Here is a 114,369-nt window from a genome sequence, read left to right on the forward strand (position 1 = left end):
AGGTACGCGGCGGCGCGGAAGCCGCCCGCGCCTCGGCCTCGCTGGAGGAGTGGGGTCCGGAAGGGTGGGGCGCCAACGACGGTGCGACCGAACGAACGGGCACCGACCGCCGCCGCACCTGGTTGGTGTTGCGGATGAACCCGCAACGCAACGTCGCCGCCGTGGTCTGCCGCGACTCGCTGGCCGCGACACTGGTGGCGGCAACCGAGCGGCTGGTGCAGGACCTGGACGGGCAGAGCTGTGCGGCGCGGCCCTTGACCGCCGACGAGCTGGCCGAGGTCGACAGCGCGGTGCTGGCCGATCTGGAACCGACCTGGAGCCGCCCGGGCTGGCGACACCTGAAGCACTTCAACGGGTACGTGACCAGCTTCTGGGTGACCCCATCGGATATCAGCACCGAAACACTGCGTGACCTTTGGCTCTCGGACGCGCCGGAAGTTGGCGCTACCGTGGTCACCGTGCGACTGAATTCACGGGCGGGCCGCCCTCAGCTGTCGGCGTGGGTGCGTTATCACAGCGAGGGCCGGCTGAGCCGGGACCTGACCGCCGGACTCAACCGGCTCACCGGGCGCCAGCTCGCGGCGGTGCGGGCCAGTCTGCCGGCGCCGTCCGCCAAGCCACATCTGGTCGTGCCGAGCCGCGACCTGCGAGACCACGACGAGCTGGAGCTGCCAGTAGGCCACGAGGCGGAGCGCGTATCTAGCTCAGCAGCACAATGACCCGCGCGCAGTCAGCTGCCGAAGATGCCAGAAACGCCATGGTCGCCGGCCTGCTGGCGTCGGGTATCTCGGTCAACGGGCTGCAACCCAGCCATAACCCGCAGGTCGCGGCGCAGATGTTCAGCACCGCGACCACGCTGGATCCCGGGATGTGCGACGCCTGGCTGGCGCGGATCCTGTCCGGCGACCAAAGCATCGAGGTACTCGCCGGCGCCTGGGCGGCGGTAAGGACGTTCGGCTGGGAGACCCGGCGCCTCGGGGTCACCGACCTGCAGTTTCGCCCCGAGGTCTCCGACGGACTGTTCCTGCGACTGGCTGTGACCAGCGTGGACTCCCTGGCCTGCGCTTACGCGGCGGTGCTGGCGGAGAACAAGCGGTACGAGGAGGCGGCCGACCTGCTCGACGCCACCGAACCGCGGCACCCCTTCGACGCCGAGTTGGTCAGCTACGTGCGCGGAGTGCTCTATTTCCGCACCAAACGCTGGCCGGACGTGCTGGCGCAATTCCCGGAGTCCACCCAGTGGCGGCACCCCGAGTTGAAGGCCGCCGGGGCCGCGATGGCCACCACAGCGCTGGCGTCGCTCGGTGTCTTCGAGGAGGCTTTCCGCCGCGGTCAGGACGCCATCGAGGGGGATCGGGTGCCAGGCGCGGCCAACATCGCCCTCTACACCCAGGGCATGTGCCTGCGGCACGTCGGCAGGGAGGACGAGGCGGTCGAGCTGCTGCGGCGCGTCTACTCCCGCGACGCGAAGTTCACCCCGGCGCGGGAGGCCCTGGACAACCCCAACTTCCGCCTGGTGCTGACCGACCCGGAGACGATCGAGGCCCGCACGGACCCGTGGGATCCGGACAGTGCCCCGTCGCGGGCTCAGGCCGAGGCGGCCCGCCACGCCGAGGAGGCCGCGAAGTACCTGGCCGAAGGCGACGCCGAGCTCAACGCGATGCTCGGAATGGAGCAGGCCAAAAAGGAAATCAAGCTCATCAAGTCGACGACCAAGGTGAACCTGGCGCGGGCCAAAATGGGCCTCCCGGTTCCGGTCACCTCGCGTCACACATTGTTGCTGGGACCCCCCGGCACCGGAAAGACCTCGGTGGCGCGCGCGTTCAGCAAACAGTTGTGCGGCTTGACCGTGCTGCGCAAGCCGGTAGTGGTGGAGACCAGCCGCACCAAGCTGTTGGGCCGCTACATGGCCGACGCCGAGAAGAACACCGAGGAGATGCTCGAAGGCGCACTGGGCGGGGCGGTCTTCTTCGACGAGATGCACACCCTGCACGAGAAGGGTTACTCGCAGGGCGACCCCTATGGCAACGCGATCATCAACACGCTGCTGCTGTACATGGAGAACCATCGCGACGAACTGGTGGTGTTCGGGGCCGGCTACGCCAAGGCCATGGAAAAGATGCTCGAGGTGAATCAGGGTCTGCGGCGGCGCTTTTCGACCGTCATCGAGTTCTTCAGTTACACACCGGACGAGTTGATCGCGCTTACCCAGCTGATGGGCAAAGAGAACGAGGACGTCATCACCGACGAGGAAGCCGCGATCCTGCTGCCGTCGTACACCAAGTTCTATCTCGACGAAACCTACTCCGAAGACGGCGACCTGATCCGCGGGATCGACATGCTCGGCAACGCCGGCTTCGTGCGCAACGTGGTGGAAAAAGCCCGCGACCACCGAAGTTTCCGGCTCGACGACGAAGACCTGGACGCCGTGCTGAACAGTGATCTCACCGAATTCAGCGAATCGCAGCTGCGCCGGTTCCGGGAATTGACGCGCGACGACCTCGCCGAGGGCCTCAGTGCCGCCGTCGCGGAGAAAAAGTCGAACTGACCGCAGCTGGGCCGCTTTCGAGCGGACACCCCTTACGACCTGCCGTTATCGCCTCAGCCAGTTACGCTGTGTGAACTCGTTTTAGGACAAGAGGGGTGGCCGCGTCCGGCAGATTCCGCCGGGTGACCTCACCCCGATTGCGCGATCACGGCGGCGCTCCCGTGTGCCCCGAACGGCGACGGGAGGTGATGCCGCATTGGCCGGATGATGACTGCGGAAATCGTTGCCAATTCACCCGATCCGGTCGCGGCGCCTGCATGAAACCAGTCACACGCATAGACCTGCACAGCGGCATTCCGTAGCCGGATCGGACTATCCCGAAAAGGAGAAGCCCGATGTTTGTTGTGCGACAACAGGAATCGCTAGCAGTAGCCCATCGTCAATTTGGAGTCCGCTGTGCGGCAACGCAATTCGTCATGGCGGTCGATGCGCGCCCAGTCCGGCTGGCACCGCGCTCGGTGGAGGGGGTGTAGGCAGTGGATTTCGGGGCATTACCGCCAGAGCTGAACTCGCTGCGCATGTACACCGGTGCGGGCTCGGCGCCACTGCTGGCAGCTGCGGCGGCCTGGGATCGCGTGGGCGCCGAGTTGCGTTCGGCGGCAGCCGCGTACGAAACCGTGATTTCGGTGCTGACCAGCGACGGCTGGCGAGGGCCGGCGTCGGCTTCGATGGAGGACGCGGTCACACCGTATATGACGTGGATGACCCTGACCGGTCTGCAAGCCGAGCAGGCCGCGTCTCAGGCCGTCGCGGCCGCCGGCGCCTACGAAGCGGCCTACGCCATGACCGTGCCCCCGGCCGCAATCGCCGCCAACCGTGAGCAGCTGGCGGTCCTGGTGGCGACCAACCTGATCGGTCAGAACACGCCGGCGATCGCGGCCACCGAAGCCGCGTACGGCGAGATGTGGGCCCAGGATGCGGCGGCGATGTACGGCTACGCTGTCAGCTCCGCGGCGGCAGCCACGCTGCAACAGTTCACCCAACCGGCGCAGACCACCAATCCCAGTGGGCAGGCCAACCAGGCCGCGGCGGTCACCCAGGCGGCCGGCGATGCGGCCGGCACGCTGGTGCAGACCGAGCTGCCGCAGCTGATGTCGTCGGTACCCGACGCGCTGCAGGGTCTTGCCTCACCCGCCGCGGCGCTGTCGCCCTCGAGTCTCGCCGCCGGCCTGGACCCGGGCGGGCTGTTGGCGGGCATCCTGAATTTCCTGGACGGCAACGACGGCAACCCGTACGGCATTTTCCTGAACTCCTCGCTGTCCAACGGCTTCGTCTCGGCCGGATACGTCAGCCCGGCCGTGGTCGGCCCGGCCGTCTGGGCCGCGATGGCCGACATCAACGCGGTCGCGCTGGGCGCGCAGGAAGGCGCTGCGGTGCCGCCGATGGGGTCCGGTGAGGGCAATGCCTCGTGGATTCCGGCCGGTACGCCGGCCAGTTCGGCGACTCTGCCCAGCCTGGGGGCGACGACGGCGGCCGCATCGCCGGCCGCGGTGGTGGCCGCGGGGACGAATCAGGCCGCGATGGTCGGGCGGTTGTCGGTGCCGCAGACCTGGACGGCGGCGACCTCGGTGGCCAACCATGCCGGCGCTGCCGCCCCCGGCGGCGGCTGGACCAGCACCGTAGCTCCCGAGGCGGGCATGCCTGGGCTGCCCGGCATGCCGCTTGGTGGCATGTCCGGGCAGAGCTTCGGCAATCCGCCGCGGTACGGATTCCGCCCGACGATCATGGGGCGCCCGCCGGCCGCCGGGTGAGGAGGGGGGAGGCAACCGCGACGGTTGGTTGAAGGAGGTGCCGGTATTGGATTTCGGAGCACTCCCACCTGAAGTGAATTCCCTGCGCATGTACACCGGACCCGGGTCGGCGCCGATGCTGGCCGCCATGCAGGCCTGGGCTGCCGTCGCCGACGAGATGCAGTCGGCGGCAGCAGCGTACGAGTCGGTGACGTCGACGCTGGTCAGCGACGGTTGGCGCGGCCCGGCCGCCACGGCCATGACGGCAGCGGTCGCGCCGTATCTGGCCTGGTTGGATCTGACCGCCGCGCTGGCCGCCCAGACCGCTGGTCAGGCCGCCGCGGCGGCGGCGGCCTACGACGCCGCGTTCGCTGCCACCGTGCCCCCGGCGGTGGTGACGGCGAACCGCGTCCGGCTGGTCGCGTTGGTGGCCACCAACTTCCTCGGCATCAACGCGCCCGCCATCGCGGCGACCGAAGCCGAGTACGCCCAGATGTGGGCGCAGGATGCCACCGCGATGTACGCCTACGCGGCGAGCGCCGCCGACGCGGTCGCGCTGACCCCGTTCGCCGAACCCACCCCGACCACCGACTCGGCCGGGCTGGCCGAACAGTCTTCTGCTGTCTCCCAGGCTCTGGGGACGGGCGCGAGCAGTCCCATCCAGAGCGAATGGTCGCAGCTGACGTCGGCGGTGTCCGCGACCGTGCACAGCCTGGCGGCGCCGGCTTCGCCGCTGGATGCGGTTCCCCAGTCGGGCCTGCTCGCCGACATCCTGAACTTCCTGGACGGCAACGACGGAAACCCCTACGGCATCTTCCTCAACTCCACCTTGGTGAACGGCTTCGTCTCGGCGGGTTACACCGCTCCCGGACAGATCATGCCCGCGATCACCGGGGCGATGTCCGACTTCGACTCGCTGGCTGCGGGCGGCCCGGAGGCGGGCGCGGCCATACCGCTGAGCGCCGCCGGCCCCGGCGATGCCTCGTGGACCGGCGCGACCTTCCCGCCAGCGGGTACGGGCACCGCGGTGGCGGCAGGCGACCAGGCCACCCTGGTCGGCCGGCTGTCGGTGCCACCGAGCTGGGCTTCGGCCGTCGAGGTGGTCGAAAGCAACGCCACCCCGCTGGTGGGCGGCGGAGAGCTCGGGGCGGCACCTGCCGCGGCGGCACCCGGCGCCCCGGGCACTCCGGGCGTGCCGGGCGTCATGACCGCCGGTGCGCCGCGGCACTATGGCAACGGGCCCCGCTACGGGTTCAAGCTGACGATCATGCCGCGCCCGCCCGCGGCGGGCTGATCGAGCGGCCGGTACGCGACCTGTGGATCCGCGCGGCCTGTGCAACGGCGACTTGCGCGCCCCTGACACCCGTTGAGCGGCCACAGTCAGGGCTCACAGCCGACTTTCAGAGACGAGACAGCCATCTGGCAGCTCCTGAGACGACCTCGTCCGCGCAGATTGCGTACGTTATCCCTAACGTAAGGAGGGACGTCATGGCACGCAGCTGCGAACACGGCGGTGTCGATTTCGATGCGGCGATCCCGAGGCCGGCAACCCCAGTGCCGGCTTGCATCCAACCGGGCCGCGAGCCCCGCCTGCGGGCGGCAGCACGCGTGACCCTGGGCAAGCGACGAAGGTCCGACGATGCCGGCTCCACCTGAGACGGCGCACGCGCAGCGTTTTTCCTGAACTCCACCGTCCACACATTCGGCCAATTATTTCTTTGACGCCGAATGAGAATTCAGGCTGTAATTAATTCAGTGATTCACACCATTATGTCGTTTGTGTGCGACAAATCAGATTTGACCGGTTGCGCCAGGAGCAATATGCCGTTTACCAGCGCTGACGATATTCAGCTGCGTGCCTCCCGGCGTGATAACTGAAACCAACTGCACAAAAACTCTTGTTTACATTCCCATTACTCAGCGGGAACCAGCCGAAAATATCTTCTTCCGAAGATAGCTCGCAGCAGCCGGGAAATCCCATGTTTTTCATGCACGCGGGACCGACGCTGCAGCAGAACCGAAAAACCGAAGTCGTCGAATTCGCATAAGCAACGGAACGCAAGAACGAAGCGTTCCGGTGCGCAGAGCGCATGAATGGACCGAGGCGAGCTCGATGACCACCGTCAGGGGTGAGGGGATGATAGGCGTGGATTACGGGGCGCTACCACCGGAGATCAATTCCGGGCGCATGTACACCGGTCCGGGCGCGGGGCCGATGTTGGCCGCCGCGGCGGCGTGGGACGATCTGGCCAGCGAATTGCATTCCACCGCAGCCGCTTTCATGTCCACGGTCGAAGGCCTGGTGGCCGTAACGTGGCAGGGACCCAGCGCGATGTCGATGGCCGCGGCGGCCGGCCCTTACGTGTCGTGGCTTTCGGCCACCGCCGCCCGCGCCGACGAGGCCGGTGCGCAGGCCAAGGCGGCTGCAGCCGCATACGAAACCGCGTTCGTGGCAACGGTTCCGCCGCCGGTGATCTCGGCCAACCGGACGTTGCTGCTGATGCTCGTCGCCACCAATATCCTGGGCCAGAACACACCGGCGATCGCCACGACCGAAGCCCACTACGCCGAGATGTGGGCTCAGGATGCCGCGGCGATGTACGCCTACGCCGGGTCATCGTCAGTGGCAACGCGTTTGACGTCGTTCACCGATCCACCGCAGACCACCGCCGAAACGGGCACGGCCGCGCAAGCGGCGGCGGTCTCGCAGGTCAGCGGCAGCCAGTCCGCTGCGACCGTCGGCAACGAGCTGTCCCAATTGATCGCTTCGATCCCGCATGCGTTGCAGGGCATGGCGACAACGCTTCAGGCGGCGCCCACGACCGGGTCGACTTCGTTGCTGTCCGGGCTCGCCCTACCCCAGCTGACCTCGGTGTCGTTGCCGCCGGCCCTGGCGACAGACGTGGCGAACTGGAACTCGATGCTCAGCGTCCTCACCGGCTCCTACTCGCTGCAGGGCTTGAGTTCTGTTCCCGGAGGGCCGTTCCTGTCGTTCGGACAGGTCTACGCGTACGCCCAGAACGGACAGGGACTGCAGTCCTTCCTGACCCCCGTCCAGCCCATCAGCGGCGCTTTGGCGCCGATCGCTCAGGCCCTGACGCCGCATGTGAGCGCCGCCGGTTCGGTGGGCAGCGTCGCCTCCGCGTCGATGGGCCGCGCCGCCATGGTGAGTGGGCTATCGGTGCCGCAGAGCTGGACCACGGCCGCCCCGGCCTTCCGCACCCTCGCCGCGACCCTGTCGACGAACCTGGCCGCGGCTCCTGCGGCCGCGTCGAGCGCCGAGGCCGGCATGTTCGGGCAGATGGCGCTGTCGGGACTGGCCGGGCGCGCACTCGGGGCCACCGTGGGCGGCAGTAGCGGCAGCGCCGCCGTCGCAACGTCACTCGGGGGCGTGGTCGCCGAAGCCGACCCGGCCGCCGCCATGATCTTCGTGCTCCCACCGCTGGAGGACTGACCCATGACGCACGCGAACCCAGCTAGGGGGTAACAGTGTTCTACGCAGCATTTCCGCCAGAGATCAACTCCGGCCGGATCTACAGCGGACCGGGATCCGGACCGATGCTGGCCGCCGCGGCGGCCTGGAACGGCCTGGCCGCCGAATTACAGGCCACCGCCACGTCCTATTCGTCGGTGATCGCCGGCCTGACCAGTGGACCCTGGGTGGGGCCGTCGTCGCTCGCCATGGCCGCCGCCGCCGCGCCTTACGTCGCCTGGATGAGCAGCACGGCAGCACAGGCGGCGCAGGCGGCCGAGCAGGCCGCTGCCGCGGCATCGGCTTACGAGGCCGCCTTCGCCGGGCACGTGCCACCGTCGCAGATCGCCGCCAACCGCAGTTACTTGGCGACGCTGGTGGCCACGAACCTGTTCGGCCAGAACACCGCCGCGATCGCCGCGACCGAGGCCCAGTACGGCGAGATGTGGGCCCAGGACGCGGTGGCGATGGACGGCTACGCCGCCTCTTCGGCGGCCGCGACCGACATCACGCCGTTCACCGAACCGCCCCAGATCGTCAACGTCGGGGGGCTGGTCGACCAGGCACTTTCGGCTGGGCAGACGCTGAGCAACTCGGTTGGCGCCGCGACCCAGTCGATCCTGTCCGCGAGCACCCCGTTGACGCAACTACTCCAGGTGGGGGCGAACCTGAGCACCGACTACACCGCAACCATCAACGGATTGCTCAACGGCCTGTTCGGTTCCAGTGGCGCAACGACGTTCACCACGCTGTATTCGGCGGTGAAGGTTCCGCTGGGCTTCACCACGCAGTTCAACGACATCGGATTGCTGGTCAACTTTCCGGCATCGCAGTTCCTCAAGTTCGGCCCCAAGTCGATATCCAGCTTCGGTGAGCTACCCAAGGACGCATTGGGCGGTGGCCTTACCCCGCACTGGGGACGCGGCTGGCTGACCAGTGCGGTAACACCAAGTCCCACTGCCAATTTCGGCCGGGGCACCCTGGTGGGATCGTTGACCGTGCCGCCGAGCTGGACAGCCAACACGCCGGCCATCCGCACTGTCGCCGCCGCCTTGTCGGCCGCCGGGCCCGAGGCGGTGCCGGCAGCCGAACTGGGCCGGGGCGGTCTGCTGAGTTCAATGTCGTTGGCCGGCATGGCCGGAAGTGCTTTCGGGGCCGGGGCTCCCTCGGCCGTGTCCGGCGCCCGGGGCCGGATCACACCGGTCAAAGACCTCAAAGACCTCAAGTCACCAGAGATGTTGAAGCGCATGGTCGCCCAGATCTCCGAGCGGCCCGAGAGCGTCCAGCACCACACGGTTGACCAGGAAGGGCTGGACGCTCTACTCGAGCAGCTGGCCAAGAGGCCGGGCGTGCACGCGGTGCATCTCACCAAGAGCACGCCGAAAGTCGTGCCGGCAGATGCGCAATCCGGTTAGTTTGCAACCTATTTCGTGAAACCGCCGAATCGTCGGCGACTTTTTCAGGGAGGTACTCATGCGAAAGCTGCTGGCGGTGATCGCCACCTGCGTCATGATCGGCTCTGCCGCACCGGCGGAAGGCGAGCCGGGCGACGAATCGATCACCAACGACACCCCGGCTACCGATGACGCCGGTTTCCTTGCCGCCCTGCGCACCGCCGATATCGGTTACTCCAGCCCCGCGCAAGTAATCACGTCCGCCAAAGCGGTGTGCACCTGTTTGGACAACGGCGAATCGGGATTCGAACTCATCCACGATGTGAAGACGCGCAACCCCGGCTTCACCCTGGACGCCGCGGCCGAATTTGCGGTCATTTCTGCGAAATACTATTGCCCACATCAACTGTCCAAGGCGTAACCCTTTACCTCCGCTGGTAGAGATGTCGCTGCGTGCAGATATTTCCGCCAAACATTGTTGCCCAGATCAACTATCGAAGGCGTGACGCTTTGCTCGCGGCGCTGCCGTCATTTCTGGCCCGCATTAATTGCGACTTCCGGCGCACCGCCGTGCAGCGGCACGAGTACGTCGGCGGCGCGCGGTAGGTGAACCGGCTCCGGCGGCAGCTCATCGGGTAACGACGACGGACGCCCGGGATCACAGCGCCCGAGCGGGGGCGCACCCGGGGAATGCAATCCTGACCAGCAGACGTCCGCCAGCTTCGGCGCGAGCCATTGCACCGGCCGACGCCACGCGTGGAATCCCGCGGCGCGATATAGGGGTACTTGGTGAGTCTTATATGAGACTCACAAGTTCGGCCCGCGACCGGGAAAGCCGTGATTACGATGGCTGGCACCGAAGGAGCGGAGGGGATTCTAGATGGACTTCGGGGCGCTGCCGCCAGAAGTCAATTCTGGACGAATGTATACGGGGGCGGGATCCGGACCGATGCTGGCCGCGGGCGCGGCCTGGGACGCGCTGGCCGCGGAGTTGCATGCCACGGCGGCGTCCTACGGCGCGGCGATCGACGGTATGACGGTGGGAACCTGGCACGGTCCGGCCGCGGCATCGATGGCCGCCGCCGCCATTCCCTATGTGGCCTGGATGACCGCGACCGCAACCGGAGCAGAGCAAACCGCTGCCCAGGCCAAGCTCGCGGCCGGGGCCTACGAGGCCGCCTTCGCCGCAACGGTGCCGCCGCCGGTGATCGAAGCCAACCGGGCGCTGTTGATGACGTTGATTGCGACCAATCTGCTGGGACAGAACACGGCCGCGATCGCCGCCACGGAAGCCCAGTATGCGGAAATGTGGGCGCAGGACGCCGCGGCCATGTACGCCTACGCGGCATCCTCGGCGGCTGCAACCGTATTGACGCCCTTCACCGCGCCGCCGGAAACCACCGCCCCGGGCGGGGCGGCCGATCAAGCGGCGGCCGTCGGCCAGGCTGCCGGCAGCGCGGCCGCCACCGACGTCCAGTCGCAGCTGACGCAGCTGGTCAACCTGTTCCCGTCCATGCTGCAGAGCCTGGCGACGACATCCGCCGCTCCGGCGGCGACGACGCCGGTGGGCAACGTCGTCGAAGGCATCTACCCGTTCGCCGCAGCTATCCGACCCTTCTTTGCCGCCATAACCGGTGCCTACAGTCCGATCATTCCGTTCGTGCTGGGTGGCGGTTGGTGGCTGTTCAGCCTGCAGATCCTCGGCCTGTCGCAGAACGCGCCGGGGGTGGCCACCCTGCTGAACAGCGGCGGGAAGCCGATCGCCGGCCTGTCGCCGCTGCGCGGAGGCTACGTCGCGTCCGTCGCGCCGGGCGGGGCCACCGCGTCCCTGGGGCAATCCACCCTGGTCGGGTCGCTGTCGGTGCCGCGAGGCTGGGTGACGGCCGCGCCGGTGCTGCGGACGATGGCCTCGGTGCTGCCGGGTGCGACTCCGGAGGCTCTCGCCGCCGTCCCCGCGGCGGCCGAAGGGGGGCTGTTCGGGGAGATGGCCATGGCCAGCCTGGCCGGGCGCGCGCTGGCCGGCGCCACCGTGCGCACCGTCAGCAACGGCGCTGCCGGCGCCACCGGCGCCGCGGCAGCCGGTGAAGAAGTCGCCAGCACGGCGACCATCATCGTGATACCGGCGGACTGAACGGAAGGCGGGGCCGATGAGTTTTGCGGCGCGACCACCGGAGATCACCTCCGGTCTGATGTACACGGGTCCGGGTGCGGGGCCGATGATCGCGGCGGCCACCGCGTGGGACGCGTTGGCGGCCGAACTGCAGGACACGGCCGCGTCCTACGGCGCGATCATCGAAGGCCTGGTCAACGACGGATGGACCGGTCCGTCGTCGGGCGCGATGGCGGCCGCGGTGGCGCCCTACGTGAGCTGGATGTCCGCCACCGCGACACAGGCCAAGGCGGCGGGCGAGCAGGCGAAGGCGGCGGTGTCCGCCTACGAGACGGCTTACGCCGCGGTGGTGCCGCCGGCGGAGATCGCGCTCAACCGCAGTGAGCTGGCCCAGCTGGTGGCCACGAACATCTTCGGGCAGAACACCGGTGCGATTGCCGCCCTCGAGGCGCAGTACGGGGAGATGTGGGCCCAGGACACCACCGCGATGTTCGGTTACGCCAACGCCTCGGCCGCCGCGGCCAAGCTGACGCCGTACGCCGAACCACCCCAGGTCACCGACGCCTCCGGACTCGCCGGTCAGCAAGCGGCGGTGGGGCAGGCCAGCGGGCTGGCCGCCGGAACGGCCGCGGCCACCGCGGCTGCGACCGCCGCTCCCACGGCGGCGCCCGCCTTCCCATTCGACGTCGTCCTGCAGGCGTTGCAGGCGCTCGGTCAGGCCGGTACCGCCTACATGCAAGGCATGTCCGAACTGCTCAACACCCTGACCGGCACCACGGTGGGCGGTCCGACCTGGGAGCTGATGTTCGGTATCGTCGCCGACATCGGCCGATTCAGCACGGTGGCCAACGACGTCATGAGTGCGCCCAACCTGGGCATGACCGAGTTCAAGCTGTTCTGGAAGCCGCCACTCGAGAACATCCCCAAATCTGCCCTGGGAGCCGGGCTGGGCATGGCGCCGACCGGCGGACTCACCAGTGCCGTGTCGGCAGGTGCCGGGGAGGCCAACGTGGTGGGAAAGCTGTCGGTGCCGCCCAGCTGGGCATCGGCCACGCCCGCGATCCGGATGGTCTCCAACGTGTTGCCGGCCACCAGCATGGCCGCCGCCCCCGCGGCGGGGATTCCGGCCGACCTGGTCAACCAGATGGCCCTGGGGAGCCTGACCGGCGGCGCGGTGGGCAGCGTAGGGGCGCAGGTCTACAGCGGAAGCGGTGCTCGGGCCCGTGCCGGCGGTGAGAAGGGCCCGGTGGAGCCGGTCAAGCTGGACAGCGTGATCGCCAAGCTGCAGCAGGAACCGGAGGCGGTACAGCACTGGAACGTCGACAAAGCGGGGCTGGACGGGCTGCTCGACAAACTGTCCAAAAAGCCCGGAATCCACGCGGTGCACGTGTCCAGCGGTGACAAACCCAGGGTCACGCTGCCCGACGCGCAGTAGAGGTGGCGTTTCTGGTGATCCACGCGAGACTTCTGCCGGCGGTTGTGGGCGCCGTCGCGTTGCTGAGTCTGGCGCCGGCCGTGCACGGTGACCCCGGCGACCCCGGCGGCAGTGACGCGGCGTTTCTCGCTGCCCTGAAAAATGCCGGTATCGCCGTTCCCGATCCGGCCAGGGCGATCACGTCCGCGCAAGCCGTGTGCGGCCTGATGCGCAACGGCGAAACCGGACTGCAGGTTCTGACCGACGTGAAGAACCAGAACCCGGCACTGACCCTGGACGGCGCCGCCCTGTTCACGGCCATCGCATCGAACACGTATTGCCCCGAGCACCTGGGGCAACCCGAAGGTGGCTACTTCTGACGGGCAGCCCTCAGCTCCTGGTTTGCCTGCCCTCCACCTGGTGTTAACCCAAATCTGATTACCTGCTGATGCCGTTTCGCAATCGGGAGAGGGGGGCGGGCACGGTGCACACACTGACCAACGCCGAGTTCGCGCTCCGCCTGGCGGTAGGGCTGGGATGCGGCGCGCTGATCGGCTTCGAACGCCAATGGCGAGCCCGGATGGCGGGGCTGCGGACCAACGCGCTGGTGGCCACCGGCGCGACACTGTTCGTGCTGTACGCCGTGGCCACCGAGGACACCAGCGCCACCCGGGTGGCCTCCTATGTGGTGTCGGGAATCGGGTTCCTCGGCGGCGGGGTGATTCTGCGCGAGGGTGCCAACGTGCGCGGTCTCAACACTGCTGCCACGCTGTGGTGCTCGGCGGCGGTGGGGGTGCTGGCCGCATCCGGGCATCTGGTGTTCGCGCTGATCGCCACCGGCACCGTCGTCCTGATCCATCTGCTGGGCCGCCCGCTGGGCCGTCTCATCGACCATGACAACTCCGGCGACGACGACGAGGGTCTCGAGCCGTATCAGGTCCAGGTGATCTGCCGGCCCAAGTCGGCGAAGTATGCCCGTGCCCAGATCGTGCAGCACACCCGCAGCAACGACATCATCCTGCGCGGCATCCACACCGGGGCGAGCGGAGAAGACAACATCACGCTGACCGCCCATGTGCTGCTGGACGGTCACTCGCCGGCCAGGCTGGAGAATCTGGTGGCCGAATTGTCCTTGCAGCCGGGCGTCCACGCCGTGCACTGGTATGCCGGTGAGACCAGCGCCGCCGGACTGCCCGCCCCGCAATCCGACTGATCAGGGCCGCGGCTGCGGACCCGGATGTCGGGAAACGGCCGCGGGCTCACCACCGCGGCAGCGACCGCCCCGGGGTTGGACCGCTAGTTCGTCGAGTCTGCGCGCCGCCCCCGTGCCGCCCACAGCCCGGCGAAGCCGGCGGCGAGCACCAGCACTCGGCTCACCCGGACAGCACCTGCCGAATCTGTCCGAGCGTCACCCTTGCCTTCTGCCCGGGCAGCAGCATCCAGGTGTGCATACCGCCCTCGAGTTCGTGCCACCCGATGTCGTGTCCTTCGGCGATCGCACGGTTGCGGAAGGCGCGAGCATCGGGGTTGAGCACGTCGTGGGTTCCGGTGAAGACCGTCAGCCGGGGCAGGCCGTCCAGGGGACCCATGCTCGGACTGAGCAGCGGGTGGTCCAAGGGGTCACCGCCCGCGTAGCGGAGGCCCGCGGCCCGCAGGTCATCGAGGTTGAGGAACGGATCGATCTTTGCCACCGTCAGCACCTCGGGGGCGGGCAGGCCGAGGTGCATCCAGGGCGAGAGCAGCAGTGCGTCAGTGGGCTGTGGCAGCCCGGCGTCGCGCACCGCGTGACACAGCGCGAACGCCATCCCACCGCCGGCCGAATCACCCATGAAGGCAATCGAATCCGGCTCCCAGGTGTCCAGCATCCGGCGGTAGACCTGCAACAGGAACGGGAAGACCTGGCGGTAGGTGTGTTCGGGGGCGATCGGGTAGATCGGCACGGTGAGGGATCGGCGCAGGGTCAGGGCCAGCCGGGCAATGGCGGGCCAATGGAAGTGGGGTAGCAGGTCCAGCACGTACGCGCCGCCGTGCAGGTACAGCACGTGCCCGCCCAGCTCGTCGGGACCGATGTGCCGAGGCGTGACCTGGTAGACCGGGCGGCCGTTGAGGTCGGTGCGCGTCACGTCGACCTTCTTGAGCACCAGCTTGGAGGGCAGCCCGCAGTAGGGTGGGCGCGGGTTGGCCGCCCAATGTTCCAGCTTCGCCGCCGGGAACAACCGGTTGCGAACACCGGAGGCGCGCAGCAGCCGCTGCGTGACGTGCGGCTTGCGGATCGGGCGGGCCACCCTGATCTTGAATTCGTTGATCGCCATCAACGTCTACCGTGACACAACCCGGCACACAGCGATCCCGCAATCAGTAATCTGTTTTGCTGTGCATGCTCTGACCGGATTTCTCTCGGCGCTGCCGGCCGAGCTGCGGGACCCGGTGCTGTTCGCGATTCCGTTCTTCCTGCTGCTTTTGACGCTGGAGTGGACGGCCGCCCGCAAGTTGGCGAAGTTCGACGCCGCGGCCGGCACCGGGGACCCCGCCGATTCCAGGCCCGCCTCGGGCGCCTACCTCGCCCGGGATTCGATGACGAGCATCTCGATGGGTTTGGTGTCGATAGCCACCACCGCCGCCTGGAAGACGTTGGCCCTATTCGGGTACGCCGCCCTCTATGCCTACGTTGCGCCATGGCATCTGTCGGCGAGCAAGTGGTACACCTGGGTCGTCGCGTTGCTCGGAGTCGACCTGCTCTACTACGCCTATCACCGCGCCGCACACCGGGTCCGGCTGATCTGGGCCACTCACCAGGCTCATCATTCGAGCCAGTACTACAACCTGGCCACCGCGTTGCGACAGAAGTGGAACAACAGCGGCGAGATCCTGATGTGGGTGCCGTTGCCGCTGTTGGGATTGCCCCCGTGGATGGTGTTCTTCAGTTGGTCGCTGAACCTGATCTACCAGTTCTGGGTGCACACCGAGCGGATCGGCAAGCTGCCCCGGTGGTTCGAGTACGTCTTCAATACGCCGTCCCACCACCGGGTACACCACGGCATGGACAAGGTGTACCTGGACCGGAATTACGGCGGCATCTTCATCCTGTGGGACCGGATTTTCGGCAGCTTCCAAGAGGAGTTGTTCCGGCCGCACTACGGGCTGACCAAGCAGGTCGACACGTTCAACATCTGGAAACTGCAGACCTACGAATACGTCGCGATCGCGCGGGATTGGCGCTCGGCGAGCCGGCTGCGCGACCGGCTGGGCTACGTTTTCGGGCCGCCCGGTTGGGCTCCCGGCGGCGCCGATCGCAACGGCAAAGTCGCCCCGGTGGCGAGCACTCGGTAACGCCGCCAGCGTTCTGCGCGAAGACTTAGTGTCGGGGTGGTTACGACGTAACCTGAAAGTGCAGGTCGGCGCTTCGTCGGCCATAACGGATCGGAGTCGGTTTTGTATCGCCTGACCTTGCGCGCATGCACGGCCGCGGCGGCTGTCTCGATGGTGGCCGCCGGGCTGTCGCCGGCCACTGCCGCAGCCGAGTCGACGTTGGTTTTCCCGGGCATGGAGATTCATCAGGACAACCACGTCTGCACTCTCGGTTTTGTCGACATTCCGCGGCGCACGGCGTACAGCGCCGGGCACTGCCGCGGAGGAATGGTCTACGACCGGGACAACAACCCGATCGGCCGCGTGGTGGCCTCCCGCGACAACACCCCCACCGGTTCCACCGTGGCCACCGACCAGCCCATCGACGACTACGAGGCCATCGCCTTGGCCAGCAACGTCACGATGAGCAACATCCTGCCCGGGGGCCGGGGACTGGTGGCGAGCCCAGGCGTGGTCGCCGCGCCCGGACAGGCGGTCTGCCACTTCGGAGTGACCACCGGGGAAACCTGCGGCACGGTGGAAAGCGTCAACAACGGGTGGTTCACCATGTCCCACGGCGTGCAGACCCAGCAGGGTGACTCGGGTGGACCGGTGTATCTGTCGTCGGGAGGCGTCGGCCAGCTCATCGGGATCTTCAACAGCATGTGGGGCGACTTCCCGGCAGCGGTGTCCTGGCAGAGCGCTTCCGAGCAGGCCCGCCAGGATATGGGCGCGGGGGCGAGTTAGCTCATTTGGCTAGCGCGAATACCGGGATCCGCGGTGCGGCGGCACGGTAATCCGCGTCGTCCGATTCGGGTGTCAGCCCGCCCACGTACGCCTTGACCTGCCAATACCAGCGAGCCAGATAGCGCCGCAGAATGGCGGGCTTGACGTCGTCGGCGACTTCGCTGATGGCGCGGGATTCCCTGTGCCAGCGCGAGCCCAGTTCGACGACGCCCGCGGCCCGAACATTGCGTGCCCACTGGGTGTCGCCGCGCGGTGAGATCACGTAATCCGTGCCGTCCACGGTCAGCAGGTTGACGACCACACCACGCGGTGTACCGGTCTTGCGTCCGCGGACCCGCAGGGCGCGCGTTCCGGCAATGCCGATCCCCAGTTCGGCAAGCCAGCGCATCAGCGTGTTCGCGCTGCGCTCGATCCGGCTTGGTTGCTGGTAATGCATCGACATGCCGACCTCCGTGCGCACTGAGAGAGCAGTGCTCTCTGTTGATGCTACCGTGCCACGCCCGCCGGCAAAAAGCAAGAGCGGTGATCTCGGTTGTGTCAGACTTGGCCGTGGGCAAACGCCAGGAGTCGCGGGATCAGATCGAGGCCAAGATCGTCGAGCTGGGCCGCCGACATCTGGTGGACCACGGCGCGGCTGGTTTGTCATTGCGCGCGATTGCCCGGGACCTCGGCATGGTGTCCTCCGCGGTGTACCGCTACGTCGCCAGTCGCGACGAACTGCTGACGCTGTTGCTCGTCGACGCGTACACCGATCTCGCCGACAAAGTCGACCGGGCGCGCGACGACACCACCGGCGATTCGTGGAGCGACGACGTGAACGCGATGGCACACGCCATGCGGGCATGGGCCGTCGCGCACCCCGCCCGCTGGGCGTTGCTGTACGGCAGCCCGGTTCCCGGGTACCACGCACCGGCACAGCGCACCGTCCCGGCCGGGACTCGGGTCATCGCGGCGTTGCTGGACGCCGTCGCGGCCGGGATCACCACCGGCGACATCGTGTTGACCAACGACCACGTGGCACAACCGACCTCGTCGGACTTCGAGCGGCTGCGCAGCGAGTACTCGTTCCCGGGCGACGACCGGGTGATGGGCAAGTGCTTCCTGCTGTTCGCCGGGCTGGTGGGCGCCATCAGTCTCGAAGTGTTCGGCCAATACGGCGCGGATACCCTCACCGACGCCCGCGCGGTCTTCGACACTCAGGTGCACCTGCTGCTGGACATGTTCGGCGGACGGAACTAGAACATGTTCAGTCCAGCTCATCACGGCCGCCGGTGGCGGCGACGGCAAATTGCTTCCCGGCAGTTCTGACGGGCGACCGGCTGGGATATCCTCCGAAGCGATGAACCTCCTCGTTCAATCACCCGTCCAGATCGCGTGGGTCACGTCGGACCTCGCTGCCACAGAAAAGGCCCTCACCGGCCTTTTAGGCGCCCGCAAATGGGTGCGTATCCCCGATGTCCACTTTGCTCCGGACGCCTGCAGCTATCGCGGCGAGCCCGCCGACTTCGTCGCGCACATCTCGCTGAGCTACCTCGGCGACATGCAGCTCGAGCTGATCGAACCGGTCCGCGGCGAGAATATCTATAGTGAATTCCTGCGCGACCACGGCGCGGGCTTGCACCACATCTGCATGGAGGCCCAAAGCCGCGAGCAATTCGACGCCGCTCTGGTCGATGCCGCCGAGCAGGGCGCCGAGGTAGTGCAGCAGGGGGTAATGGCCGGCGGTATCCGGTTCGCCTACGTAGCGGCCCCGAATGCCGGGGTGCCGTATGTCGAGATCGCGTACCTGTCGCCCGAGATTAAAGCGTTCTACGACTACATAAAGCAGGAGCAACAAGTGAGCCGCGGCAACGACGATGCACACCGTAGTGACGAGCAGGAGGCGCGCCGATGAGCACCGAGATCCCCGCCACGGTCAAGGCCGACACGGTGGCGTCCTGGTCCGACGACGTCGACGTGTTGGTGCTCGGCTTCGGCATCGCCGGCGGGTGCGCGGCGGTCAGCGCTGCGGCCGCGGGAGCGCGGGTGCTGGTGCTCGAGCGCGCCGCCGCGGCCGGCGGCACCACCTCGATGGCCGGCGGCCACTTCTACCTGGGTGGCGGTACCGCAGTCCAGGAGGCGACCGGTCACCCCGATACGCCCGACGAGATGTACAAATACCTGGTCGCCGCGTCGCGGGAACCCGAACTCGACAAGATCCGCGCCTACTGCGACGGCAGCGTCGAACATTTCAATTGGCTTGAGGCCCTTGGCTTCCAGTTCGAGCGCAGCTTCTACCCGGGCAAGGTCGTGGTGCCGCCGGGCACCGAAGGACTCAGCTACACCGGCAACGAGAAGGTGTGGCCGTTCTGCGAGCAAGCCGTGCCGGCGCCGCGGGGGCACTCGGTGCCGGTGCCCGGCGAGTTGGGCGGGGCTGCCATGGTGATCGACCTGCTGGTCAAGCGCGCCGACGAACTGGGGGTGCTGATCCGCTACGAGACCGGCGCGACCAACCTGGTCGTCGACGACGGCGGCGCGGTGGTCGGGGTGACCTGGAAGCACTTCGGCGAGACCGGCGCGGCCCGGGCCAATGCGGTGATCATCGCCGCCGGCGGTTTCGCCATGAATCCCGAGATGGTCGCCGAGCACACTCCCGCGCTGGGTCAGCCGCGGCGCACCAAACACCACGGCCTGGTGGCGCCCTACATCCTGGGCAACCCGAACGACGACGGGCTGGGCATCCGGCTGGGCGTCTCGGCCGGTGCGGCCACCAAGAACATGGACGAGTTGTTCATCACCGCGGCGGCGTATCCGCCGGAAATCCTGCTCACCGGGGTGATCGTCAATAAGGACGGCAAGCGGTTCGTCGCCGAGGATTCCTACCATTCGCGGACCTCGGCGTTCGTGCTCGAGCAGCCCGAGCAGACCGCTTACCTGATTGTCGACGAAGCGCACATGCAGATGCCCGAGATGCCGTTGATCAAGTTCCTCGACGGCTACGAGACGATCGCCGAGATGGAGGAAGCGCTGGGCATCCCGGCGGGCAATCTCGCCGCGACGCTGCAGCGCTACAACGAACACGCCGCCCGGGGCGAGGACCCCGACTTTCACAAGCAGCCGGAATACGTTGCGGCACAAGACAAGAGCCCGTGGGCGGTGTTCGACCTGTCGCTGGGGCGGGCGATGTACTCCGGGTTCACCATCGGCGGGCTCGCGGTCACCCTGGACGGTGAGGTGCAGCGCGACGACGGCAGCGTCATCCCCGGGCTGTTCGCCGCGGGTGCGTGTGCGTCCAACATCGCCCAGGACGGCAAGGGGTACGCCAGCGGGACGCAACTGGGGGAGGGGTCGTTCTTCGGTCGCCGCGCCGGAGCCCGCGCGGCAGCGCGGGTGCAGGCGCGGTAAAACGTCCCAGCGCCGGAGCCCGCGCGGCAGCGCGGGTGCAGGCGCGGTAAAACGTCCCAGCGCCGGAGCCCGCGCGGGGGCGCGGGGTGCAGGCGCGCTAGGCCTTCGCCAATTCCTTCTCGACCGGCCCCAGCCGCCAGTGCCCGTCGCCGAGCAGTTCGAGCTGGCTTTCGTGATATTGCTCCACCGCGGGGTGGTGGCTGACGCTGACCACGATGCAGTCCGGCAGTTCGGTGCGGACCAGCTGGTAGAGCGCGTATTCCAGTCCAGGGTCCAGCGCCGAGGTCGCCTCGTCCATGAACACGGCCTTGGGTTTGGTGAGCAGGATGCGCGCGAACGCGACCCGCTGCTGTTCACCCGGCGAGAGCACCTTTGCCCAGTCCTGCTCCTCGTCGAGGCGGGCGATCAGCGGCACCAACGCGACCTTGGTCAGCACCTCGTGCAACTCGGCGTCCGACACCGCGTCGACCGCGTTGGGGTAGCACACCACGCTGCGCAGATCACCTAGCGGCACATACGGCAACTGCGATAGGAACATCGTCTCGTTCGCGCCGCCGGGGCAGTGCAGGGAACCCGATGCGTACGGCCACAATTCGGCCAATGCGCGCAGCAGCGTCGTTTTGCCGGAACCCGACTGGCCGGTGATCACCAGCGAGTGGCCGGGTTCCAGCCGAACGTCGAGCGGATCGACCAGGCTGTCACCGTCGGGCCTGCGCACTTCCACGTTGTGCAGCTCCACCGACCCGTCTTGGGACGGTGTGCTCAGCACCGACGGCAGCGCACGGCCCTGCTCGTTGGCCATCACCAGCCCATGAAGACGGATGATGGCCGCCCGCAGGTAGGCGAACGCGTCGTACTGGTTGCGGAAGAACGACAGGGAGTCGGAAATGCGTCCGAACGCGGCCGCAGTCTGCGTCACATCGCCGAATTTGATCTGGCCGGCGAACAGTCGGGGCGCCTGGATCAGCCACGGCAGCGGGACGATGATCTGCGACATGGACCAGTTCCAGCCGTGGAAGATGATCGAGCGCCGGACGAAGTGGCGGTAGTTGTCGATGATCGGGGTGAAGCGCCGCCAGAGTTGCGCCCGCTCGACACGTTCACCGCGATAGAACCCGACGGCTTCCGCGGCGTCGCGCAGCCGCACCAGTGCATAGCGGAATCGTGCGTTGAGCTTCTCGTTGTTAAAACTCAGTCCGATCAGTGGGCGGCCCAGCCAGAACGCGACCGCCGAGGCGATCAACACGAACACCACTACCGCCAAGAACATCGCGCGCGGGAACACCACTCCGAAGACATTCAGCGGCCCGGACAGGTTCCACAGGATCGCGGCGAAGGACACCACGGAGGCGACGGCGTTGACGGCCCCGAACAGCAACGTCTGCGTGGTGCCATTGGACGGCATGTTGGGGGTGCCGGCGGTGTTCGCGGCGGTAAAGATGTCGATGTCCTGCTGAATGCGCTGGTCCGGGTTGTCGATGGTGTTGTCGATGAAGAGGTCTCGGTAATAGGCCCGGCCGGCCAGCCAGTCATCGGTGAGATGGCCGGTCAGCCAGACCCGCCACGAGATGAGGAACCGCTGCAGCAGATAGATGTCGGCCAGATACCGGGCGATGAAGATGGCCGCCAGAATGCTGAAAACGGCCATCGAGACGTAAAACCCGTGCTTACCGGATTGCTTGACGATGTCCCGATGGGCGGCGTCGCCCTGAACGAAGGTCTGAACCGAGGAATACAGGTCGTTGGTGAAGTAGCTGAACAGCACATCCAGGCGCACCGACATCAATACCGACAGCAGCAGCACGCCCAGCATCAACCACACCCGGACACTTTCGCGCCCGACGAAGTAGCCGCGGGTGATCCGCCAGAACTGGCGGCCCCACGGGGTCAGAAACCGCATCAGGACCAGCGCGAGGAACAGACATACGGCGCTGACCACCCACGCGATGGCCAACCAGCGCACCGAATCCTGCAGCGCGTGAGACCAGTCGATTTTCGGAGTGAACGGTTCCGGACCCAAGGTCTTCGTCTCCTGACAGTCGAGGGTGTTCCGGCGACTGCGCGACGGAAATCCTTGGGCGAACGTACCTGAACGAGTCGATAAGCTCCGGTCATGACCACCGAAGCCGTCCCCGCCCAAACCGTGCACGCCGGCCGCCTCATCGCCCGCCGGCTCAAGGCCAGCGGTATCGACACCGTCTTCACCCTGTCCGGTGGTCATCTGTTCTCCATTTACGACGGCTGTCGCGAGGAGGGTCTTCGGCTGATCGACACCCGCCACGAGCAGACCGCGACCTTTGCCGCCGAGGGCTGGTCCAAGGTGACCCGGGTGCCGGGGGTGGCCGCGTTGACGGCAGGTCCGGGCATCACCAATGGGATGAGTGCGATGGCCGCGGCGCAGCAGAACCAGTCGCCGTTGGTGGTGCTCGGCGGCCGGGCGCCCGCGCTGCGCTGGGGGATGGGCTCGCTGCAGGAGATCGACCACGTGCCGTTCGTGGCGCCGCTGACCCGCTTCGCCGCCACCGCGCAGTCGGCCGACGATGCCGGCCGCCTGGTCGACCGGGCGCTGCAGGCGGCTGTGGCCGCCCCGTCCGGCGTGGGATTCGTCGACTTCCCGATGGATCACGTGTTCTCCATGGCCGACGACCGCGGTGAACCCGGGGCGTTGACCGTGCCGGCGAAGGGTCCGGACGTGGACGCCGACGTCTTGGATCGGGCCGTCGATCTGTTGTCCACGGCGCAGCGGCCCGTCATCATGGCCGGCACCAATGTGTGGTGGGGGCACGCCGAGACCGCGTTGCTGCGACTCGCCGAGCGACTGCGGATACCGGTGTTGATGAACGGGATGGCTCGCGGAGTGGTACCCGCCGACCATCCGCTGGCCTTCAGCCGGGCACGGTCGAAAGCCCTGAAGGAAGCCGATGTGGCGCTGGTGATCGGGGTGCCGATGGATTTCCGGCTTGGTTTCGGGGGCGTCTTCGGCGTCGAGACTCAGTTGGTCGTCGTCGACCGCGTCCGACCCGAGCGGGCGCATCCCCGCCCCGTCGCCGCTGAGCTGTACGGCGATCTCACCGCGGTCCTGTCCGGGCTGGGCACAGCCCGCACGACCGATCACCAGACCTGGATCGACGAGCTGCGCACCGTCGAGCGGGCCGCGCGCGACCAGGAACAGGTTGAATTGGCCGAGGACCGGATCCCGCTGCACCCGATGCGGGTGTACGCGGAGCTGGCGCCGTTGCTGGACCGTGACGCCATCGTCGTGATCGACGCCGGAGACTTCGGCTCCTACGCGGGCCGGGTGATCGACAGCTACCAACCCGGATGCTGGCTGGACAGCGGGCCGTTCGGCTGCCTGGGCTCGGGACCGGGGTACGCGCTGGCCGCCAAACTGGCGCACCCGCAGCGACAGGTGGTGTTGCTGCAGGGCGACGGCGCGTTCGGGTTCAGCGGCATGGAATGGGACACCCTGGTGCGGCACAACGTTCCGGTGGTGTCGGTGGTGGGCAACAACGGCATCTGGGCCTTAGAGAAGCATCCGATGGAGGCGCTGTACGGCTACTCGGTAGTGGCCGAGTTGCGTCCCGGCACCCGCTACGACGAGGTGGCGCGGGCGCTGGGCGCCCACGGCGAGCTGGTGTCGGCGCCCGCCGAGCTGCGCCCGGCACTGGAACGTGCGTTCGCCAGCGGACAGCCCGCCGTCGTCAACGTTCTCACCGACCCGAGCGTCGCCTACCCACGCCGCTCGAACCTGGCCTGATCGCGGCCGCGTACCGTTGGGCTGTGCCTAAGACCACCCGCTCGCAACCTGGCCGGTTGACCAGCCGCTTTTGGCGGCTGCTCGGCGCCAGCACCGAAAAGGACCGCAGCCGCTCGATGTCGGTGGTGACCGCCTCCGAGGAGTTCGACAAAGAAGCCGCCGACCTCAGCGACGAGAAGCTGCGCAAGGCATCCGGGCTGCTCAACCTCGACGACCTCGCCGACTCCGCCGACATTCCGCAGTTCCTGGCGATCGCCCGGGAGGCGGCCGAGCGGACCACCGAGCTGCGTCCGTTCGATGTGCAGTTGCTGGGCGCCCTGCGCATGCTGGCCGGCGACGTGATCGAGATGGCCACCGGCGAGGGCAAGACGCTGGCCGGGGCGATCGCCGCGGCGGGTTACGCGCTGGCCGGCCGGCACGTCCACGTCGTCACCATCAACGACTACCTGGCCCGTCGCGACGCGGAGTGGATGGGTCCGCTGATCGAGGCGATGGGCCTGACGGTCGGCTGGATCACGGCGGAGTCGACGAGCGAGGAACGCAAGGCCGCCTACGGCTGCGACGTCACCTACGCCTCGGTCAACGAGATCGGGTTCGACGTGCTGCGCGACCAGTTGGTCACCGACGTCGAGGACCTGGTTTCCCCGAATCCGGACGTCGCCCTGATCGACGAGGCCGACTCGGTTCTGGTCGACGAGGCGCTGGTGCCGTTGGTCCTGGCCGGCACCAGCCACCGGGAGACCCCGCGAGTGGAGATCATCAAGCTGGTCGGCAGGCTGAACCCGGAGACCGACTTCGACACCGACTCCGACAGCCGCAACGTCCATCTCACCGAGGCGGGCGCCCGCAAGGTGGAAAAGGCGCTCGGCGGCATCGACCTCTACTCGGAGGAACATGTCGGCACCACCCTGACCGAGGTCAACGTCGCACTGCACGCGCACGTGCTGTTGCAGCGCGACGTGCACTACATCGTCCGCGACGACGCCGTGCACCTGATCAACTCCTCCCGCGGCCGGATCGCGCAGCTGCAGCGCTGGCCGGACGGGCTGCAGGCCGCCGTCGAGGCCAAGGAAGGCATCGAGACCACCGAAACCGGTGAGGTGCTCGACACCATCACGGTGCAGGCGCTGATCAACCGCTACGCCACGGTGTGCGGGATGACCGGCACCGCCCTGGCCGCCGGTGAGCAGTTGCGCCAGTTCTACAAACTGGGTGTGTCGCCGATCCCGCCGAACACCCCCAACATCCGCGAGGACGAGTCCGACCGGGTCTACATCACCGCAGCGGCCAAGAACGACGCGATCGTCGAACACATCGCCGAGGTGCACGAAACCGGGCAGCCGGTGCTGGTGGGCACCCGCGACGTCGCCGAATCCGAGGATCTGCACGAGCGGCTGGTGCGCCGCGGCATTCCCGCGGTGCTGCTCAACGCCAAGAACGACGCCGAGGAGGCGGCGGTGATCGCCGAGGCGGGCAAGTACGGCGCGGTCACCGTCTCGACCCAGATGGCCGGCCGGGGCACCGACATCCGGCTGGGCGGATCCGACGAGTCCGACCACGACCGGGTGGCCGAACTGGGCGGGCTGCATGTCGTCGGGACCGGCCGGCACCACACCGAGCGGCTGGACAACCAGCTGCGCGGCCGGGCGGGGCGCCAGGGTGACCCGGGGTCGTCGGTGTTCTTCTCCAGCTGGGAGGACGACGTCGTCGCGGCCAACCTGGATCACAACAAACTGCCGATGCAAACCGACGAGGATGGGCGCATCGTCAGCCCCAAAGCGGCGGGGCTGCTCGACCACGCGCAGCGGGTTGCCGAAGGCCGCATGCTCGACGTGCACGCCAACACCTGGCGCTACAACCAGTTGATCGCCCAACAGCGGGCCATCATCGTCGACCGGCGAAATACCTTGTTGCGCACCGCAACCGCGCGCGAGGAGCTGGAGGAGCTGGCGCCCAAGCGGTATAAGGAACTGGCCGAGGACCTCTCCGAGGAGCGGCTGGAGAAGATCTGTCGACTGATCATGCTGTATCACCTGGACCGCGGCTGGGCCGACCATCTGGCCTATCTGGCCGACATCCGGGAAAGCATCCACCTGCGCGCGCTGGGCCGGCAGAACCCGCTCGACGAGTTTCACCGGATGGCGGTGGACGCGTTCGCGTCACTGGCCGCCGACGCGATCGAGGCGGCGCAGCAGACCTTCGAAACGGCGAACGTCCTCGAGGACGAACCCGGACTGGATCTGTCCAAGCTGGCGCGCCCCACCTCGACGTGGACGTACATGGTCAACGACAATCCGTTGTCCGACGACACGTTGTCCACGCTGAGCCTGCCCGGCGTGTTCCGCTGAGTTCTGCGCGCCCGGACGGTGAACTCCGGTGCCGAATTTCGCAGTGGGGTTACGTTCGTGGAAAGAAACCGGGTTAAGGTCACCGCTCATGGAGCCAGGGCTCGCGCGGGATCGAGTGCTGACGGTGCCCAACGTGCTGAGCATCGTCCGGCTGGCGCTGATCCCCGTCTTCGTCTATCTGATGCTCATCGCCCACCGCAACGGGTGGGCGGTGGCGATCTTGATGTTCAGCGGATTCTCCGACTGGGCCGACGGCAAGATCGCGCGACTGCTGGACCAGTCGTCGCGGCTCGGCATGCTGCTGGACCCCGCCGTCGACCGCCTCTACATGGTCACCGTGCCGATTGTGCTGGCGCTGAGCGGAATCGTGCCGTGGTGGTTCGTCGTCACCCTAGTGGCCCGCGACGCGGCGCTGGCCGCCACGCTGCCGCTGCTGCGCAGTCGCGGGCTGTCGGCGCTGCCGGTCTCCTACGTCGGTAAGGCAGCGACGTTCGCCCTGATGTCAGGCTTCCCGCTGGTGCTGCTGGGTCAGTGGGATGCCCTGTGGAGTCGTATCGTGGGGGCTTGCGGGTGGGCGTTTCTGATTTGGGGCTTGTACATGTATTTGTGGGCTTTCGTGCTGTACATGGCGCAGATGGTCCTGGTGATGCGCCGGATGCCCAATGTCAGGCACCATCGCCCGGCTACCCCGCGGGCAGGTGAGCATGGCTGAACGTGACCGGCTGCTCGGCGGTTACGACCCCAATGCCGGTTACAGCCCCCACGCCGCCGCCGCCCGAGCCCAGAAAATCCCGGTGCCCTCGCTGCTGCGCGCGCTGCTGTCCGAGCATCTGGACCCGGGATACGCCGCAGCGGCCGCGGCGCGGAAGGCCCGTGCCGAGCCCGAAAGTGGGCGGGAACGCGCGTTCGGCTGGATGTGGCAGGCCTTGGCGGCGACGCTGGTTGCGGCCGTGTTCGCCGCCGCGGTGGCCCAGGCCCGCTCGGTGGCCCCCGGGGTGCGGTCCGCACAGCAGCTATTGGCCGCGAACGTGCGATCCACCCAGTCCGCCGCCACCAAGCTGGCGCGGCAGCGCAGCGCGCTGGCGGCCAGGGTCGACCAGGTGCAGCGACTCGCGCTGGCCGACGATGCCGAGGGCCAACGACTGCTCAACAGCCTGGACGCGCGGAGCCTGGCGGCCGCCAGCACCGCGGTGATCGGGCCGGGTCTGACGGTCACGGTGACCGACCCCGGTGCCGGGCCCAACCTGTCCGACGCGTCCAAGCAGCGGGTGACCGGCAGCCAGCAGATCATCCTCGACCGCGACCTACAGCTCGTCGTGAACTCACTGTGGGCCAGCGGAGCCGAAGCCATCTCCGTCGACGGTGCCCGGATCGGGCCCAACGTGACGATCCGGCAGGCCGGCGGCGCGATCCTGGTCGACAACAACCCCACCAGCAGCCCGTACACCATCCTGGCGATCGGCCCGCCGAAGTCCATGCGGGACACCTTCGACCACAGCCCCGGATTGCGTCGGCTTAGGCTGCTGGAGGCCTCCTACGGTGTCGGCGTCAACGTGAATACCGGCGACGGCCTGGCACTGCCGGCCGGAGCCGTCCGCGACGTCAAGTTCGCCACACCGATCGGGCCTTAAGGGGGCTCGGGGAAGTGCGCAGTGCAATGGGAAAGACACTCGGGACGGGAATCACGCACGCATGATCGGTATCGCCGCCCTTGCCATCGGCATTGTGCTGGGCCTGATCTTCCATCCCAGCGTTCCCGAAGTCATCCAGCCGTATCTGCCGATCGCGGTGGTCGCCGCGCTCGACGCGGTGTTCGGCGGTCTGCGCGCCTACCTCGAGCGCATCTTCGACCCGAAGGTCTTCGTCGTCTCCTTCGTCTTCAACGTGCTGGTGGCGGCGCTGATCGTGTACGTCGGCGACCAACTGGGCGTCGGCACCCAGCTGTCCACCGCGATCATCGTGGTGTTGGGCATCCGGATCTTCGGCAACGCGGCGGCGCTGCGACGTCGCCTGTTCGGAGCGTGAGCTGGTGACGCCCGAATCCGGCGACCCGGGCGACGTCGAAAACCGCGGCGCGCCAACACCAGCGGTGCGCCGCGGGCGTCACGAGCTGCCCGCGGCGTCGCGGCCGCCGCGCGCGCGGGGACTCGCAGCACCGCTGCGCGGCGGGCGGTCCCGGCTGGTGTTCGGGACGCTGGCCGTGTTGCTGTGCCTGGTGCTGGGGGTCGCGATCGTCACCCAGGTCCGCCAGAACGAGTCCGGCGACTCCCTGGAAACCGCCCGTCCGGCCGACCTGCTGGTGCTGTTGGACTCGTTGCGGCAGCGGGAGGCGACGCTGAGCACCGAAGTGGCCGATCTGCAGAACACCCTGAACGCCCTGCAGGCGTCGGGCAACAACGACCAGGCGGCGATCGAGAACGCGCAGGCGCGCCTGGCCGCGTTGTCCATCCTGGTCGGCGCGGTGGGCGCCACCGGACCCGGCGTGGTGGTGAAGATCGAGGATCCCGGCCCCGGGGTGGCCCCGGAAGTGATGCTCGACGTGATCAACGAACTGCGCGCCGCCGGCGCCGAGGCGATCCAGATCAACGACGCACACGAGTCCATCCGGGTCGGAGTCGACACCTGGGTGGTCGGCGCCGCCGGCTCGCTGACGATCGACAGCAAGGCGTTCGCGCCGCCGTATTCGCTTCTGGCGATTGGCGATCCGCCGACGCTGGCGGCCGCGATGAACATTCCCGGCGGCGCGGAGGACAGCGTCAAACGGGTCGGCGGACGGATGTCGGTGCAGCAGGCCGACCGCGTCGAGGTGACCACCTTGCGACAACCGAAAACACGCCAATACGCTCAGCCCGTCAAATGAACCAGCCCGCGACCAGAACAGGATCACCGTGACCGATATCCCGTCCGATCTGCATTACACCGCCGAACACGAGTGGGTTCGCCGCAGCGGGGATGACACCGTCCGGGTCGGGATCACCGATTTCGCCCAATCGGCGCTCGGCGACGTGGTCTTCGTCCAACTGCCCGACGTCGGGACCGAGTTCAGCGCCGGCGACGCGTTCGGCGAGGTGGAATCCACGAAGTCGGTCTCGGACCTGTATGCGCCCGTCGCCGGCAAAGTGTCCGCGGTCAACGGCGAGCTGGAAGGCTCGCCACAACTGGTCAACTCCGATCCCTACGGCGAAGGCTGGTTGATCGAACTCCAGGTCGGTGCGGACGATACCGCCGCACTCGACTCGGCTATCGGCGGCCTGCTCGATGCGCAGGCCTACCGCGGCACATTGGCCGAATGACGATTGCTAAGGTCCCGAAAGCGTTGCGGGACGGATCGAGGATCCCGGCGAATCGTTCCGGGGGATCTCCGTGGGATCTAGGTGAAGCCGGGGTGTCGGGCTTACGATCCTGCAGTGGTCGGCACATCGCGAACCCGTGCGCGGTACGGTCGGTACTTGAAGCGCTAGAGCAGTAAAAGGCAGTACAGACGGTAGATCCGAGTAGGAAGCGGGCCGCACGGCCCGGTCAGGCAACGCCACAGCGGCCAGTGAGGAGCAGCGGGTGACGGACATGGACTCAGCAAGCGGGCAGGACCAGGGCGACGAAGTCACTGTGGAGACGACCTCGGTCTTCCGCGCCGACTTCCTCAACGAGTTGGACGCGCCCGCCCAGGCGGGCGCCGAGAGTTCGGTATCGGGGGTCGAGGGACTTCCGGCCGGCTCGGCGTTGCTGGTCGTCAAACGCGGACCCAACGCCGGTTCGCGCTTCCTGCTGGATCAGGCCATCACGTCTGCCGGGCGCCACCCCGACAGCGACATCTTCCTCGACGACGTCACGGTGAGCCGTCGGCACGCCGAATTCCGTTTGGAGGGCGGCGAGTTCAACGTCGTCGACGTCGGCAGCCTCAACGGCACGTACGTGAACCGCGAACCGGTGGATTCCGCGGTGCTGGCCAACGGCGACGAAGTTCAGATCGGCAAGTTCCGGCTGGTCTTTCTGACCGGACCCAAGGGTGACGACGACGGGGGATCGGGAGGCTAGTGAGCGCGCCCGATAGCCCGGCACTCACCGGGATGTCGATCGGGGCGGTCCTGGACCTGCTGCGACCCGACTTCCCCGATGTCACCATCTCCAAGATTCGCTTCCTGGAGGCCGAAGGGTTGGTGACGCCGCAGCGGGCGGCTTCGGGCTATCGCCGGTTCACCGCGTACGACTGTGCGCGGCTGCGGTTCATCCTGACCGCCCAGCGGGATCATTACCTGCCGCTGAAAGTGATCCGGGCCCAGCTCGACGCCCTGCCCGACGGCGAACTGCCCGCCATCGGATCTCCTTACGGGATACCGCGTTTGGTGTCGGTCAACGACTCCGATGCCGGTCCGGCCGCGGGCGTCGAGTCCGGCGCCGTGTCGCCGGCTGGGGCGCGGCTGCGCCGGGAAGCCCTGCTGGAACGCGCCGGAGTCGACGACGCGCTGCTGAGCGCCCTGCTGAAGGCGGGGGTGATCACCACCGGGCCGGGCGGCTTCTTCGACGAGCACGCGGTCGTGATCCTCCAATGTGCCCGCGCGCTGGCCGATTACGGTGTCGAGCCCCGGCATCTGCGTGCTTTCCGGTCCGCGGCCGACCGGCAGTCGGACCTGATCGCCCAGATCGCCGGACCGCTGGTCAAAGCGGACAAGGCCGGTGCGCGTGACCGTGCCGACGACTTGGCCCGTGAGGTGGCCGCGCTGGCGATCACGTTGCACACCTCGCTGATCAAGTCCGCCGTTCGCGACGTTCTGCACCGGTGAGGACTAGACTTCGGACGACAGCTTGGTGTTCGACGGGATGGTCGGTTGACCGCAGGGTCAGGCCATGCGCACCTCGTCGTTTTCCGGCCGTTTTTCCCGGCCGGATCACCGAGCGCTGAAGCGGACATTGCGGCGTGCGGAGGGCAGACACAGATGGGTGAAGTACGTGTTGTCGGCATTCGCGTGGAGCAACCGCAGAACCAGCCGGTTCTGCTGCTGCGCGAAACCGACGGTGACCGCTATCTGCCGATCTGGATCGGCCAGTCGGAGGCTGCGGCGATCGCACTGGAGCAGCAGGGCGTGGAACCGCCGCGCCCGCTGACCCATGACCTGATCAGGGATCTCATTGCCGCGCTTGGGCATTCGCTCAAGGAGGTGCGCATCGTGGACCTGCAGGAGGGCACCTTCTACGCGGACCTGATCTTCGACCGGGACATCAAGGTGTCCGCTCGGCCCTCGGACTCGGTGGCGATCGCGCTGCGGGTCAACGTGCCGATCTATGTCGAGGAGTCGGTGCTGGCCGCCGCCGGTCTGCTGATTCCCGACGAGGGCGACGAGGAAGCCGGCACCGCCGTCCGTGAGGACGAGGTGGAGAAGTTCAAAGAGTTCCTCGACAGCGTCTCGCCCGACGATTTCAAGGCCACCTGACCACCCGCAGCGCGGCAGTCTGGCCCGGTACCCAATCCGGGTCACGGATGCGTCTCATATCACACATCGGATTGTCGACACGCCCGCGGGATACCACCCACTCATCCGGGTGCCCGCCATACTTTGACGAGTTGATGATTCAACCCAGAGCACGGCAGCCACCGAACAGCGTATGCTCTTCTAACACTCGGACCTGAGATAGCGTGGCTGTTGGGGCAGCCAGTGCCGCAGCTTTAGACCACAGCGCGATCGGCGAGAGGACGCACCGTGAGCGAGCAGCCACGTCAAGAACAGCTGGATCTTGCCGACCGCACGGCCACTTCAACCACCCAGAGCGGCCCGAGCGGCCCGGTGGCCGAACCCGTGCAGCCCGGCTTGTTCCCGGACGATTCGGTGCCCGACGAACTGGTGGGTTACCGCGGGCCGAGCGCCTGCCAGATTGCCGGTATCACCTACCGCCAGCTGGACTACTGGGCCCGCACCTCGCTGGTGGTGCCGTCGATCCGCGGCGCGGCCGGTTCGGGCAGCCAGCGGCTCTACTCGTTCAAAGACATCCTGGTGCTCAAGATCGTCAAGCGTCTGCTCGACACCGGGATCTCGCTGCACAACATCCGCGTCGCGGTCGACCATCTGCGCCAGCGCGGCGTCCAGGACCTGGCCAACATCACCCTGTTCTCCGACGGCACCAGTGTGTACGAGTGCACTTCGGCCGAAGAGGTGGTCGACCTGTTGCAGGGCGGCCAGGGGGTGTTCGGCATCGCGGTGTCCGGCGCGATGCGCGAGCTGACCGGCGTGATCGCCGATTTCCCCGGCGAGCGCGCCGACGGTGGCGAATCGATCGCCGCCCCCGAGGACGAGCTGGCTTCCCGGCGCAAGCACCGCGACCGCAAGATCGGCTGACCACGCGGCAGCGTAAACTGGACCGCGCATCGCTCTCGCGCGGGAGAGTTCTGTGGCCGCCAGCCACAGACGCCGAAGGAGCAACACCTCTCCGTCAACCTCTCAGGCACCCGGACCGCGCCGGACAACGATGCCTCTGGAAAGCGGTGTCGGACCCGGCGGGTCCCTCACCCGCCGATGGGGAAAGGCGCCTAGTGGCGGCCGAATCTCTCAGGCGCTCGGTGCACGAGTGAAGACAGAGGGGGAGGGCCGCTAGTCCTCTGCCGCTAGGAGCCCATTCGTGTCCGACCATTCGAAGTTCGCCGACCGGCACATCGGCCTGGACCGCGACGCCATCGCCACCATGCTCGAGGTCATCGGCGTCGACTCGCTCGACGACCTGGCCGCCCGGGCGGTCCCCACCGGCATCCAGGACAAGCTGGACGCCTCGGGCGCCGCTCCGGGTTTGGACCGGTTGCCGCCCGCGGCCACCGAGGCCGAGGCACTGGCCGAGCTGCGGGAGCTCGCCGAGCGCAACACCGTCGCGGTATCGATGATCGGGCAGGGCTACTACGACACGCTGACCCCGCCGGTGCTGCTGCGCAACATCATGGAAAATCCCGCCTGGTACACCGCCTACACGCCCTATCAGCCGGAGATCAGTCAAGGCCGGCTGGAGGCACTGCTCAATTTCCAGACCATGGTCAGTGATCTCACCGGTCTCGAGATCGCCAACGCCTCGATGCTCGACGAGGGCACCGCCGCCGCCGAGGCCATGACGCTGATGCATCGCGCATTCCGCGGCAAGTCCCTTCGGTTGGCAGTCGACTCAGACGTCTTCGCCCAGACCGCGGCGATCGTTGCCACCCGCGCCAAGCCGCTGGGTATCGAGATCGTTACCGCCGACCTGCGGGACGGGCTGCCGGAGGGCGAGTTCTTCGGCGTCATCGCCCAGCTGCCCGGCGCCAGCGGCCGGATCACCGACTGGAGCGAGCTGATCCGGCAAGCCCACGACCGCGGAGCGCTGGTGGCCGTCGGCGCTGACCTGTTGGCGCTGACGCTGATCACCCCGCCGGGTGAAATCGGTGCCGACGTCGCCTTCGGCACCACCCAAAGATTCGGTGTGCCAATGGGATTCGGCGGCCCGCACGCCGGTTACCTGGCCGTGCACGCCAAGCACGCGCGCCAGTTGCCGGGCCGGCTGGTGGGGGTTTCGGTCGACAGCGACGGCACGCCGGCCTACCGGCTTGCGTTGCAGACCCGCGAGCAGCACATCCGCCGCGACAAGGCGACCAGCAACATCTGCACCGCGCAGGTACTGCTGGCGGTGATGGCAGCCATGTACGCCAGCTACCACGGTGCCGACGGGCTCCGGGCGATAGCCAGGCGGGTACACGGCCATGCCGAAACCATTGCCGCGGGGATCGGCGAGGCGTTGGTGCACGACAAATACTTCGACACCGTGTTGGCTCGGGTTCCCGGTCGCGCCGACGAAGTGCTGGCCGCCGCCAAGGCCGGCGGCATCAACCTGTGGCGCGTCGACGCCGACCACGTGTCGGTGGCCTGTGACGAGGTCACCACCGACGCGCACGTCGCGGCGGTGGTGCAGGCCTTCGGGGTCGGGGCAGGCGAAGCTGCCCACAGTGATATCCACACGCGGACAACGGATTTCCTGACCCATCCGGCGTTTCATCTGTACCGCACCGAGACCTCGATGATGCGCTACCTGCGCACCCTGGCGGACAAGGACATCGCCTTGGACCGCAGCATGATTCCGCTGGGATCCTGCACGATGAAGCTCAACGCCGCCGCCGAGATGGAGTCCATCACGTGGCCGGAGTTCGGGCGCCAGCACCCCTTCGCCCCCGCCTCCGACACTGCCGGGCTACGTCGGCTCATCGCCGACCTGGAGAACTGGCTGATAGCCATCACCGGCTACGACAACGTCTCCCTGCAGCCCAACGCGGGGTCGCAGGGCGAATACGCGGGCCTGCTGGCCATTCACGACTACCATGCCAGCCGCGGCGAACCGCACCGCGACATCTGCCTGATCCCGTCCAGCGCGCACGGCACCAACGCCGCTTCGGCCGCGCTGGCCGGGATGCGGGTGGTCGTGGTGGGCTGTCATGACAACGGCGACGTCGACCTCGACGACCTGCGTGCCAAGGTCGGCGAGCACGCCGACCGCCTGTCGGCGCTGATGATCACCTACCCGTCCACGCACGGCGTCTACGAACACGACATCGCCGACATCTGCGCGGCCGTGCACGACGCCGGCGGGCAGGTCTACGTCGACGGCGCCAACCTCAACGCGCTGGTGGGTCTGGCCCGGCCGGGCAAGTTCGGCGGCGACGTCAGCCACCTGAACCTGCACAAGACGTTCTGCATCCCGCACGGCGGCGGCGGCCCAGGGGTGGGGCCGGTGGCGGTGCGTTCGCACCTGGCCCCGTTCCTGCCGGGGCACCCGTACGCCCCGGAACTGCCGTCGGGGCATCCGGTGTCGGCGGCGCCCTACGGGTCGGCCTCGATCCTGCCGATCAGCTGGGCCTACATCAGGATGATGGGCGGGGACGGCCTGCGGGCGGCCTCGCTGACCGCGATCGCCTCGGCCAACTACATCGCACGCCGGCTCGACGAGTACTTCCCGGTGTTGTACACCGGCGAGAACGGCATGGTCGCCCACGAATGCATCCTGGATCTGCGCGGCATCACCAAGGCCACCGGCGTGACCGTCGACGACGTCGCAAAGCGGTTGGCGGACTACGGTTTTCACGCACCAACCATGAGCTTCCCGGTGGCCGGCACGCTGATGGTGGAGCCCACCGAGAGCGAGAGCCTGGCCGAGGTGGACGCGTTCTGCGAAGCGATGATCGGCATCCGCCGCGAGATCGACCGGGTCGGCAACGGGGAGTGGCCGGTGGACGACAACCCACTGCGCGGCGCCCCGCACACCGCCGAATGCCTGGTCGCCACCGACTGGAACCACCCGTACACCCGCGAGGAAGCCGCCTACCCGCTGGGCAAGGCGTTCCGGCCCAAGGTGTGGCCGCCGGTGCGGCGCATCGACGGCGCCTACGGTGACCGCAACCTGGTCTGCTCCTGCCCGCCGGTGGAGGCGTTCGCCTGACGGGTCGCGCCGGTTCGCCGCCGAGCAGCCGATGAGTCCCGTGCGCCGTATTGTCGGTGCGTGCTGATCGGCTTTGTGCTCGCCCTGGGATGTTCGTTGTGTTACGGCTCTGCGACGGTGCTGCAAGCCGCGGCAGCCCGAACGGTGCAGACCGGCAGCAACTCGGGTGTGGATGCCAGACTGCTGTTGCACGCCGGCCGTCAATGGCGCTATCTGGTCGGCGTCGGTCTTGACGGCCTGGGCTTCTTGTTGCAGGTCGCCGCGCTGCGCTTGGTCCCGATCTATGTGGTGGCGGCCGCGCTGGCCGCCTCGATCGCGGTCGCCGGCGTGGTGGCCGCATGGGTGTTGTCGGCGCACCTGTCCCCGGCCGAGTGGACGGCCATCGGCGTGGTTTGCGTCAGTCTCGCGGTGCTTGCACTGGCCGCCGGCCCCGGTCACTTTCACCGCGCCCCGGCCGGGCTGGGCTGGGCGCTGATCGGCGTCGTTGCCGTGGTATTCGTCGCCGGAGCGCTCGCGGGACGGTTGGCAGACCATGCCCGGGCGCTCGCGCTGGGCTTCGCCGCGGGGACCGGTTTCGGCGTCGTGGAGGTGGGGGTGCGGCTCTTGGACCGCATCGACCCGACCAAGGCCGACTTCTACACCAACCCGGCCCTGTACGCCGCGGCGGGTGGCGGGGCCGCCGGGTTCCTGCTGCTCACCTCCGGGCTGCAGCGCGGATCCGTCACCACGACCGTGGCGGCGATGGTCGTGGGGGAGACGATCGCGCCCGCTCTGGTAGGGGCGGTGTGGCTCGGTGACCGGGCCCGCGACGGCTTGGGCTGGGTAGTCGTTCTGGGCTTCGCCGTAGCCGTGTCAGCGACGATGGTCCTGGCCCGGTTCGGCGAAGCGCCCGCACCCTAGCCGAGGAACGTCTCGACCGCGGATGCCAGCTCGGGGGTGGCCGAGGTCGGCAGGTTCTGATAGCTGCCGCCACTGAGCTTGGCGACCGCTTCCCAGGTGGCCCGGTCGGGGTCCCCGCCGAAGTCGATGATGTTGACCGCGATGGGTCTGGCCGGGTCGGCGGCAGTCCTGATGAACTCCTGCAGCCCGGCCCCGTCCAGGGATTGGTCGGTGTGCGGGCCGGCGGTGATCACCAAGATCGAATTTGCTTGTCCGGCACGGTAATTGGCTTTCATGTCCTGGTAGATCATCCGCAGGGTGGTGAACGACACCGCACCGCCGCCGGACGAGTACTGCCGGTCCAGTGCCGCGGTCAGCGCCGCCGTGCGGGGCTGACCGTTGAGCTGGTCGGCGAGCGGCCCGGCCGCCACCTCGGAGCGTCCTTCGTGGCCGTCGAAGGTCCACAGGCCGATCACCGCGGTGGGCGGCAGCACCCGGATCCTGTTGCTGAGCGCCGCGATCACGTTGGCCAGCCGGGTCTTGCCGCCGCCGTCGTCGGTCGGCAACGACTGGTCGAGCATGATGGTCGCGGCCACCCCGCTGGACGGTGTGGCCATGGTGTCGGCCAGCGTGGCGCGGGTGGCGTCGTCACCGACCGACAGCGTGGCGGGCAGCGCTGCGAAGCCGGTCACCGGGCTGCTCGGCGGCTTGACGTCTTTGACCCGGAATCCGGCCTCGGCCAGCTTGGCCTGCTGCGCGGGGGTGCGCATGAACCGGGAGAACGCGCTCGCCGCCGTCGTCTGCTCCTGCGACAGCCAGGCGCCGCTGAGCAGCACGGTCGGGTAGTCGGCCACCGGAACCGGGCCGGAGGGCAGCCAGGAGGTCAGCTTGCTCTTCGCGTCGGGGATCGACTGACCGCGCTGGAACAACTGCTGTTCGGTGGTGGCCACCGCGTGTACCGGCGCCGCGGCCACCTCGTCGGCTTTGGCGCCCGGCTTGAGCAGCGCGTTGAACGCCTCGTTCAGCGAGTCGTCGGACAGCTTGGGTTGCGCGCTCATCAGCGAGCGCACCGCGCCGGCACCACCGGTCGGCGGGGCCCCGGCGGGCACCGACGCCGCCGCGATCGCCTCGCCGGCCAGGTAGGCCGCGTCGCCGTTGCCGGTGATCGGCATCGCCAGCCGCAAAGAACCCCACGACGGCTGGTTCAACCCGGCCATCGACGTGGGGTTGGTCTGCAGGCCGGGCAGCGCCGCCCAGTCCTGTTTGGCCAGCACCGACTGGAACTCGGGCCGGATCGCCAGCAGCACCGGCGAACTCACCAGCGACCGGCTGTCGCTGATGGTCTTCTGGCCGGCAGCTCCGGCCAGGCGCGCCGCCGAAATCGAACTCCCGGGAATCCACAAGCCCGGTTGGTTGCCGAGTTCGGCCGGCCACTTGCCGATGAAGCCGCTGATGACCGCGTCGGACGCGGCCGGTTTGACCGTCACCGGCACGCACCGGTCACCGATCGGCCCGGCCTGCGCGTTGTAGGCCTCGGCCAGCTGTTTGACCTGGTCGACGATGGTGGGATCGGCCAGTACGGCGACCGAATCCTTACCGGCCAGGCAGTGCGCGGCGGCGGACTGCGAGTCGTGGGAGCCACCGAAGAAGCGCCACAGGATCACCCCGGCGACCACCACCACGACGGTGACCAGTGCCACGATCACCCCAATGCTGACGCCGCGGCGACCGCTCGTGCTGCGGTGCCCGCCCTGCCAACCGGGCAGCCCCCGATGACCCGCGCTGAACCGGGAAGCGGGAGCCGCAGCCGCCGGCGGCTCTGGACTGTCCGGGCGGGCGCCGAAGTCGGGGTAGTCGTCGGCTTCGGGTGCGGTGTGCTCCCCACCGAACGGGTATTGCCCGAAATCCTCCCGATGGTCGGAAAAGCTGTCCTCGGCCGCATAGACGTCGTCCGCGGGGTACGCGCTGGGAACCGGATACTCTTTCTCGGCCGGTTCCGGGTACCCGGAACCGAACGGTTCGTCAGACGCGGCAGACTCGACGGACTCCCCGGCGCCGGCCTGCTCGCCGCGCTCCTGATACTCCGAGCCCCGGTCGAACGGCTCGTCGTCGGGTAGGGAATCGTCGGGGTCGGGCTTGCTGTGCCTACCCATGCCGGTCTGTGCGTCCTCTCCGTGAAATCGTGTGCAGGTTGCCGCCGGTCGGCGGGCTGGCTACACGCCGGCGCGAGCTTTGAATTCCCGACGACGGCGGTGCAGGATCGGCTCGGTGTAGCCGTTGGGCTGCTGGCCGCCGGACAGGATCAGCTCCTGCGCCGCCAGGAAGGCGATGCTGTCGTCGAAGTTCGGCGCCATCGGAAGGTACGCCGCGTCGCCCTCGTTCTGCTTGTCGACCAGCGGCGCCATCCGTTCCAGGCTGGCGCGCACATCCTCGGCGGTGATCACGCCGTGCCGCAGCCAGTTGGCCAGCAGCTGGCTGGAGATGCGCAGCGTCGCGCGGTCCTCCATCAGGGCCACATTGTGGATGTCGGGCACTTTCGAACAACCCACGCCCTGGTCGATCCAGCGCACCACATAACCGAGGATGGACTGGCAGTTGTTGTCGACCTCCTCGCGGATCTCCTCCGGCGCCCAGGCCAGCTCTTTGGCCAGCGGGACGGTCAGCAGTTCCTCGATGGTGGTGCGCCGCTTGCCTTCGAGTTCCTTCTGCACCGCGAACACGTCGACCTGGTGGTAGTGCATGGCGTGCAGCGTCGCCGCCGTCGGAGACGGCACCCACGCGGTGGTGGCGCCGGCTTTGGGCTGGCCGATCTTCTGCTCCACCATGTCGGCCATCAGCTCGGTCATCGCCCACATGCCCTTGCCGATCTGGGCCTTGCCGGCGAAACCGGCGGCCAGGCCGGTGTCGACGTTGGCGTCCTCGTAGGCCTTGATCCAGGTGGTGTTCTTCATCGCACCCTTGCGGATCATCGGACCCGCCTCCATCGAGGTGTGGATCTCGTCACCGGTGCGGTCCAGGAAGCCGGTGTTGATGAATACGACGCGGTCGGCCGCCGCCTTGATGCACGCCTTGAGGTTGACCGTGGTGCGGCGCTCCTCGTCCATGATGCCGACCTTGAGGGTGGACTGCGGCAGCCCCAGGACGTCCTCCACCCGGCTGAACAGCTCGCAGGTGAACGCGACCTCTTCGGGGCCGTGCATCTTCGGCTTGACGATGTACACCGAGCCGGTACGGCTGTTGATCAGCGGACCGTTGTCATCGGTGCTCTTCAAGCCATGGATGGCGGTCAATCCGGTGAACAGGGCGTCCTGGATGCCCTCGGGGACCTCGTTGCCGTCGGCGTCCACGATCGCGTCGTTGGTCATCAGATGTCCGACGTTGCGCACGAACATCAGGCTGCGCCCGGGCAGGGTCAGTTCCCCGTCGCCGCCGGGGCGGGTGTAGGTGCGGTCGGCGTTGAGCTTGCGGGTGAACGACTTGCCGTCCTTGCTGACCTCTTCGGCCAGGTCACCCTTGTTGAGCCCGAGCCAATTGCGGTAGCCGAGCACCTTGTCGTCGGCGTCGACCGCGGCCACCGAGTCCTCGAAGTCCATGATGGTGGTGATCGCCGATTCGAGCACCACGTCCTTGATGCCGGCGGCGTCGGTCTTGCCGATCGGCGACTCGGGGTCGACCAGGATCTCGATGTGCAGGCCGTTGTTGACCAACAGCACCGACCAGTTGGGTGCGCCGAGTTCGCCGCTGTATCCGACGAACTTCTCCGGACTGGCCAACCCGGTGGTTTGACCGCCGACCTCGATCTGTAGCGCGCCGTCGACGATGCTCAGTCCACCCGCGTTCGCCCAGGATCCCGACGCCAGCGGAACGGCGCCGTCCAGGAAATCACGCGCGTAGGCGATCACCTTGTCGCCGCGCACCTTGTTGTACCCCGAGCCCTTCTCGGCGCCGTCGTCCTCGGGAATGACGTCGGTGCCGTACAGGGCGTCGTACAGCGAACCCCAGCGGGCGTTGGCCGCGTTGAGCGCGAACCGCGCGTTGAGCACCGGCACCACCAGCTGCGGGCCGGCGGTCGTGGTGATCTCGTCGTCGACACCGGAGGTGGTGATGGTGAAGTCGTCCGGCTCCGGCAGCAGGTAGCCGATCTCGGTGAGGAACTGCCGGTAGGCCTCCGGGTCGAGCGGCTCGAGCACCCGCAGCCGGTGCCACTTGTCGATCTGGGCCTGCAGCTCGTCGCGGATCGCCAGCAGCTCCTGGTTACGCGGGGTGAGATCGGTCACCACCTTGTCCACGCCGGCCCAGAAGCTGTCCGGGTCGATACCGGTGCCGGGCAGGGCTTCGTTGTTCACGAAGTCGTACAGCACCCGGGCAATCCGCAAGTTGCCCTGGGTAACACGCTCAGTCATCGTTCTCCTCCGTAACGGCCCGTTATGGCCCTTCACCAGCCCGCACGCACCCTCGTCGGACCAGGATCAGCTACCGTCAGCCTACCCACCGGTAGCCTGACGAGCCCCGACGATCCTAGCCCGGCCCGCTTGTGACGCCGGGTCGTGGCGCGCTGACGCGGCATCCGCAGCAACGCCGTCGCCGCGGGCGAATCGCTTTGTGGCAACGGCGGGCACCGGGAAATTCGTTCCCCTCGGCACTGGTACCCGCGGCCGCTGAAGATCATACGGGCCGCTGATCGGACCCGGGCGCCCCCTCGCGCATGCGGCCGAGCAAATCTTCCACCAGGTCCTCCAGCGCCACCATCGCCACCACCTGGCTACGGGTGGTGCTCTTGGCGGTGTCGTCGCCGTCATCGGTGGTGACCAGGGCCAGGTGGCTGTTACTGCGACGCATCCGGGACAGCGCCTCGGGCAGGCCGAGCGACTGCGGCAGCCGCGGCAGCGGGCGCACCAGCGCCAGGTCGATCACCGTCGCCGGGTCGGTTCCCAGCGCCAGCACATCCTTGATGTGCAGGTATCCGATGTAATCCCCGGCGCCGTTCACCACCGGGAACCGTGAGTAGCCGGTCTGCGCCAGCGCCTGCTCGATCGCACCGATGGTGGGTCCCGTCCCTTCGGCGGCCACCGGCACCGCGTGCACCTTGGCCAGCGGGACCGCGACGTCGCCGACCACCCGGGTGCGTACCCGCAGCGCCAGCGTCAGCCGGACGTGTTCCTCCTCGTCGAGCAGGCCTTCGGACAGCGACTCGGCGATCATGTCGGACAGTTCCACGGTGGACACCGTGATGTCGAGTTCGTCCTTGGGCTCCACCCCCAGCAGCCGCAGGATGGCGTTCGCGCACTTGTTGTACAGCACGATGATCGGCCGCGCGGCGCGCACGTACGGCAGGTACGCCGGGACCAGCAGCATCGCGGTGCGCTCCGGACCGGCCAACGCGATGTTCTTGGGCACCATCTCGCCGAGCAGCACGTGCAGCGTCACCACGAGAGCCAGCGCGACCACGAACGCCAGGGTGTGCACCAGCGCGGGGTACAGCCCGGCCATGCCGAACCAGTTGCGCAGCACTTCGGCCACCGCCGGTTCGGCGATCCGGCCCAGCAACAGCGAGGCCACCGTGACGCCCAGCTGGGCGCCGGCCAGCATCGCGGGTAGTTGTTCACCGGCCCGGATCACGGTCACCGCGCTGGCGCGGCCCTGTTCGGCCAGCGCCTCCAGGCGGTCCCGCCGCGCCGAGATCAGCGCGAACTCGGCCCCCACGAAGAACGCGTTGAGCGCGATCAACAGCAGCGCCAACGCCACCGCCAGCACCGGGTTCATCGCTCGCCCCCGTCCGTGCGGGGCAGTTCGCTCAGTTCGAGCTGGTCGATTCGCCGCCCGTCCAGTTGCACCACCTTGGCCCGCCAGCGCACCGACTGCTCGGGCAGCCCGTCGCGGTCCAGCGCGGGCAGGTCGACGGATTCGCCGGCCACCGGGATGTGTCCGAGTTCGCGCAGCACCAGCCCGCCGATCGTCTCGTAGGGTCCCTCCGGGGCCCGGTAGCCGATGGCGGTCTCCACCTCGTCGATGCGCAGCAGACCCGACACCCGCCAGCCGTTGCCGGAGGTCACCACGTCCGGCGTCGCGTCGTCGTGTTCGTCGCGCACGTCGCCGACGATCTCTTCGATCAGGTCTTCGACGGTCACCATCCCCGCCGTGCCGCCGTACTCGTCGACGACCATGGCCGTCTGCAGGGCGTTGGCCCGGATCTGGGCCATCACCGCGTCACCGTCGAGGGTCGACGGCACCACCGCGACCGGTTTGGCGACCGTCGTCAGCAAGGTGGTGGCTCGGTCGGCGGGCGCCACCTCGAAGACCTGTTTGACGTGCACGATGCCGATCGTTTCGTCGAGGTCGCCCTGCACGACCGGGAATCGGGAGAAACCGGTGTCGGCGACGGCGGCGACCAGGTCGGCGACCGTGTCGTCGGTCTGCAGGGCGACGATTTTCGACCGCGGCGTCATCAGCTCCTCGGCCGTCAGCGTGCCGAACTGCAGCGACCGGTGCATCAGGGAGGCGGTGACGTCGTCCAGCGAACCCCGCCGCGCCGAGGTCCGCACCAGCGACACGAGTTCCTGAGGCGTGCGCGCCGAGCGCAGTTCCTCGGCCGGCTCGATGCCGAATCGGCGCACGATCCAGTTGGCGGCTCCGTTGGTCAGCCGGATCGCCGGCGTGAACAGCACCGAGAACAGCCACTGCGGCAGCACCACGGCGCGGGCGGTGCGCAGCGGCCGCGCCACCCCCAGGTACTTCGGGACCAACTCACCGAACACCATCGACACCGAGGTCACCACCAGCAGCGCCAGGATCGCCATGATGGTGTCTGCCAGCTTGTCCGACATCCCGATCGCGTCGAACCATGGATGCGGCAGGTTGGCCACCAGCGGGTCGGTCAGGTAACCGGTGGCCAGGGTGGTGATGGAGATGCCCAGCTGTGCGCCGGACAGCTGAAACGACAGCCGCCGGTGGGCTCGGCGGATGAACCGGTCCCGGCGCGAACCGGTGCGTGCGTTGGCCTCCACGATGGTGCGGTCCAGCGCGGTCAGGGAGAATTCGGCGGCGACGAACACCGCGGTACCGAACGTGAGCGCCAGAATGGCCAGCACGCTGAGCACGGTGCTGGAGTGGTTCATCTCTAGTTTCGGGAGCCTTTCACCAACCGGTGGGCAAGGGGTGGCCCTCGGCGAATCCCGCCGCCGACTGGATGCCGACCACCGCTCGCTCGTGCAACTCTTCCAGGTTCGCCGCGCCCACGTAGGTGCAGGTGCTGCGGACGCCGGAGGTGATGTGGTCGATCAGGTCTTCGACGCCGCCGCGGTCGGGGTCCAGCCCCATCCGCGACGTCGAGATGCCCTCCTCGAACAGCGCTTTGCGGGCGCGGTCGAAGGGGCTGTCGGCGCCGGTGCGGGCGGCCACCGCCCGTTTGGACGCCATGCCGTAGCTCTCTTTGTACGGTTGGTCGTCGCGATCGTGCATCAGGTCGCCGGGGGACTCGTAGGTGCCGGCGAACCACGAGCCGATCATCACGTTGGATGCGCCGGCGGCCAGCGCCAGCGCCACGTCCCGCGGGTGCCGGATGCCGCCGTCCGCCCACACGTGGCCACCCAATTGCCTTGCCGCGGAGGCACATTCGACTACCGCGGAGAACTGTGGCCGGCCGACTCCGGTCATCATCCGGGTGGTGCACATGGCGCCGGGGCCCACCCCGACCTTGACGATGCCCGCGCCTGCCTCGATCAGGTCCCGGGTTCCCTGCGCCGAGACCACGTTGCCGGCCACCAACGGCACCCCCAGGTCCAGCGCGGCGATCGCACTGATCGCCTCGAGTGTCTTGACCTGATGACCGTGGGCGGTGTCGATGACCAGCACGTCCACCCCGGCCTCGGCCAGCGCCTGGGCCTTGCTCGCCGCGTCGCCGTTGATGCCCACCGCCGCACCGATCCGCAGCCGGCCGGCGCCGTCGACCGCCGGGCTGTAGATGCCGGTGCGGATGGCCCCGGTGCGGGTCAGTACGCCGGCCAGCGCGCCGTCTCCGGCGGTCACCACCGCGACGTCGATGGGCGCGTGCTCGAGCAGGTCATAGATCTTGCGCGGCTCGGTGCCCACCGGCGCGGTGACGAAATCGGTGGCCGCGACGTCGCGGACCCGGGTGAACCGATCCACGCCGACGCACGACGCCTCGCGCACCACGCCGATCGGTCGGCCTTCGAAGACCACCACCGCGACACCGTGGGCGCGCTTGTGGATCAGCGCCATCGCGTCGGACACCGAGTCGTCGGGCGCCAGCGTCACCGGGGTGTCCAGGACCAGGTCGCGGCTCTTGACGAACTGCACCATCTGCTGCACCGCCGGGATCGGCAGATCCTGCGGCAGGATGACGATGCCGCCGCGGCGGGCCACCGTCTCGGCCATCCGCCGTCCCGCCACCGCGGTCATGTTGGCGACCACCACCGGGATGGTGGTTCCGGAGCCGTCCGCGGTGGACAGGTCCACGTCGAACCGCGAGGCCACCTCCGAGCGGTTCGGAACGATGAACACGTCGTTGTAGGTGAGGTCGAACGCCGGGCGGTGCCCGTCCAGAAATCTCATTCAGATAGCTCGCTAAGCAGGTACTTCGCTTCGGTCTCCGCTCCACAGGGTGTGGAACTTCTTGCCCGGCTCCGCATCGGTGCGCCCGTAAGTGTGCGCCCCGAAGAAGTCGCGCAGCCCTTGGGTCAGGGCGGCGGGCAGTCGCTCGGTGCGCAGGCCGTCGTAGTAGGACAGCGCCGAGGAGAACCCCGGAATGGGGATACCCAGCTGGGTGGCGGTTACCACGACCCGGCGCCAGCTGTCGATGGCGGCTTCGATGGCGCTGCGGAAGTAGGGCGCTACGAGCAGCGTCGGCAGGTCGGGGTCGTCGTCGAACGCGTCTTTGATCCGGTTGAGGAACTTGGCCCGGATGATGCAGCCGCCGCGCCAGATGGTGGCCAGATCGCCCGGGGTGATGCCCCAGTCGTATTCGGCGCTGCCGGCCTGAATCTGGTTGAAGCCCTGGGCGTAGGCGATGATCTTCGAGGCGTAGAGGGCCTGTCGAATGTCCTCGGTGAACTGCGCGGGGTCGCCCGGCTTGGCGCCGAGGTCACCCGAGGCCAGGCCGGTGGTGGCCTTGCGCTGGGGCACCGAACCCGACAGCGCGCGGGCGAACACCGCCTCGGCGATGCCGGTGACCGGCACGCCCAGATCCAGCGCCGACTTCACCGTCCAGCGGCCGGTGCCCTTCTGCTCGGCTTCGTCGACGATCACGTCGACCAGCGGCTTGCCGGTCTTGGCGTCGATCTGACGCAACACCTGCGCGGTGATCTCGACCAGGAAACTGTCCAGGTCGCCGGAGTTCCATTCGTCGAACACGTCGGCGATCTCGCCGGCGGACTTGCCCAGCGCATCGCGCAGCAACTGATAGGCCTCGCCGATCAGCTGCATGTCGGAGTACTCGATACCGTTGTGCACCATCTTGACGAAGTGCCCGGCGCCGTCCGGGCCGATGTGGGTACAGCAGGGCACCCCGTCGACGTGCGCGGAGATCTCCTCGAGCAGCGGGCCCAGCGACTCATACGACTCGGCCGGGCCGCCCGGCATGATCGACGGGCCGTTGAGCGCGCCTTCCTCGCCACCGGAGATGCCGGCGCCGACGAAGTGCAGGCCGCGCTCGCGGATCGCCTTCTCCCGACGGATGGTGTCGGTGTAGAGCGCGTTGCCGCCGTCGATGATGATGTCGCCTTCCTCCATGGCGTCGGCGAGTTCGTTGATGACGGCGTCGGTGGGGTCACCGGCCTTGACCATGATGATGACCCGGCGCGGTTTTTCCAGTGCGGCAAGGAATTCGGGGATAGTTTCACTGCGCACGAAGTTGCCGTCGGAGCCGTGTTCTTCCAGAAGCGCGTCGGTCTTGGCGACCGACCGGTTGTGCAGGGCCACGGTGTATCCGTGCCGGGCGAAGTTGCGGGCCAGGTTCGAGCCCATCACCGCCAAACCGGTGACTCCGATCTGGGCGGTCGCGGTGGGCGAGTCCGACGAACTCATGTCCTGCCTCTCAGGTTTGGTGAACTACCGGGCCTGGTGGGTTTGCCCGAAAGCTGTCGAACCCACTCTGACACAACGGACTCGCGGCTCGGGTGTCCGGTTGGGGATCAGAAGTTGATCAACCGGTGCAATTCGGTCAGCCAGGGCACCGCCAGCGCGACGGTGGGCACCACGAGGACGGCCGCGGCGGCCAGGTAGGCCGTCACCGACAGCATCAGGCTGTTGCCCCGCCCGGAGAGCCGGCGCACCCGCACCACGGTGCTGGGGCCACCTGCGGCCAGCGCGCCGGACGGCGCCCGACCGGACGCGCAGGCCACCAACGCCCGGGCCAGGGGAGTGCGTCCGGTGGCGCGCACCGCGGCGTCGTCGGCCAGTAGCTCCACCAGCAATTGGACCGCACCCAGCGCGTTGCCGCTGCGCACCAGCCGCGGGAACGCGGCGTGCACCGCGGTGAACGCCTCGAGCACCAGATCGTGCCGGGCCCGTAGGTGGGCGCGCTCGTGGGTCAGAATCGCCGTCACCTCGGTGTCGGCCAAGGTGTTCAGCGCGCCTTCGCTGACCACCACGCGGCTTCGCACGCCGGGCAGGCAGTAGGCCAGGGGTTGTTCGACGTCTAGGACGCGCAGGTCACGCGTCCTGGTGCAGGGTTGCGCCAGCGCGGTGTCGCGTCCGACTCCGACCAGGTCGACGACCATGCGGTGCCGGGCGCGGCGGCGTCGCGTGGCGATCGCGACTCGCACCACGGCCACCACCAGTCGCACGCCGACCAGGACGGTCAGGGCGAAGACGGCGAGGTAGGCCGCCCACAGCGGCCAGCCGAGGCGACCCTCGGCGTCGAGGATGCCGGCGGTGGGCCGCCCGTCCGGGCCGGGCATGAGCAGCCGGCTGGCAATCGCGATGCCGGCGCTGAACGTCGAGAGGACGGCGGCCAGGGCGATGGCCTGCCACAGCACCATCGCGGCCCGCGGGGCACGCAGCGGCCAGGAGGCGCGAGCCAGTACAGCCGGTGTCGGGCCAGCCAGCAGCACCGCAAGAATGGTGAAGGCCAGCGCAGACACGCCGATAGTCTCCCTCAGTCGTCGGCTGGAGGTCCAGCCGATGGCGAATTGCGGTGATTGGCTTCCAATTCGGCCAGTGCACGCCGCAGCGCGGCGGCTTCGTCGGCTCCGACTTTTTCGACGAAATGCACCAGCGCGGCCTGCCGGCCACCGGAGTCCTCGGCCTGGGCGAGCGCGTCGACCATCAGTCCGGCGACGAGCTCGTCACGGCCGTGGACTGGGGCATACCGGTGTGCCCGGTCGTCGCGAATCTGGGACACCAGGTTCTTCTTCGCCAACCGTTGCAGCACGGTCATGATCGTTGTGTAGGCGAGATCGCGGCGCGCCGACAACGCTTCGTGCACCTGGCGAACGGTTTGGGGTTCCGGCGCGGACCACAAGTGGTCCATCACTGCACGTTCCAGGTCCCCCAGCCGCGTCAGCTTGGCCATAGTTCATCTCCTGAGCGTTGGTATCAGCGTACTCCGGATTACTACCGAGTGTCGTAACAAAAAACCGGTGTCGTCCCATTCGGGTAGTCGTGTCCAGGAAGCCGATCGGCATTGTGACGGTCGTCACAGCAGCGGTCGAAACGACGGCCGACGTGGCTGAACACACCGGCAACACTACCCAATCGATGCTTGCAAAATTAGGGCAGCCTTGCCTATGCTAAATCCGGTCGAGCGAATAGATGACCGCGAAGGAGTCCTGAGGGCTGCAGTGACCCCCGGTCTTACTCGATCGGCGAGCCCCGTGCCACGTGCACGGGGCTCGCCTGCATTTTCGGGACCCTTCGAGGCCAGAAACCCGATGGTGTAAACACAAGGGCGTGCCATCAGCGCCTGACCCGGATTCTGCAGCCCTACCAGCTGATTTCGTAGCCCCGTTCGACAGCGAACTCGGCCTGCGATACACCGAAGTGAGCGCCGACGGCGCCCGCGCCGAACTCGAGGTGCAGCCCAAGCTGTTGCAGCCGATGGGCCTGGTCCACGGCGGCGTCTACTGCTCGATGGTCGAGAGCATGGCCAGCGTGGCCGCCTACGCCTGGCTGGCTGAACACGGCGGCGGCAATGTCGTCGGGGTCAACAACAACACCGACTTCCTGCGTTCCATCGGCTCGGGCACCGTCCGCGGCAAAGCCGAACCGGTACACCGCGGACGCCGCCAGCAGCTGTGGCAGGTCACCCTCACCGACGACGGCGGCCGGGTGGTGGCCCGGGGCCAAGTGCGCTTGCAGAATCTGGAAGCCTGACCCCGACGGGTCAGCTGGCCACCTTTTCGACCGCCACTGATCCGTGCGCCTCGGCGGCGAGCTCGGCCAGTTGTTCGATGCGCGTCCGCGCGAACGCCTGCTGTTCGGTGATGGCGAGCTGGCCGCGGTGAGTGCTCAGGAAGGTCACCGTCCACGACAGCAGCGTGCTCACCTTCGTCTTGAACCCGACCAGGTAGACCAGGTGCAGCACCAGCCAGGCCAGCCAGGCGATGAACCCGCTGAACTCCAGCGGACCAATCTTGGCCAGCGCCGAGAACCGGGACACCGTGGCCATCGAGCCCTTGTCGAAGTACTGGAACGGCTCGCGCTCACTCGGGTCGGCCCCGGCCAGCTCCGACTTGATGTTGCTGGCCACATACTTGGCACCCTGGATCGCACCCTGCGCCACGCCGGGCACCCCGTCGACGGCGGCCATGTCGCCGATGACAAAGACGTTCGGGTGGCCGGGCAGCGACAAGTCGGGCAACACCTGCACCCGACCGGCCCGGTCCAGTTCGACGTCGGACTGCTCGGCCAGGTCGCGGCCCAACCCGCTGGCCTGGACGCCGGCGGACCACACCTTGCAGGCCGACTCGATGCGCCGCTCGGTACCGTCAGAATCCTTGACCGTGATGCCGTTGCGGTCCACGGAGGTGACCATCGCGCCCAGTTGGATCTCGACGCCCATCTTCTCCAGCCGGGCCGCGGCGCGCTTGCCCAGCTTCTCACCCATCGACGGCAGCACCGCCGGCGCGGCGTCGAGCAGGATCACCCGGGCCTTCGTCGAGTCGATGTGGCGGAACGAGCCCTTCAACGTGTGCCCGGCCAATTCGGCGATCTGCCCCGCCATCTCCACGCCGGTAGGACCGGCGCCGACGACGGTGAAGGTCAGCAGCTTGGCGCGGCGTTCCGGGTCACTGGACCGTTCGGCCTGCTCGAAAGCGCTCAGAATCCGGCCGCGCAGTTCCAGCGCGTCGTCGATCGACTTCATGCCGGGCGCGAACTCGGCGAAATGATCGTTGCCGAAATACGACTGCCCTGCCCCCGCAGCGACGATCAAGCTGTCGAAGGGCGTCTCGTAGGTATGGCCGAGCAGTTCCGAAATCACCTTCTTGCCGGCCAGGTCGATGTGGGTGACGTTGCCGAGCAGCACCTCGACGTTGCGCTGCCGGCGCAGCACCACCCGGGTGGCGGGGGCGATTTCGCCCTCGGAGAGGATCCCGGTGGCAACCTGGTACAGCAACGGCTGGAACAGGTGCTGTGTGGTCCGCGCAATCAGTTTGATGTCGACGTCGGCGCGCTTGAGCTTCTTTGCCGCGTTGAGGCCGCCGAACCCCGACCCGATGATCACCACTTGGTGGCGACGGGGCGCTTCGGCAGTCTCAACTGTGGTTTTGTGCTCAGAACTCATTGTGCGCTGCTCCTGACGGGATCTCCTGGGGCGGGCGACTGCAGTTAGCCATCAACCATTCCAAGCGTAGTCAACCGACTCCGACAAACCCAACTGCGAGCCTGTGCCCTTTGACACAGTCAGCGAAATCCGCCTGGTGCGGATATGGGTTACCCGCCGAACAGCGGTCGCAACACCTCGGCCACGGTGGTGATCATCCCGGGGACGTGGCCGTTGGGCAGGTTGATGATCGCGCCGCCCACCCCGGCGTCGAGCACCTTGGTCTTGACCTGCTCCGCAATCTCCTGGGGACCTCCGGCGGCCACCCGGGCGCGCCTGCTCTCCGGCAGCTGATCGGCCTTGAGGTTCTCGTCGAGCAGTACCGTCAGCATCAGGCTGGTTTCCAGCGTCGCCGGGTCGCGGCCCACCTCCGCGCAGCGCGCCCTGACCGCGTCGATCTTGCGCGGCAGTTCGTCGAACGCGGCGATGATGTTGAGGTGGTCGGCGTATTGGGCGGCGAGTCGGAAGGTTTTCTTTTCGCCGCTGCCGCCGATCAGGACGGGGACCCGGTCGCGGTAGCGCGGTTCGGCCATCGCCGACTCGGTGCGGTACCAGTCGCCGGAGAAGGTGGGCCGCTCGCCTTTGATCATCGGCTGCAGGATCTGCAGCGCTTCCTCGAGGCGGTTGAACCGGTCGGTGAACGTGCCGAATTCGAATCCGAGTTGGCGATGTTCGAGCTCGTACCAACCCGCACCGATGCCGAGAACCGCCCGGCCGGCGCTCACCACGTCCAGCGTGGTGATCACCTTGGCCAGCAAGGCGGGGTTGCGGTAGGTGTTTCCGGTGACCAGGGTGCCCAGTTGCAGCCGTTCGGTGGCGGTGGCCAGCGCGCCCAGTGCGGTGTAAGCCTCGAGCATGGGCTGGTCGGGTGTGCCGATCATCGGCAATTGGTAGAAGTGGTCCATCACGAACAGCGAGTCGTAGCCCGCCGCTTCAGCCTCGCGCGCTTGCGCGATGACCGTCGGGAACAGGTTTTCCACGCCCGTCCCGTAGGAGAAGTCGGGAATCTGAAAGCCAAGCCGAATAGCCACGGAACCCACCGTAGGCGACCGGGGTCAGGGGTCGAGCGGCCTCAGGCGAATTGAGCCAGCGCGCCGTGGCTGACGTGCAGCGTCTGCCCGGTGATGTGGCGAGCCGCCGGCGTGGTCAGAAACAGCGACAACCTGGCGATCTCCGCGGCCACCGGCTCCGGGGTGCGGGACAGACCCTCGTAGCCGGCCTGCACGCTGCGACCGCACGCGACGGCGTTGACGGTGATGCCGCGGACGCCGTACACCTCGGCCTGGCCGCTGACCCAGTTGGACAGGGCGGCCTTGATCGCGGCGTCGACGCTGCCGGTCGCCGGGTTTTCGGGCACCACGGTGATGATGTGACCGCCCGAGCGCAGCAGCTCACTGACGCACTGCACGGTCAGCACCACCGAGAGCACGGTGGCGTCAAGCGTGCGGCGCCATGCGGCGGCGGTGTCGGACAGCGAGTAGGTGCGGGGATCGCCGGCGTCCCAGGTGGGCGCCGGAACGTTGACGATGGTGTCCAGGTGGTGCGGAAACAAACTCCGCGCCTCGTGCAGGCTGGCGGGGTCGGTGGTGTCGCAGACGATGGCGTCGACGTCGAGTTCCTTGGCCACGACCTCGAGGTCGCCGCCGCGGGCTCCTACCAGGGTGACCTTGTGTCCGTCCTCGCGGAAACGCTCCGCTACCGTGCGCCCAAGATCGGTGTCTGCGCCAGTGACCACAACCTCCACTGCCATGACCTCCTCGTATTGGCAATCGCGGTTCATGTTACTGGACAGTAGCTATTCCGCGAAACCGGACGGCACTGCGACGCGCTGGTGAATTCGATAACTATTCAGCCGCACTCGGTCGGCACTAAGTTGGACCGGTGCGCCGCATCGGGTTCGTCGTCGGGTTGGTGACGTCACTGCTCGTCGGCGGGGTGACGGCGTGTCATTCCAGCTCACCGTCGGGTCGGTCGATCGTGGTGTTCGCGGCCGCCTCGCTGAACAAGGCGTTCACCCAGATCGGCACGCGTTTCAAGGCCGACAACCCCGGGACGGACGTCAAGTTCAACTTCGCGGGATCCTCCGACCTGGCCACCCAGTTGACCCAGGGCGCGACGGCCGACGTCTTCGCCTCGGCCGACACCGCGCAGATGGACAAGGTCGCCAAGGCCGGGCTGCTGGCCGCGGACCCGGTCGCGTTCGCCACCAACACGTTGGTCATCGTCACCGCCCCGGGCAACCCGAAACACGTCGCCTCGTTCGGCGACCTGGCCGCGCCGGGACTCGACGTGGTCGTCTGCCAGCGTCCGGTGCCGTGCGGAGCCGCCACCGCCCGGGTCGAAGACGCCACCGGAACGCACCTGCATCCGGTCAGCGAGGAACTCAGCGTGACCGACGCGCTCAACAAGGTCACCAGCGGACAGGCCGATGCCGCCCTGGTGTACCTCACCGACGCTCAGAACGCGGGGGCGAAGGTGACGACCGTCAAGTTCCCGGAGGCCGCCGGCGCGGTGAACGTGTATCCCATCGCGACGCTGAAGAAGGCGCCGCAGGCCGCGCTGGCACAAAAATTCCTGGCCCTCGTCACCGGCGACGCCGGACAGCAGATCCTGCGCGAAGCCGGCTTCGTCAAACCCTGACCAACTCTTGTGCACACGCCGACGGAACTGCCGCGCTGGGTATATTTGCCCGCCGCGGTGGGAGCGGCTTTCGTGGGGTTGCCCCTGCTCGCGATCGCCGTCAAGGTTGACTGGCCGCATTTCTGGTCGCTGATCAGCAGCGACTCGTCTGCGACGGCACTGCTGCTGAGCTTGAAGACGGCGGCCGCCAGCACCGCTCTGTGCGTGCTGTTGGGGGTGCCGATGGCGCTGGTGCTGGCGCGCAGCGGGCTGCGACCGGTGCGCCTGCTGCGGCCGCTGATCCTGCTGCCGCTGGTGCTGCCACCGGTGGTGGGGGGCATCGCGCTGCTGTACGCGTTCGGTCGGCTCGGCCTGCTCGGGCGTTACCTGGAAGGCGCCGGGATCAGCATCGCGTTCAGCACCACGGCTGTGGTGATAGCGCAGACGTTCGTTTCGCTGCCGTTCCTGGTGATCTCGCTGGAGGGCGCCGCGCGCACGGCCGGCGCCGATTACGAGGTGGTGGCGGCGACGCTGGGGGCGCGGCCTACCCGGATCTGGTGGCGGGTCACGTTGCCGCTGCTGATGCCGGGGCTGGCGTCGGGGGCGGTGCTGGCGTTCGCCCGCTCGCTGGGCGAGTTCGGCGCCACGTTGACGTTTGCCGGCTCGTTGCAGGGAGTCACCCGCACTTTGCCGCTCGAGATCTACCTGCAGCGGGTCAATGACCCGCAAGCCGCTGTGGCCCTGTCGCTTGTGCTGGTGGGGGTGGCGGCGGTGGTGGTGCTGGGGCTGGGTGCCCGCGGTCTGGCCGGGACGGACTCGAGGTAGCCGGCGATGAGCGATCTGCAGCTGCGTGCTGTGGTGGCCGACCGGTGCGTCGACGTGGACTTCGCGGTGGCCGCGGGTGAGGTGCTGGCGGTGCTGGGCCCGAACGGGGCCGGCAAGTCCACCGCCCTGCACGTCGTCGCGGGATTGGTCCGACCCCATGCGGGGCTGGTGCGGTTGGGAGACCGGGTGCTCACCGACACGCGGGCCGGGGTGGCGGTGCCCACCCACGACCGCCGGGTCGGGCTGCTGCTGCAGGATCCGCTGCTCTTCCCGCACCTGAGCGTGTCCGGCAACGTCGCGTTCGGCCCGCGGAGTTGCCGCGACCGGGCACGCTCCGGGGGCGCCCGGGAATCCGCACTGCGCTGGCTGACCCGGGTGGGAGCCGAGTCGCTGGCCGATCGCAAGCCCCGGCAGCTGTCCGGTGGCCAGGCCCAGCGCGTCGCGATCGCGCGGGCGTTGGCGGCCGAACCACAGGCTCTGCTGCTCGACGAGCCGTTGACCGGCCTCGATGTGACGGCGGCCGCCGCAATCCGCGAGGTGTTGCGCGATGTGGTGGTCCGCAGCGGCATCGCGGTCATCTTGATCACCCACGACTTGCTCGACGTGGTCACCCTCGCCGATCGGGTGCTGGTGCTGGAGGCCGGCAAGGTCAGCGAGATCGGTCCGGCCGCCGAGGTGCTGGCGGCACCCAGGAGCAACTTCGGGGCCCGGATCGCGGGCGTGAACCTGGTCAGCGGAACGCTCGGAACCGACGGCGCCCTGCGCACCCCGGGAGGGCAGGTGTGGCACGGTATCGACAACGGCGTCAGCCCAGGTCAGGGCGGGGTAGCGGTGTTCGCGCCGTCGACGGTGTCGGTGTTCCCGGAACCGCCGCACGGCAGCCCGCGTAACACCGTCGAGGTGACGGTCGCCGGGCTGGAGACCCGCGGCGCCGCCGTCCTGGTCCGCGGGGCCGACCAACCCGACGGCGCTCCCGGCCTGGCCGCCAGCATCACCGCGGAGGCGGCGGCAGAATTGCAGCTCACGACCGGTAGGAGGGTGTGGTTCAGCGTCAAGGCGCTCGAGGTGGCGCTGCACCCTTGTCGCCGACGGTGAACGAACGGCGAATGAACTGGCGAGACATACCTGTTCGAATGGGCAGGCCTTCCTTGCTTCGGGGCGCTGACACGGTAGGTTCGTCGCCATGCATCAGGTAGACCCATACCCGACCCGCCGCAAGGGATTGTGGGCGTCGCTGGCTATCGCCGCGGCGACCAGCGCCAGCGTCGTGACCATTGCATTGCCGGCAGCGTCCAGCGCCGACCCGGAGACCCCGACGCCGGTACCCGCGCCCGGCGCACCCGCTGCACCAGCTCCGGCCGCTCCGGCGCCCGCGTCACCCGCGGCTCCCGCGCCGGCGAACCCGGCCAACCCTGCGAACCCGGCGTCGCCGGCGAACCCTGCCAACCCCGCGAACCCGGCGTCGCCGGCGAACCCGGCCAACCCCGCGAACCCGGCGGCACCGGCGAACCCTGCCAACCCAGCTCCCAACGCTCCGCCGGGCGACCCCGCTGCGGCGCCGGCGCCGGCGGACCCGAACGCACCGCCACCCGACCCGAACGCGCCGGAACCCGGGCGGGTGACCAACGCCGTCGGCGGGTTCAGCTTCGTCGTTCCGCCGGGCTGGGTGGAGTCCGATGCGTCCCATCTGGATTACGGCTCGGCCCTGCTGAGCAAGACCGCCGGTGACGCGCCGATGCCGGGTCAGCCACCCGCGATCGCCAACGACACCCGGATTGTGCTCGGACGGCTGGACCAGAAGCTGTACGCCAGCGCCGAAACCACCAACCCCAAGGCGGCGGTTCGGCTCGGCTCCGACATGGGCGAATTCTTCATGCCCTACCCGGGGACGCGGATCAACCAGGAGACCGTGCCGCTCAACGCCAATGGCATCTCGGGCAGCGCGTCGTACTACGAGGTGAAGTTCAGCGACGCCAACAAGCCGGTCGGACAGATCTGGACCGGGGTGGTCGGGACGGCTGCGGGCGCCACGCCGCCGACGGGTCCGCCGCAGCGCTGGTTCGTGGTCTGGCTGGGCACCTCGAACAATCCGATCGACAAGAATGCCGCCAAGGCGCTGGCCGAGTCGATCCGGCCGTGGTCGGGTCCGGCGGCCCCAGCGCCGGAGGGGGCACCGGGTGCTCCGGCGCCCGCTCCGGGGGCACCCGCGGTGGCGCCGGAACCCGGCGCGCCGGCCGCCCCGGCACCTGCTGCTCCGGCTGCGCCCGCACCTGCTGCTCCGGCTGTGCCCGCTCCGGCTGCGCCAGCCGCTCCGGCGCCAGCGGCCCCGGCACCCGCCGCTCCCGCTGCCCCGGCTCAGGCCCCGGCGGCCGGGACTTCGCCAGAGACGCCGCAGCGCAGCCAACCGGCCTAGACCGTAGCGAGTTCGGGTGTCGGCCGAAACGACACTCGATTCGTTACGTAGAAGGGGTATACCGGGGATCACGGTCCGGCGCTGGGCTGGGCTGGCCAGTGATTACAAGGAGACCCCTCATGGACGTTCTGGCAGCTACCGAGTATCTAGCTCGCTCAACGACCCTGACCAGCGTCGGAGTCGTCGGGTACATCATCATCGGCGCCCTCGCGGGCTGGATCGCCGGCAAGATCGTCAAGGGTGGCGGATCGGGCATTCTGATGAACATCGTGATCGGTGTCGTCGGCGCGCTGATCGGCGGCTTCTTGCTGAGTTTCGCGTTCGACACCGCTTCGGGCGGCTGGTGGTTCACCTTCTTCACCGCGATCCTGGGATCGGTGATCCTGCTGTGGATTGTCGGGTTGGTGCAGCGCCGCTGACCGGATAACCCAAAGGCGGCATGATTGGGTGATGCCCGCACAGACGCCATCCATGATGACCGCGTGGCAGGTGCGCCGGCCCGGGCCGATGGACACCAAGCCGCTGGAGCGAGTCAGCGTCGAGGTTCCGCGGCCCGGGCCGGCTGATCTGTTGGTGCGTGTCCTGGCCTGCGGCGTGTGCCGCACCGACCTGCACGTCACCGAGGGCGATCTGCCCGTTCATCGCCCGCGGGTCACGCCCGGCCACGAGGTGGTGGGCGAGGTCGTCGAAGTCGGTCCCGAGGCGGGCGCCGACTTCAAGGCGGGGGACCGGGTCGGGATCGCCTGGCTGCGCCACACCTGCGGGGAATGCAAGTACTGCCGGCGCGGCGACGAGAATTTGTGTCCGCACTCCCGCTACACCGGCTGGGACGCCGACGGAGGTTATGCCGAATTCACCACCGTGCCAGCGGATTTCGCGCATCATCTACCGGCCGGCTACAGCGACACCGAGCTGGCGCCGCTGTTGTGCGCCGGGATCATCGGTTATCGGTCGCTGCTACGCGCCGAGTTGCCGCCCGGTGGCCGGTTGGGGTTGTACGGGTTCGGCGGTAGCGCCCACATCACCGCGCAGGTCGCGCTGGCGCAGGGTGCCGAGGTGCATGTGATGACCCGCGGTGACGAAGCGCGGGAGCTGGCATTGGCGTTGGGCGCCGCCTCCGCGCAAGGTGCCGCCGATCCGCCGCCGGTGCCGCTGGACGCCGCGATCCTGTTCGCCCCGGTGGGGGAACTGGTGCTGCCCGCGCTGGCGGCTCTAGACCGCGGTGGCACCTTGTCGGTGGCCGGCATCCATCTGAGCGACATCCCCACGCTGAATTATCAGCGCCACCTGTTCCAGGAGCGGCAGCTGCGGTCCGTCACCTCGAACACCCGGGCCGACGCCCGCGCGTTTCTGGACTTCGCGGCGCATCACCACATCGAAGTCACGACGCCGGAATATCCGCTCGGGCAGGCAGATCAGGCGCTTGGCGATCTCAGTTCCGGCCGAATCGCCGGTGCCGCGGTGCTGCTGGTGTGACCGTCAGGTCGACAGGTGCCAGACCAGCGCGGCGGCCAGCGCACCCATCCCGTTGAGCGACCAGTGCAGCGCGATCGGCGCGATCAAGCTGCCGCTGCGCCGTCGTAGCCAGCTGAACACGAAGCCAGCCGCCCCAGTTGCCAGCACCGCCATCGTCACGCCCGCCATCATGCCGAAGACGCCACCCCCGAACAGGTGGGTGAATCCCACGTTGTTGCTGGTCAATCCGAGCGACGTCGCGATGTGCCACAGCCCGAACAGCAGCGAGCCGGCCAGCGCGACACCGCGGAATCCCCAGGCCCGGTCCAACGCGCCATGCAGCACGCCGCGGAAGGCGAGCTCCTCGGGGATCACGGTCTGCAGCGGGATGATCACCATCGAGGCGATCAGGGCGCCGGAGACCGTCGCGTAGTGATTGTTCAGGAACATCGGCCGGGTCACCGGAAGAAGCACGCCGACCGCGATCACCGACAGCACCAGCCCCACGGCGGCCAAGGCGTAGCCCATGCCGGATTTCCAGTGTTCGCGGCCCAGACCGAGTTCAGCCCAGCCCAGACCGCGCCAGCGGACCAGGACCACCAGGCCGACGGCGGCGGCGGGGACGGTCGCGATGCCGGCCCATGGGGTGGTGAAGTGCGCGACCAGGTTGGTGGTCACCAACACCGCGACGACGACGGCGATGTCGAAATAGAGGCGAAAGCGCTCTGGTTGCGAAACAACTGACGCATCGCTCTGACCGCCCTGTCCGCAAGCCTGATTCTGCACCGGGCTGATTCTACCCGTGCGTGGCTGTGCACCCGCTCAGTTCGCTTGTGGCGAACGGCGGCGCGCGAGCATCTTCAGCTCGGCCGACAGCGCATCGGCGGCCAGTAGCCGGGGAAGCAAGTCGGGCTCGGTCATCTTGGCGCGAAAGGCCAGGGCCACGGTGACGTCGTGATCGGGCCGGTAGGCGATCCGGATCGAGTCGCCGGCGCAGACCGTACCTGGATGGATCACCCTGAGATAGGCGCCCGGCTTGCCGGCCTGCGTGAATGTCTTGATCCACCGGTCGAGCTCCAGAAAGGCCGCGAAGGTGCGGCAGGGTGTCCGGGGTGCGCTGACCTCCAGCAGTAAGCCGTCGGAGCCCACCTGCCAGCGTTCGCCGATAAGCGCATCGGTCACCTCGATGCCGTGGGTGGTCAGGTTTTCGCCGAACATCCCGGCGGTGATTTCGCGCTGCAGCTGCGCTTGCCAGAAGTCGAGGTCTTCGCGGGCGTAGGCGTAGACGGCCTGGTCGTCACCGCCGTGCAGTTTGCGGTTGCCGATCGTGTCGCCGGCCAGGCCGCTGCCCGAGCCGCCCCGCATCGGGCCGGGGGCGCGGACCTCGACGGGACCGGCGGCCGGCAGCTTGTCGATGCCGGTCACCCGGGATGCCGCGCGGGGGTCGGGATTGCGGCGGGCCCGGGCCACGTTGACGGACAGGACCTTCGGCATCCGCACAGGTTAGCGTCGGTCGCGGGTGCGGCGTTGACCTGATCGTGCAGCCATTGTCAGCGGGTCGGTGTACATTCGCAAGTATGTTCGAACAGCTGGTGTTGGGTGACCCGGGCTCGCAGCTACAGGAGTCCTTTGAGGTTTTCTACGAGCGCTCTGCCCAACGACCGGTGACGCCGGAATCGGCAGCTTTTTTGCAGCGCATCCGGGACGTGACCCGGCTGGAGAATCAGGCCGCAGCGGCGCAGTTGACGGCGATCGGCGAATTGTTCGCGTACCGGCTGGGGCAGTGCACCGGCAACGAGTTGTGGGCCATCGACACCATGGAAGCCGTCGCGGCGGAGGTGGCCGCGGCATTGCGGATCGGCCAGACCCGTGCGGTGGGCAAGGTCCGCTATGCCCGCGCGATGCGTGAACGGCTGCCCCAGACCGCGCAGGTGTTCAGCGCCGGGGACATTGATGCCGCCGCGTTCGGGATCATCGTGTTTCGCACCGATGCGATCGAAGATCCGGAGGTTTTGGCCCGGGTCGATGCGTTGATCGCAGCCAATGTGACCCGGTGGCCCTCACTGAGCAAGTATCGCCTTGCCGCCCAGGTCGACAAGATCGTGGTGGGCGCCGACGTCGATGCGCTGCGGCGCCGCCAACAGCGCCACCGCGGCCGCGAGATCCTGATCAGCGAGGACGGGGACGGGATCGCGCTGATCGAGGGCAGCCTGGCCACCCCCGACGCCCTCGCCCTGGATCAGCGCCTGACGGCGATGGCGGCCACCGTCTGCCCCAACGACCCGCGTACCCGCGACGAACGCCGCGCCGACGCCTTGGGCGCGTTAGCCGCCGGCGCGGACCGGCTCGGCTGCCGTTGCGGGCGGCCGGACTGTGCCGCTGGGCAGCGAAAGCCGGCTGCGCCGGTGGTGATCCACGTGATCGCCGAGCAGGCCACCTTGGACGGCACCGGCGCGACCCCGGCGTCGGTGATCGGCGCCGAGGGACTGATCACGCCCGAACTGCTCGCCGAGCTTGCCGTCACGGCCAGGCAGCTGCCGCTGGTCCATCCGGGCTTCCGCGCTCCGGAGCCCGGATACCGGCCATCCAAAGAACTGGCCGATTTCGTGCGTGCACGCGACCTCACCTGCCGGTGGCCCGGCTGCGATGTGCCGGCCACCCGCTGTGACATCGATCATTCGATCCCGCACGCCGACGGCGGCCCCACCCATGCGGCCAACCTGCATTGCAAATGCCGCACGCACCACCTCGTGAAGACCTTCTGGGGCTGGCGGGAACAGCAATTAGCCGATGGCACAATCATTTTCACTTCCCCGGGCGGCGACACCCACGTCACCACCCCCGGCAGCGCCCTGCTGTTCCCCGGCCTGTGCACCGCCACCGGCGGCATGCCCAGCCCCGAGGCAACCACCCCACCGGTCGACTACTGCGGTGAACGCACCGCGATGATGCCCACCCGCCGCCGCACCCGCGCCCAGGACCGCGCGCAGCGCATCGCCACCGAACGCGCGCACAATCGCCAGATCCGCGAGAGTCGCTACACCGACTGCTGCAGCGCCGACGTGCCACGCGGCGCCGAACCCGAGGAGCCCCCGCCCTTCTAGGGTGGTTATTCGGTCGGACCCCAGGTCCAGCCGCTGATTTGCGGGTCGTCCTCGCCGTGCTCGCGGGTGTAGCGGCGGGCCGACAACCGCGCGTCCACCATCCGCTGGCGCAACTCGGCCGCCTGACTCGCCAACCCATCGACCCGGTCGATTACATCGATCACCAGGTGGAACCGGTCCAGGTCGTTGAGCATCACCATGTCGAACGGTGTCGTCGTGGTGCCGCGCTCCTTGAAGCCGCGTACATGCAGCTCCCCGTGGTTGGTCCGACGGTAGGTGAGCCGGTGGATCAGCCAGGGGTAGCCGTGATAGGCGAAGATGATGGGCTTGTCGCGGGTGAACAGGGCGTCGAATTCCTTGTCCGACAAGCCATGTGGATGTTCTGCCTCCGGCTGCAGGCGCATCAGGTCCACGACGTTGACCACCCGCACCTGCAGCTGCGGCAGCTCGCGGCGCAGGATGTCGGCGGCCGCCAGCGTCTCCAAGGTCGGAATGTCGCCGGCGCAGGCCAACACCACGTCGGGCTCACCGACCGCCGTGCTGGCCCACTGCCAGATCCCCAGCCCCCGTGTGCAGTGCAGGATCGCCTCGTCCATCGACAGATAGGACAGCGCGGGCTGCTTGCCGGCCACGATCACGTTGATGTAGTCGCGGCTGCGCAGGCAGTGATCGGCCACCGAGAGCAGCGTGTTGCCGTCCGGCGGCAGGTACACCCGCACCACCTCGGAGCGCTTGTTGGCCACCAGATCGATGAATCCCGGGTCCTGGTGCGACGCGCCGTTGTGGTCCTGGCGCCACACGTGCGAACTCAGCAGGTAGTTCAGCGACGCGATCGGCCGCCGCCAGGGCAGCTCCCGGCTGGTCGACAACCACTTCGCGTGCTGGTTGAACATCGAGTCGACGATGTGCACGAACGCCTCGTAGCAGTTGAACAACCCGTGCCGGCCGGTCAACAGATAGCCTTCCAGCCAGCCCTGGCACAGGTGCTCGGACAGCACTTCCATCACCCGGCCGTCCGGCGCGAGATGCGTCCCCGCATCCTCGTCGGGGTCGGTCCGCGACAGCCACACCTTGTCGGTGGACTCGAATACCGCGCCCAGCCGGTTGGAGGCGGTCTCGTCGGGGCCCATCAGCCGGAACCGGTCCAGGTTGCGGGTGATCACGTCGCGCAGGAAGGTGCCCAGCACCCGGGTGGCCTCGTGCGTCTGTGTCGCGGGCCGCTCGACGGGCACCGCATAATCGCGGAAGTCCGGCAGGTCCAGGTCGTGCAGCAACAGCCCGCCGTTGGCGTGCGGGTTGGCGCTCATTCGTCGATCGCCCTGCGGGGCAATGGCTTTCAAATCGGCCCGCAACGCGCCGTCGCCGTCGAACAGCTCCTCGGGCCGGTAGCTGCGCAGCCACTGTTCCAGCTGCGCGCGGTGCTCGGGGTTCTCGTGTGTGCCGGCCAGCGGCACCTGGTGGGAGCGCCAGGTGCCCTCCACCTGCTGGCCGTCGACGACCTTGGGCCCGGTCCAGCCCTTGGGGGTGCGCAGCACGATCATCGGCCACACCGGGCGCTCGGTCGACTCGCCGGAGCGCGCGGCGGCCTGAATCGCGCCGATCGAGTCGAACGCGTCGTCCAGGGCGGCGGCCAGCTGCTGGTGCACGTCGGCGGGATCGTCGCCGGCGACCGTGATCGGGCGGTAGCCGTACCCGCGCATCAGCGCCTCGAGTTCGGCTTCCGGGATGCGGGCCAGCACCGTCGGATTGGCGATCTTGTAGCCGTTGAGATGCAGGATGGGCAGCACCGCGCCGTCCACGGCCGGGTTGAGGAATTTGTTGGAATGCCAGCCGGCGGCAAGCGGGCCGGTCTCGGCCTCCCCGTCACCGACGACGCAGGCGACCACCAGGTCGGGGTTGTCGAAGGCCGCGCCGAAGGCGTGTACCAGCGCGTAGCCGAGTTCGCCGCCCTCATGGATCGACCCCGGCGTCTGGGCCGCGACGTGGCTGGGGATGCCGCCGGGGAAGGAGAACTGCCGGAACAGCTTGCGCAGGCCTTCGGTGTCTTCCTCGACGCCGGTGTAGACCTCGCTGTAGGTGCCTTCGAGGTAGGCGTTGGCCACCAGTCCGGGGCCGCCGTGCCCGGGTCCGGTGATGTAGATGACGTTGGCGTCGCGGTTGCGGATGATCCGGTTGAGGTGGACGTAGAGCAGGTTGAGTCCGGGTGTGGTGCCCCAGTGGCCCAGCAGGCGGGGTTTGACGTGTTCGGCGGCCAGGGGTTCGGCCAGCATCGGATTGTCCAGCAGGTAGATCTGGCCGACCGAGAGGTAGTTCGCGGCTCGCCAGTAGGAGTCGATGAGGGCCAGTTCGTCGTCGGAGAGGATCGCGGGCGTGGCAGCAGTTGCGGTTTCTGGGCTCATTAGCCCGATTGTGCGCGACGCCGGTGAACTCCGCTTTACGTGTCCTGCTCCTCGCCGCGGGCGCGGGCCTCGTAGGCGCGGCGTTTTTCGACGTCGACGTCTTCGGTGAAGACGTGTTCGCCGCCCAAGAGCCGGTTGAGTCCCTCGGCGAGTCGGCGCGGCCAGAATTTCTGCGACACCACCATCGCGCCGGCCGCCTTGGTGACCCGCACCCGCGGCTTGGGATGGGCCACCAGTCCGACGATCGCGTCGGCGATCTCGGTCGGCTCGGCGTTGCGGAAACCCTTCATTCCCGGTGTGCCAGAGACTAATTCGGTGTTGACGAAGGTCGGCAGCACGGCCGAGAAGTGCACACCGTACGGGCGGTACTCCAGCCGGGCCGAGTCGGTGAATGCCAGCACGGCGTGCTTGCTGGCAACGTAGGTGGCCAACCCGACGATGTGCAGTTCCCCGGCCAGCGACGCCACGTTGATGACGTGGCCGCGGTTGCGGGGGACCATGCGCTGGGCCGCGAGCTTGCTGCCCAGGATCACGCCGTAGACGTTGATGTCCAGGATGCGGCGGGTGACGGCATCGGGCTCGTCGATGATCCGTCCGACCGGCATGATGCCCGCGTTGTTGATCAGCACGTCGATCGGGCCGAGTTGACGCTCGACCTGGTCCAGGAAATCCGAGAACGAGGCCGGGTCGGTGACGTCGAGCCTGCCGTACACCTCGAGGCCGAGGTCGGCGCCGGACTCCTTGACCGTGGTCTCGTCGATGTCGCCGATGGCGACCTTGGCGCCCAGTTTGTGCAGCGCGGTGGCCGTCGCCAGCCCGATGCCGCGGGCGCCGCCGGTGATGACGATGACCTTGCCGCCGACTTTGGCGGCAACCGATGCCGTGTCTGCCATGTCGGATACGTTATGCCGCCGGATACTGGCCCCGATGACCGAGGTGCGGCCGGCCACACCGCAGGACGCCGACGAGGTGGCGCGTGTGCATGTGGCAGTCGGCCTACCGCGGCCTGATCGACCAGGCGTTTCTCGACGGCCTCACCCCGAGGCGCGGGCCCGCCGCTACACCTTCGGACAGCCCGGCATCCGGATGCCGGTCACCCTGGTCGCCGTGCGCGACGCAACCATCAGCGGCTTTGTCACGTTTGGGCTGTGTCGGGACGAGGACTCCACGGGTGAGGTGATGGCGATCTACGTCGACCCGTCGCAGTTGGGCACCGGCGTCGGCCGGTTGCTGATCGAGGCCGCGCGCGAGCGCTTGCGCGGGCTCGGGGTCAGCGGCGCGGTCTTGTGGGTGCTGGAAGCGAACACCCTCGCCCGGCGGTTCTATGAGCGTGACGGCTGGGCGCCCGACGGTGCGCGCCGCACCGCGGTCTACGGTGACGGCCCGGTGGTGGAGGTGCGCTACCGCCGCACACCCGTCTAGTGGCCCGAGGCGGTAGCGATAGGTTCGACGGATGCCCGTGGACCCCAGAACGCCGGTGCTGATCGGCTACGGCCAGGTCAACCATCGCGACGACATCGACCCCGACCAGCCGTGCATCGAGCCCGTCGACCTGATGGTCTCGGCCACCCGGCAGGCGGCCGATGCCCGGGTGATCGAGGCCGTCGACTCCGTCCGGGTGGTGCAGATCCTGTCCGCGCACTACCGCAACGCAGGTCAGCTGCTCGGGGAGCGGCTGGGCCGCACCGACGTCACCGCCCTGTACAGCCCGGTGGGCGGCAACACCCCTCAGTCGCTGGTCAACCAGGCCTGCCTGGACATTCAGGCCGGCCGCGCGAACGTGGTGCTGATCTCGGGCGCCGAAACCTGGCGCACCCGGACCGGTCTGAAGAAGCTGGGCCGCCGGCTGGTGTGGACCGAGCAGGACGCCTCGGTGCCGATGCCCCGGATCGCCGGCGAGGACGTGCCGATGGCCGGCGACGCCGAGATCAAGATCAAGCTGGACCGGCCGGCGTACGTCTACCCGATCTTCGAGCAGGCGCTGCGCATCGCCGGCGGGGAATCCGTCGAGGACCACGCCCGGCGCGTCAGCGAACTGTGGGCGCGGTTCAACGCGGTGGCCGTCGACAACCCCAACGCCTGGATCCGCCGGGCGGTCAGCGCCGAGGAGATCCGCCGGCCGGGCCCGCAGAACCGGATGATCAGCTGGCCCTACACCAAGCTGATGAACTCCAACAATATGGTCGACCAGGGCGCGTCGCTGATCCTGACCTCGGTCGAACAGGCCCGGCGGCTGGGGGTGCCTGCTGAGCGCTGGGTCTACCCCTACTCTGGCACCGACGCGCACGACACCTCGGCGATCGCCGAGCGGGGCGAACTGCACCGTTCGCCGGCGATCCGGATCGGCGGAGCGCGGGCCCTGGAGCTGGCCGGTGTGGGCATCGACGACGTCGACTACGTCGATCTCTACTCCTGCTTCCCGTCCGCGGTCCAGGTCGCGGCCAACGAACTCGGCTTGCCCCTCGACGATCCGGAGCGCCCGCTGACGGTCACCGGCGGGCTGACGTTTGCCGGTGGCCCTTGGAACAACTACGTCACGCATTCCATCGCGACCATGGCCGAGTTGCTGGCCGCGAATCCGGGCCGGCGCGGCCTGATCACCGCCAACGGCGGCTATTTGACCAAGCACAGTTTCGGCGTGTACGGCACCGACCCGCCGGCCGGGTTCGCGTGGGAGGACGTGCAGGCGGCGGTGGACCGCGAACCCACCACGACCGGCCTGGTCGACTGGGAGGGTGTCGGGACCGTGGAGGCCTGGACCACCCCCTTCGACCGGGACGGCCGGCCCGAGAAGGCGTTCCTGGCGGTGCGTACGCCGGACGGAGCGCGTGCCCTGGCCGTGATCACCGATGCCGCGGCGGCCGCCGCGACCGTCGCGGAGGACATCGCCGGCGCCAAAGTCGCCGTCGCCGCCGACGGCTCCGCGACCCTGCGGTAACCACAACGTAACCGCAGCTCAAGGGTCACGTTAGAGACTCGAGTCTGCAAAACCAGGGCTGCCGTGCCTATTGTTTTCAGTAGACGTCGGGGTCAGTACACGTCGGGGCCGGTAGACGTCGGGGGAGGTGAGGCCACGTGCACGTGTTGCTTACCGACGCCGCAGGCACCATCGGGCGGATGGTCGCACGTCAGCTGATCGCCGCCGGGCACACGGTCAGCGGCATCGGGCCGCGCCCGCACGAGTGCCTGGATCCCGACGTCGAGTTCGTCAGTGCCGCGCTGCACAATCCGATCCTGGTGGATCTGGCCGCCAACGCCGACGTGGTGATTCACCTGGCCGCCGTCGACGTCACCGCGCCGGGCGGCGCCGGTTCGACGGGTGTCGCGCACGTGGCGAACGCGGCGGCCCGAGCGGGAGCCCGCCTGCTGTTCGTCTCCCAGGCCGCTGGGTCCGCCGAGCTGTACCGACCCGCCGAGACGCTGGTGTCCACGGGTTGGGCACCCAACCTGATCATCCGGATCGCGCCGCCGGTGGGTCGCCAGCTGGACTGGATGGCGTGCCGCACGGTGGCCACGCTGATGCGCAGCAAGGTCTCGGCGCTGCCGATGCGGGTGCTGCACCTCGACGACCTGGTCCGCTTTCTGGTGCTGGCGGCCGGCACCGACCGCACCGGCGTGGTGGACCTGGCCACCCCGGACACCATCAACGTAGTCACCGCCTGGCGGTTGATCCGGGCCGTCGTGCCGCGCCTGCGGCTGCACGGGGTGCGCAGTTGGGACCAGCTGATCCCCGAACTGGATATTGCTGTCGCACAAGAGGATTGGGGCTTCGAGTACGGTTGGGGCGCGCTGGACGCGGTGGTGGACACCGGGCGCGGGCTCAAGGGCCGCCGAATCGAACCCGCCGGCGCCGTCCCCGGCTCGGGTCAGTTCGCGCTGCCGGTGGAGGCGCCGCCGCGGGTGGGTACGGCCGACGGTGCGCCGTTGCGCAGCGCCGCCCCCGACGGTCTGGAGGGCGAGTTCGACGACCAGATCGACCCGCGGTTCCCGGTGTTCAGCGCATCCGGCCTGTCCGCCGCGCTGCCGGGGCCGCTGACTCCCATCACTCTCGACGTGCAACTCGGCGGTCTGCGCGCCGCCGGCCAGGCGATGGGCCGGGTGCTCGCGTTGGGCGACGTGGTCGCCGAGGAGTGGGCGAGCCGGGCGATCGCGGTGTTCGGACACCGACCCTATGTCGGTGTGTCGGCCAACATCGTCGCTGCCACCCAGCTGCCCGGTTGGGACGAGGACGCCATCACCCAGCACACCCTGCGCAATCAGCCGCAGGTCGGGGACCTGTTGCCGCTCGGCCCGCCCCAGCAGGCCTCCGGCCCGCGCGGCTCGGTGGCCAAGGTGGTGGTGACCGCGCGCTCACTGGCGCTGCTGCGCCACCTGCGGCCCGAAACCCAGGACTACCTCGCCGCCGCGACCGCCGAGCACCTGGACACCGCGGAACTGGAGGCCCTGAGCGTCGCGGCCCTGGGGGTGCGACTGCGACTGCTGCGGGACCGGATTCAGCAGGGCTGGGTTCTGACCGGGCTGTGGGTCATCGACACCGGTGTCACCGCGGCCACGCTGGGACACACCCGTGCGGGTTCGAGCGTCTACGGCGTCGGGGTGATCATGGAGAGCGGCCACATCGCGACCGCGTGTGCCGATCTGGCCGCTATCCTGCGGGCCGACCCGCCGCTGTGCGCGCTGGCCCGGCAGGGCAATGTCGGCAGTATCCGCGCGCTGTCGCCGCGCGCCGCGACCGCACTGGAGGCCGCCGTGTCCCAGCTGGGACATCGGGGCCCCGCGGAAGCCGAGCTGGCCAGCCCGACGTTCGCTGACGATCCGGGGCTGCTGCTGGCGGCTGCCGCCGACATCGCCGAGGCCGAGGCGGCACCGGAGCCGCCTGGTTCGTTGTCCCAGCGATTGGCCGACAGTGCCCGCAGCTCCCGCGAACTCGCGCACGACACCACCATCCGGTTCACCCAAGAACTTCGGCTGACGCTGCGGGAACTGGGATCTCGCCTTGTCGAGGCTGACCTGATCGACGCCGTCGACGACGCCTGTTACCTGCTGTGCGACGAACTGGTCACCGTTCCGGCCGACGCGCGGTTGCGGGTCAAGCGCCGCCGCGCCGAGCGGGAGCGCCTGCAGGCGCACCACCCACCCGAGGTGATCGACCACACCTGGAACCCCGCTGATTAGCGGTCAGCTCAGAATCTCGCGCAGCGACAACGCATTTCGCACCGCGTGACCGCCGATGTCGTTGTTGAAGTAGATCCACACGTCGCGGCCCTGCTCGTCCCATCCGGCGATCCGTTCGGCCCAGTCCCGCAGCTCGGCGTCGCTGTACGAACCGGTGTACATGGTGGCCGGTTCGGGCCCGTGCATCCGGATGTAGACCAGATCCGTGGTGGCCCGGGGCAGGCACAGCAGCCCCGCACCGCTCATCACCACGTAGGCGGCCCGGTGCTGTTCGAGCACCGCGAACACCGCCGGGTCGTTCCAGCTGGGGTGGCGCAGCTCGACGGCGACCCGGACCGCGGGCGGCACCCCGGCGAGGAATCCGGCCAGCCGTTCGTCGTCGCGCTGCTGCTCGGGATGTAGCTGGACCAGCAGCACACCGCGCCGATCGCCCAGGATCTGCCAGCAGCGTTCGAACCGCTCGATCCAGGTTTCGGGGGAGGACAGCCGGCGGTAATGGGTGAGACCGCGATGCGCCTTGACCGACATGGCGAATCCGCTGGGCAGTTGATCGCGCCAGCCGGCGAACGTCGAATCCTTGGGCCACCGATAGAAACTCGCGTTCAACTCGACGGTGTCGAACACTTCGGCGTAGTGGCGCAGCCGCCGGGCACTGGGCAGTCCCGGCGGATACAGCACACCGGTCCAGTGGTCATAGGACCACCCGGAGGTGCCGATCCGCACTGTCACGGGCTCAGTCCAGCACGCGCCGGCGCAGGTCGTCGTCCAGCGATGCCCGCACCAGCGCCGCAGCCAGTCGCGCGCAGCTGCGCGGCGCGAAGCCGGCGAGGTCGGCCGGGTCGGTGGGCAGCTGCAGCTCCTTGGCCGCGGCTGTGGCGCGCTCGTCGAAATAGGGCCGCACCCAGGTCCACACGTCCTGCACCTCACGCAGGAAGATGTCCGCCCCGGTGTCGCCGATTCCTTTACAGCCCTTGATGATTCGCTTCGCCGCCGCGGTATCGGAGTCGGCGCGGCGGGCCACCTCCCGCAGGTCGCCGGAGAACTCGTCCCGGACCCGGGTCGCCATGTCGGTGAGACGGGTGGCCGAGCTTTCGTCGTACCGTACGTAGTGGGCGCGTCCGAACGCCTCGATCATGGTGCGCCGATCGGCGGCGAGCACAGCTTTGGGGGTGCGCAGGCCGGCCTTGAACAACTCGCGCGCGGCCTGCGTGGCGATGCCGGCGTCGATGGGTTTGCTGGCCAGCATGCACAGCACCAGCAGTTGGAACAGTGGCATCGGCTTGTCGGCGATCCGGATGCCCGCCTCAGCGGCGTAGGTGGTGACGGCCAAGTCGAGCAGGCGCCGCGCTCGGCGCTCGGGCGTGTCCATACGGCGCGGCGTACCCGGCCGACCGCCCGGCAAACCCGATCACTTGGGCGGCAGGCTGCCCGAGCAGTCGGCGCCGCGCTCGACCCAGCCCTGCAGTTGCCGTTTGGTCCGCACGCCGTCAGCGGTGACCCGCAGCCAACCCCGGGTGTGCCTACCGGCCATCACCAGCGGGCTGACGTGGGCGCGTTCCAGGAGCCGCTCGGTGTCCTCCCGCGGCACCCGCACCATCAGCCCGCCCTGTCCGCTGGCACAGACGGCCAGGTGTCCGCCGATCAGAAACGCAAGACCGCCGAACATCTGCTTCTCGTCCACTCCGGGTCGTTGCGCCAGCAGTTCGCGGATCCGGTTGGCGAGGTCGGTGTCGTAGGCCATGACGGTCGGTCAGTCCAGATCCACCCGGATGGTCAGCAGGTCAGTGCCCATGGTGCGCACCCCGACTCCGTTGAGCCGGGGCAGTTTTCGCAGCCGTTGCCACGGATCGTCGTCGGGCAGCAGGTGCGCGGTGCCGGTTCGCCACTGGCCGCCGATGCGCACCCGGACGGCGGGATTGGCCTTGATGTTGTAGACGTAGTCCGAATGCTCCCCGTGTTCGGAGACCATCCAGAACTGGTTGTCCACCACCGCTCCGCCCACCGCGGTGCGCCGCGGCTGACCCGATTTGCGCCCGGTGGTTTCCAGCATGGTGACCGGTAGTTTGCGGCCCAGCGGGTTCACCACGAAACGCTGGACTCGATGCACGAACTGACGCTTCAGATCCTGAGCCATGTCGGTGATTCTGCCAGGATCGGACCACGCCGCGCCGCTTGACTCAGGCAGCTGCCGATGCGGTCTGCTGAGCTTGAAGGGCTTGCGCGACGATCTCGGCCACGTCGGTCATCGGCAGCACGGTCAGCGACTCGAGCACCTCGGCGGGCACGTCGTCGAGATCCGGCTCGTTGCGGGCCGGAATGAAAACCGTTGACAGACCAGCACGTTGGGCGGCCAGCAGCTTCTGCTTGACCCCACCGATCGGCAGCACACGCCCGTTCAGGGTGACCTCGCCGGTCATGCCGACGTCGGAGCGGACCTGCCGTCCGGTGGCCATCGACACCAGCGCGGTCACCATCGTCACTCCCGCGGACGGGCCGTCTTTGGGCACCGCGCCGGCGGGCACGTGGACGTGGATGCGCCGGTCCAGCGCCTTGGCATCGACCCCGAGTTCGTCGGCGTGCGAGCGGACGTAGGACAACGCGATCTGCGCCGATTCCTTCATCACCTCGCCCAGTTGGCCGGTCAGCTGCAACCCGGGCTCACCGTCGGTGGCGCCGGCCTCGATGTAGAGCACGTCGCCGCCCAGGCCGGTGACGGCCAAACCGGTGGCCACACCCGGCACCGCGGTGCGTTCGGCCGATTCCGGTGTGAAGCGCGGGCGGCCCAGGTAGCCGACCAGGTCGGGCTCGTCGACGGTGATCGGCGCCGGGTCCGCAGCCAGCTTCGTCGTCACCTTGCGCAACGCCTTGGCCAGCAGCCGTTCGAACTGCCGCACGCCGGGCTCGCGGGTGTAGTCGGCCGCGATCTTGCGCAGCGCGGCGTCGGTGACGGTCACCTCGTCCTCGGTCAGCGCCGCGCGCTCCCGCTGCCGGGGCAGCAGGTAATCCCGCGCGATGGCGACCTTGTCGTCCTCGGTGTAACCGTCGATCTGCACCAGCTCCATCCGGTCCAGCAACGCCGACGGGATGTTCTCGACCACGTTCGCGGTGGCCAGGAACACCACATCGGACAGGTCCAGATCCAGATCCAGATAGTGGTCGCGGAAGGTGTGGTTCTGCGCCGGGTCGAGCACCTCGAGCAGCGCCGCGCTGGGGTCGCCGCGGTAGTCCGAACCGACCTTGTCGATTTCGTCAAGTAGCACAACGGGATTCATCGTTCCCGCGTCACCGATGGCACGCACGATGCGGCCCGGCAGGGCGCCTACGTAGGTGCGACGGTGCCCGCGGATCTCGGCCTCGTCGCGCACGCCGCCCAGGGCGACGCGCACGAACTTGCGACCCAGCGCGCGGGCCACGCTCTCGCCCAGCGACGTCTTGCCGACGCCGGGCGGGCCGGCCAGCACCATCACCGCCCCAGAGCCGCGGCCGCCGACCACCTGCAGACCGCGCTGGGCGCGGCGGGTACGCACGGCCAGGTATTCCACGATGCGGTCCTTGACGTCGTCCAAGCCGTGGTGGTCGGCGTCCAACACTTCGCGTGCCGCGGCCAGGTCGGTGGAGTCCTCGGTCCGCACGTTCCACGGCAGGTCCAGGACGGTGTCCAGCCAGGTGCGGATCCAGCCACTCTCCGGGCTCTGGTCGCTGGCGCGTTCCAGCTTGCCGACTTCGCGCAGCGCGGCTTCGCGCACCTTCTCCGGCAGCTCGGCGGCCTCGACGCGGGCGCGGTAGTCGTCGGAACCGTCGGGCTCACCCTCACCCAGCTCCTTGCGGATGGCGGCCAGTTGCTGACGCAGCAGAAACTCCTTCTGCGTCTTCTCCATGCCGTCGCGGACGTCCTCGGCGATCTTGTCGTTGACCTCGACCTCGGCCAGGTGCGCGCCGGTCCAGTCGATCAGGACGCGCAGCCGCTGCGCGACATCCACCGTTTCCAGCAGCTGCCGCTTCTGCGCCTGGGACAGATAGGACGCGTAGCCCGACGTGTCGGCCAGCGCCGACGGATCGGTCAGGCTGTTGACGTAGTCGATGATCTGCCAGGCGTCGCGCCGCTGCAGCATCGCCAGCAGCAGTTTCTTGTACTCGGCAGCCAATGCCTTGATTTCGTCGGTCACCTCGGTGTCCGGCACTTCGGTCACCTCGACCCATAACGCGGCACCGGATCCGGTGACGCCGGCGCCGATGTGAGCCCGGCGCTCACCGCGCACCACGGCGGCCGTACCACCGCCGCCCGGTATCCGTCCTACCTGCAGGATCTTTGCCAGCACGCCGTGGCTGGGGTAGCGGTCGTCCAGCCGCGGGGCGATCAGCAGCTCGCGCGATTCGCTGCCTTGCGCGGCGTCGACGGCGGTGCGTGCGGTGTCGTCGAGGGTGATCGGCACCACCATCCCGGGCAGCACGATCGGGTCCGACACGAATAACACCGGCACTGATTTGGCTTCAGCCATCAATTCCTCCCAAAGTTAAGTCTGCTCGACTCAACCCAGGGTTCGGTCGGTTTGTTCCCGACGACCCCGGTCGCCACGACGCACATATGAAAATCATTAGGAAACGCTAGGTGAACGAAAGTTGAACGTAGACTGGTTGAGCCCAGCCATCGGAGCTCGACCAGCGAAGGGACGCCGCTCTTGATCCGCAAGATGATCGTCGCCGTCGCCGCTGCAATCGCCTCGTTCGCTCTGGGCGTGGCACCGGCGTCGGCCGACCCGGCGGAAACCCATCCCAACCCGTTCGGCAGTCTGGGCTGCGATTGCCCGAAAATCCCCACCGCAAAGCGGCCCGGCCTGACGACCGAATTCGATCGCGGGATCGATTCAGGTCTGGCCGGCCGAGTCAACAGCGGCCAGCGCAGCTAGACCGGGGCCAGTCGCCGCAACTGCGTCACGTGCTGGGGCGACAGCTCCTCGAGGCAGGTGACGCCCAGCAAGGCCATGGTGCGGTACACGCCGCTTTCCAGAATTTCGATGGCGCGGGTGACTCCCGCTTCGCCGCCCGCCATCAGCCCGTACAGGTAAGCACGCCCAACCAGCGTGCAGCGCGCTCCCAGCGCCACCGCCGCGACGATGTCGGCGCCGGCCATGATGCCGGTGTCCAGCAAAATCTCGGTGTCGCGGCCCAGTTCCCGCGCCACCGTCGGCAGCAGGTGGAACGGCACCGGTGCCCGATCAAGTTGGCGGCCACCATGATTGGACAACACGATCCCGTCCACACCCCGGTCGACCACGGCACGTGCATCCGCGAGTGTCTGAATGCCCTTGACGACCAGCTTGCCCGGCCACTGCTGCTTGATCCAGGCCAGGTCGTCGAAGGTGACGCTGGGGTCGAACATGGTGTCCAGGTATTCGCCGACGGTGCCCGGCCAGCGGTCCAGGGACGCGAAGGCCAGGGGTTCGGTGGTCAGCAGGTCGAACCACCAATGTGGATGGGGGATGGCGTCAAGCACGGTCCGCAGCGTCAGCGCCGGCGGGATGGCCATGCCGTTGCGCACGTCACGCAACCGCGCACCGGAGACCGGGACGTCGACGGTGACGAGCATGGTGTCGAACCCGGCAGCGGCGGCCCGCTGCACCAACTCCATCGAGCGCTCCCGGTCCTTCCACATGTACAGCTGGAACCATTTGCGGCCCTGCGGGACAGCGCTCACCACGTCCTCGATTGCGGCGGTGGCCAGGGTGGACATGGAGAACGGGATGCCGGCGGCGGCCGCGGCCCGCGCACCGGCGATCTCGCCACCGGTGTGCATCAGGCGGGTGAAGCCGGTCGGCGCGATGCCGAACGGCAACACCACCGGCTGGCCCAGCACGTTCCAGCCGGCGGTCACGTTGGTGACGTTGCGCAGGATCGTCGGATGAAACTCGATGTCGCGGAAGGCTTGCCGGGCGCGCTCGATGGACAGCTCGTCCTCGGCGGCGCCGTCGGTGTAGTCGAAGGCCGCCTTCGGGGTGCGCCTTTTGGCGATCCGCCGCAGATCCTCGATGGTCAGTGCGGCGGCCAGGCGGCGTTGGGTGCGGTTGAACTGTGGTCGCCGGAATTGCAGCAGCGGCGCCAGATCGCGGACCTTGGGAATCCGCCGCTTGACCGCCATCTTGTCATCTAACCAGGGTGTAGACGTGGAGGTTATGGCCTTCGATCTCCAACGCTTCGTGGACGCGCAAGCGCGGGTGTATGACGACGTGGTCGAGGAACTGCGCGCCGGACGCAAACGCAGCCACTGGATGTGGTTCGTGTTCCCCCAGTTGCGCGGGCTGGGCAGCAGCCCGACCGCCGTTCACTTCGGCATCGCCTCGCTGGATGAAGCCCGCGCCTATCTGGCACACCCGGTGTTGGGTCCCCGGCTGCGGGAGTGTGTGGCGCTGGTCAACGCGGTGCAAGGACGTTCGGTGGGGCAGATCTTCGGCTGGCCCGACGATCTCAAGTTGCGCTCGTCGATGACCCTGTTCGCGCACGCGGCCGGCAACGAAAACGAGGGCTTTCTGGCGTTGCTGGACAAGTACTTCGGCGGTGCGCAGGACCCGTTGACGCTGCAGCGGCTGAACCTCAGCTAGGTCGCAGGATCCGCCAGCCGTGGGCTTCGATCTCGACAACCGAGTCGATGACCTCCTCGGGGGGCGCCGTCGATCCGGCGATCAGCCGGGCGGGCGCCGGTAGCGGCAGTCGCAGCGGCTCGTCGTCGATGTTGAGCGCGACCAACAGCGAGTCGGCATCGTGCTGGACGCGATACACGTAGTGCCGGTTGTCCAGTTGGACCGCACTGGTGCTCGCCGAGTGCAGCCAGGCGTGCCGGCGCCGCAGTCCGATCAGATACTGGTGCAGCTCCCACACCTGCTTCCCGGCAGCATCCAATAGTATTGGGGGAGTGCCGAATTCGGGGCGCACGGCGTCGTCGCCGCCGAAGCGTTCCTCTTTGACGCCGCGGAAGCCGAACTCGTCGCCGGCGTAGATGCTGGGGACGCCGCCCACCGTCAGCAGGATCACCAGCGCGTGCGCCAGGTGTTCGGGACGCTGCAGCCGGCTCGCGATCCGGGTGACGTCGTGATTGCCGACGAACGTCAGCGGCGCGAACGTCTGCAGGAACGTGTTGTGCCGCTGCAGCGCGTGGTCGAGTTCGAAGAAGTTGCCGTCGTTGAGGCTGCTCCAGATCGCCTTCCACAATTCGTACTGGGTGGCGGAGTCGAACCGGGATGCCGTCACCACCGCCGCGTAGTCGCCGTGGATGAGTTCACCGACGAACCAGGCGTCAGCGAACCTGGCCCGGACCCGGGGCAGCACGTCGGCCCAGAAGCGTTGTGGCACTGCGTAGGCCGCATCCAGCCGCCATCCGTCGGCGCCCCGGTCCAGCCAGTGCGTCATCACGTCGACGACGTAGTCGGCGACCTCGGGGTTGCCGTGGTGCAGGCCGATCAACCCGGCGTGGCCCTCGAAGGTGTCGCCGCTGAACCAGTCCCGCGCCGCCGGATCCCGGTAGCGGGGGAAGTCGACGCCGACGTGGTTGAACACCCCGTCGAGCAGCACCCGCAGACCCCGGCGGTGCGCTTGGTCGACGAGATGGTCGAAGTCGGCGTCATCCCCGAGTCGCGGGTCGATGCGGTAGTGGTCGGTGGTGTCGTAACCGTGCGTGCGCGAGGCGAATACCGGACCCAGCGCGAGCCCGGAGGCGCCGAGTTCGACGGCATGGTCCAGCCAGCCGGTCAGCCGCCGCAGCCGGTGTTCCTCCGGGCCCGGCGGCCGCTCGGCGGGAAACGCGCCGACGAAGCCCAGCGGATAGACCTGCCACCAGATCGCGTGCTCGGTCCAGGACGGCATGCCTACGACACTACGGTCAGCCCACCGCCGCCAGGGTCTCCGCGGTCACGATCGCCTGCGCCACTCCGGCGACGATCGCCGCCACCTTGAGCGCCTCCAGCACCTCTTCGCGGCTCACTCCCACCTCGCGCAGGGTGTGCTCGTGGGCGACCACACAGTGCGAGCAGCCGTTGATCGAGGACACCGCGAACGACCACAGCTCGAAATTGGCCTTGGCCACGCCGGGGTTGCCGATGATGTTCATCCGCAGTCCCGGCCGCAGGTCGTCGTACTGCCCGTCGAGGAACCCGCGTCCGCGGTAGAAGACGTTGTTCATGCCCATGATCGAGGCGGCGCCCAGGGCGGCCTGGTAGGCCTCGGCCGACAGGATGTCGGCCGCCTCCGCGGCGATTTCGGCCAGTACCCGGGCATTTCGCGTCGCCGCGGCGCTGGCCAGCAGGGTGCCCCAGAGCCGCTCGTCGTCGAGAATCGTGCTGCGCGCGATCGAGCCGAGGTTCAGTTTGAGGTCCTTGGCGTATTCCGGTAGCGCCGCCTTGAGGTTTTCGATGCTCATGCCGAGGCCTTGAGCAGTTCACCGGCGTCCAGCGTCGGGTCACCTTTGCGCCAGTTGCAGGCGCACAGTTCGTCGGACTGCAGCGCGTCGAGTACGCGCAGCACCTCGTCGACGTTGCGTCCGACCGAGCCGGCGGTCACCGAGACGAACTGGATCTCGTTGTTGGGGTCGACGATGAAGGTCACCCGGTCCGCCACACCGTCGGCGTTGAGGGCACCGGTGGCGGTGACGAGCTCGCGCTTGATGTCGGAGAGCATCGGGAACGGCAGCTTCTTGAGGTCTTCGTGCTGCGCCCGCCACTGGAAGTGCACGAACTCGCTGTCGACCGACACCCCGAGCACTTGGGCGTCGCGGTCGGCGAACTCGTCGTTCAGCTTGCCGAAGGCCGCGATCTCGGTGGGGCATACGAAGGTGAAGTCCTTGGGCCAGAAGAAGATCACGCGCCATTTGCCCGGGTGGTCGTCGCTGGTGACGGTGGTGAAATAGTCACCGGGTTGCTTCGCGTCGACCTTGGACAGGTCGCCGCCGATCAGCGCGGTGAGCTGGTAGGCCGGAAATTGGTCGCCGATGGTCAGCAGGGACATGACGCTCCTTTTTGGATTGAATCAAGATTATGTGGTGCTGTACTCATGTTGCCCAAGGCGCGACCTGAAGTAAAGGTGATATATAGCACTATATTGATAGGTATGCCCGATAAGAGTTTTCAGCCTACGCTGGCCGGCCTGCGAGCCTTTGTCGCCGTCGCCGAGCGCCAGCATTTCGGCAGTGCGGCAACGCTTCTCAGGGTCAGCCAGTCGACCCTGTCGCAGGCCCTGGCCGGGTTGGAGACCGGGCTGGGAATCCGGCTGGTGGAGCGATCGACCCGGCGCGTAACCGTGACGGCCGAGGGCGCCGAACTGCTGCCGTTCGCGCGGGCGGTGGTCGACGCTGCCGAGGCGTTCGCCGGGGCGGCCACCGGCACCTCCGATCCACTGCGCGGCCGGCTGCGGTTGGGGTTGATCCCCACGGTCGCTCCGTACGTACTGCCCACGATCCTGGCTGGCCTGGCCGGCGAGCTGCCGGAGTTGACCCTGCAGGTGGTCGAGGACCAGACCGAGCGGTTGCTACGTATGCTGGGCGACTCGGCGTTGGACGCGGCGCTGATCGCGCTGCCCGCGCAAACCGCCGGCATCGCCGAGATCCCAATCTACGACGAAGATTTCGTGCTGGTGCTGCCGCCCGGACACCGGCTGTCGGGCAAGCGCAGGGTGCCTGCGGCCGCGCTGCCGGAGCTGCCTTTGTTGCTGCTGGACGAGGGGCACTGTCTGCGCGATCAGACCCTGGACGTCTGCCGCCAGGCCGGGGGCCGGGCGCAGCCGGCCGACACCCGGGCCGCGTCGCTGGCCACCGCGGTGCAATGCGTGGCCGGGGGATTGGGCGTGACGCTGATTCCACATAGCGCGGTGGCGGTGGAGACGGCGCGCACCCGGCTGGGCCTGGCCCACTTCGCCGCGCCGCGCCCGGGCCGGCGGATCGGTCTGGTCTATCGCGCCACCAGCGGTCACGAGGAGCCCTACCGCCGGCTAGCCGGGATCATCGGCACACTGATCGCCGGCGAGCACCGGGTGCGCCTGGTCGACGAGCGGGCCCGCGGCCGCTTGTAGGTTCATGCGCTATGGAGAAGGTGATTGCGGTATTGCGGCGCGCCGAACCCGACGACCAGTGGTGCGCCCGGCAACGGGGACCGGTCGCCGACCAGTTGACGGCGCTGGGCTTGCCCGGCCTGACCGTCAACGTGCGCGACGGCGCGGTACGCGACTCGCTGATGACGCTGACGACGCTGGATCCGCCGGTGGCCGCGGTGGTGAGCCTGTGGACGCAGCAGTGCTACGGCCAACAGGTCACCGAGGCGCTCAGGCTGCTCGCCACCGAGTGCGAACAGCTGGCCGCCTATCTGGTCACCGAATCGGTGCCGCTGCCCGGCCCGGTGTCCGAACCAGGCTCGCGCACAACAGGTTTGGCAAATATCGCGCTGCTACGCCGGCCCGCCGACCTGGACCGGGCGAGTTGGCTGGATCGCTGGCAGCTCGACCACACCCCGGTGGCCATCGAGACGCAGTCGACGTTCGGCTACACCCAGAACTGGGTGGTGCGCGCCCTCACACCCGAAGCGCCGCACATCGACGCCATCGTCGAGGAGTTGTTCCCGGTGGAGGCGGTCACCGACCTCAAGGCATTCTTCGGTGCCGCCGACGACGCCGACCTGCAGCACCGGGTGGGCCGAATGGTGGCCAGCACCAGCGCATTCGGCGCCAACCAGAACATCGACACCGTGCCCACCAGCCGTTACGTGATCAAGACGCCGTTCAGCGCAGCGGAGTCCCGGTGACCACACTCGACGAGGCGGTGGCGCTGGCCGCCGCCGAACACGGCCTGGCAGTGGTCTCCACCGTCCGCGCCGACGGCACCGTTCAGGCGTCCCTGGTCAACGTCGGGCTGCTGCGACACCCGGTCAGTGCAGCGCACGTACTGGGCTTCACCACCTACGGCAAGGTGAAGCTGGCCAATCTGCGAGTACGCCCGCAACTGGCCGTCACGTTCCGCAACGGCTGGCAGTGGGCGACGGTCGAGGGTCGCGCCGAACTGGCCGGCCCCGACGACTCACGGCCGTGGCTGACCGACGATCAGCTGCGATTGCTGCTGCGCGATGTGTTCTCCGCCGCGGGCGGTACCCACGACAACTGGGACGAATACGACGCAACCATGGCCAAGGAACGCCGCGCGGTGGTGCTGATCGAACCGACCCGCGTCTACAGCAACGGCTAGTCTCGTGCGCGTGACGCTGCTCATCGACGACGAAAACCGCGTACGCACCCTGACCCTGAACCGGCCCGAGGCGTTGAACGCCTTCAACGAAGCCCTCTACGACGCCACCGCACAGGCCCTCTTGGATGCCGCCGCCGATCCGGAGGTCGCGGTCGTGCTGCTGACCGGTGCGGGACGGGGTTTCAGCGCCGGCACCGACCTGGCCGAGATGCAGGCCCGGTTCACCGACCCGGACTTCCAGGAAGGCAAGTTCGGCTTCCGTGGGCTCATCGAGGCGCTCACCGCATTTCCCAAGCCGTTCATCTGCGCCGTCAACGGGGTCGGGCTGGGCATCGGCACCACCATCCTGGGCTATGCCGACCTGGCCTTCATGTCGTCGACCGCGCGGCTGAAATGCCCGTTCACCAGCCTGGGAGTGGCCCCTGAAGCCGCGTCGTCGTATCTGCTGCCGCAGTTGCTGGGCCGGCAGAACGCCGCCTGGCTGCTGATGTCCTCGGAGTGGGTCGACGCGCCCGAGGCGTTGCGGATGGGGCTGGTCTGGCGGGTGTGCGAGCCGGAGGACCTGCTGGCCGACGCCCGGCGGCACGCCGAGATCCTGGCCGGCCGCCCCATCCCGAGCCTGATGGCCGTCAAGCACACCATGATGGAGCCGCTACGCGCGCAGATCGCGGCGGCGACGGCCCGGGAGAACGCGCACTTCGCCGAGTTGATGGGCGCACAGGCCAATGCCGCAGCGCTGGCGGACTTCAGCGAACGAAAGCGGAGTTAACCTACCGCGGCGGCCGAGTCGAGCTGGTTGGCGGCGGCGATGATCGCGCGCAGCGTCCGCCGGCACCGGCCACAGTCGGCCCCCGCCCCGCAAGCGGCAGCAATCTCTTTCGAGGTCGACGCGCCCCGCGCGACAGCCTCGCACACAGTCTGATTGGTGGCTCCCACACATAGGCACACGTACATCAGCAAACACCCGCCGGACGGGCGCGCCGGTCGTCCCACGAGGTCGGGGAGGCCGGCGGCAACGCCATAACCATGTGCCACATAATTAGCAGAGTCTAACCTAAGTCGATTAGTGGAGTCTAACCTAACTCGCTGATACGCTATCCGCGATCCCGCGCCCGCCGGACACGCCGACGGCGCGATGAAGGCTGTCCTGACTCGCCGGAACTGCACTAGATTCGTAGGCGGCACGCAAAAGTGCTGCTACATCCCGCAGACGCGCTCCAGCCCAGCCCATCTGCGGTCTGACCTGACAGCCCTTCACCGTAGGAGTGATCATGCAAGGTGATCCGGACGTACTACGGCTGCTCAACGAGCAGTTGACCAGCGAGCTGACCGCGATCAACCAGTACTTCCTGCATTCGAAGATGCAGGACAACTGGGGCTTCACCGAACTCGCCGAGCACACTCGCGCGGAGTCGTTCGACGAGATGCGGCACGCCGAAGCGATCACCGACCGCATCCTGCTGCTGGACGGCCTGCCGAACTACCAGCGCATCTTCTCGCTGCGTATCGGTCAGACGCTGCGCGAACAGTTCGAGGCCGACCTGGCCATCGAGTACGAGGTGCTGGCCCGGCTCAAGCCCGGCATCATCATGTGCCGCGAGAAGCAGGACAGCACCAGCGCCACGTTGCTGGAGAAGATCGTCGCGGACGAGGAATCGCACATCGATTACCTGGAGACGCAACTCGAGCTGATGGAGAAGCTCGGCGAGGAGCTGTACTCCGCGCAGTGCGTCTCCCGCCCGCCGAGCTGACGCGCCCGTCGTAGCCTTCCGAGCCGCTAGCATCGGAAGGCGATCATGACGACAACCGCAGGCGGCACTGCGATCTCCGCACCGATCGCCCCAGAGATAACCCCGCAGCGGCGCAACTTCATCTTCCTCGCCGTCATGCTGGGAATGCTGCTGGCCGCCTTGGACCAGACCATCGTCGCGACCGCGTTGCCGACCATCGTCGCCGACCTCGGCGACGCGGGCCGGCAATCGTGGGTGGTCACCAGCTACCTACTGGCCTCCACGATCGTCACCGCGCTGGTCGGCAAGCTCGGTGACCTGTTCGGCCGCAAGCGGGTGTTCGTCGTGGCCGTGCTGTTCTTCGTAGCGGGATCGGTGCTGTGCGGTCTGGCCACGTCGATGACCATGCTGGTGGGCTCGCGAGCCCTGCAGGGCATCGGAGGCGGCGCCATCACCGTCACCGCCAGCGCGCTGATCGGCGAGGTGGTCCCGCTGCGGGATCGCGGCCGCTACCAAGGGATCCTGGGCGCGGTCTTCGGGGTCACGACGGTGGTGGGTCCATTGCTGGGGGGCTACTTCACCGACTACATGACCTGGCGGTGGGCGTTCTGGATCAACCTGCCGGTCTCGATCGTGGTGATCTGCGTTGCGAGCGCGGCGATCCCGGCCCTGACCAGCACGGCCAAGCCGGTCGTCGACTACGCGGGAATCGCCTTCATCGGCCTGGGCGCGGCGGGCCTGACCCTGGCGACCAGCTGGGGCGGCACCGTCTACCCGTGGCAGTCGGCGACCATCATCGGGTTGTTCGCCGCGTCGACGCTGGCACTTGCGGTGTTCGTGTGGGTGGAAATTCGTGCCGCGCAACCGATTCTGCCGATCCGGCTGTTCGCCAACCCGGTGTTCACCGTCTGCTGCGTGCTGTCGTTCGTGGTCGGTTTCGCGATGCTGGGTGCGATGACGTTCCTGCCGACGTTCATGCAGTACGTCAACGGTGTCTCGGCGACCACCTCGGGCCTGCGCACCCTGCCGATGGTGGTGGGCATGCTGGTCACCTCCACCGGCAGCGGCACCTTGGTGGGCCGCACCGGCCGCTACAAGATCTTCCCGGTCGCCGGTACCGCGCTGATGACGATCGCGTTCGTGCTGATGTCGCGGATGGACGGTTCGACCCCTGCCGCGCTGCAGTCGGTCTACCTGCTGACGCTGGGCGCCGGGATCGGGCTGTCCATGCAGGTGCTGGTGCTGATCGTGCAGAACACCTCGAATTTCGGGGATCTCGGCGTGGCTACCTCCGGGGTGAGCTTCTTTCGGACCATCGGCAGCTCGTTCGGGGCCGCCGTGTTCGGATCGTTGTTCGTCAACTTCCTCAACCGCAGGCTCGGTCCGGCACTGGCGACCAGCGGCGTCTCGGCCGAGGCGGCCAGCTCACCGGGCGCCCTGCACCGCCAGCCTGCCGCCGTGATCGCCCCGATCGTGCACGCCTACGCCGAGTCGCTGTCCCAGGTCTTCCTGTGCGCGGCACCGGTGGCCGCGGTCGGGTTCGTGCTGGCGCTCTTTCTGCGCGAAGTCCCACTGCGCGACATCCATCCCAGCACCGTCGACCTCGGCGACGGCTTCGCGATGCCCACCACCGAAACCCCCGAGCAGATGCTGGAGAATGCGATCGCCCGGGTGCTGCGCGCGGAACCCGGCATGCGGTTGCGCAGCATCGCGATGCGGCCGGACTGCCGACTCGACGTGGCCGGACTGTGGGCGGTGTTGCGGGTCAACCGCTATCAGCAGTTCTTCGGGGTGGCCCGGCTCACCGACATGGGCGAACATCTGAACATCCCTTTCGAGTTGCTCGAACCGACCTTCGCGCGGCTGGCCGCCGCCGGCTACCTGATCCGCGACGGCGACCGCGTCCGGCTCACTCCCGCCGGGGTCGCGCAGGTCGACTACGTGTATTCGCTGCTGGTCGCCTGGCTCACCGACAAGCTGTCCCGCTCGGCCGGATTCGCCGCTCGGCCGGACCGGGAGGCCGTCCAGGCCGCGCTCGGTCGTGTCGCGTATCGGGTTATCGCTCAACGTGATTGGAATGACGAGACACCCACGGTGGCGATGTCGGGTGCCGGCGCCCATACCGGTAGCTAACGACGGGCAGGCGCGGGCGTACCATCTCGCCATGAGCCGAATCGGAAGTTTCGCCGACGACGACGTGGCCGGCTGGGTACTCAAATCCCCCGAACTCGGCAGCGCGATGGCGAATTTCAGCCGCGCGGTCTACACCAGCAACCGGCTGCCGTTGCGCACCCGCGAAATCGCACGCGCGGTGATCGCCAACGACAACGAGTGCATCGTGTGCGTCAACACCCGCGATGCCGACGGTCCGGCCGCCGGCGTGGATGAAGACCTCTACGAGCATGCCGCCGAATGGCGCACCTGGCCCGGCTACAGCGAGCAGGAGCGGCTGGCAGCCGAATTCGCGCACCGGTTCGCCACCGACCACACCGCGCTGCGCGACGACGAAGACTTCTGGGATCGGGCCGGCGAGCACTTCTCCGAGGAACTGCTCGCCGACCTGGCCATCTCCTGCGCACTGTGGGTGGGCATGGGACGGGTGCTGCGGACCCTGGACATCGGTCAGGCGTGCAAGCTGACGCTGCCCAGCCGGGCCTGAGCACGATCGGGCGGCCGGCGTGACTGCTACCCCGCTCGCCGCCGCGGCCATCGCCCAACTCGAGGGCGAGGGCGTCGACACCGTGATCGGCACCGTGGTGAACCCGGCCGGCCTCACGCAGGCCAAAGCCGTTCCGATTCGGCGCACCAACACTTTCGCCGATCCCGGACTGGGTGCCAGCCCGTCGTGGCACGCCTTCGCCATCGATCAGACCGGTATCGCGTTCACCGACGACGTCGGGGTGGTGGGAGATCAGCGGGTGCGCATCGACCTGTCCGGGCTGCGCCTGATCGGCGACGGCCTGGCCTGGGCGCCCGCCGGTTTCTTCGAGCAGGACGGCACCCCCGTCCCGGCGTGCGGCCGCGGCACCCTGCTGCGCATCGAAGCCGCGCTCGCTGAGGCGGGCCTGGAAGCCGCCGTGGGTCACGAAATCGAGTTCCTGCTGGTCGATTCCGACGGCGGCCGGCTGCCGGCCACACTATGGGCCCAGTACGGTCTGGCCGGTGTTCTCGAGCACGAAGCATTCGTCCGCGACGTCACCGCGGGGGCCACCCTGGCCGGTGTGGCGATCGAGCAGTTCCATCCTGAATACGGAGCCAATCAGTTCGAGATATCGTTGGCACCCCAACCGCCGGTGGCCGCCGCGGATCAGTTGGTGCTGTTGCGCATCGTCATCGGACGCGCCGCGCGCCGGCACGGGTTGCGGGTCAGCCTGTCACCCGCACCGTTCGCCGGTGGCGTGGGATCCGGCGCACACCAACATTTTTCGTTGACCAACCAGCAGGGACCGGTGTTCTCCGGTGGCACCGGTCCCGGCGGCATGACGGCCACCGGCCAGGCGGCGGTGGCCGGCGTGCTGCGCGGCCTGCCGGAGGCACAGGGCATCCTGTGCGGGTCCATCGTGTCCGGCCTGCGGATGCGGCCCGGCAACTGGGCCGGCGCCTACGCATGCTGGGGCGTCGAGAACCGGGAAGCCGCGGTGCGTTTCGTCGTCGCCGGCTCCGGCAATCCGCAGGGCGGCAATGTCGAGGTGAAGATCGTCGATCCCTCGGCAAATCCGTATCTGGCCTCCGCGGCGATTCTGGGGCTGGCACTCGACGGCATCGAGACCGACGCGGTGTTGCCGCCGCAGACCACCATCGACCCGGCGAAACTGTCCGAATCGGACCGGGCCGGTGCCGGCACCCAGCTGCTGCCCGAAGCTCAGCTGGAAGCGCTTGCCGCCCTGGATAGTTCGGTCTTGTTACGACGGATACTGGGAGATCAGGTGGTGGATATGGTGCTCGCGGTCCGCCGCATGGAACATGACCGGTACGGGAGCCTGCCCGCCGAACAGCTGGCGGACAAGTTCCGGATGGCGTGGAGCCTGTGAGCGCCACCCCGTCGGAATCGGCCCTGGCGCAACATATCCGCCACGTGGCGTTGATCGACCAACACGTGCACGGGTGCTGGCTGACGGCGGGGGACCGGCGGCGGTTCGAGAACGCCCTGAACGAAGCCAACACCGAACCCCTGGCCGACTTCGACTCCGGGTTCGACACCCAACTGGGCTTTGCCGTCCGCAGCCACTGCGCGGCCATCCTTGGGATGCCTAAACATGTTGACCCGCAACAATATTGGGAAGCCCGCAGCCGGCTCACCGAGGTCGAATTGGCCCGGCTGTTCCTGCCGGCGGCCGGGGTGAGCAACTGGCTGGTGGACACCGGTTTCGGCGACGAGGTCACCGACGTCGCGCAATTGAGCCAGCTTTCCGGGCGTCCCGCCTACGAGGTGGTCAGACTGGAACAGGTCGCGGTCGAGGCGGCCCGGGCGGCCGGTGACTACGCGTCGGAGTTCGAGGCGATCCTGCACCGGCGCGCGGCCACCGCGGTAGGCACCAAGTCGGTGCTGGCCTACCGGGGCGGATTCGATAGGGACCTGAGCGAACCGGCGGCGGCGCAGGTCGCCGAGGCGGCGCAGCGGTGGCGCGACGAGGGTGCCGCCCGACTGACCGACCCGGTCCTGCTGCGTTTCGGGTTGCATCAGGGACTGCGGCTGGGCAAACCGCTGCAGTTGCATGTCGGCCTCGGGGACCGCGACTGCGATCTGGACAAGACCAACCCGTTGCTGCTGCTGGACTTCCTGCGCACGTCCGGCACCACCCCGATCGTGTTGTTGCACTGCTATCCCTACGAACGCGAGGCCGGGTATCTGGCCCAGGCATTCAACAACGTCTACGTCGACGGCGGGCTGAGCGTGAACCACCTGGGCGCCCGCGCGTCGGCATTTATCGCCCGATTGCTGGAACTGGCGCCGTTCCGCAAGATCCTGTACTCCTCGGACGGGTACGGTCCGGCCGAGCTGCATTTCCTGGGTGCCACGTTGTGGCGCCACGGGATTCACGCAGTGTTGGCCGGCTTCGTCGCCGCCGGCGAGTGGAGTGAGGCCGAGGCGATCCGGGTGGTTGACCTCATCGGCCACCTCAACGCCGCACGCCTCTACCGGCTGGCCAGTGGCGACCCCCGCGGCCCGGTCGCCGCGGGCGGGACCGAGCACTTTCGGCACCCGCCGGAAGGGTATTAATCCCCTGGTCAGTAGGCAAATTTCGGGGGTAATCTCCAAACTGCCGCCAAGTCGGGATCGTTGACCGCCCGCCAGACGGAGCCAACCTCGCCAAGGGAGTGCACAGATGCTAGAGAGCGTGAAGGTTCGCAACAACGGAGTTCCCCAACAGCGCGAGCAGGATGCGCAATTGTTGAAGGAGTCAGGCACCCACAAACTGGTCGTTGCCGACCGGGACGGAAACTGCCTGGCGTTCGTCCTGGCCTGGGACCACTTCGAGTACGACCCTGAGACCGACACCTACGTGTGTGTCGTCGACTCCGACGGCAGAGAACTGATGACCATGTACACCGCCGGCGAGATCAAGTCGGCCCCCGGGGCGAACATGTATGTCGTCACCGCGCCCGAAGGACGCGCCTGCCGCAAGCCGTTGAAGGCCCTGTGAGCCGGGGGGCGCCGGGCGGATAGTCGCCCTGAGCGTCCCGCGTTCGCCAGCGACTTCGGGCAGCCGGGCGTTAGCGGCCGTCGGGAGTCTGAATCTTGCAACGGCGTCTCGCGAGCAGGTCGTCGTACGGTCAACAACACGTAATCCTTTTTGCTGCAACCATTTTAGGGTCGGCGCTGGGCGCAGCCGCGGGCGCGGCTGCACGCCGGCGTACTCGGCGCGCGATTCAGACGCGCGATTCCCGGGGGGTGTCGATTCCGGGCTTCCCCACCAGGCGCAGTTATGATAGACCGTTCGTACGGTTAGTTGACTCCAAAGGTTTTGAGATGCCTAGATCGCCCGGCCGACGTGGCGAGATCCTCGACGCGTTTGTCCGCTGTGTGGCCGAACGTGGCTACGACAGAACGAATATCGGCGACATCGCAGATGAGCTCGGCATGTCCAAAGGCACCATCGTCCATCATTTCGGGACCAAGGCGCAGATGCTGCGCGAACTGGAAGAAACGCACCTGGCCCGCCAGCTCGACGTGCTGCGGATGGTGTGGGACCGACTCGCCGCGCCGCACGAACGCATTGCCGCGATCATCTACACCTCGGCGCTGTTGCACGTGATCGCCCGGCACTCGACCGTGGCGAGCCAGCGGGAAGTGGTGCAATTGTTCGACGATCCCGCCATGGAGCAGGTGCGTAAGTTGCGTCAGCAGTTGCAGGCGCTCACCGTGGACGAAATCCGAAGCGGGGTGCAGGTCGGGGTGTTTCGCGGCGTCGACGTCGAACTAGCCGCATTGCAACTGTGGGGCTCGCTGGAGTGGATGTGGGTCTGGTTCAACCCGGCCGAGGCTCGGGCGCCCGAACAGGTGGGTGCGGCGTTCGTCGACGTTTTTCTCGGCGGGCTGCTGCTCGATCGCCTGGGTTTGAGCAAGTGGGCGGACCCGGCGGCGGATCTCGTCTCGGTGGTGCGCGAATGCCTCACCGCGGCGATAGGCGCGCCGGCCTGAACGCAAGGCCCAAATGTCATGCGCCAGAGTACGTTGAGCTGACCGCTTGCAGCCGGTGCGCCGCTGCTGCCGTGCGCACACCCGGAAACTTTGCTGCGCCTCCACACGCACCAGAACTCTTGACTGTACGTACAGTATCTAACCGACGTCCGCGGAGCCGGGCCATTGCGCGGCACGTGTTCAACTGGGCGACAGACCGCCCGGAAGCCTGACAAAAACCTAAGTGCCCGTTGCATTGCCGGGCATGCCGGCGCATCGGCCGGTCTTCAAACCGGCGTGCGGGTGACCGTGCATTATTTGAAATCCACGTTTGTAATTGACTGCACGTACGGTCTGATGCAATAGTTGCCCGGTGGCGCAAACACGGGCGGCGTGCAGCCGGCGGGTGGGGACGGCAACCCCCGATTGCGACTGCGACCGGGTCCGCTCACGGTGCGCCAACCCGGTGCACCCGCACTCGTCTGCCTCCGCTGCGGCGTCCAAAAGCTGGATGGCTCAACAATTCTCGCGTAGTCAGAAATCATCGGGCCGGGGGCCGCGTCGATGACCGCATCGAGCAGCGTCGTCGGCCGACTGAGCAACAAGATCAGGCCGGGCACCGAAGTCGCCGGCGGATTCTTCCGAATGTCTGTGCTGACCGCCAAGGCGCTGCGGCGGCCGTTCGAATGGCGCGAGTTCATCTGGACCGGCTGGTTTCTCATGCGGGTGTCGCTGCTGCCCACCATCGCGGTGTCCATCCCGGAAACCGTGCTGCTCATCTTCACGCTCAACGTCCTGCTCGCCGAGTTCGGCGCCGCCGACGTCTCCGGCGCCGGCGCCGGCATCGGGGCGGTCACCCAACTCGGCCCGATCGTGACCGTGCTGGTGGTCGCCGGGGCCGGGGGAACCGCGATCTGCGCCGACCTGGGCGCCCGGACCATCCGCGAAGAGATCGATGCGCTCGAGGTGCTGGGCATCGACCCGATCCACCGGCTGGTGGTACCCCGTGTGGTCGCCTCCACGCTGGTCGCGGTGCTGCTCAACGGCCTGGTGATCGCCGTCGGGCTGGGCGGCGGCTACCTGTTCAGCGTGTACCTGCAGAACGTTTCGAGCGGTGCCTACCTGTCCACACTGACCGCACTCACCGGCCTGCCCGAGGTGGTGATCGCCAACATCAAGGCCGCCACCTTTGGGCTCATCGCCGGCCTGGTCGGTTGTTACCGCGGACTGATCGTCAAGGGCGGGTCCAAAGGTCTGGGCACCGCGGTCAACGAGACCGTGGTGCTGTGCTTCATCGCACTGTTCGCCGTCAACGCGGCGCTGACCACCATCGGTGTCCGGTTCGGGACGGGACGCTGAGATGGCCGGGCATTCCGTGGCCGCCATCTCACGCGGCCGCTTCCTGCGGGCCAACCTAGGACGGTACGGCGACGCCCCGGCCCGGCTGCTGCTCGAGATCGGGCAGTTGATCTGGTTCGCGGTCACCGCGGTCGGCCAGATTCCATTCGCCCTGCACCGCTACCGCCGGGAGCTGGTGCGCATGGTCGCCCAGATGGGGATGGGCACCGGCGCGATGGCCGTGGCGGGCGGCACCGCGGCCATCGTCGGCTTCATCACCCTGTCCGCCGGATCGCTGGTCGCCATCCAGGGATTCGCGTCGCTGGGCAACATCGGCGTCGAGGCGTTCACCGGCTTCCTGGCCGCGATGGTCAACGTGCGGTTCGTGGCGCCGGTGGCCGCCGGGCAGGCATTGGCCGCCACGGTCGGCGCCGGGGCCACCGCCGAACTGGGCGCCATGCGCATCAGCGAGGAGATCGACGCGCTGGAGGTGATGAGTATCCGCTCCATCGCCTACCTGGCGTCCACCCGAGTGGTGGCGGGCCTGATCGTCATCATCCCGCTCTACGGGTTGGCGATCACCCTTGCCTTCCTGTCCGCGCAGCTGACCACCGTTTTTCTGTACGGCCAGTCCGCCGGCACCTACAACCACTACTTCCACACCTTCCTGCGCCTCAACGACGTGGGCTGGTCGTTCGCCGAAGTCATCCTGGTCGCGGTGGTCGTGATGACCACCCACTCCTACTACGGCTACACCGCCCACGGCGGGCCGGTCGGCGTCGGCGAGGCGGTCGGCCGGTCGATGCGGCTGTCGCTGATCACCATCGTGGTCGTCGTCGTCCTGACCGCGATGGCGGTCTACGGCAAGAACCCGAACTTCAACCTGACCGGATAGCCGAATGACAACCCCGTTCAAGGAGAACGCGCCGCGCATCCCGCCGTACAAGACGGCGGCCGTGGTGTTCCTGTTGGTCTTCGCGGCGGTGCTGGCGTTCGTGTACTTCCAGTTCCGCGGCCGGTTCACCCCCAAGACCGCCCTGACGCTCCTGGCTCCACGGACCGGGCTGGTGATGGATCCGGGATCGAAGGTCACCTACAACGGGGTGGAGATCGGCCGGGTCGCCAATATCTCGGAAGTGCAGCGCGACGGCGTGCCGGTGGCCAAGTTCGTGCTGGACGTCAACCCGGATTACCTCCGGCTGATTCCGGCCAACGTGGACGCCAACATCAGGGCCACCACCGTCTTCGGCAACAAGTATGTATCGCTGACCTCACCGAAAGACCCGACGCCGCAGCGCATTACGCCGGAGCACGTGATCGACGCACGATCGGTGACGACCGAGTTCAACACGTTGTTCGAGACGCTCACCTCGATTGCGGAGAAGGTCGACCCGGTCAAGCTGAACCTGACGTTGTCCGCCGCCGCGCAGGCCCTGACCGGGCTGGGGGAGAAGTTCGGCCAGTCGATCGTCAACGCCAACGCCATCCTCGACGACGTCAACCCGCGAATGCCGCGGATCCGCCGCGACATTCAGCAATTCGCGGCCCTGGCTGACATCTATGCCGATGCCGCGCCGCATCTGCTCGAGGCCCTGGACCACGCGGTGGTCACCGCACGCACGCTGCACCGCCAGGAAGCCGAACTGGATGCCGCATTGCTGTCCGCGGCCGGGTTGGGCAACACCGGCGAAGACATCTTCACCCGCGGCGGACCCTATCTGCAGCGGGGACTCGCCGACCTGGTGCCCACCGCGCAACTACTCGACACCTACAGCCCCGAATTCTTCTGCACCATCCGCAATTACCACGACGCCGAACCCGCGGCCTACGAGACGACCGGCGGCGGCAACGGTTACGGACTGAAGACCATGACCGAACTGACGTCGGGGCTGGGTGGCATCCTGACGCTGCCCGGACTGACCGGAGCGGTGCTCAGCCAGGGTCTGCTGGGACTCGCCGGGGTGGTGGGCGGCGCGCCCAATCCCTATGTCTACCCGGACAATCTGCCGCGGGTGAACGCACGCGGCGGCCCCGGCGGAGCGCCGGGCTGCTGGCAACCCATCACGCACGACCTGTGGCCGGCACCGAGCCTGGTGGTCGACACCGGTGCCAGCCTCGCGCCGTACAACCACTTGGACACCGGCTCGCCGTACGCAATCGAATACGTGTGGGGCCGTCAAGTCGGGGACAACACGATCAACCCATGAAGATCACCGGTAGCGCCATCAAGCTCGGCATCGTCTCGTTGGTGCTGTTCCTCATCACCGCGTCGATCGTCGTGGTGTTCGCCCAGATGCGCTTCAACCGCACCAACAGCTACACCGCCGAGTTCAGCAACGGCAGCGGTCTGCGCAACGGCCAGTTCGTGCGCGCCTCGGGGGTGGAGGTCGGCAAAGTCAAGGCCATCCGACTGGTCGACGACGGCCGGCGCGTCCTGGTGGACTTCGACGTCAACCGCTCGGTGCCGTTGTACCAGTCCACCACCGCGCAGATCCGTTACCTCGATTTGCTCGGCAACCGGTTCGTGGAGCTCAAACGCGGCGAGGGGGACGGCGCTGACCGGGTGCTGCCGCCCGGCGGGTTCATCCCGCTGGCCCGGACGGCCCCCGCCCTGGACCTCGACGCGTTGATCGGCGGTTTCAAGCCGCTGTTCCGAGCGCTCGAACCCAACAAGGTCAACACCATCGCCTCGGCGATCGTCACGGTGTTCCAGGGGCAGGGTGGCACCATCAACGACGTCCTCGACCAGACCGCGCGCCTGACCGCGCATATCGCCGAACGCGACGAGGCGATCGGCGAGGTGGTCAAGAACCTGAACATCGTGCTGGACACCACCGTTCGGCATCGCCAGGAGTTCGACGGCGTTATCGACAACTTCGAGCGGTTGATCACCGGGCTGAGCAACCACGCCGATCCGCTGGCCACCGGGGTGGCGGAGCTCAGCAACGCCGCGGGAACCGTCGCCGATCTGCTGTCGGACAATCGCACGTTGTTGCACAAGGAGATCGGCTACCTGCAGGCGCTGCAACAACCGCTGATCGACCAACGCGAACAGCTCAACGATCTGATCCACAAGACTCCCACCGCGCTCAACCTGATCGGCCGCAGCATCGGCCTCTACGGCGACTGGGTGAACTTCTACGTCTGCGACCTGCAGATCAAGTGGAACGGTCTGCAGGCCGGCGGCCCGGTCCGCACGGTCAAGATCTGGAAGCAGCCCACCGGCAGGTGCACGCCGCAATGAGAACGCTCAAAGAGTTCAACCGCCATCGCGTCGGCCTGATGGGTATCGCCGTGCTGGTGCTGGTGGTCGCCGTCGGCCAGAGCTTCACCAGTATCCCGATGATGTTCGCCTCGCCCGCCTATTACGGGCAGTTCACCGACACCGGGCAGTTGAACAAGAACGACAAGGTACGCATCACCGGCGTGAATGTCGGCACCGTGCAAGGGCTCGACATCGACGGCGACCACGTGCGGGTCAAGTTCTCGATCGGCGCCCACACCATCGGCACCGAGAGTCGGCTCACCATCAAGACCGACACCATCCTGGGTAAGAAGGTGCTCGAGATCGAGCCGCGGGGAACCCGGACACTGCAGCCCGGCGGCGTGCTGCCACTGGGGCAGACCACCACCCCCTATCAGCTCTACGACGCGGCTTTCGACGTCACCAACGCGGCTACCGGCTGGGACATCGACACGGTCAAGCGATCGCTGAACGTCTTGTCGGACACCATCAATCAGACCTATCCACATCTCAGCGCCGCCCTGGACGGGGTGGCCAGGTTCTCCGACACGGTCGGCAAGCGCGACGAGCAGATCAAGCACCTGCTGGCGCAGGCCAACCAGGTGGCCGCGGTGCTCGGTGACCGCAGCCAACAGGTCGACCGACTGCTGGTCAACGCCAAGACGCTGCTGGCGGCGTTCAACGAACGCGGCCGGGCCATCGACGGTTTGCTGCACAACATTTCGGCTTTCTCGGCTCAGGTGCAGGGCTTCATCAATGACAACCCGAACCTGAATTCCGTCCTGGAGCAGTTGCACACCCTCAGCGACCTGTTGGTGGCGCGCAAAGACGACTTGGCTCAAACCCTCACGTACGTAAGTCAATTCGCCGCATCGCTGGGGGAATCCGTCGCGTCGGGGCCGTACTTCAAGATCGTCCTGTCCAATCTGCTGCCGTACTGGATGCTGCAGCCGTTCGTCGACGCCGCGTTCAAGAAACGCGGAGTCGACCCCGAAGAGTTCTGGCGTGACGCCGGCCTGCCCGCGTTCCGCTTCCCCGACCCCAACGGCACCCGGTTCCCCAACGGCGCGCCGCCGCCCGCGCCCCCGGTGCTCGAAGGCACGCCGGAACATCCGGGACCGGCGGTCCCACCCGGGACACCCTGTTCCTACACCCCGGCAGCGGACGCCCTGCCGCGACCGGGGAACCCGCTGCCGTGCGCGGGTACCGACCTCGGCCCGTTCGGCGGCAATTTCCCGGCGCCGCTGGACGTGCAGACGTCACCACCGGTCCCCGACGGCCTGCCGCCCACACCCGGGATCCCGATCGCGGGCCGACCGGGCGAGCCGGCGCCCGACGTCCCGGGCACCCCGGTGCCGCTACCGCCCAACGCGCCGCCGGGAGCCCGGGTCGAGGCTCCACCACCCGTCGGGCCCACGAGAGGTGACCAGAGTTGAGCGCCTTCGGTTTCCGCAACCCGTGGCTGCGCCGAGCCGTCACGACGCTGGTGGTCGCGCTGGCCCTGGTCGCCGGTTTCTTCGGCTGGCATACCTACCAGAAGCTGACCAACAACACCGTCGTCGCCTACCTGCCCGCCGCGATCGGGCTCTACTCGGGCGACAAGGTCCAGATCATGGGTGTCCGTGTCGGTTCGATCGACAGCATCGAACCAGACGGCGACAAGATGAAGGTGACCTTCCACTACAACAACAGGTACAAGGTGCCCGCCAACGCGACCGCAGTGGTGGTGAACCCCACCCTGGTGGCCTCGCGCAGCATCCAGCTGGAGCCGCCCTACAAAGGCGGGCCCGTCATGGCCGATAACGCGGTGATCCCGCTGACACGCACCCAGGTGCCCACCGAATGGGATCAGCTGCGCGAGAGCGTCGCCAACATCATCGACAAACTCGGTCCCACACCCCAGCAGCCCCGCGGCCCATTCGGTGAACTCATCGAGTCGTTCTCCAACGGGCTGGCCGGCAAGGGCGAACAGATCAACACCACACTGAACAGCCTGGCGCAGGCGCTGACGGCGCTCAACGAAGGCCGGGGCGACTTCTTCGCCGTGGTGCGCAGCCTGGCGCGTTTCGTCAACGCCCTGCACAAGGACGACCAGCAGTTCGTCGCGTTGAACACCAACCTGGCTCGGTTCACCGACAAACTGACCGGATCCGACCGCGACCTCGCAAACGCCATCCAGCAATTCGACGGCCTGCTCGCCACGCTGCGCCCATTTCTGGCCAAGAACCGCGAAGTCCTGACCCACGACATCGGCAACCTCGACACCCTGACCACCACCCTGGTCCAGCCCGAGCCGCTCAACGGTCTGGAGACCGCGCTGCACGTGCTGCCGACGTTGGAGACCAACCTCAGCCAGATCTACCACCCGTCGCACGGCGCGGTCATGTCCATCCCGGCGATCCCGAACTTTGCGAACCCAATGCAGTTCATGTGCAGCATGATTCAGGCCGGCAGCAGGCTGGGCTATCAAGACTCGGCCGAACTCTGCGCGCAGTATCTGGCGCCGATTCTCGACGCCATCAAGTTCAACTACCTTCCGTTCGGACTCAACCTGTTCAGCACCGCTGAGGTGTTGCCCAAGCAGGTCGCCTACTCCGAACCCCGCCTGCAGCCGCCGACCGGTTTCAAGGACACGACGGTGCCGGGCATCTGGGTGCCCGATGGTCCGCTGTCCCACCGCAACACCAACCCCGGCTGGGTGGTCGCACCGGGGATGCAGGGGGTGCAGGTCGGCCCGGTTACGGCGGGGTTGTTGACCCCTGAATCGCTGGCCGAGCTGATGGGCGCGGCGGACATCGCACCCCCGGCGTCCGGGGTGCAGACCCCGCCCGGGCCGCCCAACGCGTACGACGAGTACCCGGTGTTGCCTCCCATCGGGCTGCAGGCGCCCGTCCCGATCCCACAGCCGCCACCGGCGCCGGGGGTGCTGCCGGGACCGGTCGCACCGACCCCAGCGCCGATCGGGCCGCCGCTGGCCGCCGAGGTGGCCGCACCGCGGGGGCCGGGCTCGTGAGGGGCGTCCGGGTGTGGCGCAAGCTGGCGTTGATCGGCATGGCGGTGGTGGCGCTGACGTCGTGCGCGAACTGGCAGGGCATCGCGAACGTGCCGATGCCCGGCGGCCCCGGCAGCGGGCCCGGCTCCTACACCGTCTACGTGCAGATGGCCGACACACTTGCGCTCAATACGAACAGCCGGGTCCGGGTGGCCGACGTCTTCGTCGGCACGGTGCGCTCGATCGACCTGAAGAACTGGGTCGCCACGCTCACCCTGCAGCTGGACAGGGGAGTGAAGTTACCCAAGAACGCCACCGCGAGGATCGGGCAGACCAGTTTGCTGGGTTCTCAGCATCTGGAGTTGGCGGCGCCGCCGGACCCTTCTCCCGAGCCGTTGCGGCCGAATGACACCATCCCGCTGAAGAATTCGTCGACGTACCCCACCACTGAGCAGACCTTGGCGAGTTTGGCGATGATCCTGCGCGGCGGCGGCGTGCCGAATGTCGAGGCGTTGCAGAACGAGGTCTACAACATCCTGAACGGCCGGGCCGGGCAGATCCGGGACTTCCTGGGCAAACTGGACACCTTCACCGCCCGAGTCGACGAACAGCGCGAAGACATCACCCGGGCAATCGATTCCACCAATCGGCTGCTGGGATACGTGGGTCGCCGTGCGGAGGTGGTGGATCGCGTCCTGACCGAATTCCCGCCGCTGCTCAAACATTTCGCCGATAAGCAGAACCTGTTGATCAACGCGATCGACGCCACGGGCCGGCTGGGCCGGGTCGCCAACCAGCACCTGTCCGCCGCGCAGAGCGACTTCCATCAGGATCTGCTGTCGATGCAGTGCCCGCTGCGTGAACTCGGCCGCGCCGCACCGTTTTTGATCCGTGCCCTGAAGTTGATGCTGGTGCGGCCGTTCGACATCGACGCCGTGTTCAAGTCGTTCCGCGGCGACTACTTCAACTTGTCGTTGACGCTGGACTTGACGATGAGCGCGGTGGACAACGCGGTGTTGACCGGGACCGGCTTCTCCGGGGCGCTGCGCGCACTCGAGCAGTCGTGGGGTCGCGACCCGGAAACGATGATCCCCGACGTCCGATACACACCGAACCCCAACGACGTCCCCGGCGGGCCGCTGGTCGAGCGGGCGGACATGCAATGCTGACCCGCTTCATCTGGCGCCAGTTGATCACGTTCGGCATCCTGAGCGCGGTCACCGCGGTGGCGCTGGGCTGGTACTACCTACGGATTCCCAGTGCGGTCGGCATCGGCCAGTACACCCTGAAGGCGAGCCTGCCCATCTCGGGCGGGCTGTACCGGACCTCGAATGTGACCTATCGCGGTGAGACCATCGGCAGGGTCACCTCCGTCGAGCCGACCGAGCGGGGCGCGTTGGTGACCATGAGCATTTCCGACCGCTACAAGATTCCGGTCGACGCGTCGGCGAACGTGCATTCGGTGTCGGCGGTCGGCGAGCAGTATCTGGACCTGGTGTCCGAAACCGGTGTGCACGAATACTTCTCGCCGGGGCAGACCATCACCAAGGGCACCGTACCCACCGAGATCGGGCCCGCCCTGGATGCCGCCAACCGCGGGCTGGCGGTGCTGCCCAAGGACAAGATCGCCGCGCTCCTCGACGAGACGGCGCGAGCCGTCGGCGGGCTGGGCCCCGCGCTGCAGCGTCTGGTGGACGCCACTCAGGCCATCGCCGGCGACTTCAAGGCCAACCTCGCCGACGTCGACGACATCATCGAGAACTCCGCGCCCATCATCGACAGCCAGGTCACCTCCCGCGACGCGATCGACCGGTGGGCCGACAACCTGGACATCCTGGCGGCCCAGAGCGCGGAAAACGACCAGCACGTGCAGAGCATCCTGACCCAGGCGGCGCCGACCGCCGATCAGGTCAACGCGGTGTTCGACGACGTCCGCGAGTCGCTGCCGCGAACGCTGGCCAACCTCGAGATCGTGCTGGACATGCTCAAGCGCTACCACAAGGGCGTCGAGCAGCTGCTGGTCGCTTATCCGCAGGGCGCGGCCGAAGGGCAGACGGTCACGTCGGCGTTTCCCGGCTACGCCTCGCTGGGCACTTCGCTGACGATCAACCAGCCCCCGCCCTGCCTGACCGGTTTCCTGCCGGCTTCCCAGTGGCGGTCTCCGGCCGATACCAGCCTGGCGCCGATGCCGTCCGGAATCTATTGCAAGATCCCGCAAGACACTCCGGCCAACGCGGTGCGCGGCGCGCGCAACCTGCCGTGTGTCGACGTCCCGGGTAAACGCGCCGCCACCCCGCGCGAGTGCCGTGACCCGAGGCCCTATGAGCCGGCGGGCACCAATCCTTGGTATGGCGATCCGAACCAGATCCTGACCTGCCCGGCACCGGCGGCGCGGTGCGACCAGCCGGTGAAACCCGGTCAGGTGGTACCGGCGCCGTCGGTCAACAACGGCCTCAACCCGGCGCCGGCCGACCGGGTGCCGGGCACGCCTCCGCCGGTCAGTGACCCGTTGACCAGGCCGGGTTCGGGCAGTGTGACGTGCAACGGACAGCAACCCAACCCGTGTGTCTATACGCCTGGCGGGCTTCCCGCCTCGGTCTACACTCCGCAGAGCGGAGAGTTGGTCGGCCCGGACGGGGTCCGGTACACCGTCGGCGATTCGAACGGAATCGGCGACGACGGTTGGAAGTTCATGCTGGCACCACCGCCCTGAACCGCCCATGGCACTGCTAGCCGGTTCACTGCAGAGGGATGAATATGCATAGTTTCCCACCGGTGTGTCGTCGAGTCAGTCTGTCCACCAAATGGATTCGCACCTCCGGTTGCGCCCGGATGACGAAAAACGTTGATCGATAACGGGATTGCACTATGGGCGAAGTCGTCGCGGCGTATTGCTGATCCGGCCGGGACTTCACCCGGACGGGTTTTGACACTGACCGCACGTACAGTCATATAATGGCCCGGAGGGCGGGGCCCCCCGGAGCAGGTCCAATCGACGCACGGGATCGGAGCGAAAATGCCGGAAGTGATCGGACTGGGCCAACTCCGCAGTGACGCGTGCGCCTACCTCGAGCGCGTCACGGCGGGCGAGACGTTCGACGTCATCCGCCGCGGCAAGCTGGTGGCCCGGATCGTCCCGGTCGGCGACCGCAGAGTGGCTCCCATCCCGGCGCGAACCGCCACCGCAGCGGACCGGGGCGGCTGGGTCGGGCTGGACGAACTGCGGACCCGGGCCGGGCAGTGCTTCGACCGCGTGGCCTCCGGCGAGACCCTGTACGTCGTTCGCGGCGGCAAGATCCTGGCGCAGATCGTGTCAGCCGGCGACGCACTGCAGCATGAGATCCCGGCGGTTGCCGGTCAACGGGTGGCGCTGCACGAACTCAGGAATCGCGCCGGACGCTACTTCGACCAGGTGGCCGCGGGCCAGAGTATCGAGGTCAGCCGCGGCGGCAAGGTCGTCGCCCGCATCGTGTCGGTGGCGTAGCCAGGCCGCGCCGGCGGCGACCCGGATCCGCCCCGGTCAGACCAAGTCGGACGCGTCGAAGATCCACGAGTTGTCGCCACCGGCCAGCTTCTCGAAGTGCTGCGGCGGCGCGAAGGCGACCAGGCTGTTCATATCCCAGTAGTCCTTCCAGACGGCGATTTTGCCGTCGACCACCTTGTGCACGGTGACAAAACGCAGCACACCTTGCTCACCGCTCGGGAAAGTCCACGTCTCGGAGTGCTCGTAGATGACATCCTCGCCGTTGGACACCAGCACCCCGTCGTGGTTCTGGTAACCCGCCAGGTCTTCCAGGCCGAGCTTGAGCCGCGTCACGATGTCCCGCGGGCCACGGGCCGACGCCGCGGGTATCGGCATGTCGACGTAAAGGCAGTCGTCGGACAGGAACGTCTCGATCGCGTCCCAGTCGCGTCGGGACAGTGCCTGCCACATTCCGGTGACGACGTCTGTTTCGGAACGGGGCGCTGTCGGCGCGGAGACTTCTGTCATGGGGGTCAATAAACCGGGCCAGCGGACCAGTGTCAACCACAGCTGGGCGGCGCGCCGTCGAGCGGCTCGGCCGACACCGGGGCGGACGCGTTCGCCGAAGCTACGACGAGACCAAAGAGTTCGCCGGTCGCAGGGTCACCGGCAGCGTCGACCAGCCGCGCAACACCCGGGTGCTGCGCCGGGTCCCCGACCCGGCCGCGGTCGCGTCGGGGAAGCGATCGAAGAAGGTGCGTAACCCGACCTCGCCCTCAGCGCGGGCAAGTGCCGCTCCCAGACAGAAATGGCGCCCGGTGGAGAACGCGAGATGCTTTCCCGCATTGGCGCGTTCGATGTCGAAGCGGTGCGGATCGGCGAATACCGACGGGTCGCGGTTGGCGGCCGCCAGGTAGACCAGCACCACGTCGCCGCGCTGAACCTGCCGGCCCGCGAGCTCGATGTCCCGGCGGGCCACCCGCGCGGTCAGCTGAACCGGTGAGTCCAGCCGCAAGATCTCCTCGACCGCGTTGGGCCACAACTCCGGGCGCGCACGCAGCCTCGCCAACTGCTCCGGGTGGTCCAACAGCAGCCGAATTCCGTTGCCCAGCAAGTTCACCGTGGTCTCGAAACCGGCCACCAGCACCAGCCCGGCCACCGCCTGCAACTCGGTTTCGTCGAGATGAGTGTCCGCGCTGCCGCTTTCGGCGGTGCGGATCAACTGACTCATCAGGTCTTCGCCGGGGGCATGCCGCAGTTTCTCCAGGTGCTGCACCAACCATGCGTTGAAGCCGGCAATGCCGCGCTGCACCCGCTGATACTGCTGCCAGGGCAGGCCGATATCCAAACTGGGCGCGGCCAATTCGCCGAACTCCAGCACGCGACGGCGGTCGTACTCCGGCACGCCCAGGATGTCGCTGATCACGGTGATGGGCAGCTGCGAGCAATACCGCCCCACGACGTCCACGGCGCCGGACGCGTCGGCGAGCTGATCCAACAGCCCCGTCGCGGTCCGCTCCACCCCGTCGCGCAACGCGGCCACCGCCCGGGAGGTGAACACCGCCGAAACCGTCTTGCGGTAGCGGGTATGATCCGGCGGTTCGACGGCCAGCAGCGACGGCGGCCGCACCGGATGCAGAAGGTGGTCGCGGGTGCGGTTCTCAAGCCAGCGCAACGGTGGCGGCAGACTGTCCCCGAACGAGACGACGTGGAAGTCGTCCGATCGCAGCAGATCGTGGCAGAGGCGATGGTCGACGGTCAGGTAGCCCGCGCGGGTGCGCAGCAACAGACCGCGGCTGCGGATTTCGTCGTAGTAGGGCACCGGGTCGTCGAACACCGCCGGGTCGGCGATCAACCGTGCCTGCAAGTCGCCGCGCCGGGCGCCGTACATGGCGACCCCGCGGACCACGCCGTGCATTGCCAACCAGTGCAGTCTGGCCTTCACCGTTGCTCCAATGATCCGAGTGTGTTCCCGCCCAGCCTAGGCGGCACTTCAGCACTCGGCGCTGATCTTGAAATCGGTCGTCACCACCTTGTCGGGGTTGGCGCTGTTGATCCCGGACGCGCTGCCGGAAATGGTGTAGGTGTTCTTGGCGAGGTCGACGTGCGCATCGCCGACGCCGCCCTCGTAGTAGCTGCCGGTGAAACCGTCGACATTGCGGATCTTGACGAACTGGGGCATCACCCGGTCGCCGCTCATCAGCACCACCGCCTGGATCTGGCCATCGCGATCGCGGATGTCGATGGTCCGGTAGCCCTGGATCTGGCTGCACGCCGGCGGGCGCGCGGCGTGGGTGCTTCCGTCGATGGTCACGTGTGCGGCCTTGCGGGGCACCGTCTGGGAGTCGGCGCAGCCGGAGACGGCGCCGGCAACAGCCACGGCGAGTGCCGCCATCGTGACCAATCGGTTCTGCACCAGCCACCTCCGCGTCGGAACTGAACGCCGCACCGCGGCAGAAGACATTATTGCCGCTGCGGATCCAGCCGCGGCAGCGCTTTGCGGATCAGACCTCGAACCAGTTCCGGGCTGATGCCCTTGAGTCGGTCGATCCAGACGATGCTGCCCGGCACATACCAATGCAGCCGGCGCGGATGATGATAGGCCCGCCAGGCCACCTCGGCGACGCTGGACGCAGGCATCAGCCGGAACATACCCCGCTTCGGCGCGGTAGCACGAAGCTCGTCGCGGGTCAGTTGCGCCGGCGCGTCGCCGGGTTCGTCTGCGGAGGCGCCGCCGGAATGCTGGGGCGTGGACGTGAGAATCGCGGTGTCGATCAACCCGGGCAGCACGTCGGCAACTCGAACGCCGTGCCGCTGCCATTCCACGCTCAGCGCCTCGGTCAGCCCCTTGACCGCGTGTTTGGTCGCCGAGTAGACGGCGATGCGCGGCAGGCCGTAGGTCCCCGACGAGGACGACGTCGAGAACATCAGGCTGCCCGGAGACTTCTTCAGGTAGGGGAGTGCCCCGTAGGCCCCCGTCAGCACTGCCTTGAAGTTCACGTCGACGACGCGCATGGCAGCCTCGTAGGGCACGTCCTCGAACCAGCCGCCTTCGCCGATCCCCGCGTTGTTCCACATCATGTCGAGTCCGCCGCCGGCGTTCCCGGCGCAGAAATCGGCCAACGCCGCATCGAGGGCGGATTTGTCCGTCACGTCGACGACCCGAGTCCACAGTCCCGGCCCCAATTCGAGGCTCAGGGCGGCCAGGCCGTCGTCGTTGCGGTCCACCGCGCCGACGCGCCAGCCCCGGGCATGGAACAGCTTCACGCCTTCGCGGCCCATCCCACTGCCCGCGCCGGTGATGAATACGCTTTTCATCGAGCTGGTCTCCGCCGCCCCTCAGCCTGCTTCAACTACATCTTTGATGCGCTGCAGCGTCTTCGTCATGTCTCTTATATTGCGACGTTTCCGTAGGAAGCCACCCAACACCAGGTAGACGCGGTTGAGCGGGGACGGCGTGAGCCGAAATGACTCGGTCACGTCCGTGCCGTCTCCGGCTGGCACCAGTCGGTAGTGCCAGTTGTTCACCGCTCGGTTCCCGACCAGTACAGCAAACCCGAACTCGCGGCCGGGTTCGCACGCCGTCACCTCGCAAGTGGTCCAGTAGACCGGGCCGATCTCGTTGCGCCGGACGTGGCCACGGAACCGCGCGCCGAGTTCGGGGCCGGTCGCCCCGTCCAACCACTCGGCTTCGAAGGTCTCCGGTGAGAAACGTCCGGTATTTCTGATATCGGCAATTAATTCCCAGATCTTGTCGGCCGGGGCGGACATATGAACCGTTGCTGAACCCTCCATAGCAGGATCCAATCACGTCGCATGTAACGAAACGAGGCTAACCCCCGATATTCATTATCTGGGTGTGAAAATCCCGATGATCGAAGTCAGCGTCTGCTGCAGCTGCAGCCCCGGGTTGGGTACTCCCGTATTGCCCGGCGTTGCGCCGCTCGCGCGGGAGCACTTCGGCCAGGCGCCCGGACCCTGGCTGGCCAGGACCCGGTTGGCGACCGCAATTTGTTGCTGCTTAGAGGCCTGCGCCGGGTTTCCCACGCCTCCGTATTCCTCCCACGTCGCTTGCTTGAATTGGAGTCCGCCGTAGGCGCCGTTGCCGGTGTTGGCTGCCCAGTTGCCACCGGACTCGCATTGCGCGACGGCATCCCAGTTCATGGAGTCGGCGTTGGCCACCGCGGTTCCCAGCGACATCCACGCCGCGCAGAAACCCGCGGCAAGGACCGCCTTGAGGGGGGGCTTCGTGATGTGCGTCATGACCGGCATTTCGCCGGGCGTGTTCAATCCGTTACCCGCCGGAGAAAATTATGAGATCAGTTATCCATCACATTGAGATTGGCGCAAACGTCGACCGGGTGGGTTGATCAGGCTTGCGCAGCGACCTGGCAGTAGGACCGGGTGGCGGCGGTCAGAGCACGTCGATAGAGGTCGTCGAAGCGGCGCCGACGGATTGACTCGGCGCTGGCGGCGGCCAGCTCGGCCGTGCATGCAGGGGAGTGCAGCAAACTCCAGTTGAGAGATATGTGAGACAAAATCTTAGTGTTCAGGTCATCGATCACAGTCCGGGCAGTGGTCAGGTCCGGCGGCGCCGGTGGCACCGTCGCCGGATCGAGTTTCCATTCGGCGAACCGGCTGTACTCGATGGCCTCGGTAGCGCCGATCTGGTCGGTGAAGACGGTGGCGACGTAATCCGGGTCGATCTGCGCGGCTGCGGCGTCCTCCCGCAGGGTGGCGAGTTCCTGCCGGACGCGGGCCGGATCCTCGACCGCACCGTGCGTGCGCCACTTGTAGGAGGCCACCGGTTCGGCGACCTGTAGCCGCTCGGCGGCCGCATCGACCAGCGACAGCAGCGGCCCGCCAGGCTCGGCCCGCGCCGGCGGCGCCGACACGGCGGCGACGGTCAGGGCCAGCATCGCCAGACGGACTCTCACTTGCTCACCCCAGGTCCAGCCAGACGGTCCAGATTGCCGTCGCTCCGGCAACGACTGCCAACAGGATCGTGTCGACGATTCCGGGACGGGGCGTATCGCTGGTATCAGAGGCACCCATCCGCAGCTCCCGTGCGATCAGAAACAACGGGAACGCCACACTTATCGCGGTGGCGAACCCACCCGCAACGTAGAGCCAGACATATTTGACACCGTGCCTTCGGGCCTCGACCACCATCAGCACCACTGCCGCCAGCGCGAGCATCACGGCGTCCGCCGTCATCGTTCGGGAGGCCGGAGTGACCTGGAGGTCGGGCCAGTAATCAGACAGCCGAGCGGTTTCGCCGAAATAGTCGATCATTTGACTCCAGGTAGCCACCAGCGCGGCGACGGCGATAGCGCCGTAGACCCCGCAGCGGACCTTGCGAGAAGCGGGAATGGAGGACGTGTGAGCCGTGGTTGCCATAGCTCACGCTATGCGAAGCCGACCGGCGATTGACATAGCGTTGCGGGCAGTGACGAAGAATGGGGTGATGCGGACCGATTGGCTGCGCACCCGCCAAACCAGGCTGCTGATCGCGGCCTCGCTGGCGATCTCGCTGGTCCTGGGTGGGGCATTTCTGGCCCTGGACCAACTCCACTCCACTCCGGCCGACGCGATCCACGCACCGGACCACCCCGCCACCGACCAACAGAGCCGCGACCAAGCCGTCGACGCCGCCAAGAACATCGTCGCCGTCGCCCGCCTGCACCCGACGAGCGCCGGCTATCTACTCATGTCCTGCCGGGACCGCGACAGCGCGCCGTACCAAGGCGCTGTCTACCTGACCTTCACGCTGCCCGCTGACACCCGCGCCGACACCTACCTGCCGGGCGTCGCGGCTCAACTGACCTCCGACGGTTGGATCGAGGGGCTGCCGCCGGCCAATCACGCCTTCGGCAGGACCCTCACCAAGAACACCGTGACCGTGATCATCTACCGCCACGACGACGATCCGGGCCTGGGCGTGCTGCGCCTCTACGGAGAGTGCCGCAACATGACCGACCATCGCGGCGACGCCACGGCGTGGATCGACGTCACCGACCAGTTCGGCCGCTGACTACCCCGGAAAAGCGCTACTGCGCTTGACGGGTTTCCCCGGCAAGCGCAGTAGCGGTAGTTGCGCGGCTGTCAGCGTGCGCCCAGAGCCCCCTGCAGGTCACCCTTCATGGTCTGCAGCTGCTGGCCCCAGTACTCCCAGCTGTGCGTGCCGTCGTTCTGGAAGTTGAACACCGCGTTGTGGCCACCGGCCGCGGTGTAGGCGTCCTGGAACTTGATGTTGCTGCTGCGGACGAAGTTCTCCAGGAACTCGGCCGGCATGTTGGCACCACCCAGCTCGTTAGGCTTGCCGTTACCGCAGTACACCCACAGCCGGGTGTTGTTGCCGACCAGCGTCGGGATCTGCAGCGACGGGTCGTTGCGCGCCCACGCCGGGTCGCTGGACGGGCCCCACATGTCGGAGGCCTTGTAGCCGCCCGCGTCGCCCATCGCCAGGCCGATCAACGACGGACCCATGCCCTGTGAGGGGTCCAGCAGCGCCGACAGCGAGCCGGCGTAGATGAACTGCGCGGGGTGGTAGGCGGCCAGGATCATCGCCGAGGAGCCGGCCATCGAGATGCCGACCGCGGCGCTGCCGGTCGGCTTGACCGACCGCTGGCTCTGCAGGTAGGAGGGCAGCTCGCTGGTCAGGAAGGTCTCCCACTTGTAGGTGGTGCAGCCGGCTTTACCGCAGGCCGGGTTGTACCAGTCGCTGTAGAAGCTGGACTGACCTCCCACCGGCATGACCACCGACAGGCCGGACTGGTAGTACCACTCGAAAGCCGGGGTGTTGATGTCCCAGCCGTTGTAGTCGTCCTGCGCACGCAGGCCGTCGAGCAGGTACACCGCAGGTGAGTTGTCGCCGCCACTCTGGAACTGCACCTTGATGCTGCGTCCCATCGAAGCCGACGGCACCTGCAGGTACTCGACTGGCAGACCCGGCCGCGAGAATGCTCCCGCGCTCGGCGCACCGCCGGCGAGTCCGATCAGGCCCGGCAGGGTCGCGGCCGCAGCCGCACCGACCAGGAGTCGGCGACCCCAGGCCCGTATCTTCCCGCTCACCTCTGTCATAACCAGTGCCCCTTGTCCTTATGTCTTTTGCTCCCGGCAGAACTTACCGTGTGAATAGGCCGCATGTCGATTCGGACGCAAACACATTTCAGTTCCATATCGGTTACCGTCGCGGATGCAGCAACTGTGTTACTGGCGGCTCTACGCCGGTTGACCGCATTTGTTATAGCTCGGTTGCGACACGCCCGGACGCGACCCACGCCGCCACGTTATCCACGCGTTATGCACTTGAAATCGGGACGAGTCGCAACGCGAGAACCAATTGACTATGTGTTTCCACCCCGGGCTGGGGCCGGCACGTCGAGACGGGCTCAGCAACGAGTCGCGGAATAACTGGGCCGTCCGCACCCAATTCTCGGCGGCATTCGTGGCGTCGCCGGCGGCGCCGCAACCATTTCCGGCCGTTCCCGGACCAGCGCAGCCGAACTTGCACCGACCGCGTAGGCTCGCTCCGAGCAAGCCGACTGCGGACACGCTATCTCGGGCCATTTCGTCGCTGACGCGCTGCGCACCCGCCCCTTGGTGCCGGCGGTATCGCAACCAGTTGCGGCAAGGTCCGGGCAGATTGAGGTGCGAAAACTTTGGATACGGTACTTGGGCTGTCAGTGACTCCAACCACCTTCGGGTGGGTGCTTGCTGAAGGACACGACGCCGACGGCGCAATTCTGGGCCATTGCGAGCTGCCGTTGCAGGATGGCCGGCACGAGGGTCACAGCGTGCGTGCGGCCCACACGGCCGAACAGCTGGCGGCCGAAGTGGTGCGGGCCCGGGAAATGGCGACCGCCAGCGATCACCGGTTGCATGTGGTCGGTGTGACCTGGACCGACGAGGCCGCGGCTCAAGCCGCACTGCTGCAGGAGGCGTTGGCCGACGCCGGCTTCGACAACGTGGTGCCGGTCCGGCAGCTCGACGCGGTGGAAACCCTGGCCAAGGCCATCGCGCCGGTCATCGGATACCAGCAGACCGCGGTCTGCATTCTCGAGCACGAGTGGGCGACCGTCGTCATGGTGGATACGCACGACGGACAGACGCAGACGGCCGTCAAGCACGTCCGTGGCGGTTTCGACGGCTTGTCGTCGTGGCTGTCCGGCATGTTCGACCGCAACACCTGGCGTCCGGCCGGGGTGGTCGTGGTGGGTTCCGAGGACGACGTCAGCGACTTCTCCTGGCAGTTGGAGAAAGTGCTGCCGGTGCCCGTCTTCGCCCAGACCATGGCACAGGTGACGGTGGCGCGGGGCGCTGCCCTGACCGCCGCGCAGAGCACCGAGTTCACCGACGCCGAATTGGTGGCGCTGGCAGATGAGGAAGTCGAGCCGGTCGCGGCCGCCCCCGTCCGCTTGCGCCGCCAGTACGCGGGCGCCGCCACCACATTGGCCGCCGCCGCGGTCACCTTCGTGGCGTCCGTGTCCGCGGCCGTGGGTTTGCAGTTGTCGCCGGGCAGCGACGCCGGCCCCGGCCGGCACGTCGGCCACGAGCCCAAGCCGCAGGTCGCCGAAGCCGTCGCGGCGACGGCTGCGCCGGCGCCGCGGCCGCCCGCTCCGGTGCACCTCACCGGTGGTGCGCAGGTCGACGAACCCGCGCCCGGCGGTCAGCCGAACCGTGCGGTGCCCGCCCCGGAACCCGCTAACGGCCCGTACCAGCTCAGCGGTGCGGTCGAGCCGCTGCCCGACTCTGTTGCCGAGCCCGGTCGCCCGCCCGAGTAGGAGCCGTCAGTGTGCGGCGGTCACTGGTCTTTGTGCCGGACAGCGGTGAAGGACACCGTGACCTCGTCGGTGACCTGCAACGACCCCATGAACATCGAGTACGGTTTGACCCCGTAATCGGTTTGGCGCACTACGGATTCGGCGGACATTCGCCAGGAGTCGCCGAGATCCTCGGTGTGTAGCTCAACCTGGTGCGCACGGGATTTGCCACAGATGTGCAGCGTTCCGCTCAATCGGTATCCCGAGTCGGTCGACTCGATCGAGTCGGCGGCGAACCGGATTTCGGGAAATCGACTGGCGGACAACGATTTCAATGCGTTCGCGCGCACCATGGTTTTCTCCGGCCCGGACAGGCTTTTGACGCCGCCCTCGCCGCGCAGCACCTCGAACGAATCGACTTCGACTACCAGCTCAGCCGTATCGGGTTCGCCGCCGACCCAGTTCACTTCCGCCCGCCACCTCGTCATCGCGATGGTGAGCCGATGCCCCATCCGCGCCGCGCGCCCCGCGACGCCGGTGTGCAGAAGCAACTCACCGTCCGCAGCATCGATGGACCAGGACACATACTCATCAGCAGCCACGGCAGAACTGTACTCGCGCGCGGTGTCACATGGTCAGGACGGTGCGGTAATGCGCGCGCCCCTGCTCCAGCGCCGCAAAGCCCTCGGCAGCTTGCGCCAGCGGTAGCTGCTCGACCCACGCCCGCACACCCGACAGGACCGCGAAATGCATTGTCTCCTCGACATCTTTGGCGGTTCCGGACGGATGACCGGTGACGCGCAGGCCGGGGGTGATCAACTGCATCGGGCTGATCGGCAGTGGGTCGGCCGTCACTCCGATGGCGACCAATTCGCCCTGGGGCAGCAACCCGCCGATCGTGTCGGCCATGGCCGCCGAGTTGCCGGCGGTGGCCAGCACCACCGCCGCCCCGCCCAGGCCGCGCAGCGCCTCGGCGACGTTGCAGCTGGTGGAGTCGATGTAGTGGTGCGCACCCAGGGTTCTGGCGTCTTCGGCTTTGTCGGCACCGCGCGCGATGGCAATGGTCTCGAAGCCCATCGCCCGGGCGAATTGCACACCGAGGTGGCCGAGCCCACCGACCCCGAGGACGGCGACCCGGTCACCGGGCAGCGCCTTGGTGTGCCGCAGCGCGTTGTAGGTGGTGACGCCCGCGCAGCCCATCGGGGCGGCTTCGACGTCGGAGAGCCCGGCGGGAATCCGGGCCAGCGCAGAGGCCGGGACCGTCACCGACTCCGCATAGCCGCCGGGGTACTGCCAGCTGGGCACTTTCATGTTGGCGCAGTGGATGAAAATGCCCTTGCGGCAAGGGTCGCAGTGGCTGCAGTTGCCGCCGAACCAGCCGACCGCAACGCGGTCGCCGACCGCGAACTCGTCGACGCCGGGACCGAGTTCGGCGATGGTTCCGGCGATTTCGTGCCCCGGGGTGAACGGCCAAGTCATGTCGGGAAAGCCGCCGTGCACGAAATGGCGGTCGGTGCCGCATATTCCGCATGCGGAGACGGCGATGCGTACCTCGCCACGACCGGGCGTGACGGTTTCGACGTCGGTCAGTTCCAAGGATGCGTCCGGCGCCGCGACGTGCACTGCTTTGTGTGTCGACATTGGCTACTCAGCGAATATCAGTGTGCCACCGGGCATTTCGCACTGCCATCGGTATGGTAGTCGACCTGCCAGTGCTTGATGCCGTTGAGCCAGCCCGAGCGCAACCGCTCGGGTTTGCCCACCGATTCCAGGTTGGGCATGGCGTCGGCGATCGCGTTGAACATCAGATCGATCGTCATCCGCGCCAGGTTGGCCCCGATGCAGTAGTGCGCTCCGGTGCCGCCGAACCCGACGTGCGGGTTGGGGTCGCGCAGGATGTTGAAGCTGAACGGGTCGTCGAACACTTCCTCGTCGAAGTTCGCCGACCGGTAGACCATCACCACCCGCTGACCGTTCTTGATCTGGACACCGGACAGTTCGTAGTCCTGCAGGGCGGTGCGCTGGAACGAGGTGACCGGGGTAGCCCACCGGACGATCTCGTCGGCCGTGGTCACCGGGCGCTCCCGCTTGTACAGCTCCCACTGGTCGGGGAAGTCGGTGAACGCCATCATGCCCTGAGTGATCGAGTTGCGGGTGGTCTCGTTGCCGGCCACCGCGAGCAGGATCACGAAGAAACCGAACTCGTCGTCGGAGAGCTTGTGGCCGTCGACGTCGGCCTGGACCAGCTTGGTGACGATGTCCTCGCCGGGGTTCTGAGCCCGGTCGGCGGCCATCTGCATGGCGTACATGATCAGTTCCATCGAAGCCGTGATGGCGTCGTTGTTTTCGAACTCGGGGTCCTGGTCACCGACCATCTGATTCGACCAGTGGAACAGCTTCATCCGATCTTCCTGGGGGACGCCGAGCAGCCCGGCAATGGCCTGCAGCGGCAGCTCGCAGGACACCTGCTCGACGAAGTCGCCGGAGCCTCGGGCCGCCGCGACCTCGACGATCCGGCGGGCCCGCTCGTTGAGGTCGTCGCGCAGCCTCTCCACGGCGCGGGGGGTGAAACCGCGGGAGATGATCTTGCGCAACCGGGTGTGGTGCGGGGCGTCCTGGTTGAGCAGGACGAACTTACCCCGGTCGACCTGCTCTTGGACGGTGCCGTCCTTGTATCGCGGCAGCGCGGTCTTCGCCAGGCTGGAAAAGACGTCGCTGCGCCGGGAAATCTCTTTGACGTCCTTGTGTTTGGTGACCACCCAGAAGCCGCCGTCGTCGAAACCGCCGACTCCGAACGGCTGCTCGTTCCACCAGATCGGCGCGGTACGGCGCAGCTCGGCGAGCTCCTCGACGGGCAGCCGCTCGGCGTGGATATCGGGATCGGTGAAGTCGAATCCGGGCGGCAGGTTCGGCGTGACGTGCGCTTCGGCGGCTGGGTGCGTCGTTGACAAGGCCCACTCCTTTGTAGTCCCGGTGGTTGTCTGGTGCCAATACTCCATTGCTACACCGCCATTGGGAAGCATTGGCGGGAAACGGGCCGGGGCGCATCGGCGCCCGCACGCGGCTGCCGCGCACACAGCAAAGTCATTCAATCCGGTGTCGCAGCGCAGCGGGCACCCGTCGTCGACCTCGGCGCACTCGACCTGGCCGGGTGCGCGGGCACTTAACGATCCGCTCCGGTCGTCGCGTCGGGCAACCTGACGTCCACTGCATCGTCTTCGGCAAAGGCGGTCGTGATCCACGATGTGGCCTTGTGGCGTCGGCGGCAATCGTTATGCTCATCGGTGAACACCGGTGCCACGAAGGGGAACTTGATGATTCGCGAACTGCTCACCGCCGCCGCGGTCACGGGTACGGCGATCGGACTGGCGCCGGTGGCCGGTGCCGACAACGGACGCTGGGAAGGCGACGTGCCGGGGATGAACTACGACGCGTCGCTGGGCGCGCCGTGCGACAACTACGAGCGCTTCATCTTCGGCCGCGGCCCCAGCGGTCAGGCCGAGGCCTGCCATTTCCCGCCGCCCAATCAGTTCCCGCCGGCCGAGACCGGGTACTGGGTGATCTCCTACCCGCTGCGCGGCGTCCAGCAGATCGGCGCGCCGTGCCCTGGACCGAAAGTCGCGGCGCAGTCGCCGGCCGGGTTGCCGATGCTGTGTCTGGGCGCTCAGGGCTGGCAAGAGGGATGGTTCACCGGGGCAGGATTCTTCCCGCCCGAGCCCTGACCGATCCGTGGCCGGCGACAATGAGCGACGCACCTGACCCGCAACCCGTCCCGCGATGGCTGCGGTTCGTCCTGGCTTCCGACCGGGCGGGCTCCGCGTGGTACATCGGGTGCGGTTTCTTCTTCGCGCCGGTGCTGGCCGTGCTGTCGCCATGGCCGACGGTCACCAGCGTGCTGTGGTGGCTGATCGGGCTGGCAGGATTATGGCTCGGTCTGCTCGGAATCGCGATGGCCGCCGGGCTGGCGCGAATCCTGCGGTCCGGCGGTGAGATTCCGGAGGAATACTGGCGAACTCTGGTCAACTACTGACGTTCGTCACTCGTCAGTCGACTTCCCCGGGCTCTACAGTCAGATCATCCTTCAACGAATAGGAGACTCTCATGGCTTTCGACCCCAAGGATGCCGTCGATGCGGTGCGCGACATCGCGGTGAACACGGTCGAAAAATCCGCAGACATCGTCGAGAACGTCACCGCCATCCTCAAAGGTGACGTCGCCGGTGGTGCCAGCGGCATCGTCCAGAGCTCCGTGGACATCGCCACCGACGCCGTCGACCGGGTGAAAGAGGTCTTCACCGGCAAGGACGAGGAGCTCGACTGAGTTCGAGTGACCTCAGTGCAGCGCTGACCAACCGCGCCGCCGTCAGACGCTGGCGGCGGCGTTGAGTTCGTCGAGCTTGGTGGTCGCTTCCAGGTACTCCTGAACCCAGCGCTCGATCACCGTCGCGGTTTTCTCCACCTTGGTGAACTGACCGACCACCTGACCGACCGGGTTGAATGCCACGTCGACGGACTCGTTCGGATACCGGTTGGTGGCGCGCACGGCCATGCCGGAGACCATGTACTGCAGCGGCATCCCGAGCGGCTTGGGGTTCTCCGGCTGCTCCCAGGCCTCGGTCCAGTCGTTGCGCAGCATTCGGGCCGGCTTCCCGGTGAACGACCGGCTGCGCACGGTGTCGCGGCTGCCCGCCTTGACGTAGGCCGCCTGCTGGACCGGGGTGTTGGAGGACTCTTCGACCATCAGCCACTGCGAGCCGGTCCAGGCGCCCTGGCAACCCAGCGCCAGCGCGGCGGCGATCTGCTGTCCGCTGCCGATGCCGCCCGCGCCGAGCACCGGCAGCGGCGCCACTTCCTTGACGACCTGCGGCCACAACACGATCGAGCCGACCTCGCCGCAGTGCCCACCGGCCTCACCGCCCTGGGCGATGATGATGTCGACGCCGGCGTCGGCGTGCTTGCGTGCCTGCGAGGGGGAGCCGCACAACGCCGCCACTTTGAGGCCCGCGTCGTGGATGTGCTTGATCATGTCGGCCGGCGGGGTGCCGAGCGCGTTGGCGATCATCTTCACCTTCGGGTGCTTCAGCGCGACCTCGACCTGCGGGGTGGCGGTCGCCTCGGTCCAGCCGAGCAGCTGCAGGGTGTCGCCGTCGCTGTCCTCGACCGGGACACCGTGGTCGGCCAGGATCTTCTTGCCGAAGTCCAGGTGCTCCTGGGGCACCATCTTGCGCAGCGTCTCGGCCAGCTCCTCGGCCGACAGGTGTGAGTCCATGCCCTCGTACTTGTTCGGGATGACGATGTCGACGCCGTAGGGGTGGTCGCCGATGTTCTCGTCGATCCAGTTGAGTTCGATCTCGAGCTGCTCGGGCGTGAAGCCGACCGCTCCCAGCACGCCGAAGCCACCGGCCTTGCTGACCGCCACCACGACATCGCGGCAGTGGGTGAAGGCGAAGATCGGGAACTCGATGCCGAGCTCGTCGCAAATCGCGGTATGCATGCCTGCTCCTAAGAAGCTTGACCGAAGCGGAAGAATTGAAACGTGTTCTAGTTTAGTACGGACGGGCACAGCCAGACCAGTCAGGTTCGGCACCTGGCAACTAACGCCGTTCAGCACGCCGCCCTACGGTAGCGTCGGCCGTCATGGGACGCGTGGCCGGGAAAGTTGCACTGATCAGCGGCGCAGCTCGGGGGATGGGAGCCTCGCACGCGCGGCTGCTGGTGGCCGAGGGCGCCAAGGTGGTGATCGGGGACATTCTCGATGCCGAAGGCCGGGCGCTGGCCGCCGAGCTGGGTGATGCCACCCGGTTCGTGCATCTCGACGTGACGCAACCGGCGGACTGGGCGGCGGCGGCCGCGACGGCCGTCGACACGTTCGGCACGCTGAACGTACTGGTCAACAACGCCGGCATCATCAACTACGGGCCGCTGAAGACCTTCGACCTGGCCAAGTGGCAACGGGTCCTCGACGTCAACGTCACCGGCACCCTGTTGGGCCTGCAAGCCGTCGTCGACCCGATGATCGCCGCGGGCGGTGGATCCATCATCAACATCTCCTCGATCGAGGGCCTGCGCGGCGCCGCCTGGGTGCACGGCTACGTGACGTCGAAATGGGCGGTGCGCGGGCTGACCAAATCCGCGGCATTGGAGTTGGCGCCCAACAACATTCGGGTCAACTCGATTCACCCCGGCTTCATTCGCACCGAGATGACGGCCAAGCTGCCCCAGGACGCGCTCAACATTCCACTGGGCCGCGCGGGGGAGGCGCAGGACGTGTCGTCGTTCGTGTTGTTCCTGGCCAGCGACGAGTCGTCGTATGCCACCGCGGCCGAATTCGTGGTCGACGGGGGACTGGTGGAGGACGTGTCGCACAAGTAGTAGCGGGTGCTCTTGATCCGTTACACGGCCGCGGGGTAGCGTAATGCCGCAATTACGAAACGTGGAGTAGCGTAATTGAGAATCCCACCGAAAGGATCGGCCTCGATGCGCAGTCGCTACGCCGGGAAGCCCTTCACCACCTCCACCGCGGACATCGCCGCCGCGCTCGAGGACGTCAGTATCCCGACGCTGCTGCTGTCGCTGGTGCACATCACCGGCGACGCACGGTTCATCCGCGACTTCAAGCAGATGGGCGTGTTCCTCAACGAGGTCCAGGGCTTCATGTCCGAAGAGGA

Annotated in this window: 110 protein-coding genes and 1 riboswitch (2 of these 111 running past the window's edge); of the genes, 69 read left to right on the forward strand and 41 right to left on the reverse strand. The window is 67.8% G+C overall.

Annotated elements, in window-relative coordinates; genetic code table 11:
- The 11 genes from eccE to MKCMC460_RS15095 all read left to right on the forward strand — a co-directional run.
- Nucleotides 1–719, forward strand: the 3' portion of a protein-coding gene (eccE, locus tag MKCMC460_RS15045) for a type VII secretion protein EccE (RefSeq protein WP_236983650.1). The gene continues 502 nt to the left of window position 1, outside the view; 719 of the gene's 1,221 nt are visible here — the last part of the coding sequence; its start codon lies off the left edge, out of view; its stop codon occupies nt 717–719.
- Nucleotides 716–2,548: a type VII secretion AAA-ATPase EccA gene (gene eccA / locus MKCMC460_RS15050; protein ID WP_236983648.1), complete on the forward strand. Its 1,833-nt coding sequence runs from the start codon at nt 716–718 to the stop codon at nt 2,546–2,548. The genes eccE and eccA overlap by 4 nt, the downstream gene beginning before the upstream one ends.
- A gap of 476 nt (nt 2,549–3,024) precedes the next feature.
- Entirely contained in the window at nt 3,025–4,299 is a 1,275-nt protein-coding gene (locus MKCMC460_RS15055; RefSeq protein WP_238304493.1) for a PPE family protein, read from the forward strand.
- Nucleotides 4,300–4,336: 37 nt separating this feature from the next.
- Nucleotides 4,337–5,572 carry a PPE family protein gene (locus tag MKCMC460_RS15060; protein ID WP_305071296.1) on the forward strand — a complete coding sequence of 412 codons (1,236 nt, stop codon included), beginning with the start codon at nt 4,337–4,339 and terminating at the stop codon, nt 5,570–5,572.
- Between the two features lie 852 nt (nt 5,573–6,424).
- Nucleotides 6,425–7,732, forward strand: coding sequence for a PPE family protein (locus MKCMC460_RS15065; protein ID WP_238306005.1), 1,308 nt, complete (start codon nt 6,425–6,427; stop codon nt 7,730–7,732).
- Nucleotides 7,733–7,767: 35 nt separating this feature from the next.
- Complete coding sequence (locus MKCMC460_RS15070; RefSeq protein ID WP_238304497.1) at nt 7,768–9,165, forward strand: PPE family protein; 1,398 nt, start codon at nt 7,768–7,770, stop codon at nt 9,163–9,165.
- Between the two features lie 58 nt (nt 9,166–9,223).
- Nucleotides 9,224–9,565: a DUF732 domain-containing protein gene (locus MKCMC460_RS15075; protein ID WP_236983642.1), complete on the forward strand. Its 342-nt coding sequence runs from the start codon at nt 9,224–9,226 to the stop codon at nt 9,563–9,565.
- A gap of 459 nt (nt 9,566–10,024) precedes the next feature.
- Nucleotides 10,025–11,275, forward strand: coding sequence for a PPE family protein (locus MKCMC460_RS15080; protein ID WP_238304499.1), 1,251 nt, complete (start codon nt 10,025–10,027; stop codon nt 11,273–11,275).
- A gap of 16 nt (nt 11,276–11,291) precedes the next feature.
- The gene (locus MKCMC460_RS15085) at nt 11,292–12,689 is read left to right on the forward strand and encodes a PPE family protein (protein WP_236983638.1); all 1,398 of its coding nucleotides are present in this window, start codon (nt 11,292–11,294) and stop codon (nt 12,687–12,689) included.
- 2 nt (nt 12,690–12,691) lie between these two features.
- On the forward strand, nt 12,692–13,048 hold the full coding sequence (locus MKCMC460_RS15090; RefSeq protein ID WP_236983636.1) for a DUF732 domain-containing protein: 357 nt from the start codon (nt 12,692–12,694) through the stop codon (nt 13,046–13,048).
- Nucleotides 13,049–13,152: 104 nt separating this feature from the next.
- On the forward strand, nt 13,153–13,881 hold the full coding sequence (locus tag MKCMC460_RS15095; RefSeq protein WP_236984133.1) for an MgtC/SapB family protein: 729 nt from the start codon (nt 13,153–13,155) through the stop codon (nt 13,879–13,881).
- Nucleotides 13,882–14,041: 160 nt separating this feature from the next.
- On the opposite strand, the gene MKCMC460_RS15100 is transcribed toward MKCMC460_RS15095, so the two are convergent.
- The gene (locus MKCMC460_RS15100; protein WP_236983633.1) at nt 14,042–14,980 is read right to left on the reverse strand and encodes an alpha/beta hydrolase fold domain-containing protein; all 939 of its coding nucleotides are present in this window, start codon (nt 14,978–14,980) and stop codon (nt 14,042–14,044) included.
- 61 nt (nt 14,981–15,041) lie between these two features.
- On the opposite strand from MKCMC460_RS15100, the gene MKCMC460_RS15105 reads away from it, so the two are divergent.
- A complete protein-coding gene (locus tag MKCMC460_RS15105; protein ID WP_236983631.1) occupies nt 15,042–15,998 on the forward strand; it encodes a sterol desaturase family protein in 957 nt (318 codons plus the stop codon).
- A 102-nt stretch (nt 15,999–16,100) separates the two neighbouring features.
- Nucleotides 16,101–16,763: a hypothetical protein gene (locus MKCMC460_RS15110; RefSeq protein WP_370652820.1), complete on the forward strand. Its 663-nt coding sequence runs from the start codon at nt 16,101–16,103 to the stop codon at nt 16,761–16,763.
- Between the two features lies 1 nt (nt 16,764).
- Here the strand turns inward: MKCMC460_RS15110 and MKCMC460_RS15115 are convergent, their stop codons facing one another.
- A complete protein-coding gene (locus tag MKCMC460_RS15115) occupies nt 16,765–17,205 on the reverse strand; it encodes a nitroreductase/quinone reductase family protein (protein ID WP_236983628.1) in 441 nt (146 codons plus the stop codon).
- A 107-nt stretch (nt 17,206–17,312) separates the two neighbouring features.
- On the opposite strand from MKCMC460_RS15115, the gene MKCMC460_RS15120 reads away from it, so the two are divergent.
- From MKCMC460_RS15120 to MKCMC460_RS15130, 3 genes are all read left to right on the forward strand, one after another.
- Entirely contained in the window at nt 17,313–18,002 is a 690-nt protein-coding gene (locus tag MKCMC460_RS15120) for a TetR/AcrR family transcriptional regulator (protein WP_236984129.1), read from the forward strand.
- 100 nt (nt 18,003–18,102) lie between these two features.
- Nucleotides 18,103–18,657: a VOC family protein gene (locus MKCMC460_RS15125; protein WP_236983626.1), complete on the forward strand. Its 555-nt coding sequence runs from the start codon at nt 18,103–18,105 to the stop codon at nt 18,655–18,657.
- On the forward strand, nt 18,654–20,147 hold the full coding sequence (locus MKCMC460_RS15130) for an FAD-binding protein (protein ID WP_236983624.1): 1,494 nt from the start codon (nt 18,654–18,656) through the stop codon (nt 20,145–20,147). Before MKCMC460_RS15125 ends, MKCMC460_RS15130 begins: the two co-directional genes overlap by 4 nt.
- A gap of 97 nt (nt 20,148–20,244) precedes the next feature.
- On the opposite strand, the gene MKCMC460_RS15135 is transcribed toward MKCMC460_RS15130, so the two are convergent.
- The gene (locus MKCMC460_RS15135; protein WP_236983622.1) at nt 20,245–22,167 is read right to left on the reverse strand and encodes an ABC transporter ATP-binding protein/permease; all 1,923 of its coding nucleotides are present in this window, start codon (nt 22,165–22,167) and stop codon (nt 20,245–20,247) included.
- 93 nt (nt 22,168–22,260) lie between these two features.
- Between MKCMC460_RS15135 and MKCMC460_RS15140 the strand changes: the two genes are divergently transcribed.
- The 13 genes from MKCMC460_RS15140 (at nt 22,261) to MKCMC460_RS15200 (ending at nt 36,587) form a co-directional block, all read left to right on the forward strand.
- Nucleotides 22,261–23,904, forward strand: a complete 1,644-nt coding sequence (locus MKCMC460_RS15140; RefSeq protein ID WP_236983620.1) for an acetolactate synthase — start codon at nt 22,261–22,263, stop codon at nt 23,902–23,904.
- Nucleotides 23,905–23,927: 23 nt separating this feature from the next.
- The gene (gene secA2, locus MKCMC460_RS15145; protein WP_236983618.1) at nt 23,928–26,252 is read left to right on the forward strand and encodes an accessory Sec system translocase SecA2; all 2,325 of its coding nucleotides are present in this window, start codon (nt 23,928–23,930) and stop codon (nt 26,250–26,252) included.
- An 88-nt stretch (nt 26,253–26,340) separates the two neighbouring features.
- Nucleotides 26,341–26,964, forward strand: coding sequence for a CDP-alcohol phosphatidyltransferase family protein (locus tag MKCMC460_RS15150; protein ID WP_236983617.1), 624 nt, complete (start codon nt 26,341–26,343; stop codon nt 26,962–26,964).
- On the forward strand, nt 26,957–27,883 hold the full coding sequence (locus MKCMC460_RS15155) for a DUF881 domain-containing protein (RefSeq protein WP_236983616.1): 927 nt from the start codon (nt 26,957–26,959) through the stop codon (nt 27,881–27,883). The genes MKCMC460_RS15150 and MKCMC460_RS15155 overlap by 8 nt, the downstream gene beginning before the upstream one ends.
- Before the next feature lie 61 nt (nt 27,884–27,944).
- A complete protein-coding gene (locus MKCMC460_RS15160; protein WP_036360283.1) occupies nt 27,945–28,277 on the forward strand; it encodes a small basic family protein in 333 nt (110 codons plus the stop codon).
- Between the two features lie 4 nt (nt 28,278–28,281).
- Nucleotides 28,282–29,112, forward strand: coding sequence for a DUF881 domain-containing protein (locus tag MKCMC460_RS15165; RefSeq protein ID WP_370652821.1), 831 nt, complete (start codon nt 28,282–28,284; stop codon nt 29,110–29,112).
- Between the two features lie 28 nt (nt 29,113–29,140).
- Nucleotides 29,141–29,545, forward strand: coding sequence for a glycine cleavage system protein GcvH (gcvH, locus tag MKCMC460_RS15170; protein ID WP_236983615.1), 405 nt, complete (start codon nt 29,141–29,143; stop codon nt 29,543–29,545).
- A gap of 271 nt (nt 29,546–29,816) precedes the next feature.
- Nucleotides 29,817–30,287 carry a glycogen accumulation regulator GarA gene (gene garA, locus MKCMC460_RS15175; RefSeq protein ID WP_370653176.1) on the forward strand — a complete coding sequence of 157 codons (471 nt, stop codon included), beginning with the start codon at nt 29,817–29,819 and terminating at the stop codon, nt 30,285–30,287.
- Complete coding sequence (locus MKCMC460_RS15180) at nt 30,287–31,033, forward strand: MerR family transcriptional regulator (protein ID WP_236983613.1); 747 nt, start codon at nt 30,287–30,289, stop codon at nt 31,031–31,033. Before garA ends, MKCMC460_RS15180 begins: the two co-directional genes overlap by 1 nt.
- A gap of 153 nt (nt 31,034–31,186) precedes the next feature.
- Complete coding sequence (locus tag MKCMC460_RS15185) at nt 31,187–31,681, forward strand: bifunctional nuclease family protein (protein ID WP_180913558.1); 495 nt, start codon at nt 31,187–31,189, stop codon at nt 31,679–31,681.
- 267 nt (nt 31,682–31,948) lie between these two features.
- Nucleotides 31,949–32,581 (forward strand): MerR family transcriptional regulator, encoded by a 633-nt coding sequence (locus MKCMC460_RS15190; RefSeq protein ID WP_236983611.1) that lies wholly within the window; start codon nt 31,949–31,951, stop codon nt 32,579–32,581.
- Between the two features lie 30 nt (nt 32,582–32,611).
- A riboswitch (glycine riboswitch) is annotated at nt 32,612–32,709 on the forward strand.
- 152 nt (nt 32,710–32,861) lie between these two features.
- A complete protein-coding gene (gene gcvP / locus MKCMC460_RS15195; RefSeq protein ID WP_236983609.1) occupies nt 32,862–35,687 on the forward strand; it encodes an aminomethyl-transferring glycine dehydrogenase in 2,826 nt (941 codons plus the stop codon).
- A 60-nt stretch (nt 35,688–35,747) separates the two neighbouring features.
- The gene (locus tag MKCMC460_RS15200) at nt 35,748–36,587 is read left to right on the forward strand and encodes a DMT family transporter (RefSeq protein ID WP_236983607.1); all 840 of its coding nucleotides are present in this window, start codon (nt 35,748–35,750) and stop codon (nt 36,585–36,587) included.
- Here the strand turns inward: MKCMC460_RS15200 and MKCMC460_RS15205 are convergent.
- From MKCMC460_RS15205 to MKCMC460_RS15240, 8 genes are all read right to left on the reverse strand, one after another.
- Nucleotides 36,584–38,719 (reverse strand): substrate-binding domain-containing protein, encoded by a 2,136-nt coding sequence (locus tag MKCMC460_RS15205; protein ID WP_238304501.1) that lies wholly within the window; start codon nt 38,717–38,719, stop codon nt 36,584–36,586. The genes MKCMC460_RS15200 and MKCMC460_RS15205 overlap by 4 nt on opposite strands.
- 60 nt (nt 38,720–38,779) lie before the next feature.
- The gene (locus MKCMC460_RS15210; protein WP_238304503.1) at nt 38,780–40,969 is read right to left on the reverse strand and encodes a malate synthase G; all 2,190 of its coding nucleotides are present in this window, start codon (nt 40,967–40,969) and stop codon (nt 38,780–38,782) included.
- A 262-nt stretch (nt 40,970–41,231) separates the two neighbouring features.
- A complete protein-coding gene (locus MKCMC460_RS15215) occupies nt 41,232–42,329 on the reverse strand; it encodes a hemolysin family protein (protein ID WP_236983602.1) in 1,098 nt (365 codons plus the stop codon).
- Nucleotides 42,326–43,681: a hemolysin family protein gene (locus MKCMC460_RS15220; RefSeq protein ID WP_238304505.1), complete on the reverse strand. Its 1,356-nt coding sequence runs from the start codon at nt 43,679–43,681 to the stop codon at nt 42,326–42,328. The genes MKCMC460_RS15215 and MKCMC460_RS15220 overlap by 4 nt, the downstream gene beginning before the upstream one ends.
- A gap of 19 nt (nt 43,682–43,700) precedes the next feature.
- A complete protein-coding gene (locus tag MKCMC460_RS15225) occupies nt 43,701–45,137 on the reverse strand; it encodes a GuaB1 family IMP dehydrogenase-related protein (protein WP_238304507.1) in 1,437 nt (478 codons plus the stop codon).
- Between the two features lie 12 nt (nt 45,138–45,149).
- Complete coding sequence (gndA, locus tag MKCMC460_RS15230; RefSeq protein WP_238304509.1) at nt 45,150–46,607, reverse strand: NADP-dependent phosphogluconate dehydrogenase; 1,458 nt, start codon at nt 46,605–46,607, stop codon at nt 45,150–45,152.
- Between the two features lie 107 nt (nt 46,608–46,714).
- Nucleotides 46,715–47,665 (reverse strand): M56 family metallopeptidase, encoded by a 951-nt coding sequence (locus MKCMC460_RS15235; protein ID WP_238304511.1) that lies wholly within the window; start codon nt 47,663–47,665, stop codon nt 46,715–46,717.
- A 14-nt stretch (nt 47,666–47,679) separates the two neighbouring features.
- On the reverse strand, nt 47,680–48,096 hold the full coding sequence (locus MKCMC460_RS15240) for a BlaI/MecI/CopY family transcriptional regulator (protein ID WP_236983591.1): 417 nt from the start codon (nt 48,094–48,096) through the stop codon (nt 47,680–47,682).
- A 377-nt stretch (nt 48,097–48,473) separates the two neighbouring features.
- On the opposite strand from MKCMC460_RS15240, the gene MKCMC460_RS15245 reads away from it, so the two are divergent.
- Nucleotides 48,474–48,896 (forward strand): PaaI family thioesterase, encoded by a 423-nt coding sequence (locus tag MKCMC460_RS15245; RefSeq protein ID WP_238304513.1) that lies wholly within the window; start codon nt 48,474–48,476, stop codon nt 48,894–48,896.
- Nucleotides 48,897–48,906: 10 nt separating this feature from the next.
- On the opposite strand, the gene MKCMC460_RS15250 is transcribed toward MKCMC460_RS15245, so the two are convergent.
- The 3 genes from MKCMC460_RS15250 to MKCMC460_RS15260 all read right to left on the reverse strand — a co-directional run bounded on the left by MKCMC460_RS15250 (nt 48,907) and on the right by MKCMC460_RS15260 (nt 52,096).
- A complete protein-coding gene (locus tag MKCMC460_RS15250) occupies nt 48,907–50,307 on the reverse strand; it encodes an NAD(P)/FAD-dependent oxidoreductase (protein WP_236983587.1) in 1,401 nt (466 codons plus the stop codon).
- A 149-nt stretch (nt 50,308–50,456) separates the two neighbouring features.
- A complete protein-coding gene (locus MKCMC460_RS15255) occupies nt 50,457–51,377 on the reverse strand; it encodes an LLM class F420-dependent oxidoreductase (protein ID WP_236983585.1) in 921 nt (306 codons plus the stop codon).
- 41 nt (nt 51,378–51,418) lie between these two features.
- A complete protein-coding gene (locus MKCMC460_RS15260) occupies nt 51,419–52,096 on the reverse strand; it encodes an SDR family oxidoreductase (protein ID WP_236983584.1) in 678 nt (225 codons plus the stop codon).
- A gap of 131 nt (nt 52,097–52,227) precedes the next feature.
- Here MKCMC460_RS15260 and modA point away from each other — a divergent pair, with 131 nt between their 5' ends.
- The 6 genes from modA (at nt 52,228) to MKCMC460_RS15290 (ending at nt 57,679) form a co-directional block, all read left to right on the forward strand.
- On the forward strand, nt 52,228–52,986 hold the full coding sequence (gene modA / locus MKCMC460_RS15265) for a molybdate ABC transporter substrate-binding protein (protein WP_238304515.1): 759 nt from the start codon (nt 52,228–52,230) through the stop codon (nt 52,984–52,986).
- Nucleotides 52,987–52,995: 9 nt separating this feature from the next.
- The gene (locus tag MKCMC460_RS15270) at nt 52,996–53,790 is read left to right on the forward strand and encodes an ABC transporter permease (protein ID WP_238304517.1); all 795 of its coding nucleotides are present in this window, start codon (nt 52,996–52,998) and stop codon (nt 53,788–53,790) included.
- A gap of 6 nt (nt 53,791–53,796) precedes the next feature.
- Nucleotides 53,797–54,885 carry a sulfate/molybdate ABC transporter ATP-binding protein gene (locus MKCMC460_RS15275; protein ID WP_238304519.1) on the forward strand — a complete coding sequence of 363 codons (1,089 nt, stop codon included), beginning with the start codon at nt 53,797–53,799 and terminating at the stop codon, nt 54,883–54,885.
- 88 nt (nt 54,886–54,973) lie between these two features.
- A complete protein-coding gene (locus MKCMC460_RS15280) occupies nt 54,974–56,203 on the forward strand; it encodes an alanine and proline-rich secreted protein Apa (protein WP_238304521.1) in 1,230 nt (409 codons plus the stop codon).
- 119 nt (nt 56,204–56,322) lie between these two features.
- Nucleotides 56,323–56,622: a GlsB/YeaQ/YmgE family stress response membrane protein gene (locus MKCMC460_RS15285; RefSeq protein WP_236983580.1), complete on the forward strand. Its 300-nt coding sequence runs from the start codon at nt 56,323–56,325 to the stop codon at nt 56,620–56,622.
- Nucleotides 56,623–56,653: 31 nt separating this feature from the next.
- Nucleotides 56,654–57,679 (forward strand): zinc-binding alcohol dehydrogenase family protein, encoded by a 1,026-nt coding sequence (locus MKCMC460_RS15290; protein ID WP_236983578.1) that lies wholly within the window; start codon nt 56,654–56,656, stop codon nt 57,677–57,679.
- A gap of 3 nt (nt 57,680–57,682) precedes the next feature.
- On the opposite strand, the gene MKCMC460_RS15295 is transcribed toward MKCMC460_RS15290, so the two are convergent.
- The gene (locus tag MKCMC460_RS15295) at nt 57,683–58,444 is read right to left on the reverse strand and encodes a lysostaphin resistance A-like protein (RefSeq protein ID WP_370652822.1); all 762 of its coding nucleotides are present in this window, start codon (nt 58,442–58,444) and stop codon (nt 57,683–57,685) included.
- 36 nt (nt 58,445–58,480) lie between these two features.
- Complete coding sequence (locus tag MKCMC460_RS15300) at nt 58,481–59,152, reverse strand: MOSC domain-containing protein (RefSeq protein ID WP_236983577.1); 672 nt, start codon at nt 59,150–59,152, stop codon at nt 58,481–58,483.
- Nucleotides 59,153–59,235: 83 nt separating this feature from the next.
- Here MKCMC460_RS15300 and MKCMC460_RS15305 point away from each other — a divergent pair, with 83 nt between their 5' ends.
- A complete protein-coding gene (locus MKCMC460_RS15305) occupies nt 59,236–60,762 on the forward strand; it encodes an HNH endonuclease signature motif containing protein (RefSeq protein ID WP_236983576.1) in 1,527 nt (508 codons plus the stop codon).
- Between the two features lie 5 nt (nt 60,763–60,767).
- Here the strand turns inward: MKCMC460_RS15305 and MKCMC460_RS15310 are convergent, their stop codons facing one another.
- Together MKCMC460_RS15310 and MKCMC460_RS15315 are read right to left on the reverse strand one after the other, a co-directional pair.
- Nucleotides 60,768–63,161, reverse strand: coding sequence for a phosphoketolase (locus MKCMC460_RS15310; RefSeq protein WP_238304523.1), 2,394 nt, complete (start codon nt 63,159–63,161; stop codon nt 60,768–60,770).
- A gap of 35 nt (nt 63,162–63,196) precedes the next feature.
- Nucleotides 63,197–64,111 (reverse strand): SDR family oxidoreductase, encoded by a 915-nt coding sequence (locus tag MKCMC460_RS15315; protein WP_370652823.1) that lies wholly within the window; start codon nt 64,109–64,111, stop codon nt 63,197–63,199.
- Here MKCMC460_RS15315 and MKCMC460_RS15320 point away from each other — a divergent pair.
- The 3 genes from MKCMC460_RS15320 to MKCMC460_RS15330 all read left to right on the forward strand — a co-directional run bounded on the left by MKCMC460_RS15320 (nt 64,089) and on the right by MKCMC460_RS15330 (nt 68,336).
- Nucleotides 64,089–64,583: a GNAT family N-acetyltransferase gene (locus MKCMC460_RS15320; protein ID WP_238304527.1), complete on the forward strand. Its 495-nt coding sequence runs from the start codon at nt 64,089–64,091 to the stop codon at nt 64,581–64,583. The genes MKCMC460_RS15315 and MKCMC460_RS15320 overlap by 23 nt on opposite strands.
- A 31-nt stretch (nt 64,584–64,614) precedes the next feature.
- Complete coding sequence (locus tag MKCMC460_RS15325; protein WP_238304529.1) at nt 64,615–66,099, forward strand: acetyl-CoA acetyltransferase; 1,485 nt, start codon at nt 64,615–64,617, stop codon at nt 66,097–66,099.
- 137 nt (nt 66,100–66,236) lie between these two features.
- On the forward strand, nt 66,237–68,336 hold the full coding sequence (locus MKCMC460_RS15330; protein ID WP_238304530.1) for an NAD-dependent epimerase/dehydratase family protein: 2,100 nt from the start codon (nt 66,237–66,239) through the stop codon (nt 68,334–68,336).
- Between the two features lie 3 nt (nt 68,337–68,339).
- On the opposite strand, the gene MKCMC460_RS15335 is transcribed toward MKCMC460_RS15330, so the two are convergent.
- From MKCMC460_RS15335 to lon, 5 genes are read right to left on the reverse strand one after another with little or no spacing between them, the layout of a single operon-like run.
- Nucleotides 68,340–69,065, reverse strand: a complete 726-nt coding sequence (locus MKCMC460_RS15335) for a DUF72 domain-containing protein (protein WP_236983572.1) — start codon at nt 69,063–69,065, stop codon at nt 68,340–68,342.
- A gap of 4 nt (nt 69,066–69,069) precedes the next feature.
- Entirely contained in the window at nt 69,070–69,705 is a 636-nt protein-coding gene (locus tag MKCMC460_RS15340; protein WP_238304531.1) for an endonuclease, read from the reverse strand.
- A 39-nt stretch (nt 69,706–69,744) separates the two neighbouring features.
- Nucleotides 69,745–70,077, reverse strand: coding sequence for a TfoX/Sxy family protein (locus MKCMC460_RS15345; RefSeq protein ID WP_236983571.1), 333 nt, complete (start codon nt 70,075–70,077; stop codon nt 69,745–69,747).
- Between the two features lie 9 nt (nt 70,078–70,086).
- Nucleotides 70,087–70,470: a nitroreductase family deazaflavin-dependent oxidoreductase gene (locus MKCMC460_RS15350; RefSeq protein ID WP_236983568.1), complete on the reverse strand. Its 384-nt coding sequence runs from the start codon at nt 70,468–70,470 to the stop codon at nt 70,087–70,089.
- Nucleotides 70,471–70,513: 43 nt separating this feature from the next.
- Nucleotides 70,514–72,835 carry an endopeptidase La gene (lon, locus tag MKCMC460_RS15355; RefSeq protein ID WP_236983566.1) on the reverse strand — a complete coding sequence of 774 codons (2,322 nt, stop codon included), beginning with the start codon at nt 72,833–72,835 and terminating at the stop codon, nt 70,514–70,516.
- A gap of 180 nt (nt 72,836–73,015) precedes the next feature.
- Between lon and MKCMC460_RS15360 the strand changes: the two genes are divergently transcribed.
- Nucleotides 73,016–73,243: a hypothetical protein gene (locus MKCMC460_RS15360; RefSeq protein ID WP_236983564.1), complete on the forward strand. Its 228-nt coding sequence runs from the start codon at nt 73,016–73,018 to the stop codon at nt 73,241–73,243.
- On the opposite strand, the gene MKCMC460_RS15365 is transcribed toward MKCMC460_RS15360, so the two are convergent.
- Nucleotides 73,240–74,472, reverse strand: a complete 1,233-nt coding sequence (locus MKCMC460_RS15365; RefSeq protein ID WP_236983562.1) for an alpha-hydroxy acid oxidase — start codon at nt 74,470–74,472, stop codon at nt 73,240–73,242. The two genes, MKCMC460_RS15360 and MKCMC460_RS15365, sit on opposite strands and share 4 nt — an antisense overlap.
- A 34-nt stretch (nt 74,473–74,506) precedes the next feature.
- On the opposite strand from MKCMC460_RS15365, the gene MKCMC460_RS15370 reads away from it, so the two are divergent.
- Entirely contained in the window at nt 74,507–74,932 is a 426-nt protein-coding gene (locus MKCMC460_RS15370) for a DUF1810 domain-containing protein (protein ID WP_236983560.1), read from the forward strand.
- Here MKCMC460_RS15370 and MKCMC460_RS15375 read toward each other — a convergent pair.
- The 3 genes from MKCMC460_RS15375 to MKCMC460_RS15385 are packed head-to-tail and all read right to left on the reverse strand — an operon-like array spanning nt 74,925 to nt 77,327.
- Nucleotides 74,925–76,190 (reverse strand): alpha-amylase family glycosyl hydrolase, encoded by a 1,266-nt coding sequence (locus tag MKCMC460_RS15375; protein ID WP_236983558.1) that lies wholly within the window; start codon nt 76,188–76,190, stop codon nt 74,925–74,927. The genes MKCMC460_RS15370 and MKCMC460_RS15375 overlap by 8 nt on opposite strands.
- A gap of 16 nt (nt 76,191–76,206) precedes the next feature.
- On the reverse strand, nt 76,207–76,743 hold the full coding sequence (locus MKCMC460_RS15380; RefSeq protein ID WP_236983556.1) for an alkyl hydroperoxide reductase: 537 nt from the start codon (nt 76,741–76,743) through the stop codon (nt 76,207–76,209).
- Nucleotides 76,740–77,327, reverse strand: coding sequence for a peroxiredoxin (locus MKCMC460_RS15385; RefSeq protein WP_236983554.1), 588 nt, complete (start codon nt 77,325–77,327; stop codon nt 76,740–76,742). The genes MKCMC460_RS15380 and MKCMC460_RS15385 overlap by 4 nt, the downstream gene beginning before the upstream one ends.
- Nucleotides 77,328–77,429: 102 nt before the next feature.
- Here MKCMC460_RS15385 and MKCMC460_RS15390 point away from each other — a divergent pair, with 102 nt between their 5' ends.
- The 4 genes from MKCMC460_RS15390 to MKCMC460_RS15405 are packed head-to-tail and all read left to right on the forward strand — an operon-like array spanning nt 77,430 to nt 80,317.
- Entirely contained in the window at nt 77,430–78,386 is a 957-nt protein-coding gene (locus MKCMC460_RS15390; protein ID WP_236983551.1) for a hydrogen peroxide-inducible genes activator, read from the forward strand.
- A gap of 11 nt (nt 78,387–78,397) precedes the next feature.
- Nucleotides 78,398–79,111, forward strand: coding sequence for an EthD domain-containing protein (locus tag MKCMC460_RS15395; protein WP_236983549.1), 714 nt, complete (start codon nt 78,398–78,400; stop codon nt 79,109–79,111).
- Nucleotides 79,108–79,548: a TIGR03618 family F420-dependent PPOX class oxidoreductase gene (locus tag MKCMC460_RS15400; protein ID WP_236983546.1), complete on the forward strand. Its 441-nt coding sequence runs from the start codon at nt 79,108–79,110 to the stop codon at nt 79,546–79,548. Before MKCMC460_RS15395 ends, MKCMC460_RS15400 begins: the two co-directional genes overlap by 4 nt.
- Nucleotides 79,549–79,558: 10 nt before the next feature.
- Nucleotides 79,559–80,317 (forward strand): enoyl-CoA hydratase/isomerase family protein, encoded by a 759-nt coding sequence (locus tag MKCMC460_RS15405; protein ID WP_236983544.1) that lies wholly within the window; start codon nt 79,559–79,561, stop codon nt 80,315–80,317.
- On the opposite strand, the gene MKCMC460_RS15410 is transcribed toward MKCMC460_RS15405, so the two are convergent.
- Nucleotides 80,314–80,502 carry a bacterioferritin-associated ferredoxin gene (locus MKCMC460_RS15410; RefSeq protein ID WP_236983542.1) on the reverse strand — a complete coding sequence of 63 codons (189 nt, stop codon included), beginning with the start codon at nt 80,500–80,502 and terminating at the stop codon, nt 80,314–80,316. The two genes, MKCMC460_RS15405 and MKCMC460_RS15410, sit on opposite strands and share 4 nt — an antisense overlap.
- A 317-nt stretch (nt 80,503–80,819) precedes the next feature.
- Here MKCMC460_RS15410 and bfr point away from each other — a divergent pair, with 317 nt between their 5' ends.
- From bfr to MKCMC460_RS15490, 16 genes are all read left to right on the forward strand, one after another.
- Nucleotides 80,820–81,299: a bacterioferritin gene (gene bfr / locus MKCMC460_RS15415; RefSeq protein WP_236983540.1), complete on the forward strand. Its 480-nt coding sequence runs from the start codon at nt 80,820–80,822 to the stop codon at nt 81,297–81,299.
- Nucleotides 81,300–81,344: 45 nt separating this feature from the next.
- Nucleotides 81,345–83,411: an MDR family MFS transporter gene (locus MKCMC460_RS15420; RefSeq protein ID WP_236983538.1), complete on the forward strand. Its 2,067-nt coding sequence runs from the start codon at nt 81,345–81,347 to the stop codon at nt 83,409–83,411.
- A 31-nt stretch (nt 83,412–83,442) separates the two neighbouring features.
- A complete protein-coding gene (locus MKCMC460_RS15425; RefSeq protein WP_236983536.1) occupies nt 83,443–83,937 on the forward strand; it encodes a carboxymuconolactone decarboxylase family protein in 495 nt (164 codons plus the stop codon).
- 19 nt (nt 83,938–83,956) lie between these two features.
- Entirely contained in the window at nt 83,957–85,309 is a 1,353-nt protein-coding gene (locus MKCMC460_RS15430; protein WP_236983534.1) for a glutamine synthetase family protein, read from the forward strand.
- Between the two features lie 23 nt (nt 85,310–85,332).
- Nucleotides 85,333–86,499: an amidohydrolase family protein gene (locus tag MKCMC460_RS15435; RefSeq protein WP_238306007.1), complete on the forward strand. Its 1,167-nt coding sequence runs from the start codon at nt 85,333–85,335 to the stop codon at nt 86,497–86,499.
- Between the two features lie 106 nt (nt 86,500–86,605).
- A complete protein-coding gene (locus MKCMC460_RS15440; protein ID WP_236983533.1) occupies nt 86,606–86,923 on the forward strand; it encodes a hypothetical protein in 318 nt (105 codons plus the stop codon).
- Nucleotides 86,924–87,249: 326 nt separating this feature from the next.
- Nucleotides 87,250–87,921, forward strand: coding sequence for a TetR/AcrR family transcriptional regulator (locus MKCMC460_RS15445; RefSeq protein ID WP_238304532.1), 672 nt, complete (start codon nt 87,250–87,252; stop codon nt 87,919–87,921).
- A 624-nt stretch (nt 87,922–88,545) separates the two neighbouring features.
- The gene (locus tag MKCMC460_RS15450; RefSeq protein ID WP_370653177.1) at nt 88,546–89,259 is read left to right on the forward strand and encodes an MlaE family ABC transporter permease; all 714 of its coding nucleotides are present in this window, start codon (nt 88,546–88,548) and stop codon (nt 89,257–89,259) included.
- A gap of 1 nt (nt 89,260) precedes the next feature.
- Nucleotides 89,261–90,133: an ABC transporter permease gene (locus MKCMC460_RS15455; protein ID WP_236983530.1), complete on the forward strand. Its 873-nt coding sequence runs from the start codon at nt 89,261–89,263 to the stop codon at nt 90,131–90,133.
- 4 nt (nt 90,134–90,137) lie between these two features.
- A complete protein-coding gene (locus tag MKCMC460_RS15460) occupies nt 90,138–91,445 on the forward strand; it encodes an MCE family protein (RefSeq protein WP_236983529.1) in 1,308 nt (435 codons plus the stop codon).
- Nucleotides 91,442–92,482, forward strand: coding sequence for a virulence factor Mce family protein (locus tag MKCMC460_RS15465; protein WP_236983528.1), 1,041 nt, complete (start codon nt 91,442–91,444; stop codon nt 92,480–92,482). The genes MKCMC460_RS15460 and MKCMC460_RS15465 overlap by 4 nt, the downstream gene beginning before the upstream one ends.
- A complete protein-coding gene (locus tag MKCMC460_RS15470) occupies nt 92,479–93,918 on the forward strand; it encodes an MCE family protein (RefSeq protein WP_370652824.1) in 1,440 nt (479 codons plus the stop codon). Before MKCMC460_RS15465 ends, MKCMC460_RS15470 begins: the two co-directional genes overlap by 4 nt.
- Nucleotides 93,915–95,495: an MCE family protein gene (locus tag MKCMC460_RS15475; protein ID WP_370652825.1), complete on the forward strand. Its 1,581-nt coding sequence runs from the start codon at nt 93,915–93,917 to the stop codon at nt 95,493–95,495. Before MKCMC460_RS15470 ends, MKCMC460_RS15475 begins: the two co-directional genes overlap by 4 nt.
- 38 nt (nt 95,496–95,533) lie before the next feature.
- Nucleotides 95,534–96,643: a virulence factor Mce family protein gene (locus MKCMC460_RS15480; RefSeq protein WP_236984125.1), complete on the forward strand. Its 1,110-nt coding sequence runs from the start codon at nt 95,534–95,536 to the stop codon at nt 96,641–96,643.
- Nucleotides 96,637–98,187 (forward strand): MlaD family protein, encoded by a 1,551-nt coding sequence (locus tag MKCMC460_RS15485; protein ID WP_238304533.1) that lies wholly within the window; start codon nt 96,637–96,639, stop codon nt 98,185–98,187. The genes MKCMC460_RS15480 and MKCMC460_RS15485 overlap by 7 nt, the downstream gene beginning before the upstream one ends.
- Nucleotides 98,188–98,490: 303 nt before the next feature.
- Entirely contained in the window at nt 98,491–98,958 is a 468-nt protein-coding gene (locus MKCMC460_RS15490) for a type II toxin-antitoxin system prevent-host-death family antitoxin (RefSeq protein WP_236983527.1), read from the forward strand.
- Nucleotides 98,959–98,994: 36 nt separating this feature from the next.
- On the opposite strand, the gene MKCMC460_RS15495 is transcribed toward MKCMC460_RS15490, so the two are convergent.
- The 8 genes from MKCMC460_RS15495 to MKCMC460_RS15530 form a co-directional block, all read right to left on the reverse strand.
- Complete coding sequence (locus tag MKCMC460_RS15495; RefSeq protein ID WP_236983526.1) at nt 98,995–99,465, reverse strand: limonene-1,2-epoxide hydrolase family protein; 471 nt, start codon at nt 99,463–99,465, stop codon at nt 98,995–98,997.
- 100 nt (nt 99,466–99,565) lie between these two features.
- Nucleotides 99,566–100,882 (reverse strand): cytochrome P450, encoded by a 1,317-nt coding sequence (locus MKCMC460_RS15500; protein WP_236983525.1) that lies wholly within the window; start codon nt 100,880–100,882, stop codon nt 99,566–99,568.
- Nucleotides 100,883–100,930: 48 nt separating this feature from the next.
- Complete coding sequence (locus tag MKCMC460_RS15505) at nt 100,931–101,353, reverse strand: lipoprotein LpqH (RefSeq protein ID WP_236983524.1); 423 nt, start codon at nt 101,351–101,353, stop codon at nt 100,931–100,933.
- 47 nt (nt 101,354–101,400) lie between these two features.
- Nucleotides 101,401–102,255 (reverse strand): SDR family oxidoreductase, encoded by an 855-nt coding sequence (locus MKCMC460_RS15510; protein WP_236983523.1) that lies wholly within the window; start codon nt 102,253–102,255, stop codon nt 101,401–101,403.
- A 21-nt stretch (nt 102,256–102,276) separates the two neighbouring features.
- The gene (locus tag MKCMC460_RS15515) at nt 102,277–102,732 is read right to left on the reverse strand and encodes an SRPBCC family protein (protein ID WP_236983521.1); all 456 of its coding nucleotides are present in this window, start codon (nt 102,730–102,732) and stop codon (nt 102,277–102,279) included.
- A 54-nt stretch (nt 102,733–102,786) separates the two neighbouring features.
- On the reverse strand, nt 102,787–103,200 hold the full coding sequence (locus tag MKCMC460_RS15520; protein ID WP_289624832.1) for a transglycosylase family protein: 414 nt from the start codon (nt 103,198–103,200) through the stop codon (nt 102,787–102,789).
- A 107-nt stretch (nt 103,201–103,307) separates the two neighbouring features.
- On the reverse strand, nt 103,308–103,874 hold the full coding sequence (locus tag MKCMC460_RS15525) for a chorismate mutase (RefSeq protein WP_255731222.1): 567 nt from the start codon (nt 103,872–103,874) through the stop codon (nt 103,308–103,310).
- Nucleotides 103,875–103,878: 4 nt separating this feature from the next.
- Nucleotides 103,879–104,337, reverse strand: coding sequence for a DUF2834 domain-containing protein (locus MKCMC460_RS15530; protein WP_255731221.1), 459 nt, complete (start codon nt 104,335–104,337; stop codon nt 103,879–103,881).
- 49 nt (nt 104,338–104,386) lie between these two features.
- Here MKCMC460_RS15530 and MKCMC460_RS15535 point away from each other — a divergent pair, with 49 nt between their 5' ends.
- The gene (locus MKCMC460_RS15535) at nt 104,387–104,971 is read left to right on the forward strand and encodes a hypothetical protein (protein ID WP_238304534.1); all 585 of its coding nucleotides are present in this window, start codon (nt 104,387–104,389) and stop codon (nt 104,969–104,971) included.
- Between the two features lie 71 nt (nt 104,972–105,042).
- On the opposite strand, the gene ag85B is transcribed toward MKCMC460_RS15535, so the two are convergent.
- Nucleotides 105,043–106,020: an esterase family protein gene (gene ag85B, locus MKCMC460_RS15540; RefSeq protein WP_236983513.1), complete on the reverse strand. Its 978-nt coding sequence runs from the start codon at nt 106,018–106,020 to the stop codon at nt 105,043–105,045.
- A gap of 581 nt (nt 106,021–106,601) precedes the next feature.
- Between ag85B and MKCMC460_RS15545 the strand changes: the two genes are divergently transcribed.
- A complete protein-coding gene (locus MKCMC460_RS15545; RefSeq protein ID WP_236983511.1) occupies nt 106,602–107,723 on the forward strand; it encodes a hypothetical protein in 1,122 nt (373 codons plus the stop codon).
- 20 nt (nt 107,724–107,743) lie between these two features.
- Here the strand turns inward: MKCMC460_RS15545 and MKCMC460_RS15550 are convergent, their stop codons facing one another.
- Genes MKCMC460_RS15550 through MKCMC460_RS15560 form a run of 3 tightly spaced genes read right to left on the reverse strand, consistent with a single transcriptional unit; the run spans nt 107,744 to nt 110,653 of the window.
- Nucleotides 107,744–108,304: a YceI family protein gene (locus MKCMC460_RS15550; protein WP_236983509.1), complete on the reverse strand. Its 561-nt coding sequence runs from the start codon at nt 108,302–108,304 to the stop codon at nt 107,744–107,746.
- A gap of 25 nt (nt 108,305–108,329) precedes the next feature.
- Nucleotides 108,330–109,343, reverse strand: coding sequence for an alcohol dehydrogenase catalytic domain-containing protein (locus MKCMC460_RS15555; protein ID WP_236983507.1), 1,014 nt, complete (start codon nt 109,341–109,343; stop codon nt 108,330–108,332).
- A 17-nt stretch (nt 109,344–109,360) separates the two neighbouring features.
- The gene (locus MKCMC460_RS15560; protein ID WP_236983505.1) at nt 109,361–110,653 is read right to left on the reverse strand and encodes a cytochrome P450; all 1,293 of its coding nucleotides are present in this window, start codon (nt 110,651–110,653) and stop codon (nt 109,361–109,363) included.
- Nucleotides 110,654–111,016: 363 nt separating this feature from the next.
- On the opposite strand from MKCMC460_RS15560, the gene MKCMC460_RS15565 reads away from it, so the two are divergent.
- The 3 genes from MKCMC460_RS15565 (at nt 111,017) to MKCMC460_RS15575 (ending at nt 112,022) form a co-directional block, all read left to right on the forward strand.
- Nucleotides 111,017–111,424 (forward strand): hypothetical protein, encoded by a 408-nt coding sequence (locus tag MKCMC460_RS15565; protein WP_238304535.1) that lies wholly within the window; start codon nt 111,017–111,019, stop codon nt 111,422–111,424.
- 20 nt (nt 111,425–111,444) lie between these two features.
- A complete protein-coding gene (locus MKCMC460_RS15570) occupies nt 111,445–111,732 on the forward strand; it encodes a hypothetical protein (protein WP_236984123.1) in 288 nt (95 codons plus the stop codon).
- Nucleotides 111,733–111,803: 71 nt separating this feature from the next.
- On the forward strand, nt 111,804–112,022 hold the full coding sequence (locus MKCMC460_RS15575) for a hypothetical protein (RefSeq protein ID WP_236983503.1): 219 nt from the start codon (nt 111,804–111,806) through the stop codon (nt 112,020–112,022).
- Nucleotides 112,023–112,064: 42 nt separating this feature from the next.
- On the opposite strand, the gene MKCMC460_RS15580 is transcribed toward MKCMC460_RS15575, so the two are convergent.
- Nucleotides 112,065–113,195, reverse strand: a complete 1,131-nt coding sequence (locus MKCMC460_RS15580) for a nitronate monooxygenase (RefSeq protein WP_236983501.1) — start codon at nt 113,193–113,195, stop codon at nt 112,065–112,067.
- Between the two features lie 143 nt (nt 113,196–113,338).
- On the opposite strand from MKCMC460_RS15580, the gene MKCMC460_RS15585 reads away from it, so the two are divergent.
- On the forward strand, nt 113,339–114,073 hold the full coding sequence (locus MKCMC460_RS15585) for a glucose 1-dehydrogenase (RefSeq protein WP_236983499.1): 735 nt from the start codon (nt 113,339–113,341) through the stop codon (nt 114,071–114,073).
- A gap of 105 nt (nt 114,074–114,178) precedes the next feature.
- Nucleotides 114,179–114,369, forward strand: the start of a protein-coding gene (locus MKCMC460_RS15590) for an NAD(P)/FAD-dependent oxidoreductase (RefSeq protein WP_236983497.1). 1,753 nt of this gene lie beyond the right edge of the window; the window shows 191 of its 1,944 coding nt (coding positions 1–191); the start codon lies at nt 114,179–114,181; the stop codon falls past the right edge of the window.

It is taken from the genome of Mycobacterium sp. 20KCMC460, from assembly GCF_022179425.1.
GTDB classification, from domain to species: domain Bacteria; phylum Actinomycetota; class Actinomycetes; order Mycobacteriales; family Mycobacteriaceae; genus Mycobacterium; species Mycobacterium kiyosense.

Excerpts from the sequence above, each read along its gene's own strand:
- eccA (WP_236983648.1), top strand. The coding sequence starts at position 716 with ATGACCCGCGCGCAGTCAGCTGCCGAAGATGCCAGAAACGCCATGGTC.
- MKCMC460_RS15075 (WP_236983642.1), top strand. The coding sequence starts at position 9,224 with ATGCGAAAGCTGCTGGCGGTGATCGCCACCTGCGTCATGATCGGCTCT.
- MKCMC460_RS15080 (WP_238304499.1), top strand. The coding sequence starts at position 10,025 with ATGGACTTCGGGGCGCTGCCGCCAGAAGTCAATTCTGGACGAATGTAT.
- MKCMC460_RS15085 (WP_236983638.1), top strand. The coding sequence starts at position 11,292 with ATGAGTTTTGCGGCGCGACCACCGGAGATCACCTCCGGTCTGATGTAC.
- MKCMC460_RS15100 (WP_236983633.1), bottom strand. The coding sequence starts at position 14,980 with ATGGCGATCAACGAATTCAAGATCAGGGTGGCCCGCCCGATCCGCAAG.
- MKCMC460_RS15115 (WP_236983628.1), bottom strand. The coding sequence starts at position 17,205 with ATGTCGATGCATTACCAGCAACCAAGCCGGATCGAGCGCAGCGCGAAC.
- MKCMC460_RS15125 (WP_236983626.1), top strand. The coding sequence starts at position 18,103 with ATGAACCTCCTCGTTCAATCACCCGTCCAGATCGCGTGGGTCACGTCG.
- MKCMC460_RS15130 (WP_236983624.1), top strand. The coding sequence starts at position 18,654 with ATGAGCACCGAGATCCCCGCCACGGTCAAGGCCGACACGGTGGCGTCC.
- MKCMC460_RS15140 (WP_236983620.1), top strand. The coding sequence starts at position 22,261 with ATGACCACCGAAGCCGTCCCCGCCCAAACCGTGCACGCCGGCCGCCTC.
- MKCMC460_RS15150 (WP_236983617.1), top strand. The coding sequence starts at position 26,341 with ATGGAGCCAGGGCTCGCGCGGGATCGAGTGCTGACGGTGCCCAACGTG.
- MKCMC460_RS15155 (WP_236983616.1), top strand. The coding sequence starts at position 26,957 with ATGGCTGAACGTGACCGGCTGCTCGGCGGTTACGACCCCAATGCCGGT.
- MKCMC460_RS15160 (WP_036360283.1), top strand. The coding sequence starts at position 27,945 with ATGATCGGTATCGCCGCCCTTGCCATCGGCATTGTGCTGGGCCTGATC.
- garA (WP_370653176.1), top strand. The coding sequence starts at position 29,817 with ATGGACTCAGCAAGCGGGCAGGACCAGGGCGACGAAGTCACTGTGGAG.
- MKCMC460_RS15185 (WP_180913558.1), top strand. The coding sequence starts at position 31,187 with ATGGGTGAAGTACGTGTTGTCGGCATTCGCGTGGAGCAACCGCAGAAC.
- MKCMC460_RS15205 (WP_238304501.1), bottom strand. The coding sequence starts at position 38,719 with ATGGGTAGGCACAGCAAGCCCGACCCCGACGATTCCCTACCCGACGAC.
- MKCMC460_RS15210 (WP_238304503.1), bottom strand. The coding sequence starts at position 40,969 with ATGACTGAGCGTGTTACCCAGGGCAACTTGCGGATTGCCCGGGTGCTG.
- MKCMC460_RS15215 (WP_236983602.1), bottom strand. The coding sequence starts at position 42,329 with ATGAACCCGGTGCTGGCGGTGGCGTTGGCGCTGCTGTTGATCGCGCTC.
- MKCMC460_RS15220 (WP_238304505.1), bottom strand. The coding sequence starts at position 43,681 with ATGAACCACTCCAGCACCGTGCTCAGCGTGCTGGCCATTCTGGCGCTC.
- MKCMC460_RS15225 (WP_238304507.1), bottom strand. The coding sequence starts at position 45,137 with ATGAGATTTCTGGACGGGCACCGCCCGGCGTTCGACCTCACCTACAAC.
- gndA (WP_238304509.1), bottom strand. The coding sequence starts at position 46,607 with ATGAGTTCGTCGGACTCGCCCACCGCGACCGCCCAGATCGGAGTCACC.
- MKCMC460_RS15240 (WP_236983591.1), bottom strand. The coding sequence starts at position 48,096 with ATGGCCAAGCTGACGCGGCTGGGGGACCTGGAACGTGCAGTGATGGAC.
- MKCMC460_RS15250 (WP_236983587.1), bottom strand. The coding sequence starts at position 50,307 with ATGAGTTCTGAGCACAAAACCACAGTTGAGACTGCCGAAGCGCCCCGT.
- MKCMC460_RS15260 (WP_236983584.1), bottom strand. The coding sequence starts at position 52,096 with ATGGCAGTGGAGGTTGTGGTCACTGGCGCAGACACCGATCTTGGGCGC.
- MKCMC460_RS15275 (WP_238304519.1), top strand. The coding sequence starts at position 53,797 with ATGAGCGATCTGCAGCTGCGTGCTGTGGTGGCCGACCGGTGCGTCGAC.
- MKCMC460_RS15280 (WP_238304521.1), top strand. The coding sequence starts at position 54,974 with ATGCATCAGGTAGACCCATACCCGACCCGCCGCAAGGGATTGTGGGCG.
- MKCMC460_RS15285 (WP_236983580.1), top strand. The coding sequence starts at position 56,323 with ATGGACGTTCTGGCAGCTACCGAGTATCTAGCTCGCTCAACGACCCTG.
- MKCMC460_RS15290 (WP_236983578.1), top strand. The coding sequence starts at position 56,654 with ATGCCCGCACAGACGCCATCCATGATGACCGCGTGGCAGGTGCGCCGG.
- MKCMC460_RS15300 (WP_236983577.1), bottom strand. The coding sequence starts at position 59,152 with ATGCCGAAGGTCCTGTCCGTCAACGTGGCCCGGGCCCGCCGCAATCCC.
- MKCMC460_RS15305 (WP_236983576.1), top strand. The coding sequence starts at position 59,236 with ATGTTCGAACAGCTGGTGTTGGGTGACCCGGGCTCGCAGCTACAGGAG.
- MKCMC460_RS15310 (WP_238304523.1), bottom strand. The coding sequence starts at position 63,161 with ATGAGCCCAGAAACCGCAACTGCTGCCACGCCCGCGATCCTCTCCGAC.
- MKCMC460_RS15320 (WP_238304527.1), top strand. The coding sequence starts at position 64,089 with ATGACCGAGGTGCGGCCGGCCACACCGCAGGACGCCGACGAGGTGGCG.
- MKCMC460_RS15325 (WP_238304529.1), top strand. The coding sequence starts at position 64,615 with ATGCCCGTGGACCCCAGAACGCCGGTGCTGATCGGCTACGGCCAGGTC.
- MKCMC460_RS15340 (WP_238304531.1), bottom strand. The coding sequence starts at position 69,705 with ATGGACACGCCCGAGCGCCGAGCGCGGCGCCTGCTCGACTTGGCCGTC.
- MKCMC460_RS15345 (WP_236983571.1), bottom strand. The coding sequence starts at position 70,077 with ATGGCCTACGACACCGACCTCGCCAACCGGATCCGCGAACTGCTGGCG.
- MKCMC460_RS15350 (WP_236983568.1), bottom strand. The coding sequence starts at position 70,470 with ATGGCTCAGGATCTGAAGCGTCAGTTCGTGCATCGAGTCCAGCGTTTC.
- lon (WP_236983566.1), bottom strand. The coding sequence starts at position 72,835 with ATGGCTGAAGCCAAATCAGTGCCGGTGTTATTCGTGTCGGACCCGATC.
- MKCMC460_RS15365 (WP_236983562.1), bottom strand. The coding sequence starts at position 74,472 with ATGGCGGTCAAGCGGCGGATTCCCAAGGTCCGCGATCTGGCGCCGCTG.
- MKCMC460_RS15370 (WP_236983560.1), top strand. The coding sequence starts at position 74,507 with ATGGCCTTCGATCTCCAACGCTTCGTGGACGCGCAAGCGCGGGTGTAT.
- MKCMC460_RS15375 (WP_236983558.1), bottom strand. The coding sequence starts at position 76,190 with ATGCCGTCCTGGACCGAGCACGCGATCTGGTGGCAGGTCTATCCGCTG.
- MKCMC460_RS15380 (WP_236983556.1), bottom strand. The coding sequence starts at position 76,743 with ATGAGCATCGAAAACCTCAAGGCGGCGCTACCGGAATACGCCAAGGAC.
- MKCMC460_RS15385 (WP_236983554.1), bottom strand. The coding sequence starts at position 77,327 with ATGTCCCTGCTGACCATCGGCGACCAATTTCCGGCCTACCAGCTCACC.
- MKCMC460_RS15390 (WP_236983551.1), top strand. The coding sequence starts at position 77,430 with ATGCCCGATAAGAGTTTTCAGCCTACGCTGGCCGGCCTGCGAGCCTTT.
- MKCMC460_RS15395 (WP_236983549.1), top strand. The coding sequence starts at position 78,398 with ATGGAGAAGGTGATTGCGGTATTGCGGCGCGCCGAACCCGACGACCAG.
- MKCMC460_RS15410 (WP_236983542.1), bottom strand. The coding sequence starts at position 80,502 with ATGTACGTGTGCCTATGTGTGGGAGCCACCAATCAGACTGTGTGCGAG.
- bfr (WP_236983540.1), top strand. The coding sequence starts at position 80,820 with ATGCAAGGTGATCCGGACGTACTACGGCTGCTCAACGAGCAGTTGACC.
- MKCMC460_RS15420 (WP_236983538.1), top strand. The coding sequence starts at position 81,345 with ATGACGACAACCGCAGGCGGCACTGCGATCTCCGCACCGATCGCCCCA.
- MKCMC460_RS15425 (WP_236983536.1), top strand. The coding sequence starts at position 83,443 with ATGAGCCGAATCGGAAGTTTCGCCGACGACGACGTGGCCGGCTGGGTA.
- MKCMC460_RS15440 (WP_236983533.1), top strand. The coding sequence starts at position 86,606 with ATGCTAGAGAGCGTGAAGGTTCGCAACAACGGAGTTCCCCAACAGCGC.
- MKCMC460_RS15445 (WP_238304532.1), top strand. The coding sequence starts at position 87,250 with ATGCCTAGATCGCCCGGCCGACGTGGCGAGATCCTCGACGCGTTTGTC.
- MKCMC460_RS15450 (WP_370653177.1), top strand. The coding sequence starts at position 88,546 with ATGTCTGTGCTGACCGCCAAGGCGCTGCGGCGGCCGTTCGAATGGCGC.
- MKCMC460_RS15455 (WP_236983530.1), top strand. The coding sequence starts at position 89,261 with ATGGCCGGGCATTCCGTGGCCGCCATCTCACGCGGCCGCTTCCTGCGG.
- MKCMC460_RS15460 (WP_236983529.1), top strand. The coding sequence starts at position 90,138 with ATGACAACCCCGTTCAAGGAGAACGCGCCGCGCATCCCGCCGTACAAG.
- MKCMC460_RS15465 (WP_236983528.1), top strand. The coding sequence starts at position 91,442 with ATGAAGATCACCGGTAGCGCCATCAAGCTCGGCATCGTCTCGTTGGTG.
- MKCMC460_RS15470 (WP_370652824.1), top strand. The coding sequence starts at position 92,479 with ATGAGAACGCTCAAAGAGTTCAACCGCCATCGCGTCGGCCTGATGGGT.
- MKCMC460_RS15480 (WP_236984125.1), top strand. The coding sequence starts at position 95,534 with ATGGCGGTGGTGGCGCTGACGTCGTGCGCGAACTGGCAGGGCATCGCG.
- MKCMC460_RS15485 (WP_238304533.1), top strand. The coding sequence starts at position 96,637 with ATGCTGACCCGCTTCATCTGGCGCCAGTTGATCACGTTCGGCATCCTG.
- MKCMC460_RS15490 (WP_236983527.1), top strand. The coding sequence starts at position 98,491 with ATGCCGGAAGTGATCGGACTGGGCCAACTCCGCAGTGACGCGTGCGCC.
- MKCMC460_RS15495 (WP_236983526.1), bottom strand. The coding sequence starts at position 99,465 with ATGACAGAAGTCTCCGCGCCGACAGCGCCCCGTTCCGAAACAGACGTC.
- MKCMC460_RS15510 (WP_236983523.1), bottom strand. The coding sequence starts at position 102,255 with ATGAAAAGCGTATTCATCACCGGCGCGGGCAGTGGGATGGGCCGCGAA.
- MKCMC460_RS15515 (WP_236983521.1), bottom strand. The coding sequence starts at position 102,732 with ATGGAGGGTTCAGCAACGGTTCATATGTCCGCCCCGGCCGACAAGATC.
- MKCMC460_RS15520 (WP_289624832.1), bottom strand. The coding sequence starts at position 103,200 with ATGACGCACATCACGAAGCCCCCCCTCAAGGCGGTCCTTGCCGCGGGT.
- MKCMC460_RS15530 (WP_255731221.1), bottom strand. The coding sequence starts at position 104,337 with ATGGCAACCACGGCTCACACGTCCTCCATTCCCGCTTCTCGCAAGGTC.
- ag85B (WP_236983513.1), bottom strand. The coding sequence starts at position 106,020 with ATGACAGAGGTGAGCGGGAAGATACGGGCCTGGGGTCGCCGACTCCTG.
- MKCMC460_RS15555 (WP_236983507.1), bottom strand. The coding sequence starts at position 109,343 with ATGTCGACACACAAAGCAGTGCACGTCGCGGCGCCGGACGCATCCTTG.
- MKCMC460_RS15565 (WP_238304535.1), top strand. The coding sequence starts at position 111,017 with ATGATTCGCGAACTGCTCACCGCCGCCGCGGTCACGGGTACGGCGATC.
- MKCMC460_RS15570 (WP_236984123.1), top strand. The coding sequence starts at position 111,445 with ATGAGCGACGCACCTGACCCGCAACCCGTCCCGCGATGGCTGCGGTTC.
- MKCMC460_RS15575 (WP_236983503.1), top strand. The coding sequence starts at position 111,804 with ATGGCTTTCGACCCCAAGGATGCCGTCGATGCGGTGCGCGACATCGCG.
- MKCMC460_RS15580 (WP_236983501.1), bottom strand. The coding sequence starts at position 113,195 with ATGCATACCGCGATTTGCGACGAGCTCGGCATCGAGTTCCCGATCTTC.
- MKCMC460_RS15585 (WP_236983499.1), top strand. The coding sequence starts at position 113,339 with ATGGGACGCGTGGCCGGGAAAGTTGCACTGATCAGCGGCGCAGCTCGG.